74 protein-coding genes and 3 pseudogenes are annotated in these 94,184 nt (G+C 70.8%); 32 read left to right on the top strand and 45 right to left on the bottom strand.

What is annotated here, in order from left to right; genetic code table 11:
• Nucleotides 1–254: 254 nt before the first annotated feature.
• From N4G66_RS31330 to N4G66_RS31280, 11 genes and pseudogenes are all read right to left on the bottom strand, one after another.
• Nucleotides 255–419, bottom strand: a pseudogene (locus N4G66_RS31330) (pirin family protein); the annotation flags it as partial.
• Nucleotides 420–1,128: 709 nt separating this feature from the next.
• Complete coding sequence (locus tag N4G66_RS31325) at nt 1,129–1,731, bottom strand: sarcosine oxidase subunit gamma (RefSeq protein ID WP_261707631.1); 603 nt, start codon at nt 1,729–1,731, stop codon at nt 1,129–1,131.
• Nucleotides 1,724–4,972, bottom strand: a complete 3,249-nt coding sequence (locus N4G66_RS31320) for a sarcosine oxidase subunit delta family protein (protein WP_261707630.1) — start codon at nt 4,970–4,972, stop codon at nt 1,724–1,726. The genes N4G66_RS31325 and N4G66_RS31320 overlap by 8 nt, the downstream gene beginning before the upstream one ends.
• Before the next feature lie 12 nt (nt 4,973–4,984).
• Nucleotides 4,985–6,217 carry a sarcosine oxidase subunit beta family protein gene (locus N4G66_RS31315; RefSeq protein WP_261707629.1) on the bottom strand — a complete coding sequence of 411 codons (1,233 nt, stop codon included), beginning with the start codon at nt 6,215–6,217 and terminating at the stop codon, nt 4,985–4,987.
• Complete coding sequence (gene glyA / locus N4G66_RS31310; protein WP_261707628.1) at nt 6,214–7,536, bottom strand: serine hydroxymethyltransferase; 1,323 nt, start codon at nt 7,534–7,536, stop codon at nt 6,214–6,216. The genes N4G66_RS31315 and glyA overlap by 4 nt, the downstream gene beginning before the upstream one ends.
• A pseudogene (locus N4G66_RS31305) lies at nt 7,533–7,715 on the bottom strand (bifunctional methylenetetrahydrofolate dehydrogenase/methenyltetrahydrofolate cyclohydrolase); the annotation flags it as partial. The gene glyA and the pseudogene N4G66_RS31305, both read right to left, overlap by 4 nt.
• A gap of 145 nt (nt 7,716–7,860) precedes the next feature.
• Entirely contained in the window at nt 7,861–10,299 is a 2,439-nt protein-coding gene (locus N4G66_RS31300; protein WP_261707627.1) for a GcvT family protein, read from the bottom strand.
• Nucleotides 10,300–10,548: 249 nt separating this feature from the next.
• Nucleotides 10,549–11,517, bottom strand: coding sequence for an ABC transporter substrate-binding protein (locus N4G66_RS31295; protein WP_261707626.1), 969 nt, complete (start codon nt 11,515–11,517; stop codon nt 10,549–10,551).
• A gap of 12 nt (nt 11,518–11,529) precedes the next feature.
• Nucleotides 11,530–13,539: an ABC transporter permease gene (locus N4G66_RS31290; protein WP_261707625.1), complete on the bottom strand. Its 2,010-nt coding sequence runs from the start codon at nt 13,537–13,539 to the stop codon at nt 11,530–11,532.
• Nucleotides 13,539–14,627 carry a quaternary amine ABC transporter ATP-binding protein gene (locus N4G66_RS31285; protein WP_261707624.1) on the bottom strand — a complete coding sequence of 363 codons (1,089 nt, stop codon included), beginning with the start codon at nt 14,625–14,627 and terminating at the stop codon, nt 13,539–13,541. The genes N4G66_RS31290 and N4G66_RS31285 overlap by 1 nt, the downstream gene beginning before the upstream one ends.
• Nucleotides 14,628–14,647: 20 nt before the next feature.
• The gene (locus tag N4G66_RS31280) at nt 14,648–16,117 is read right to left on the bottom strand and encodes an aldehyde dehydrogenase family protein (RefSeq protein WP_261707623.1); all 1,470 of its coding nucleotides are present in this window, start codon (nt 16,115–16,117) and stop codon (nt 14,648–14,650) included.
• A 219-nt stretch (nt 16,118–16,336) separates the two neighbouring features.
• On the opposite strand from N4G66_RS31280, the gene purU reads away from it, so the two are divergent.
• Nucleotides 16,337–17,209 carry a formyltetrahydrofolate deformylase gene (gene purU, locus N4G66_RS31275; protein WP_261707622.1) on the top strand — a complete coding sequence of 291 codons (873 nt, stop codon included), beginning with the start codon at nt 16,337–16,339 and terminating at the stop codon, nt 17,207–17,209.
• A gap of 211 nt (nt 17,210–17,420) precedes the next feature.
• Here the strand turns inward: purU and N4G66_RS31270 are convergent, their stop codons facing one another.
• Together N4G66_RS31270 and betA are read right to left on the bottom strand one after the other, a co-directional pair.
• The gene (locus N4G66_RS31270) at nt 17,421–18,257 is read right to left on the bottom strand and encodes a methylenetetrahydrofolate reductase (RefSeq protein ID WP_261707621.1); all 837 of its coding nucleotides are present in this window, start codon (nt 18,255–18,257) and stop codon (nt 17,421–17,423) included.
• A gap of 3 nt (nt 18,258–18,260) precedes the next feature.
• Nucleotides 18,261–19,928 carry a choline dehydrogenase gene (gene betA, locus N4G66_RS31265; RefSeq protein WP_261707620.1) on the bottom strand — a complete coding sequence of 556 codons (1,668 nt, stop codon included), beginning with the start codon at nt 19,926–19,928 and terminating at the stop codon, nt 18,261–18,263.
• Between the two features lie 151 nt (nt 19,929–20,079).
• Between betA and N4G66_RS31260 the strand changes: the two genes are divergently transcribed.
• Nucleotides 20,080–20,877 carry an IclR family transcriptional regulator gene (locus N4G66_RS31260; protein WP_261707619.1) on the top strand — a complete coding sequence of 266 codons (798 nt, stop codon included), beginning with the start codon at nt 20,080–20,082 and terminating at the stop codon, nt 20,875–20,877.
• Nucleotide 20,878: 1 nt separating this feature from the next.
• Here N4G66_RS31260 and N4G66_RS31255 read toward each other — a convergent pair whose 3' ends face one another.
• The 3 genes from N4G66_RS31255 to N4G66_RS31245 form a co-directional block, all read right to left on the bottom strand.
• Nucleotides 20,879–22,009 carry an aromatic ring-hydroxylating oxygenase subunit alpha gene (locus N4G66_RS31255; protein ID WP_261707618.1) on the bottom strand — a complete coding sequence of 377 codons (1,131 nt, stop codon included), beginning with the start codon at nt 22,007–22,009 and terminating at the stop codon, nt 20,879–20,881.
• A 130-nt stretch (nt 22,010–22,139) separates the two neighbouring features.
• Nucleotides 22,140–23,303: an NAD(P)/FAD-dependent oxidoreductase gene (locus N4G66_RS31250; protein WP_261707617.1), complete on the bottom strand. Its 1,164-nt coding sequence runs from the start codon at nt 23,301–23,303 to the stop codon at nt 22,140–22,142.
• Nucleotides 23,300–23,662 carry a bifunctional 3-phenylpropionate/cinnamic acid dioxygenase ferredoxin subunit gene (locus N4G66_RS31245; RefSeq protein ID WP_261707616.1) on the bottom strand — a complete coding sequence of 121 codons (363 nt, stop codon included), beginning with the start codon at nt 23,660–23,662 and terminating at the stop codon, nt 23,300–23,302. Before N4G66_RS31245 ends, N4G66_RS31250 begins: the two co-directional genes overlap by 4 nt.
• 168 nt (nt 23,663–23,830) lie before the next feature.
• On the opposite strand from N4G66_RS31245, the gene N4G66_RS31240 reads away from it, so the two are divergent.
• Nucleotides 23,831–25,003: an L-serine ammonia-lyase gene (locus N4G66_RS31240; protein ID WP_261707615.1), complete on the top strand. Its 1,173-nt coding sequence runs from the start codon at nt 23,831–23,833 to the stop codon at nt 25,001–25,003.
• Between the two features lie 66 nt (nt 25,004–25,069).
• On the opposite strand, the gene N4G66_RS31235 is transcribed toward N4G66_RS31240, so the two are convergent.
• The 3 genes from N4G66_RS31235 to N4G66_RS31225 form a co-directional block, all read right to left on the bottom strand.
• Complete coding sequence (locus tag N4G66_RS31235; protein WP_261707614.1) at nt 25,070–25,702, bottom strand: MBL fold metallo-hydrolase; 633 nt, start codon at nt 25,700–25,702, stop codon at nt 25,070–25,072.
• A gap of 8 nt (nt 25,703–25,710) precedes the next feature.
• Nucleotides 25,711–26,796, bottom strand: a complete 1,086-nt coding sequence (locus tag N4G66_RS31230) for an S-(hydroxymethyl)mycothiol dehydrogenase (RefSeq protein ID WP_261707613.1) — start codon at nt 26,794–26,796, stop codon at nt 25,711–25,713.
• 1,019 nt (nt 26,797–27,815) lie between these two features.
• On the bottom strand, nt 27,816–28,781 hold the full coding sequence (locus N4G66_RS31225; protein WP_261707612.1) for a pirin family protein: 966 nt from the start codon (nt 28,779–28,781) through the stop codon (nt 27,816–27,818).
• Nucleotides 28,782–28,959: 178 nt separating this feature from the next.
• On the opposite strand from N4G66_RS31225, the gene N4G66_RS31220 reads away from it, so the two are divergent.
• The 3 genes from N4G66_RS31220 (at nt 28,960) to N4G66_RS31210 (ending at nt 30,388) form a co-directional block, all read left to right on the top strand.
• Nucleotides 28,960–29,496 (top strand): MarR family winged helix-turn-helix transcriptional regulator, encoded by a 537-nt coding sequence (locus N4G66_RS31220; RefSeq protein ID WP_261707611.1) that lies wholly within the window; start codon nt 28,960–28,962, stop codon nt 29,494–29,496.
• 2 nt (nt 29,497–29,498) lie between these two features.
• Nucleotides 29,499–29,939: a MarR family winged helix-turn-helix transcriptional regulator gene (locus N4G66_RS31215; protein ID WP_261707610.1), complete on the top strand. Its 441-nt coding sequence runs from the start codon at nt 29,499–29,501 to the stop codon at nt 29,937–29,939.
• An 89-nt stretch (nt 29,940–30,028) separates the two neighbouring features.
• Nucleotides 30,029–30,388: a tetratricopeptide repeat protein gene (locus tag N4G66_RS31210; protein WP_261707609.1), complete on the top strand. Its 360-nt coding sequence runs from the start codon at nt 30,029–30,031 to the stop codon at nt 30,386–30,388.
• A 394-nt stretch (nt 30,389–30,782) separates the two neighbouring features.
• Here N4G66_RS31210 and N4G66_RS31205 read toward each other — a convergent pair whose 3' ends face one another.
• On the bottom strand, nt 30,783–32,192 hold the full coding sequence (locus N4G66_RS31205) for a PepSY-associated TM helix domain-containing protein (RefSeq protein ID WP_261707608.1): 1,410 nt from the start codon (nt 32,190–32,192) through the stop codon (nt 30,783–30,785).
• A gap of 204 nt (nt 32,193–32,396) precedes the next feature.
• Between N4G66_RS31205 and N4G66_RS31200 the strand changes: the two genes are divergently transcribed.
• Both N4G66_RS31200 and N4G66_RS31195 read left to right on the top strand, forming a co-directional pair.
• Nucleotides 32,397–33,056, top strand: coding sequence for a peptide deformylase (locus N4G66_RS31200; protein ID WP_261707607.1), 660 nt, complete (start codon nt 32,397–32,399; stop codon nt 33,054–33,056).
• Nucleotides 33,057–33,620: 564 nt separating this feature from the next.
• Nucleotides 33,621–35,207, top strand: coding sequence for an ABC-F family ATP-binding cassette domain-containing protein (locus tag N4G66_RS31195; RefSeq protein ID WP_261707606.1), 1,587 nt, complete (start codon nt 33,621–33,623; stop codon nt 35,205–35,207).
• Between the two features lie 167 nt (nt 35,208–35,374).
• Here N4G66_RS31195 and N4G66_RS31190 read toward each other — a convergent pair whose 3' ends face one another.
• Complete coding sequence (locus tag N4G66_RS31190) at nt 35,375–36,808, bottom strand: dihydrolipoyl dehydrogenase family protein (protein ID WP_261707605.1); 1,434 nt, start codon at nt 36,806–36,808, stop codon at nt 35,375–35,377.
• Nucleotides 36,809–36,927: 119 nt separating this feature from the next.
• On the opposite strand from N4G66_RS31190, the gene trxA reads away from it, so the two are divergent.
• Complete coding sequence (trxA, locus tag N4G66_RS31185) at nt 36,928–37,341, top strand: thioredoxin (RefSeq protein ID WP_261707604.1); 414 nt, start codon at nt 36,928–36,930, stop codon at nt 37,339–37,341.
• A gap of 54 nt (nt 37,342–37,395) precedes the next feature.
• Here the strand turns inward: trxA and N4G66_RS31180 are convergent, their stop codons facing one another.
• The 3 genes from N4G66_RS31180 to N4G66_RS31170 form a co-directional block, all read right to left on the bottom strand.
• Nucleotides 37,396–38,832 carry an aldehyde dehydrogenase family protein gene (locus N4G66_RS31180; RefSeq protein ID WP_261707603.1) on the bottom strand — a complete coding sequence of 479 codons (1,437 nt, stop codon included), beginning with the start codon at nt 38,830–38,832 and terminating at the stop codon, nt 37,396–37,398.
• 17 nt (nt 38,833–38,849) lie between these two features.
• Nucleotides 38,850–40,064, bottom strand: a complete 1,215-nt coding sequence (locus N4G66_RS31175; protein WP_261707602.1) for a 4-hydroxybenzoate 3-monooxygenase — start codon at nt 40,062–40,064, stop codon at nt 38,850–38,852.
• A 94-nt stretch (nt 40,065–40,158) separates the two neighbouring features.
• Nucleotides 40,159–41,193: a LacI family DNA-binding transcriptional regulator gene (locus N4G66_RS31170; RefSeq protein ID WP_261707601.1), complete on the bottom strand. Its 1,035-nt coding sequence runs from the start codon at nt 41,191–41,193 to the stop codon at nt 40,159–40,161.
• Between the two features lie 169 nt (nt 41,194–41,362).
• On the opposite strand from N4G66_RS31170, the gene N4G66_RS31165 reads away from it, so the two are divergent.
• Entirely contained in the window at nt 41,363–42,787 is a 1,425-nt protein-coding gene (locus N4G66_RS31165; RefSeq protein WP_261707600.1) for an amidase, read from the top strand.
• A 44-nt stretch (nt 42,788–42,831) separates the two neighbouring features.
• Here the strand turns inward: N4G66_RS31165 and N4G66_RS31160 are convergent.
• A pseudogene (locus tag N4G66_RS31160) lies at nt 42,832–43,035 on the bottom strand (transposase); the annotation flags it as partial.
• Nucleotides 43,036–43,052: 17 nt separating this feature from the next.
• Here N4G66_RS31160 and N4G66_RS31155 point away from each other — a divergent pair.
• From N4G66_RS31155 to N4G66_RS31130, 6 genes are all read left to right on the top strand, one after another.
• Nucleotides 43,053–44,297, top strand: a complete 1,245-nt coding sequence (locus N4G66_RS31155) for an RNA-guided endonuclease InsQ/TnpB family protein (protein WP_261707636.1) — start codon at nt 43,053–43,055, stop codon at nt 44,295–44,297.
• A gap of 26 nt (nt 44,298–44,323) precedes the next feature.
• Entirely contained in the window at nt 44,324–44,542 is a 219-nt protein-coding gene (locus N4G66_RS31150; protein WP_261707599.1) for a hypothetical protein, read from the top strand.
• 352 nt (nt 44,543–44,894) lie between these two features.
• Entirely contained in the window at nt 44,895–46,385 is a 1,491-nt protein-coding gene (locus tag N4G66_RS31145) for a flotillin family protein (RefSeq protein WP_261707598.1), read from the top strand.
• 225 nt (nt 46,386–46,610) lie between these two features.
• Nucleotides 46,611–47,057 carry a type II toxin-antitoxin system PemK/MazF family toxin gene (locus N4G66_RS31140; protein WP_261707597.1) on the top strand — a complete coding sequence of 149 codons (447 nt, stop codon included), beginning with the start codon at nt 46,611–46,613 and terminating at the stop codon, nt 47,055–47,057.
• Nucleotides 47,058–47,415: 358 nt separating this feature from the next.
• Nucleotides 47,416–47,889: an LppU/SCO3897 family protein gene (locus N4G66_RS31135; RefSeq protein ID WP_261707596.1), complete on the top strand. Its 474-nt coding sequence runs from the start codon at nt 47,416–47,418 to the stop codon at nt 47,887–47,889.
• A gap of 359 nt (nt 47,890–48,248) precedes the next feature.
• Nucleotides 48,249–48,593, top strand: a complete 345-nt coding sequence (locus tag N4G66_RS31130) for a type II toxin-antitoxin system PemK/MazF family toxin (protein ID WP_391858914.1) — start codon at nt 48,249–48,251, stop codon at nt 48,591–48,593.
• Between the two features lie 217 nt (nt 48,594–48,810).
• Here N4G66_RS31130 and N4G66_RS31125 read toward each other — a convergent pair whose 3' ends face one another.
• Nucleotides 48,811–49,644, bottom strand: coding sequence for a TIGR02452 family protein (locus N4G66_RS31125; RefSeq protein WP_261707595.1), 834 nt, complete (start codon nt 49,642–49,644; stop codon nt 48,811–48,813).
• A 256-nt stretch (nt 49,645–49,900) separates the two neighbouring features.
• Here N4G66_RS31125 and egtA point away from each other — a divergent pair, with 256 nt between their 5' ends.
• The 4 genes from egtA to egtD are packed head-to-tail and all read left to right on the top strand — an operon-like array spanning nt 49,901 to nt 54,316.
• The gene (egtA, locus tag N4G66_RS31120; protein ID WP_261707594.1) at nt 49,901–51,238 is read left to right on the top strand and encodes an ergothioneine biosynthesis glutamate--cysteine ligase EgtA; all 1,338 of its coding nucleotides are present in this window, start codon (nt 49,901–49,903) and stop codon (nt 51,236–51,238) included.
• Nucleotides 51,235–52,566, top strand: coding sequence for an ergothioneine biosynthesis protein EgtB (gene egtB / locus N4G66_RS31115; protein ID WP_261707593.1), 1,332 nt, complete (start codon nt 51,235–51,237; stop codon nt 52,564–52,566). The genes egtA and egtB overlap by 4 nt, the downstream gene beginning before the upstream one ends.
• Entirely contained in the window at nt 52,566–53,357 is a 792-nt protein-coding gene (gene egtC / locus N4G66_RS31110; protein WP_261707592.1) for an ergothioneine biosynthesis protein EgtC, read from the top strand. Before egtB ends, egtC begins: the two co-directional genes overlap by 1 nt.
• Nucleotides 53,354–54,316: an L-histidine N(alpha)-methyltransferase gene (gene egtD, locus N4G66_RS31105; protein WP_261707591.1), complete on the top strand. Its 963-nt coding sequence runs from the start codon at nt 53,354–53,356 to the stop codon at nt 54,314–54,316. The genes egtC and egtD overlap by 4 nt, the downstream gene beginning before the upstream one ends.
• 221 nt (nt 54,317–54,537) lie before the next feature.
• On the opposite strand, the gene N4G66_RS31100 is transcribed toward egtD, so the two are convergent.
• A complete protein-coding gene (locus N4G66_RS31100; RefSeq protein WP_261707590.1) occupies nt 54,538–55,800 on the bottom strand; it encodes an extracellular solute-binding protein in 1,263 nt (420 codons plus the stop codon).
• Between the two features lie 219 nt (nt 55,801–56,019).
• On the opposite strand from N4G66_RS31100, the gene N4G66_RS31095 reads away from it, so the two are divergent.
• Complete coding sequence (locus tag N4G66_RS31095; protein WP_261707589.1) at nt 56,020–56,235, top strand: dodecin; 216 nt, start codon at nt 56,020–56,022, stop codon at nt 56,233–56,235.
• 41 nt (nt 56,236–56,276) lie between these two features.
• Here the strand turns inward: N4G66_RS31095 and N4G66_RS31090 are convergent, their stop codons facing one another.
• A complete protein-coding gene (locus tag N4G66_RS31090; protein ID WP_261707588.1) occupies nt 56,277–56,768 on the bottom strand; it encodes a phosphatase domain-containing protein in 492 nt (163 codons plus the stop codon).
• A gap of 294 nt (nt 56,769–57,062) precedes the next feature.
• Here N4G66_RS31090 and N4G66_RS31085 point away from each other — a divergent pair, with 294 nt between their 5' ends.
• The 3 genes from N4G66_RS31085 to N4G66_RS31075 are packed head-to-tail and all read left to right on the top strand — an operon-like array spanning nt 57,063 to nt 61,254.
• Nucleotides 57,063–58,466 carry a glycoside hydrolase family 43 protein gene (locus N4G66_RS31085; protein WP_261707587.1) on the top strand — a complete coding sequence of 468 codons (1,404 nt, stop codon included), beginning with the start codon at nt 57,063–57,065 and terminating at the stop codon, nt 58,464–58,466.
• 28 nt (nt 58,467–58,494) lie between these two features.
• Nucleotides 58,495–59,874: a glycoside hydrolase family 43 protein gene (locus N4G66_RS31080; RefSeq protein WP_261707586.1), complete on the top strand. Its 1,380-nt coding sequence runs from the start codon at nt 58,495–58,497 to the stop codon at nt 59,872–59,874.
• 30 nt (nt 59,875–59,904) lie between these two features.
• Complete coding sequence (locus tag N4G66_RS31075; protein ID WP_261707585.1) at nt 59,905–61,254, top strand: jacalin-like lectin; 1,350 nt, start codon at nt 59,905–59,907, stop codon at nt 61,252–61,254.
• A 70-nt stretch (nt 61,255–61,324) separates the two neighbouring features.
• Here the strand turns inward: N4G66_RS31075 and N4G66_RS31070 are convergent, their stop codons facing one another.
• From N4G66_RS31070 to N4G66_RS31060, 3 genes are all read right to left on the bottom strand, one after another.
• Nucleotides 61,325–61,876, bottom strand: coding sequence for an RNA polymerase sigma factor (locus N4G66_RS31070; protein ID WP_261707584.1), 552 nt, complete (start codon nt 61,874–61,876; stop codon nt 61,325–61,327).
• Nucleotides 61,877–62,008: 132 nt separating this feature from the next.
• A complete protein-coding gene (locus N4G66_RS31065) occupies nt 62,009–62,965 on the bottom strand; it encodes an Acg family FMN-binding oxidoreductase (RefSeq protein ID WP_261707635.1) in 957 nt (318 codons plus the stop codon).
• Nucleotides 62,966–63,115: 150 nt separating this feature from the next.
• Nucleotides 63,116–64,024, bottom strand: a complete 909-nt coding sequence (locus N4G66_RS31060) for a DUF1918 domain-containing protein (protein ID WP_261707583.1) — start codon at nt 64,022–64,024, stop codon at nt 63,116–63,118.
• Between the two features lie 591 nt (nt 64,025–64,615).
• Between N4G66_RS31060 and N4G66_RS31055 the strand changes: the two genes are divergently transcribed.
• The 5 genes from N4G66_RS31055 to N4G66_RS31035 all read left to right on the top strand — a co-directional run bounded on the left by N4G66_RS31055 (nt 64,616) and on the right by N4G66_RS31035 (nt 71,303).
• Nucleotides 64,616–65,491: a universal stress protein gene (locus N4G66_RS31055; RefSeq protein ID WP_261707582.1), complete on the top strand. Its 876-nt coding sequence runs from the start codon at nt 64,616–64,618 to the stop codon at nt 65,489–65,491.
• Nucleotides 65,492–65,594: 103 nt separating this feature from the next.
• Nucleotides 65,595–67,070 carry a bifunctional aminoglycoside phosphotransferase/ATP-binding protein gene (locus N4G66_RS31050; RefSeq protein WP_261707634.1) on the top strand — a complete coding sequence of 492 codons (1,476 nt, stop codon included), beginning with the start codon at nt 65,595–65,597 and terminating at the stop codon, nt 67,068–67,070.
• Nucleotides 67,071–67,586: 516 nt separating this feature from the next.
• Nucleotides 67,587–68,978 carry a serine/threonine-protein kinase gene (locus tag N4G66_RS31045; RefSeq protein WP_261707581.1) on the top strand — a complete coding sequence of 464 codons (1,392 nt, stop codon included), beginning with the start codon at nt 67,587–67,589 and terminating at the stop codon, nt 68,976–68,978.
• 142 nt (nt 68,979–69,120) lie between these two features.
• Nucleotides 69,121–69,870, top strand: coding sequence for a DUF4232 domain-containing protein (locus N4G66_RS31040; protein ID WP_261707580.1), 750 nt, complete (start codon nt 69,121–69,123; stop codon nt 69,868–69,870).
• A gap of 218 nt (nt 69,871–70,088) precedes the next feature.
• Nucleotides 70,089–71,303: a hypothetical protein gene (locus N4G66_RS31035; protein WP_261707579.1), complete on the top strand. Its 1,215-nt coding sequence runs from the start codon at nt 70,089–70,091 to the stop codon at nt 71,301–71,303.
• A 184-nt stretch (nt 71,304–71,487) separates the two neighbouring features.
• On the opposite strand, the gene N4G66_RS31030 is transcribed toward N4G66_RS31035, so the two are convergent.
• The 6 genes from N4G66_RS31030 to N4G66_RS31005 form a co-directional block, all read right to left on the bottom strand.
• A complete protein-coding gene (locus N4G66_RS31030; protein ID WP_261707578.1) occupies nt 71,488–72,303 on the bottom strand; it encodes an endo alpha-1,4 polygalactosaminidase in 816 nt (271 codons plus the stop codon).
• A 357-nt stretch (nt 72,304–72,660) separates the two neighbouring features.
• On the bottom strand, nt 72,661–73,620 hold the full coding sequence (locus tag N4G66_RS31025) for a 5'-nucleotidase (protein WP_261707577.1): 960 nt from the start codon (nt 73,618–73,620) through the stop codon (nt 72,661–72,663).
• Nucleotides 73,621–73,975: 355 nt separating this feature from the next.
• Nucleotides 73,976–74,455 carry a hypothetical protein gene (locus N4G66_RS31020; RefSeq protein ID WP_261707576.1) on the bottom strand — a complete coding sequence of 160 codons (480 nt, stop codon included), beginning with the start codon at nt 74,453–74,455 and terminating at the stop codon, nt 73,976–73,978.
• A gap of 131 nt (nt 74,456–74,586) precedes the next feature.
• Entirely contained in the window at nt 74,587–76,665 is a 2,079-nt protein-coding gene (locus N4G66_RS31015; RefSeq protein WP_391858915.1) for a ricin-type beta-trefoil lectin domain protein, read from the bottom strand.
• A 716-nt stretch (nt 76,666–77,381) separates the two neighbouring features.
• Entirely contained in the window at nt 77,382–78,350 is a 969-nt protein-coding gene (locus N4G66_RS31010) for an aldo/keto reductase (RefSeq protein ID WP_261707575.1), read from the bottom strand.
• A gap of 80 nt (nt 78,351–78,430) precedes the next feature.
• Nucleotides 78,431–79,204 carry a nuclear transport factor 2 family protein gene (locus N4G66_RS31005; RefSeq protein WP_261707574.1) on the bottom strand — a complete coding sequence of 258 codons (774 nt, stop codon included), beginning with the start codon at nt 79,202–79,204 and terminating at the stop codon, nt 78,431–78,433.
• A 207-nt stretch (nt 79,205–79,411) separates the two neighbouring features.
• Here N4G66_RS31005 and N4G66_RS31000 point away from each other — a divergent pair, with 207 nt between their 5' ends.
• Together N4G66_RS31000 and N4G66_RS30995 are read left to right on the top strand one after the other, a co-directional pair.
• The gene (locus tag N4G66_RS31000; protein ID WP_261707573.1) at nt 79,412–79,912 is read left to right on the top strand and encodes a methylated-DNA--[protein]-cysteine S-methyltransferase; all 501 of its coding nucleotides are present in this window, start codon (nt 79,412–79,414) and stop codon (nt 79,910–79,912) included.
• Between the two features lie 230 nt (nt 79,913–80,142).
• On the top strand, nt 80,143–82,515 hold the full coding sequence (locus N4G66_RS30995; RefSeq protein ID WP_261707572.1) for an excinuclease ABC subunit UvrA: 2,373 nt from the start codon (nt 80,143–80,145) through the stop codon (nt 82,513–82,515).
• A 416-nt stretch (nt 82,516–82,931) separates the two neighbouring features.
• Here the strand turns inward: N4G66_RS30995 and N4G66_RS30990 are convergent, their stop codons facing one another.
• The 5 genes from N4G66_RS30990 to N4G66_RS30970 all read right to left on the bottom strand — a co-directional run bounded on the left by N4G66_RS30990 (nt 82,932) and on the right by N4G66_RS30970 (nt 88,310).
• Nucleotides 82,932–83,816, bottom strand: a complete 885-nt coding sequence (locus N4G66_RS30990; RefSeq protein ID WP_261707571.1) for a lysophospholipid acyltransferase family protein — start codon at nt 83,814–83,816, stop codon at nt 82,932–82,934.
• Between the two features lie 77 nt (nt 83,817–83,893).
• Nucleotides 83,894–84,664: a GNAT family N-acetyltransferase gene (locus N4G66_RS30985; RefSeq protein WP_261707570.1), complete on the bottom strand. Its 771-nt coding sequence runs from the start codon at nt 84,662–84,664 to the stop codon at nt 83,894–83,896.
• A gap of 265 nt (nt 84,665–84,929) precedes the next feature.
• Nucleotides 84,930–85,679 carry a succinate dehydrogenase/fumarate reductase iron-sulfur subunit gene (locus N4G66_RS30980; RefSeq protein WP_261707569.1) on the bottom strand — a complete coding sequence of 250 codons (750 nt, stop codon included), beginning with the start codon at nt 85,677–85,679 and terminating at the stop codon, nt 84,930–84,932.
• The gene (locus N4G66_RS30975) at nt 85,676–87,637 is read right to left on the bottom strand and encodes a fumarate reductase/succinate dehydrogenase flavoprotein subunit (RefSeq protein ID WP_261707568.1); all 1,962 of its coding nucleotides are present in this window, start codon (nt 87,635–87,637) and stop codon (nt 85,676–85,678) included. Before N4G66_RS30975 ends, N4G66_RS30980 begins: the two co-directional genes overlap by 4 nt.
• A gap of 1 nt (nt 87,638) precedes the next feature.
• Nucleotides 87,639–88,310, bottom strand: coding sequence for a succinate dehydrogenase (locus tag N4G66_RS30970; protein WP_261707632.1), 672 nt, complete (start codon nt 88,308–88,310; stop codon nt 87,639–87,641).
• A gap of 119 nt (nt 88,311–88,429) precedes the next feature.
• On the opposite strand from N4G66_RS30970, the gene N4G66_RS30965 reads away from it, so the two are divergent.
• The gene (locus N4G66_RS30965; RefSeq protein ID WP_261707567.1) at nt 88,430–89,320 is read left to right on the top strand and encodes a LysR family transcriptional regulator; all 891 of its coding nucleotides are present in this window, start codon (nt 88,430–88,432) and stop codon (nt 89,318–89,320) included.
• 92 nt (nt 89,321–89,412) lie between these two features.
• Here the strand turns inward: N4G66_RS30965 and N4G66_RS30960 are convergent, their stop codons facing one another.
• The 3 genes from N4G66_RS30960 to N4G66_RS30950 form a co-directional block, all read right to left on the bottom strand.
• Nucleotides 89,413–90,192 carry an oxidoreductase gene (locus tag N4G66_RS30960; protein WP_261707566.1) on the bottom strand — a complete coding sequence of 260 codons (780 nt, stop codon included), beginning with the start codon at nt 90,190–90,192 and terminating at the stop codon, nt 89,413–89,415.
• 721 nt (nt 90,193–90,913) lie between these two features.
• Complete coding sequence (locus tag N4G66_RS30955) at nt 90,914–93,049, bottom strand: putative bifunctional diguanylate cyclase/phosphodiesterase (RefSeq protein ID WP_261707565.1); 2,136 nt, start codon at nt 93,047–93,049, stop codon at nt 90,914–90,916.
• A complete protein-coding gene (locus N4G66_RS30950) occupies nt 93,046–93,858 on the bottom strand; it encodes an SAM-dependent methyltransferase (RefSeq protein ID WP_261707564.1) in 813 nt (270 codons plus the stop codon). Before N4G66_RS30950 ends, N4G66_RS30955 begins: the two co-directional genes overlap by 4 nt.
• Between the last annotated feature and the right edge of the window lie 326 nt (nt 93,859–94,184).

The following is a 94,184-nucleotide window of genomic DNA, read 5'->3' as shown; positions in this document are numbered from 1 at the left end:
CGACTCCGTGGGTCCGCGGGCTCCGTGGGTCTGCCGAAGCCTTCCGCCCGCCCGATGACACGACGACACCACCCCCGACTCCGACGCCGGGGCGGGGCCCCTGACCGCTCCCATCGGTCACCGGCCGCCCCGGCATCGGACTCTCAGGAACAGCGAGGCCCGCACCGGCAGGTGGTCGCTCGGGAACCGGCGACGCAGCGAGAAGGCGGTGCCGCGACCGTCGACGCTCCGCACCGTGGTCATACCATCGCAGCTCAGCGCACGCGTCCCCGTGGCTTCAACGCGACCGGGGGCAGTTCCGGTGCGGACAGCGGCGCACCGTCGTACCCCTTCACCTCACCGAAACGCGCGCCCTTGGCCCAGTCCTGCCGGGTCTGTTCGATGTCCTCCTGAGTGCGGCCGATGAAGTTCCACCACACGTTTTCAAGGACTACGATCATCCCCGTCCCGGTGGTCCAAGTGCCCCCACGAGTAAAGGATTTGATACCGGAGCGCGGCTGGGAAGCAGACCGAGGAGTCCGGGTTCGCCGCTGGATGAACACGTTCGACCACAAGGTCGTGGACGGCAACCCTCGGGGGATATCAAACCTCCCCAGTACGACCCGACACGTGCCGGTGTCAGGCGCGCTTCCTGCACGCAAGAGGGCGAACCAGGGAGCGGGATCGTGCGGCGCCGATGCGCGGGCGGGGGCGGAGCGTCTCCGCAGAGGTCGGCCCCCGATGGGTCTGCCAGTGCCCGGGCATCTTCCGCCCGGGCACACTCAAGGAGCTCATCGTCGCCGGCCCAGGTACCGGGTTCGGCTGATTGCACTTTATGCAGTCACCCTCGGTATGGCCAAGCCTGTCCCCCGGCACCGCCGGTGTGCCGGGGGACGGCCCAGCCGATCAGCAACAGCGGGCCAACCGCGTCGAAGGCCGCCCGCAAATGTTCTGCGCTTTGTCTGTCTCCGCGTTCCGCGCGCAGACACGCAGACACGCAGACACGCAGACACGCAGACAGGATCGCCCGTACCGACACACGCTGCGCAGGGGCGCCGCAGCGGGCACAGCGACGGATCCTGACAACATCGGCCTGTCGGTCGCGGACGCCTCCCACCTCCTGTGGATATCACGCCCTGTTGAGCTCGTTCAGACGTATTCCGCCGCCGCGTCCAGCAGCCAGTCCGTCAGGTAGTCGGCAAAGGACGAACGGACCAGTACCCAGAACCCGGCCTTGGGCTCGTCCCTGGCGACCAGCACGATCTGTGTGCGGGCCAGGGTGGTCTGGGCGCAGCACCCGGCCCTGAAGATACGCGGGTGCAGATCCAGGGGGCAGCCATGTGCCAGCAGGTCACGGGCGCGTGGACCCGTGATGAGGAGGGTGGTGCGCTGGGCGGAGACGTCGGTGACAGCCACGGGCTCGTCGCCGCTCGCCGCCCTGATCCGGCTCTCCAGATCCCGCTGACCGCCGGTCGGACCCACCACCAGCCATTCGTCGGGGCCCAGCCACACAGCGGTCAGCTCGCCGGCGCGTACGACGGTGTTGGGTTCGAGGGGCAGCTGGAGGCCCAGCGCGAGCCCGACGGCGTCCGCTGCCGCTCCCTTGGCGTCGAGCCGGACGTTGACCTGTGCCAGGAAGGGAAGTTCGGCCAGCCGGACCGCGCCCCCGGAGGTGCGCGTCGCGGCGGCCAGGCGGTCGGCGGCATGCGACAGGGGACTGCGGCGCGGGATGGTAAGGGCGGTGTCAGCCATCGCGGCGGGCTCCCTCGGGGTCGTAGAGGACGGGGCTTGCGACGGTCACCGGAACCAGCCGGTCGCCCACGGGGGCGTAGAGCCGCTCGCCGATGCGGTCCCGGCCGCCCTTGACCAGGGCGAGGGCGAAGGTCCGGCCGAGCGCCGCGCTGCGGTAACTGGAGGTGACGTGGCCGAGCATCGGGACGGGCGGGGCGGGCAGCACGCTGTCAGCAACCAGCTGCGTGCCTTCGGGGAGGAAGGCACCCGGATCCTCCGGGAGCAGGCCGACCAGGTGCTTGCGGTCGGGGCGGACGGCGTCGGCACGGGCGTAGGAGCGCTTGCCGATGAAGTCGGGCTTCTTCTTCGACACCGCCCAGCTCATGCCGAGGTCGTGCGGAGTGACGGTGCCGTCGGTGTCCTGGCCGATGATCGGGTAGCCCTTCTCCGCGCGCAGGACGTGCATGGTCTCGGTGCCGTACGGGGTGATGCCGAACGGGGCACCGGCCTCGTACAGCGCCTCCCACAGGGCGAGCGCCTCCCACGGTGACACATTGATCTCATAGGCCAGTTCGCCGGAGAAGCTGATCCGGCACACCCGGGCCTCGACGCCCGCGACGGTCGTGTCCCGCCACGCCATGAACGGGAAGCTGTCGTTGTCCACCGCCAGCGCCGGCGCGAGCGTCCCCAGCACCTCGCGGGAACGGGGGCCGACCAGGGCGACGGTGGCCCACTGTTCCGTGACGGAGGTGCAGTGGACGCGCAGCCCGGGCCATTCGGTCTGCAGCCATTCCTCCATCCAGTCCAGTACGGCGGCCGCGTTGCCCGTCGTCGTGGTGACCAGGAAACGGTCCTGGGCGAGGCGGATGACGGTGCCGTCGTCGAAGATCATGCCGTCCAGGTGGCACATGACGCCGTAGCGGATCATGCCGACCTTCAGGGTGCTCATCATGTTGGTGTAGAGCCGGTCCAGGAAGACGGCGGCGTCCGGGCCCTGTACGTCGATCTTGCCGAGGGTGGAGGCGTCCATGAAGGCGACGCCGTCGCGGGCGGCGGCGCACTCGCGCAGCACGGCGGTCTCCATGTCCTCGCCGTCCTGCGGGTAGTACCAGGGCCGCTTCCACTGACCGACGTTCTCGAACAGGGCGCCGTGCATGACGTGCCAGTCATGCAGAGCGGTCGTACGGATCGGGTCGTGCAGTGCGCCGCGGTCGCGGCCCGCGAGGGTGGCGAAGGAGACGGGAGTGTAGGGCGGCCGGAACGTCGTCGTGCCGAGGGCCGAGACGTCCACCCCGAGCAGTTCGGCGACGACGCCGCCGGCCAGAACTCCGGAGGTCTTGCCCTGGTCGTTGGCGGTGCCGGCCGTGGTGTAGCGCTTGGTGTGCTCGACCGAGCGCAGGCCGGCGCCGGTCGCGCGGGTCAGGTCGTCGACGGTGACATCGCGCTGGAGGTCGACGAAACGGGGTGCGCCGGCGGGGCCGGGGACGAGGAAGACCCGCATGGCGGGCGAGTGCGGTTCGGCGGTCACCTCGGGGAGGCGGGGCGCCTCGGAGGCGTAGCCCTCGGCCTCGATCGCTCGGGCACCGGCGGCCGCGCCCTGCGCGAGGACCCGGGCCAGGTCGAGGACGCCGTTCGCGCTGCCCGCGACCTCGACGGCCTGGCGGCAGGTGCCGGGGACGAAGGAGCCGAGTGTGTCGTCGTAGCGCAGCTTTCCACCCGCCTGGCTGAACAGGTGCGCTACGGGGTTCCAGCCGCCGGAGACCAGCAGCAGGTCGGCGGCGAACTCCCGGGTCCCTGCCGACTCCCCGTACGGAGCGGCCGTCACGGCGGTGAGCCGCGGGTCGCCTTCGGTGCCGACCACGGCGTGTCCGCTCAGCACCTCGATCCCGGACTCCCGGGCACGGCGCGCCCACTCCCCCGGCTCGGGCCGGGTGTCGACGATCGCCGCGACGTCCACGCCCGCCGCCGCGAGATCCAGCGCGGCGGCGTAGGCGCTGTCGTTGGTGGTGAAGACGACGGCGCGGCGGCCGGGAAGGACGCCGTGGCGGTTGACGTAGGCGCGGGCCGAGGCGGCCAGCATCACACCGGGGCGGTCGTTGTCCGCGAAGGCCAGCGAACGCTCGTGGGCGCCGGTGGCGAGCACGACGCGACGGGCGCGGATGCGCCAGACACGCTCGCGGGAGACATGCTCCGGGGCCTCGGCGCCAAGGTGACTGGTGCGGCGCTCGACGGCGAGGAGGTGGTTGTCGTCGTAGTGACCGAAGACCGTGGTGCGACGCAGCACGCTCACCTCGGGCGCGACTTCTAGGAGCGCGCCGATCTCTTCCGCCCAGTCGAGGAGTTCGCCCGACCCCAGCAGACTGCCGCCCAGCTCCGGCCGGTCGTCGGCGAGGATGACGCGCGCTCCGCTGCGCGCGGCGGCTGCCGCGGCGGCGAGTCCGGCCGGTCCGGCGCCGACCACGAGCAGGTCGCAGTGCGCGTGGACGGCGTCGTAGCGGGCAGGGTCCGGTTCGGTGGCGAGGCGTCCCTGACCGGGCAGGCTGCTCGCCACCAGACCGTCGTACAGTTCGACGGTCGTCGCGGGCAGCATCGGCTCGGGGAAGGGTGCCTCGATCTGGATGACGGCGTTGGGCTCCTCGACACCGGCCGAGAAGATGCCGCGCGGGCGGCCGAGCTTGATGCTCGTGCCGGCCTCGATGACGCCGTTGGCGAGGAGGGCGGAGGCGAGGGTGTCGCCGCGGAAGCCCTCGTACTCCGTACCGTCGAAGGTGAAGCGGAGGCGCTCACCGCGGTGGACTCGGCCGCCGGTGGGCAGCCGGAACGGTTGGGTGGCGACGGGAGTGGTTTCTTCCCCGAGCCCGCCCCTTCCCGAGACTGGGGCTGCCGTCCCGGACCCCGCGGGGTCCGTCGAGGACTGCGGGGCCGTGGGTGGGTTGTGCCCACCTGATCCGCCCTGCAGAACGCCTGCCCACAACCCGGGCCGGGTGGAATTGTCCGGCCTCGGCTCGCCCGAGCGGTACACGGAGAGAATCTCGTTCGTCGCCGTGTCGCGCACCGCGTTGAACCAGCGGCGGCATCCGGCCGCGTGGCTCCAGCGTTCGGCGAACGGGCCCTTGGGGTTGTCGCGGAAGAAGAGGTAGCGCGCCCACTCCTCGTCGGTCAGGGCGGCGGAGTCCTCGGGATAGGGCACGTGTGCCTGGCCGCCGTAGTGGAACTCGGCCTCGTCACGGGGCCCGCACCAGGGGCATGGGATGAGCAGCATGGGTTCGGCTCCCTAGTGGGCCACCGCGGCCGCGCCGTGCTCGTCGACGAGCGCGCCGGTGGTGAAACGGTCGAGCGAGAAGGGGGCGTTGAGGTGGTGAGGGGTGTCGTGGGCGATGGTGTGGGCGTAGACCCAGCCGACGCCCGGGGTGGCCTTGAATCCTCCGGTGCCCCACCCGCAGTTCAGGTAGAGGTTGTCGACCGGGGTGAGTCCGACGATGGGTGAGGCGTCGGGGCTGACGTCGACGATGCCGCCCCAGGTGCGCAGCACATGGGCGCGGGCGAAGACCGGGAAGAGTTCCAGGGCGGCGGACATCTGCTCTTCGATGATGTGGAAGGCGCCGCGCTGGGTGTAGGAGTTGTACGAGTCGATGCCCGCGCCCATCACCAGCTCGCCCTTGTGGGCCTGGCTGACGTACACATGGACCGCGTTGGACATGACGACCGTCGGGTGCACCGGTTCGAGGAGCTCGGATACGAGCGCCTGCAACGGGTGGCTCTGCAGCGGCAGTTCGATGCCGGCCATGGCGGCGAGCACCGAGGTGTGGCCGGCCGAGCAGAGCGCCACCTTCCCCGCCGCGATCGGGCCGAGCGTCGTCTGCACTCCTACGACCCGGCCGCCGACGATGTCGAGGCCCGTGACCTCGCAGTTCTGGATGATGTCGATGCCGGCCGCGTCGGCGGAGCGGGCCAGGCCCCAGGCGACGTGGTCGTGTTTGGCGATGCCGGCGCGCGGCTGGTAGGTGCCGCCCATGACCGGATAGCGCACGTCGGGCGAGATGTTGACGATCGGGCAGACGTCCTTGACCTGCCGCTCGTCGAGCCATTCGGCATCCACGCCGTTGAGCCGGTTCGCCTCGACGCGGCGCACGCTGTCGCGGACGTCCTGGAGGCTGTGGGCGAGGTTGAGCACACCGCGCTGGGAGAAGAGGATCGGGTAGTCGAGTTCCTCCTCCAGTCCCTCCCACAGCTTGAGCGCGTGCTCGTAGATCCCGGCGCTCTCGTCCCACAGGTAGTTGGAACGGATGATCGTGGTGTTGCGGGCCATGTTGCCGCCCGCCAGCCAGCCCTTCTCCAGCACGGCGACGTTGGTGATGCCGTGGTTCTTCGCCAGATAGTGGGCGGTGGCGAGGCCGTGGCCGCCGCCGCCGACGATCACCACGCCGTAGGACCGCTTGGGCTCCGGCGTGCGCCACAGCCAGTCGGGGTGCTCGGGGAGCTCGGCGCCGGGGGTGCGGGGGCTCATCGGACTTCTCCGACTTCTTGTGCTTGTGCTTGTGCTTCTGCTTCTGCTTCTGCTTCTGAAAGGTGCGGGTAGAGCGGGTGCTTGGCGGCCAGCGCCTCGCTGCGGGCGCGCAGGGCGGCGATGTCGGGCTCGGGCTGGAGGGCCAGGGCGATCACATCGGAGACCTCTTCGAAGTCGTCATCCGTGAAGCCTCGGGTGGCCAGCGCCGGGGTGCCGATACGCAGTCCCGAGGTGACCATGGGCGGGCGCGGGTCGAAGGGCACGGCGTTGCGGTTGACGGTGATGCCGATCTCGTGGAGCAGGTCTTCGGCCTGCCTGCCGTCGAGCTGGGAGTCCCGCAGGTCGACCAGGACGAGGTGGACGTCCGTACCGCCGGTGAGGACCTTCACCCCGGCGGCCGCCGCGTCGACCCGGGTGAGGCGTTCGGCGAGGATGCGGGAGCCGGCGAGCGTACGGGCCTGGCGCTCGGCGAACTCGGGTGACGCGGCGACCTTGAACGACACCGCCTTCGCGGCGATGACGTGCTCCAGAGGGCCGCCCTGCATGCCGGGGAACACCGCCGAGTTCATCTTCTTCGCGAGGTCGGCCTCATTGGTGAGGATGACGCCGCCGCGGGGACCCCCGAGCGTCTTGTGCGTCGTCGTGGTGGTGACGTGGGCGTGCGGTACGGGGTTGGGGTGCAGCCCGGCGGCGACGAGACCGGCGAAGTGCGCCATGTCGACCATGAGGAGGGCGCCCACCTCGTCGGCGATCCGCCGGAAGGCCGCGAAGTCCAGCTGCCGCGGGTACGCCGACCAACCCGCGATGATCATCTTGGGGCGGTGTTCCTTGGCGAGGCGTTCCACCTCGTCCATGTCGACGAGGTTGTCCGCCTCGGCGACGTGGTACGGCACGACGTTGAACATCTTGCCGCTGTAGTTGATGCGCATGCCGTGCGTGAGGTGCCCGCCGTGCGCGAGATCGAGGCCGAGGATGGTGTCGCCGGGCTGCAGCAGGGCGAAGAAGACGGCGGTGTTCGCCTGGGCGCCCGAGTGCGGCTGGACGTTGGCGAACCCGGCACCGAAGAGGGACTTGATCCGCTCGATGGCGAGGCGCTCGGTGACGTCGACGTGTTCGCAGCCGCCGTAGTAGCGGCGGCCGGGATAGCCCTCGGCGTACTTGTTGGTGAGGACCGAGCCCTGGGCCTCCAGCACGGCGGAGGGCGCGAAGTTCTCGGAGGCGATCATTTCGAGGGTCGACTGCTGGCGGTGCAGCTCGGCGCGGAGTGCGGCGTGGACCTCGGGGTCCAGTTCCGCCAGGGGGGTGTTCAGCGCGTTCATACGGCGTTCGCGTTCCTCTCGGCGGCCTCGACGACATTGGCGAGCAGCATCGCCCGCGTCATGGGTCCTACGCCCCCGGGCATCGGCGCGAGCCATCCGGCGACCTGGGCGGCGTCCGGGTGCACATCGCCGACCAGCCCGTGGTCGGTGCGGGTGATGCCGACGTCCAGGACCGTGCCGAGCCCGGGCGGGCGACCGTCGGTGGCCGTCGACTTGGTCACGCGTTCGGCGAGTTCGCGGCGGATCGCGGCGGCGGTCGCCTTGCCGTCGAGCAGCTGTGCGGTCACCGGCGGTACTCCTTCCCTCGAAGCCGACGATGTCGTGCTAACCACGGAGGCGGGACATGGTCGGGTCGAACAGGGGCTCCTCGGCGACGACCGCCTCGACGCGCTGGTCGAAGTAGCCGATGTGCACGGTGGTGCCGGGGGTGGCGAGTTCCGCCGGGAGCCACGCGTAGGCGATGCCCTTGCCGATCGTGTAGCCGTAGGCGGCGCTGGTGACATAGCCGACGGGGCGGTCGCCGTCGTACACCGGCTCCTTGCCCAGGACGACGGCCCCCGGGTCGTCGATGGTGAGGCAGGTGAGCTTGCGCCGCACGTCGGCCTTGCGCCGCTCCAGCGCGGCCTTGCCGATGAAGTCGTCCTTGTCGAGCTTGACGGCGAAGCCGACCCCGGCCTCGTAGGGGTCGTGTTCGTAGGTCATGTCGGTGCCGAAGGAGCGGTAGCCCTTCTCCAGGCGCAGGCTGTTGAAGGCGCCGCGGCCGGCGATGACGCCGCCGAGCGGCTCGGCCGCCTGCCACAGGGTGTCCCAGAGTTTCCGGCCCTGGTCGGCGGTGGTGTAGAGCTCCCAGCCGAGCTCACCGACGTACGACAACCGCATGGCGGTGACGGGCACCGAGCCGATGTAGGCGCGCTTGGCGCGGAAGTACTTCAGGCCGTCGTTCGAGAAGTCCGCGTCGGTGAGGGGTCCCAGGACCCTGCGGGCGAGCGGTCCCCACAGGCCGATGCAGCAGGTGCCCGGGGTGATGTCACGGACCTGGACCGTGCCGTCGGCGGGGAGGTGGCGGGTGAACCAGTCGAGGTCCAGGTTGCCGTTGGCGCCCACCTGGAAGAGGTCGCGGGCCAGGCGGGCGACGGTGATGTCGCTGCGGATGCCGCCGTCGTGGTCGAGGAGCAGGGTGTACGTCACCGAGCCGACCGACTTGGCGATCTTGCCGGTGCACAGGCGCTCCAGGAAGTCGGCGGCACCGGGGCCGCTGACCTCCAGGCGCTTGAGGGCCGTCATGTCGTACATCGCGACGGTCTCACGGGTGGCCTGTGCCTCGGCGCCGACGATGGGCGACCAGTAGCGCGCGGCCCAGTCGTTGGGCGTGGGGATGGAACGGCCCTCGACCAGGCCCGCGTTGGCCTCGTACCACTGGGGGCGCTCCCAGCCGTTCGCCTCCAGGAAGAAGGCGCCCAGTTCCTGCTGGCGCGCGTAGAAGGGGCTCGTGCGGATCGGGCGCGGGTCCCCCGACGGCTGGAGGGGGTGCAGGATGTCGTAGACCTCGACGAAGTTCTGGCAGTCGCGGGCCAGGACGTACTCCGGGGCGAGCTGGTGCGGCTCGAAGCGGTTGACGTCGCACTCGTGCAGGTCGAAGGACGAGCAGTAGCCGTCGACCAGCCATTCGGCCATGGCCCGGCCGACGCCGGCGGAGTGGGTGACCCAGACGGCCTCGGCGACCCAGAAGCCCTTGACGTCCGGGGATTCACCGAGGAGCGGCTGGCCGTCGGTGGTGAAGGAGAACAGGCCGTTGATGCCCTCCTCGACCTTGGCCTCCCGCGTCGCGGGGAGCAGGGACTGGGTCTCGGTCCAGGCGTCCTCGAAGTCGTCCTCGGTGAACTTCAGGACCGACGGCATCGCGTCGGCCTCGTCCACGGACAGGATGTCGTCGACGGAGACCGGCATCGGACGGTGGCCGTAGTAGCCGATGCCCAGGGTGTCGAAGCGGTCGCGGTAGTAGAGATCGGCGTCCTGGTGGCGCAGGATCGGGCGCACCGCCTCCTCGGTCTGGCCCGCCAGCGCCGGTACCGGCCCGGTCCAGGCCAGTTGGTGGCCGAGGGGGGTGAGCGGGAGGTTCATGCCGACCATGCGGGCGATCTTCGGGCCCCAGATGCCGGCGCAGCACACGACGATGTCGGCGGGGATCTCGCCCTGGTCGGTGAGGACGCCGATGACGCGGCCCTCGCTCTGCCGCACGTCGAGGACTTCGTGGCGGGCGAGGAAGCGCACACCGCGCTCGGTGGCCCGGCGGATCTGCGCCTCGACGGCGAGGACGGCCTTCGCGAGGCCGTCGGTCGGTACCAGGAGGCCGCCGAGGACCTTGTCCGGGTTCACGAGCGGGTGCTGCTCGACGCACTCTTCGGGGCTCAGCAGCCGGGCCTCGATGCCCCAGGCGGTGATCCAGCCGTGGCGGCGGTGCAGCTCCGCGACGCGCTCGGGGGTGGTCGCCACTTCGAGGCCGCCGACCTGCAGGAAGCAGGGCCGGCCGTCGACGTCGAGGGAACAGAACTTCTCGACCGTGTAGCGGGCCAACTCGGTCATGGTCTTGGAGGAGTTCGTCTGGAAGACCAGGCCCGGGGCGTGCGACGACGATCCCCCGGTGGCAGGGAGCGGGCCCTGGTCGACCACGGTCACTTCGGTCCAGCCTCGCGCGGAAATCTCGTCAGCGAGCGCCGCTCCCACGACGCCCGCTCCGATGATGACCACTCGGGGTCCCGCCATCGCCGCACCTCCGACTTGAAAGCAATCGAGTTGCTGTCTGCGCAACATGCTTCAGGTTGCGCAACTCAATGTGCCTGTCACGAGGAGTGGGTGTCAAGGGGTCCGTGACGTCGGAAAACAGCCCGAAACGCGACGAGGCCCGGCAGGCTGCCAGCGCAGCCTGCCGGGCCCGTCCGGCGGGTTTCCGGGTCGCTCGTGCGTCGACGGTCCAGCTCCGGAGGGGTGCCGGAGACGGAGCCGTGTCGCGCCCTACTTGATCCAGGCGTCGGCCTTGTCGGGGTTGGCCTCGACCCACTTCTTCGCCGCCGCCTCGGCCGACATCTTGTCCACGGCGATGTACTTGGCCACGACGTTCTGATCGTCGTTCGTCCAGTTGAACTTCTTCACCAGGTCAAAGGCCGGACTGCCCGACTTGGCGAACTTGGCGCTGACGATCTTGTCGAGGTCGTACACGGGATAGTCGCAGGCGACCTTCGCCGCATCGGCGTCACAGCCCGTCTTGTACGTGGGCAGATTGACCTTGACCAGCGGCACCTCGGACAGGAACCACTGCGGCTCGTAGAAGTAGCCGATCACCCATTCCTTGTTCTTCTCGGCCTTCCGGTAGGCCTGGATGAGCGCGGTCTCGCTTCCCGCGTACACCACCTTGAAGTCCAGCTTCAGGTTCTTCACCAGCGCCTCGTCGTTGGTGACGTACGACGGGTCGCCGTCGAGCAGCTGGCCCTTGCCGCCCGACTCCGAGGTCTTGAACTGAGACGCGTACTTGTCCAGGTTCTTCCAGTCGGTGATGTCCGGGTGCGCCTTCGCCAGCCACGGCGGCACGTACCAGCCGATGATGCCTTTGTTGCCGGTCTGACCCGCCTCGACGGCGGTCTTCTGCCCGGTGATGTACTTCTTCTTCAGATCGTCGTGACCCCAGTTCTCCAGAACGGCGTCGACCTCGCCCGTCCCGAACCCCTGCCAGGCGATCTCTTCCTTCAGGTCCTTCTTGGTGACCTTGCAGCCGAGCTTGTGCTCCGCGACATAGGCGACGACCGCCGCATCGGCCTCGTAGCCCACCCACGGGTTGACCGCGAGGTTGAAGGTGCCGCACTTGCCCGAGCTGTCCGAGTCGGCGGAGCTGTCACCGACCTTCGCACCGCCGCAGGCGGTGAGGGTGAGGCCGAGGACCGCAATGCCGGCCGCGCCGACTCTCCACTGTCTTGCTTGCCTTGCCATGGTCAGTGCTCCTTATGCGCTCGCGCGTCGCGCCGCTGCCTGAGTGATCCGGTCGAACATGACACCGAGCAGTACGATGGCGAGCCCCGCCGCCAGCCCCTTGCCGTACAGCTCTCCCTGCGAGAATCCGGCCACGACGTCGTAGCCGAGGGCGCCCGCTCCTACCAGGCCGCCCACAACAACCATCGACAGCACGTAGATCAGGCCCTGGTTGGTCGCGAGCGTCAGGGCACTGCGTGACATCGGCAGTTGAACCTTGGTGATGATCTGCCAGGTGTTGCACCCGGCAGCCGTGGCCGCCTCGACGGTGGTCTCGGGCACGGCCCGCACTCCGTCCGCGATGATCTTTATGGCGACCGGAACCGCGTAGACGACGGCAGCGACGATCGCCGTGAAGCGTGTCGCGCCGAACAGCGCGAGGAACGGCACGAGATAGACGAACGGCGGCATGACCTGCGCAGCGTCCAGGGTGGGCCGCAGCAGCCGGTCCACGAGCAGGCTGCGCCCCATCCACACCCCGAAGGTGAGACCCAGCACCATCACCAGGACCGTCGCCACCACGGTCGACGCCAGCGTCGTCATGCTGTCCGACCACACGCCCGTGCCGACCAGCAGTCCCACGCACACGGCCGTGGTGACCCCGGCGCGCCATCCGCCGAGCACCGCGCCAAGCGCCACCAGGGCCGCACCGACCAGCCACCACGGGGAGTCGGTCAGCAGCGTCTGGAACGGATTGAGAAGGCCGTTGGTGATGGCATCGCGGAAGGCGTTCGTGATGCCCGACAGATTGTCCTGCGCCCAGGTGGTCACATCGTCCGCCGCGCTCGCGATGGTGCTGCCGGTGCTGCCCTCGCCGGGGAACTCGGCCGCCCACACGTACGTGTGGGACAGATACACCAGCACCGCCGCCGCCACTCCTCCTCCCACCAGCAGCGGTCGCCGCCACTTGAGGAAGCGGTTCCCCGAGCGCCGGGCCGCCTCCGCCCGTCCGCTCGCGGCGGTCGTGACCCGGTCAAGGACGATGGCCATGACGACAATGGCCAGGCCCGCGTTGAACGCCGTGCCGACGTCCAGCGACTGCAGGGCCTGGACGACGGTCTTTCCGAGGCCGGGTGCGTCGATCAGCGCCGCGATGGTCACCATGGCCAGGGCGGCCATGATGGTCTGGTTGACGCCCATCACCACGGTCCGCTTGGACATCGGCAGCAGGACCTTCAGCAGCGTCTGCCGCCGCGTCGAGCCCAGCGAGTCGGCCGCTTCGACGGTGGTCTCCGGTACGGAGCGGATGGCGTGCGCGGTGATGCGGATCGCCGGCGGTGCCGCGTAGATCAGGGTGGCGATCGTGGCGGAGGCGGGACCGATGAGGAAGAACAGCGTCAGGGGAGCCAGGTAGACGAAGGTCGGCATCGTCTGCATGAAGTCCAGGAAGGGCGTCATGATCCGGTTGAACCGGTCGGACAGCCCCGCCCACACACCCAGCGGGATCGCGAACAGCAGCGCCACGAAGACCGCGGAGAGGGTCAGCGCCAGGGTGTCCATGCTCTCCTGCCACAGGCCCTGCATCCCGAAGAAGGTGAAGCCGGCCACGGCCAGCAGGGCGACCCGCCAGTTGCCCACGGCCCAGGAGATGTAGCCGGCGATGCCGACGACGCCGAGCCAGCCGATCTGCGGCAGCGGTCGGCCGTCGGAAGGCTGGGAGATCAGCGACTGGATGAAGGTCACCAGGTTGTCGATGACCAGACGGATCTCGTTGAAGAAGTACAGGAAGAGCGGGTTGGAGTTGCGGTCGGCGCCGATCGTGTCGTTGACGTCGTTGAACCAGCGGTGCAGATCGGTGAGGTCCGCCGCCGCCAGCGTGAGGGTCTGCTTTCCGCGCAGCAGGGCGAAGAGCACCAGCCAGGTCACCAGGATCGCGGCCACCACCATGCGGCGGCTGACCCTGCGCACACCCGCGACGGGCGCGGTCTTCTCCGCTGGCTCCGCCGTGTCGGCGTTCTCCGGCTTCTCCAGGGCGACGGTCATCACATGTCGCCTTCCTGCCCGGCCACGACTGCGAGGATCTCCTCGTCACCGACGATGCCGAGCAACTTGCCGTTCTCGACGACCTTGACCGGCTTCTCGGCCGCCAGCACCGCCCGGGTGGCTTCCCGCACCACGACGTCCGGGCCCAACTCGGGACCGTCCAGGGCGTCGCCGTCCACCACCGGACGCATGATCCACCGCAGAGTCAGTACGTCGCCGCGCGGCACGTCCTTGACGAACTCGCGTACGTAGTCGTCGGCCGGGGCGCCCACCAACTCGTCGCCGGTACCGCACTGGACCGTCTTGCCGTCACGCATGATGAGGATGCGGTCGCCCAGCTTGAGCGCCTCGGAGAGGTCGTGGGTGATGAACACCATCGTCTTGCCGACCTCGTGGTGCAGACGGATGACCTCGTTCTGCATGTCACGGCGGATCAGCGGGTCGAGCGCCGAGAACGGTTCGTCGAAGAGCAGCACGTCCGGATCACCGGCCAGCGCCCGGGCGAGACCGACGCGTTGCTGCATACCGCCGGAGAGCTGGTCGGGGTAGGAGTTCTCATAGCCGGAGAGGCCGACCAGTTCGACGACCTCCAGCGCCCGCTTGGTGCGCTCGGCCTTGCCCATGCCGCGGATCTCCAGACCGAAGGACACGTTGTCGACGACCCGGCGGTGGGGCAGCAGCCCGAAGTGCTGGAAGACCATGGAGAACTTGCGGCGCCGCAGTTCACGCAGACGCTTGTCGTCCGCGTCGCGGATGTCCTCGCCCTCGAAGACGATCTCCCCGGCGGTGGGTTCGATCAGCCGGGTCAGACATCGCACCAGGGTGGACTTGCCGGAGCCGGACAGACCCATGACGACGAAGACCTCGCCGGGCGAGACCTCGAAGTTCACGTCGCGCACGGCGGCGGTGCATCCGGTGCGGTCCATCAGCTCGCGGCGGGTGAGCCCGCACAGCTCCTCGGAGTCCGGTACCCGGTCTGCCTTCGGCCCGAACACCTTCCACAGCTTGCGCACGGATATGACCGGGGTGGGGGCCGAGTCCTGTGGCGTGCCGCGCCGCTGCGGCACCTCGGTCTGTGCTGGGGTCACGATCGACCTCTTTTCGGCGTTCAGCCGCGGAACCAGTGCTGCGGCCGGGGTTGGATGTTCTGCCAGATGTGCTTGGGCTCTCGGTACTCGTCCAGGCCGGTCGGTCCCAGCTCCCGGCCCACGCCCGAGTGCCCGAAGCCACCCCATTCCGCTTGCGGCACGTAGGGGTGGTAGTCGTTGATCCACACCGTGCCGTGGCGCAGCCGCCGGGCGACCCGCTGGGCCTTTCCGGCGTCCTGCGTCCAGACGGCGCCGGCGAGTCCGTACTCGGTGTCGTTGGCGATGCGTACGGCGTCGTCCTCGCCGTGGAAGCGCTCCACGGTGAGCACGGGGCCGAAGGACTCCTCGTGCACGACACGCATGTCCTGCCGGCACTCGTCGAGCACGGTGGGCGGATAGTAGTGGCCGTTCGCCAGTGCGGGGTCGCCGGGGCGTTCGCCGCCGCAGCGCAGTACGGCGCCTTCGGCGAGGCCCGCCGCGACATACGCCTCGACCTTCTCCCGGTGATGCGCGGAGATCAGGGCCCCGGTCTCGGCCTCGGGGTCGAAGGGTCCGCCGAGGCGGATCTGCCGGGCGCGGCGGACGACCTCGTCGACGAAGGCGTCGTGGAGGGAGTCCTCGACGATCAGACGGGCGCCTGCCGAGCAGACCTGGCCCGAGTGCAGAAAGACGGCCGTGAGGGCGAAGTCCACGGCCGTCTCGAAATCGGCGTCGGCGAAGATGACGTTGGGGTTCTTGCCGCCGAGCTCCAGCGCCACCTTTTTCACGGTCGAGGCGGCGGTGGCCATGATGCGCTTGCCGGTCTCCAGGCCTCCCGTGAAGGAGACCATGTCGACGGCCGGTTCCTCGGAGAGCGGTGCGCCCACCTCGGGGCCCGTGCCCAGGACGAGATTGGCGGCGCCGGCCGGGAGCCCGGCCTCCTCAAGGGCCCGCATCAGCAGGATCGAGGTGGAGGGGGTGAGCTCGCTGGGCTTGAGGACGATCGTGTTGCCCGCGAGCAGGGCGGGCGCGACCTTCCACGACGCCTGGAGCAGCGGGTAGTTCCAGGGGGTGATGAGCCCGCACACGCCGACCGGTTCGTAGACGACGCGGCTGACGGCGTCGTCGCGGCCGGTGTCGATCACCCGGCCGGCATCGGTGCCCCCGATCCCGCCGTAGTAGCGGAAGCAGGAGACGACGTCGGCGATGTCGTACTCGCTCTCCACCAGCCGCTTGCCGGTGTCCAGCGATTCGGCGCGGGCGAATTCCTTGGCGTCGCGCTCGATGAGGTCGGCGGTGCGCAGCAGCAGCGCACCGCGCTCCCGCTCGGGGGTGTGCGGCCAGGGTCCTTCGTCGAAGGCCCGCCGGGCCGCGGCGATCGCGGCCTCAGTGTCGGGACGCGTCCCCTCTGACACGGTCGCCGCGAGCGTGCCGTCAGCGGGACAGCGGACTTCCCGGTGACCTCCGGCCACCGCGTCGCGCCATTCTCCGTCCACATACAGGTCTGCCACGTGTGGAGCCCTTCGAGCGAATTCCGTTGCGCATCGTGCACCGTATTGCTTGTGGTGGAACACCCTGGCGAATGTGCGGACATACGTCAAGGGGTTGGCAGATGACGATTTCGCCATGCGGGCAGTTGCGCGGCCACTCTTGACCACGAGCGGCGCCAAGCCCAACCATGTTGCGTATTGCTCACCATGTTGTGCAATACGCACCGACGGAGGCTGCACATGTCCCCTCGACCGCATCCTGGCCGTGAGTACGTCCTCACCCTCTCGTGTCCGGACAGCGCCGGACTGGTCCACGCCGTGAGCGGCTTTCTCGTCAGGAACTCCGGCAACATCCTGGAGAGCCAGCAGTTCGATGATCGACTCCAGGGCCGTTTCTTCATGAGGGTCCACTTCGACGTTTCCGATCCAAACGCCGATTTGAAAAATCTGCGTTACCGATTCGGTCCGGTCGCCGAGGCCTACCGGATTTCCTGGACCCTCTGGGACGCCTCGACACCGACCCGGACGCTCATCATGGTGTCCAAGTTCGGACACTGCCTCAACGATCTGCTCTTCCGGCAGCGCACCAGCGCTCTCAACATCGATATCCCCGCGATCGTCTCCAATCACCGGGACTTCGAGGGACTGGCGGAGACCTACGGCGTCCCCTTCCACCACATCCCGGTGACCAAGGACACCAAGGCCGACGCCGAGGCGCGCCTGCTGGAGCTCGTGCGCGAGCTGGACATCGACCTGGTGGTGCTGGCCCGCTACATGCAGGTCCTCTCCGACGACCTGTGCAAACAGCTGGAGGGCCGCGCCATCAACATCCACCACTCCTTCCTCCCCAGCTTCAAGGGCGCGCGCCCCTACCAGCAGGCGTACGCGCGCGGGGTGAAGCTTGTCGGCGCGACGGCGCACTATGTGACACCGGACCTGGACGAGGGACAGATCATCGATCAGGACGTGGTCCGGGTGGACCACTCGCTCGATCCGGACGAGCTGGTCACGGTCGGGCGGGATGTGGAGGCGCAGGTGCTCGCACACGCGGTGAAGTGGCACAGCGAAAGCCGCGTCATGGTGGACGGCAACCGCACGGTTGTCTTCCGCTGAGCCGAGCACGAGCGATGGGCGGGCCGGAATCCGGCCCGCCCTTCGCTGTATACGGCCTCTGACGCCGGCTCTTGGGGCGCAGGCCGACACAAACAGCCCGTCCGGCGTTTGAGGACGAGGCGTTGAGGCGACAGGGAGGTCTGGGGGCGCAGCCCCCAGCGAGGCCCGCTGCGCCCCGGGCGCCAGTGAGGCTCCCCCAGGGCGCCCCTGGCTAGCCTCCCAACCGGTCAAGCACAGCGCAGCGCCACCGCTCGGTCTCGGCGATCTGGTTGAAGGTGAAGAGGTGCAGGCCGGCGACCCCCGCCGAGGGAGAAGAGAGCGCGCCCGCGGAACGGGCGAGCAGCCGCTCGGGCGAGTAACCGCCGGGTGTCGCGAAGCGCAGGAACCACGAGGCGTGCCTGGTCAGAAAGCGCGTCGACTCCCCCACCCCGATCTTCGCCGCCATGGACAGCAGCTTCGCCCGCTGCACCGGCCCCGCGACGCCCACGTGGACGGGCAGGGTGATATCGCGGCGGCGTATCCGGCCGACCCAGTCACCCAGTACGCGCGGGTCGAAGCAGAGGTTGCTCACGATGTACGTGGCGTGCGCCTGCTTGTCCCACATCGCCTGGATGGTGATGTCGTCGTGGATGAGCGGGTGGCTCTCGGGGTAACCGGTGATGCCGACATGCCCGAAGGGGCTGCCCAGCTCACTCAGCCTGCGCAGCACCGGCAGTGCCCCGTCGTAGGCCCCGGCCGGCGGATCGGCGTCGCCGGCCGGGACGAAGACGTCGTCGACGCCAGCCTCCCGGAGCCGGTCGACGACATCCTTCAGGTGCGCGTCGTCCCGCAGCAGCCGCGCGGGCACGTGCGGGACGACGCGACAGCCGTGCGCCGTGAGCCGGGTGGCGAGGTCGAGCGTCGGTTCCAGGCCCTTGACCGGTGACGCCGTCACGGTGACGACGACGTCGCGCGGGACATGGGCGAGGACCTTGTCCTCGGTCGCCTTCGCGGGCAGCACCTCGTAGCGGACGTTGCGCAGCAGCGCCCGGAAGCGTTCGCCGTCCAAGGTCTAACCGGCCTGCTTCTGGGCGTCGCGGTACCGGTAGTACGCGGCCTTGGAAGGGGCCAACGGGTCCTTGTCCAGGATGAGGTCGGCCGCCTTCTCCGCGATCATCATCACCGGCGCGTAGATGTTGCCGTTGGTGACATAGGGCATCACCGACGCGTCGACGACGCGCAGTCCCTCCACACCGTGCACGCGCATGCTGGTGGGGTCGACGACGGACATCTCGTCGGTGCCCATCTTGCAGGTGCACGAGGGGTGCAGGGCGGTCTCACCCTCCTTCGCGACCCAGGCGAGGATCTCCTCGTCGCTCTCCACGGACGGGCCCGGTGAGATCTCCCCGTCGTTGTACGGGGCCAGCGCGGGCTGGTTGAGGAGCTTGCGGGCGACGCGGATCGACTCGACCCACTCGCGGCGGTCCTGTTCCGTGGACAGGTAGTTGAAGCGCAGCGCCGGGTGCTCGTTCGGGTCCTTGCTCCTGATCTTCACCGAGCCGATGGCGTCGGAGTACATGGGACCGACGTGCACCTGGTAGCCGTGCCCGCCGGCGGGCGAGGAGCCGTCGTAGCGGACCGCGATCGGCAGGAAGTGGAACATCAGGTTGGGGTAGTCCACGTCCTCGTTGCTGCGCGCGAAGCCGCCGGCCTCGAAGTGGTTGGTCGAGGCGGGGCCCTTGCGGAAGAGCCACTGCAGGCCGATGAAGGGGGCGCGCCACTTCGCCATGTACGGCTGCATGGAGACGGGCTGCTTGCAGGCGTACTGGATGTACACCTCCAGGTGGTCCTGCATGTTCTCGCCGACGCCCGGGAGGTCGTGGACGACGTCGATACCGATCGCGCCCAATTCCTCGGCGTTGCCGACGCCGGAGAGCTGCAGCAGCTGAGGAGAGTTGATCGCGCCGCCGCAGAGGATGACCTCGCGGGCTCGCACCTGCTGGACCTTGCCGCGCCGCCGGTACTCGACACCGACAGCACGCTTGCCCTCGAAGAGGACGCGGGTGACCAGGGCGCGGGTGGTGACGGTGAGGTTGGGCCGCTTCTTCGCGGGCTTGAGGTACGCCTTCGAGGCCGACAGACGGCGTCCCCTGTGGACGTTGCGGTCGAAGGGGGCGAAGCCCTCCTGCTGATAGCCGTTGACATCGTCGGTGCGGGGGTGACCCGCCTCCTGGACGGCCTTGAGGAAGGCGGTGAACAGCGGGTTGGAGGCGGGGCCGCGTTCGAGGACGAGGGGGCCGTCGTGGCCGCGGAACTCGTCGTCGGGGTCGGCCGCGAGACAGTTCTCCATCCGCTTGAAGTACGGCAGACAGTGCGCGTAGTCCCAGGACTCCATGCCGGCATCGGCGGCCCAGCGCTCGTAGTCCATGGGGTTGCCACGCTGGAAGATCATGCCGTTGATGCTGCTGGAACCGCCCAGCACCTTGCCACGCGCGTGGTAGATGCGCCGGTCGCCCATGTGAGGCTCGGGTTCGGACTCGTACTTCCAGTCGTAGAACCGGCTGCCGATCGGATAGGTCAGCGCCGCGGGCATGTGGATGAAGACATCCCACGGGTAGTCGGGCCGGCCGGCCTCCAGGACCAGCACCTGGTTGCCCGGGTCGGCGGAGAGTCGGTTCGCCAGTGCGCTGCCGGCGGATCCACCGCCGACGATGACGAAGTCGTATTGCAGGGGAGCCATGGTGCCTCGTCTCGCTCGCGCCGTAGATACGCGTGGCATGCTAGTACGGGTATCGCTATACGCACCAGGTTGCGAGCAACGCAACTTGCAAGGTCTACGTTTCGACGCTGTTACTTGCCATGCTGTTGTTTACTGCGCGTATAGTTTCGCTATGAGCAACTACGGTCCAGATACCGAAACGACGGGTTCGCAGTCCGGCGGGGTACAGTCCGTCGACCGCGCCATCAGCGTGCTGGAAATCCTGGCCCAGCGCGGCGAGGCCGGCGTCAGCGAGGTGGCCGCCGAGATCGATGTTCACAAGTCGACCGCGTTCCGGCTGCTCGGCGCCCTGGAGGCGCGCGGTCTGGTGGAGCAGGCGGGCGAGCGCGGCAAATACCGCCTCGGCTTCGGCATCGTACGCCTGGCCGGCGGGGTCACGGGACGCATCGACATCACCCAGCAGGGCCGCCCGGTCTGCGAGCGCCTCGCCGAGGAGATCGGCGAGACCGTCAACATCGCCGTGATGCAGGAGCACTACGCGATCAACCTGTACGAGGTCCGCGGCCCGGGCGCCGTCACCGCGCACAACTGGGTCGGTGAACTGACCCCGTTGCACGCCACCTCCAGCGGCAAGGTCCTGCTGGCCCACATGCCGGCCAAGGACCGCGCCGCGCTGCTGTCGGAGGCCGGACTGAAGAAGGTGACCCCGCACACCCTGACCTCGAAGACGAAGCTCGAGAAGAATCTCGCCGAGGCTCGGGAGCGTGGCTACGCCTGGACCCTGGAGGAGCTGGAGATCGGGCTCCACGCCATGGCCGCGCCGGTCCGCGACCGGGACGGAGAGGTCATCGCGGCACTCAGCGCCTCCGGCCCCGCATACCGGTTCACCGAGGAGCGCATGCACGAGCTCGCTCCGGTGCTGGTCAAGGGCGCGGAGGAGATCAGCCATCGGATGGGTTACCTGGGCTGAGTCATCCCTGCCGGGTCCCCAGCCGCTCGTGCACCCAGTCGTGGAAGGCACCGATGTGGTGTTCGCTGGGCACCAGCACCCCACCCTTGGCGTACATCCGGGAACTCATCCCGGGCTGCGTGCGCTCGCAGGCCTCGAAGTCCTGGCGGTTGACCCGGTCGAAGAGTTCCACGGACCGGCTGACGTCCTTGCCGCTCTCGACGACGTGCGGGAGGTAGAGCCAGTCGCACTCGACGATCGTGCGGTCGACGGCCATCGGGTACATCCGGTGGAAGATCACGTGGTCAGGGACGAGGTTGATGAAGACCTGCGGCTTGATGGTGATCGCGTAGTAGCGGCGGTCCTGGTCGTCGGACACCCCGGGGATTCGGTCGAGACCCTCGGAGCCGTCCACGGTGAACCCCTGGACCTCCTCACCGAACTCGGCGCCGTGGCCGACGTAGTACTGGGCGGCGTAGCCGTCGGCGAATTCGGGGAGCACCTCGGTGAGTTCGGGATGGATCGTGGCACAGTGGTAGCACTCCATGAAGTTCTCGATGATGAGCTTCCAGTTCGCCTTGACGTCGTAGACGATGCGCTTGCCCACCGAGAGGTTGTCGATGTCGTAGTGCTCGAGCGGCTCCACGTCGCCGAGCCGGGCGACGACCTCGCCCAGGACGTCCTCCTCGAAGGACGGCGGGTTCTCGGCCAGGCAGACCCAGACGTAGCCGAGCCATTCACGGACGGCCACGCTCACCAGGCCGAACTCGGTGCGGCCGACGTCGGGCATCTTCGTGAGGTTGGGCGCCGCGACGAGCTTGCCGTTCAGGTCGTACGTCCAGGCGTGGTACGGGCACTGGAAGGCGCGTTTGACCTCGCCGGCCTCCTCGGTGCAGAGCTTGGCTCCACGGTGGCGGCAGACGTTGAAGAAGGCGCGTACGGAGTTGTCCCGTGCGCGCGTGATCAGGATGCTCTCGCGGCCCACCTCGACGGTCCGGAAGGCGCCGGGCCTGGCCAGATCCGAGGAGCGTACGGCGCAGAACCACATCGTTTCGAAGATGCGCTCCTGCTCCTGGGCGAAGGTCCCCGGATCCGTGTAGGAGGAGCCGGGCAGGGTGGCGATCAGGCTGTCCGGCAGGCTGGTCGAGGTCACAGTGCACTCCTCGGAGAACGTCGTGGATCGGTCATTCACGCGCCGGGAAGAGCGACTCCGGACGGCGTTTTGTATGGAGCAACGCTGCGTGCTATACGCAACAGGAGCATGAAATGCCGCATCGATGATGTCAAGATGTCGCGGCGGTGAGCTGCTTGCGCCAACGCATGAAAAGCCGCGGCTGGTTCATCGCGAGCACGGCGACCGGATGCCCGGCACGACGGTAGACGGCCAGAAAACTGCGGTCGCCCGGGACGCCTTCCTCGACCGTCACACTGTCGGCACCGGCTGAATGACCGGCGAACTGGATCTTCACGCCGTATTGGTCCGACCAGAAGTACGGCGGCCGGGGCACACCCGGTTCCACCGCACCCCACGACAGCAGCGTGGCCACGGCCACGTCGGGCCGCTCGCGCGCACCGGTCCAGTGCTCGACGCGGCGGTGGATCCCCGCGTGGGGGTCGTACCAGGAGGCGCAGTCACCGACGGCGACCACACCGGCGAGGCTGGTGCGGCCGTCCGCGCCGCACTTGACGCCGTTGTCGAGCGCGACGCCGGATCCTTCCAGCCACTCGACGCACGGACGCGCGCCGACACCGACGACGACGGTGTCGGCGGGGATACTGCGGCCGTCCTCGAGCAGGACGGCGTCGACCCGGCTCTCCCCGCTCAGCCCCTTGACCCCCACGCCGCACAACAGCCGTACGCCGTGGTCCGCATGGAGGGCGGAGACGATGCCGCCCATGGTCTCGCCGAGCGGTCCGGCGAGCGGCGTCGGCGCCGCCTCGACCACCGTCACGTCGAGTCCGAGAGCGCAGGCGGTGGAGGCGACCTCGGCGCCGATGAACCCGCCGCCGATCACGACCAGCCGCCCGCCCAGGGCCAGTTCGTCCCGCAGGGCGCGGGCGTCGTCCAGGGTGCGCAGTCTGTGCACCCCGGCCAGGCCGTCGGTGCCGGGCAGCGTCCGCGCGGCCGCGCCGGTCGCGATGACGAAGCCGTCGGCTCGGACCTCGCGGCCGTCGGCGAGCCGCACGGCGCGATCCGCGCTGTCGAGTCCGGCGGCGCGGGCGCCGAGCAGCCACTCGGCCTGCAGGTCCTCGTCGTCCGACTCCAGCGCGAGATCGGCTTCGCCGATGTCACCGGCCAGGAACTCCTTGGACAGCGGCGGCCTGTCGTACGGGCGGTGCGGTTCGTCGCCGATGATGACCAGCCGCCCGTCGTACCCCCGTTTCCGCAACGAGCGCGCCGCCGACAGACCGGCCAGCGAGGCACCCACCACGGCCACTGTCCTCACGCGGGACCTCCGGCGAGCCGGGACGCAACACAGGGCGGCAGGTCGGGTGCCTCCGTGGACGGCCGGACGTAGATCATGCCGTCCTCGATGAGGACCTCATGGGTGCGGACCGGACGCTTGGCCGGCGGAGCGTCGACGGCTCCGGTCCGGAGGTCGAACTTCGAAGCATGCAGCGGGCATTCCACCTCGCAGCCCTCCAGCCAGCCGTCGGCGAGCGACGCGTCCTGGTGGGTGCAGGTGTCATCGATGGCGAAGACCTCGCCGTCATCGGTGTGGAACACCGAAACCGGCGGATCGATGTCTAGCCGGTAGGCCTCGCCTCGCGGCAGATCCACGAGAAGGCACGCGGGAATCATCATGACACCTCGGTGCGTATAGCGAAACGGATTGCGGTAAGCGCAACGTCAGTTTGAGGGCGGTCCCAAACCCTTGTCAAGGCATCCAGAGGACAGGCCGACCCCTCGTTCAATGTTGCTTTTTACGCAACGCTTTGCGCCATAAACAACACACCATATGAAGGAGCCGGCGTGGCGATCAGCGTCTTCGACCTGTTCAAGGTGGGCATCGGACCGTCGAGCTCCCACACCGTCGGGTCCATGAAGGCCGACCGGTTACGGCTGCTGGGCCGCCGGGAGGTGGAGTTCCGCGAGCCCGAGCACCTGGTGCTGCACCGTCGCCGCACGCTGCCGTTCCACCCCAACGGCATGGTGTTCACGGCCCGGGACCACGATGACCGCGAGGTGAGGGCGCGCACGTACTACTCGGTGGGCGGGGGCTTCGTGGTGGACGGGAGCGCGACGGGTGCCGACCGCATCAAGCCCGGCGACGCTCCGGTACCGCTCCCCTTCGGCTCGGCATCCGAACTGCTGCTGCGCGCCTACGAGACCAGCCTGCCGATCAGCAGGGTGATGCTCGCCAACGAGCTGTCCCGGCGGAGCGAGAGCGAGGTGCGCGTCGGCCTGCTGCGGATCTGGAGGGTGATGCAGGGGTGCGTGGAGCGCGGCTGTTCACGGACCGAGACCACCCTGCCCGGGCGGCTGCAGGTGCCCCGCGATACCCCGCAGCTGCTGCGCAGCCTCGCCGAGGACTCCCAGGATGTGGATCCGCTGCACATCATGGACTGGGTCAACCTCTTCGCGCTGGCCGTCAACGAGGAGAACGCCTCGGGCGGTCGCGTGGTCACCGCGCCCACCAACGGTGCGGCCGGGATCGTGCCCGCGGTACTGCACTACTACACGCGCTTCGTTCCCGGGGCCGACGAGGACGGAGCCGTCCGCTTTCTGCTCGCCGCCGGCGCGGTGGGGGCGCTGTTCAAGGAGAACGCGTCGATCTCCGGGGCCGAGGTGGGCTGCCAGGGCGAGGTCGGATCCGCCTGCTCCATGGCCGCCGCCGGTCTCGCCGAGGCGCTCGGCGGCACGCCGGAGCAGGTCGAGAACGCCGCGGAGATCGGCATGGAGCACAATCTCGGGCTGACCTGCGACCCGGTCGGAGGCCTGGTCCAGATCCCCTGCATCGAGCGGAACGCCCTCGCATCCGTCAAGGCGATCAATGCGGCACGAATGGCGCTGCGCGGCGACGGCACCCATGTGGTCTCGCTCGACAAGGTCATCAAGACGATGCGCGAGACCGGTGCCGACATGAAGGTGAAGTACAAGGAGACCTCGCGCGGCGGCCTCGCGGTCAACGTCATCGAGTGCTGAGACGTCAACAAGTGCCGAGCGTCTTCGAATATCGAGACGAGGCTGCCGCCGCGCGGTCGGCAGCGGTCAGAATCCGCGGTCGATCCATTCCTGAAGATGCGGGGCCTCGGCGGCGATGGTGGTCGTCTCCCCGTGACCGGTGTGCACGACCGTGTCGCCCGGCAGGGTCAGCAGCCGGTCCCGGATCGAGTCGACGATCGTGCCGAAATGGCTGTACGACCTTCCCGTCGCCCCCGGTCCGCCCGCGAAGAGCGTGTCACCGCTGAAGAGTGCCTTCAGGCCCGGCGCGTACAGGCACACCGCGCCGGGGGCGTGGCCGGGAGTGTGCAGCACGGTCAGCTCGACACCCGCCACCGTGACGACCTGCCCGTCGGCCAGTTCGCCGTCGGGTGACCGCTCCGGGTGGGTCTGCTTCCACAGCGGCAGGTCGTCGCCGTGGAGCAGGATCTGAGCACCGGTACGGTCGGCGAGTTCGGGGGCTGCGTCGATGTGGTCGTTGTGGGCGTGAGTGCACACGATGGCCCGCAGCGTGCGTCCGCCGAGGGCTTCGGCAATCGCCGCGGCGTCGTGCGCAGCGTCGATGACGACGGCCTCGGTGTCGTCACCGATGATCCAGACATTGTTGTCGACGTCCCAGGTGCCACCGTCCAGGGAGAACGTCCCCGAGGTGACGAGGTGTTCGATGCGCGCACCCGCCATGCCGGCCATCAGAAGACCACCACCGAGCGCAGTACGTCGCCGCCGTGCATCCGCTCGAAGGCCTTCTCGACCTCGTCCAGTGCGATGGTCTCCGTGACGAAGGCGTCCAGATCCAGTCGGCCCTGCAGGTAGAGATCGATGAGCATCGGGAAGTCACGGGAGGGCAGGCAGTCGCCGTACCAGGAGGACTTCAGCGCGCCGCCCCGGCCGAAGACGTCCAGCAGCGGCAGTTCGAGCTTCATCTCCGGGGTCGGTACGCCGACGAGGACGACAGTGCCGGCCAGGTCGCGGGCGTAGAAGGCCTGCTTGTACGTCTCCGGGCGGCCGACCGCCTCGATGACGACGTCCGCGCCGAAGCCGCCGGTCAGCTCGCGGATGGCCTCCACCGGATCGCCCTGTTTGGAGTTGACGGTGTGGGTCGCGCCGACCTTCTTCGCAGTCTCGAGTTTCCGGTCATCGATGTCGACCGCGATGACGGTGGCCGCCCCGGCGAGCCGGGCGCCGGCGATCGCCGCGTCCCCCACACCACCGCAGCCGATGACCGCCACGCTGTCACCGCGTCCGACGTTGCCGGTGTTGATGGCCGCGCCGATGCCCGCCATCACTCCGCAGCCCAGCAGTCCGGCGGCGGCCGCCGATGCCGCCCGGTCGACCTTGGTGCACTGCCCCACCGCCACCAGCGTCTTCTCCGCGAACGCGCCGATACCCAGGGCCGGGGACAGCTCGGTGCCGTCGGTCAAGGTCATCTTCTGCTTGGCGTTGTGGGTGTTGAAGCAGTACTGCGGCCGTCCACGCAGACAGGCCCGGCACTGCCCGCACACGGCACGCCAGTTGAGGATGACGAAGTCACCTGGAGCGACGTCGGTGACGCCCTCCCCCACCGACTCCACGACACCCGCGGCCTCGTGGCCCAGCAGGAACGGGAAGTCGTCGTTGATGCCACCCTCGCGATAGTGCAGATCGGTGTGACAGACCCCGCAGGCTTCGATCTTCACCAGCGCCTCGCCCGGGCCGGGGTCGGGCACGATGATCGTTTCCAGGCTGACGGGGGCGCCCTTCCCCCGCGCGACGACAGCACGGACCTGGTGAGTCATGGCCACTCCTCAGCTGGTACGAGATCTGATTCAAATGTTGCTTATTACGGCACGTATCTCACGTGTCGCAACACAGCATTATGGAGGGCCGAGCGGGGGTCAAGGATCCGAACACACAGAACGCCGACTGGACAGGGGCGCCCCTGCCCCTCATCGGCACCCGTGCGCCCGCAGGCGGCCCTGAAGGTCGGCCCGACTCAGGTCGACGACGGTCAATGGTTCGACATGCTCGCCGACCAAATCCGCAGCAAAGACGGCCCCCCTCGTGTCCGGCCTGTTCATCTCGCCGCACTCCGATCCCGAACCAGCGAATCAGCCAAGGCCGTTGATGACGACCGAGGCACCGCACGCCGGGACCGTCCGCCTCATCTTCGACTGGAGACCATCCTGCCTCCTCTCTCAATCCAAGATCCGGACCAGTCGCGGGCCAAAGCACCGCGCAGAACCTCTGGCGTACGCCATCTGCGCAGGTCAGCAGGCAGCACACCCGTGTACCACCAGCAGACGAAGAATCTGCTGACTGCCACTCACCCGTTCTGAAGCAGAGCCCGACTTGCCGACAAGCCGCTTCCGGGACCCGCCGCTACAACTGCACTCTCCCCATGGCGGTCCGCCCAAGGGGTGAGTAGGGCAGCAGCAGCACGCCGGGGCATTGGCGGATTCCCACAAAGCCCCCTCGTCACGAACCTCTCCTCAGCATCGCTGCCCAGGCACGTGGTGGTGCCTTGCCCCAGCACAAGGCACCAAGGTCAGCATCGGCCTGGCCAACACGCGAGCGGCAGCTCCGGGGCGGGTGCTCCAACAGCTGCGACAGCAACACAATAGTGCTGACGTTCCGTCAGGAAAGTCAGCACTGGGTCAGCATCAGGCTGACTAAACCCGTCTACAGATGGCGAGACATGCGAACGCAGCTTTGTCCCTCGATGTGTTCCCGAGGAGCGATCGCCCCTCGGGAACACCGGGTGCCGAGCGGGGACAGCCGCCCCGCGGGAGGCGTGCGCTAGAGCTGGAACCCCAGGTCAGCGCACCCTTCCGCGCGGTTTCAGCGGGCCAGGCGGGAGTTCGGGAGCGGTCAGTGGTGCCCCGTCGTACCCCACCACCTCACCGAATCGGGAGCCCTTCATCCAGTCCGAACGGGCCTGGGCGATATCCTCGTTGGACCGCCCGATGAAGTTCCACCACATGATCAGCTCTTCCTCGAACGGCTCACCGCCCAGGAGCATGAGGCCGGCGTCCGTCGTGGCGCGCAGCGGGAGCTCGGTGCGGCCGCAGCCGAGGTAGAGCATCGAGCCGGGGACCACCGGCACTCCGTCGACATGGGCCTCACCGGACATGGCGAGCACGGCGTACTCGAAGTCGGGCTCCAGCGGCAGGCGTACGTCCGCACCGCTCGCGAGGGCCAGGTCGGCGCCGACGATCGGCGTGTACGTCGTGCCGGGCGAGGCCGTGCCGTCGAGCGTGCCCAGCAGGAGCGTGGCCCGCAGGCCGGGGGCGGTGACGACGGGCAGTTCGGCGTGGTGTTCGAACCGCGGGTCGGTGTGCCGGTGGGTGTCCGGCAGGGCGACCCAGAGCTGCGCTCCGTGCAGCAGGCGGGAGTGCTCGCGGGGGCTCTCCTCGGAGTGGCTGATGGCGTGACCCGAGGTCATGAGGCCGAGTTCGCGCGGGCGGATCGTCTGGAGGCTGCCCGTGGAGTCGCGGTGCAGCACTTCACCCTCGTGCAGCCAGCTGACCGTCTGCAGGCCCATGTGCGGGTGCGGCGGAACCTGCATGCCGGGCTCGTCGGCGATGTCGTCGGGCCCGTAGTGATCGACGAAGCACCACGCGCCGACCATCCGCCGGCCCAGGTTGGGCAGCAGACGGCGGACTTCGGTGGACTCGCCGAGCTTGACCCGGCGGGGGCTGAGGAGTTCGCGCACCGGCTCGGCCACCACGAACCCGCGGCCACCGCAGGGGGCGGGAACCGCCTCCCGATCAAGATTGCTCATGGCGCCCAACCTAGCCCGTCGGGGACCTCTCGTCAGGCTATCGATCCGCCCATTGAGGGGCACTTGGCTCAGAACCGGCACTGAGGCCCGGGAGACGGGCCCCAGGTCCGTACGCCATACGGCGGGCCGTTCGAGGAAACAGTAGCCATGTACATAATAGCCATGTACTGTTTCTTGTATGAGTTCAGCGAAGTCGGTATCCGAGTACGCGACGCCCGGTTTCCTCGTCTGGCGCCTGTCGATGAAATGGCGTGTCGCGGTCGACCGGGCCGTGGGCCCGCTGGGCCTGACGCACGCGCAGTACTCGCTGGTGGCGTCGCTGTACAGCATGAACCGGGACGGACATCGGCCCAGTCAGCGCCGGCTCGCCGACCACACCGGACTCGAACCGCTCTACGTCTCGAAGCTGGCCCGCTCCCTGGAGACGGCGGGCCTTCTCGACCGCACCCGGGATCCGGCGGACCCCCGTGCGGTGCGGTTGTCCCTCACCGAGGACGGGCGCGCGACCACCCTCCGTGCGATCACCGTGGTCCAGGGCCTGCTGGAGCAGCTTCTCGAACCACTGGGCGGTCTCGGCGGTGAGCGCACACGGGCGTTCAGCCGCGAGGTGGCCGCCCTGCTCGACGTACAGCTCGATCCGCACACCGGAGCCGAGCCGCGTTCCGGCGAGGCTCCCCTCCCTTCCGATTCCGAAGAGGCTTCACCCGAGGAGTAGTCATGACCACCCCTGTTCCCCCCGTCAACGGCCAGGTCATCGGCCTCGCCCACTACGCGAGCCGCGCCGCCCTGGAGCGGGTGCTGGCCCGCAGCGGCACCACCTTCGAGCAGTCCGTGGCCCTGCGGGCCGTATCCGACAACGGCGGCACCGTCGAGCGCGCCCGGCTCGTGGGCCGGCTGACCGGCGGACTGAAGATCGAGGAGTCGGCGGCCCGGCGGACCGTCGAGGAGATGACGGCACGCGAGCTCCTGGTGGAGCCGACGCCCGAGCAGGTGTCCCTCACGGACGGCGGCCGGGAGCTGTTCGAGTCGATCCGCACCGCCGGCAACGCGATCGCCGCCCGGGTGTACGGCGGGATCCCGGCCGAGGACCTGGCGACCGCCGGGCGCGTGCTGGCCCTCGTCACGGAGCGGGCCAACGCGGAACTCGCCGACGCGTAGACACCCCGGGGCACCCTTGGGCGCTCCCCGACGGTTCGTGGAATATTCAACCAACCGGCCTGGTTGTGGCCCGTCGAAGGAGGTCAGTGGTGGACATGACGTACTACGACCACGGGACGGCCGCGGAGCGCTGGGATCGGGCGCAGCTGTTCTTCGAGGCCAAGGACTACGCCGCGGCGGCGCGGGTGCTGGGCGGACTGGTCGAGGAGGTGCCGGAGCAGACCGGACCCCGGCTGCTGCTGGCGCGCTCCTACTACCACTCGGCCCAACTGCGCCGCGCCGAAGCCGAGTTGCGCGCGCTCGTGGAGCTCGACCCGGTCGAGCACTACGCCCGGCTGATGCTGGGACGCACGCTCCAGCGCCTCGGCCGGCCCGACGAGGCGGCGTCGCACCTGCGGATCGCGTCCGCACTCGCGGGCGACTTCGACCTCGACTCCGAACGGGCTTGATCCGATCCGAACCCGGGTGATTCCGGGTTCGGGGCCCCTGCCGGGAAGGCCGGTCACCTCGGTGACCGGCCTTCCCGCGTGCCGGGCGACCCGACAGCCCGGGCGGCGGGTGCGGGCTAGCCCGAGGGGAGCGCCTGCGGCGGGTGTGGATGGCCGAGGGGCCTACCTGCGGTGGGTACGGGTGGGGTCGAGAAGGGTGCCTGCGGCGGGTACGGGCTGGGCCTAGGGGGGCGCCTGCGGCAGGTACGGGTGGGCCCGAAGGGGGCGCCTGCGGCGAGTACGGGTGGGCCCGAGGGCGTACCCGCAGCGGTACGGACCGGACCGAACAGGCCACCGCCGCGTGCCGGTACGGACCGGACCGGACCGGACAGGCGACACCGGGTCAAGGTTCGCGTCAACCCGCCGCCACTGTGCGCCCGCTCCTCCGGTGTGCGATCTCTCCGAGGAGCACGTCGACGGCGATGAACACGGTGAGCGGGATGCCCAGCAGCGGGACGAAGTAGCCGAGGACGGCGACGGCCGCGAGCGCCGGGACCAGGATCTGCGGCGGCACGTGCTGCCAGGCTCCGCGCGGGATCGGCCGGCCGAACGCGGAGGCACGGCCGCGCAGCCACCACATGCGGTAGCCCCACACGATGAGCAGGATCAGCGAGAGCGCGAGCGCCATCAGGGCGATCTGGTTGACCAGGCCGAAGAGCGTTCCGGTGTGGGCGTCGATGCCCCAGCGGGTCAGTTTGGCGAGCAACGGGTAGTCGGCGAAGCGGAGTTCGTCGACCACTTCGCCGCTCGCCGGGTCCACGGCCACCGCGTCCTGCTTCTCGGGCCAGCTGCGCTGTATCTGCTTCACGACGTACGCCGAGGACGCGTCGGCGGGCGGAACGATCTCGACGGGGTCACCGAGGCCCTTGGCGCGGGCGGCCGCGAGGATCGTGTCGAGGCCCTGCGAGGCCGCCTTCTTCCCTTGACCGGTTCCGGCGCCGGTTCCCGAACCGCCGTGGCCCGCATGGTCGCCGCTGGTCGTCGCCGAGATCGACGGGGTGGCCTGATGGAGCGAGGTCCGCAGGGTGTCGATGTTGGCCCCGGCGTACGTCGACCAGGTCAGGCCCGTCGCGGAGAGGAAGACGAACCCGACGGCCGCCCAGACGCCGACCGCGCCGTGCAGTCCGAGGGTGCGGCGGCGGCCGCTGGTTCCGCGCACCTTGCGGCGGTCCCGGCGGCGGCCGAACCACAGCACAAGGCCGCCGCCCGCGATCACCCAGAGCCAGCTCGCGGCGAGCTCGCTGTACAGCCGGCCGCTCTCGCCCAGCCGGAGGTTGCCGTGCAACCCGTCGAGCCAGGTGCGCAGCGGCAGCGCGCCGGTGGAGCCGTACTGCTCCAGTGAGCCGCGCACCTTCGCCGTGTACGGGTCGACGAACACCGCGAGGGTGCGGTCGGGGTCGACACCCGGGACGCCGGAGAGCAGGACCCGCGTGGTGGCGCCCGCCTCCGGGGAGGGGCGGACGGCCGAGACCGTGCCCTCGGGGTGGGCTGTGCGGGCCGCCGCGACCTGCTCGGACAGCGACAGTCCGTGGTCACCGACGGGGACGGTCAGTTCATGCGCGTACACGATCTTCTCGGCCTGGAACGAGGCGGCGTAGAGCAGGCCGGTCGTGGCGGCCACCAGCAGGAAAGGGGCGACGAGCACGCCCGCGTAGAAGTGCAGGCGCAGGATCAGCGGGCGCAGGACGGACCGGACGCTTCGCACCGGTGCGGGTGCGGCGGGCCGCGGGGTCGCGTCCGTCGCCGGGGAGGGAGTGGTGGACATCGGCGGTGTTCTCCGGTCGGGCAGGGGACGGAAAGGGGCCGTGGGCCGGGGAGTTGGGCTCCCTTCGCCGGTGGCGGTCCAGTAGTCGGGGCGCGCGGGCGGCGAGTTCCCGGGCCTGCGTGTGGCCTGCGTCACACGGTGAAAGTCACGGGACTCGCCCTGCGCCGCCTCGATCGGCTCGATCCGGCTTGGCATCCTGGCGCGATGGCATCCGAACGCGACCGCAGCGCCCCGCGCATCACTCTGAGCGACCTGGTCGAGGAACTCCTCGGCCATGAGGGTCCGTTGCCGATCGTCGCGGCCGGTGACCCGGTGCTGCGCCGGGGCGCGGAGCCGTTCGACGGGCAGTTGGATCCGGGGCTGCTGGCCCGGTTCGTGGCCGCTCTGCGCGCCACGATGCACGCGGCGCCGGGAGTCGGCCTCGCCGCGCCCCAGGTCGGCGTGCCGCTGCGGATCGCCGTCGTCGAGGACCCGGCGCCGGTGTCGGACGAGGTGCGCGTCGTACGTGGGCGGGTGCCGCAGCCGTTCCGGGTGCTGGTCAATCCGTCGTACGACGGGATCGGTCCGGGGCGGGCCGCGTTCTTCGAGGGCTGCCTGAGCGTTCCGGGCTGGCAGGCCGTGGTGGCCCGGCACACCGAGGTGCGGCTGACGGCTCTGGACGAGTACGGGCGAACGGTCGACGAGGTGTTCAGCGGCTGGCCCGCGCGCATCGTCCAGCACGAGACGGATCACTTGGACGGCACGCTCTATCTCGACCACGCCGAGCTTCGCTCGCTCTCCTCGAACCAGGCGACAGCGGAACTCTGGGCCCAGCCGACGCCGCAACTGGCAGCCGAGGCACTCGGCTTCACCCTGCCGGGCTGACGTCCTGGCAGGACGTCACGGGCAGGACGTCACGGGCAGGACGTCACGGGCAGGACGTCACGGGCAGGACGTCACGGGCCTACCGGCCGGACGCCATCGAGCCCCACCGGCCGGACGCCGTCAGGTCACCGGCGGGACGCCGCCGAGCCCACCGGTGGACGCCACCGGGTCGCCGGGCGGACGCCAGCGGCCCACCCGGCTTGTCGGGCGGGCCGCTGGACCGATCAGCCGCCGAACCGTCGGACCGCCACACCACCGAACCGCCGCGCTGTAAGACAGCGGAGTGCCGGAGACCTTCCGCCTGCCGGGTCACCAGATTCGCGCTCACCCGGTCACCGGGGCACTCGGTGACCCGGTCGCCGGGGCACCCGGTCACCGGTCGGTGCGGCGGGATGCCCGCGTGGCAGGCGCTCGCCGGGATGACCCGGACGGCAAATCGGAGGCGGTCCGGCGTCGGTCCGGTTAGCCTGGCCGTATGTCTACGCCCCGCGTCTCTTAGCTCGAGGACCCGCTTCCACGCCACCCGTGTGTCCTTGAGCCGATTGACTTCTGGAGCGTTTTCCCATGATCACCGTTCGCGGTGTCGACGTGCGCGTAGGCGCCCGTCTGCTGCTGTCCGGCCTCTCCTTCCACGTCTCCCCCGGCGACCGCATCGGCCTGGTCGGCCGTAACGGTGCCGGCAAGACCACCCTCCTGAGCACGCTCGCGGGGCAGCAGCGTCCCGCCGCCGGATCCGTCTCCCGCACCGGGGCGGTCGGTTACCTCCCCCAGGACCCGCGCGCGGCCGACCCCGCGGTGACCGTCACCGACCGGATCCTGTCGGCCCGGGGCCTCGACCGTGCCGTACGGGCCCTGCGGGCGGCCGGGACCGCGATGGCCGACGGATCCGAGCGCGCGATGAACGCCTATGCGCACGCCGAGGCCGAGTTCCAGGCGCTCGGCGGGTACGCGGCCGAGGCGGAGGCGGCCCGCCTCGCCGCGGGCCTCGGGCTGCCCTCCCGGGTGATGGACCAGCCGATCGGCACGCTCTCCGGCGGGCAGCGACGCCGGGTCGAGCTCGCCCGCATCCTGTTCGCGGACAGCGGCACGCTGCTCCTCGACGAGCCGACCAACCACCTGGACGCCGACTCGATCACCTGGCTGCGCGGTTTCCTGAGCGGTCATCAGGCAGGGCTCGTCCTCATCAGTCACGACACCTCCCTGTTGGCCGACGTGGTCAACCGCGTCTTCCACCTGGACCCGCACCGCGCGACGCTCGACGTCCACAACACCGGCTGGGCGGCCTACCTCGCCCAGCGCGACGCCGACGATCGGCGGCGGGTCCGGGAGCGGGCGAACGCCGAGCGGAAGGCGGCGGCGCTGCACGCACAGGCCGACAAGATGCGCGCGCATGTGTCGACGGCCGTCGCGGCGAAGAACATGGCCCGCCGTGCCGACCGTCTGCTCACCGGACTGGAACCGGTCCGGCAGGCGGAGAAGGCCGCCCGGATCCGGCTGCCCGAACCCGCCCCGTGCGGACGGATGCCGCTCGGCTCGGTCGCACTGACCAAGTCGTACGGCGATCTGCGGGTCCTTCGCGGCGTCGACCTCGCCGTCGACCGGGGCAGCCGCCTCGTGATCCTCGGCCCGAACGGCTCGGGCAAGACCACGCTGCTGCGTCTGCTCGCCGGTCACGACAGCCCGGACAGCGGGCGGGTGGTGCGCGGGCACGGTCTGCGCCTCGGCTACTTCGCGCAGGAGCACGACACGCTCGACCCCGCCGGCACGGTCCGCGGCCAACTGGCCGCCGCCGCGCCGCATCTCACCGACGGCGAGGTGCGCCGGGTGCTCGGCTCGTTCCTGTTCACGGGCGACGACGCCGACAAGCGGGTCGGTGTCCTCTCGGGAGGCGAGAAGACCAGACTCGCCCTCGCGGGGCTCGTCCACTCCGGCGCGAACGTGCTCCTCCTGGACGAGCCCACCAACAACCTCGACCCCGCCTCCCGCGCCGAGGTCCTCGCCGCGGTGGCCACGTACCCGGGCGCGCTCGTGATGGTCACGCACGACGCGGGAGCCATCGACGCCCTGCGGCCGGACCGGGTGCTGCTCCTCCCGGACGCGGACGAGGATCTGTGGAGCGAGGAATACCGGGAGCTGGTGTCACCGGCCTGACACCCGGGAGTACGACGGCACACGGGGCGGCGCACGACGCTGTGCCCCGTGTGCTGCCCCGTGTGCTGCCCCGTGTGCTGCCCCGGGTCGCGCGGCGCGCGTGGCCCCGGCGTCCCCGCTCGGGGCCACCCGAGCGGGGACGCCCGTGTGCCGTAGGCGTCGGCGCGTCACGCGTCCCGGTACGCCTCCAGGAGCCTCAGCCACACCTCGCTGACCGTCGGGTAGGACGGGACGGCATGCCACAGGCGGTCGATCGGCACCTGACCGACGACGGCGACGGTCGCGGAGTGGATCAGTTCGCCCACGCCGGGACCGACCAGGGTCAGACCGAGGATGATCCGGCGGTCGAGGTCGACGACCATACGGGCCTTGCCCCGGTAGCCGTCCGCGTACAGTCCGGCGCCGGCCACCGAGGCCATGTCGACGTCCACGGCCCGGACCCGGTGGCCGGCCTGCTCCGCCTCCGCGAGGGAGAGACCCACGGCCGCCGCCTCGGGGTCGGTGAAGACGCACTGCGGGACGGACGCGTGGTCGGCGGTCGCGGCGTGCGCGCCCCAGGGGTCCGTCTCCAGCAGCGGAACCCCGGCGGCGCGGGCGGCGATGGCGGCGCCCGCGATCCGGGCCTGGTACTTGCCCTGGTGGGTGAGCAGGGCACGGTGGTTGACGTCGCCGACCGCGTACAGCCACTCGCTGCCGATGACCCGGAGGCTGTCATCGACCTCGATCCACTTGCCCGGCTCCAGGCCGACGGTGTCGAGGCCCAGGTCGTCCGTGCGGGGCGCGCGGCCGGTGGCGAAGAGGATCTCGTCGGCCTCGATGCGGTCACCGGTGTCCGTCAGGGCGACCACGGTCGAGCCCTCGCGCGAGACCGCGGTCACCGACGTCCCGGTACGCACGTCCGCGCCCGCCTCGGTCAGCGCCTCGGCGACCAGTTCCCCGGCGAAGGGCTCCATGCGGGGCAGCAGGCCCTTGCCGCGGACCAGGAGGGTGACCTGGGAGCCGAGGGCCTGCCAGGCCGTGGCCATCTCGGCGGCGACCACACCGCCACCCACCACGATCAGCCGTCCGGGCACGGCGTGCGCGCTGGTGGCGTCGCGGCTCGTCCATGGCTTGACCTGGGAGAGTCCCGGCAGATCGGGGAGCAGGGCGCGGGTGCCGGTGCAGACGGCGACCGCGTGCCGGGCGGTCAGCACCCGGCGTTCGCCGTCGGGCCCGTCGACCGTCACGGTGCGCGATCCGGCGAGCCGGCCGTGTCCGCGGTAGAAGTCGGCTCCGATGCCGTCCAGCCAGGCGAGCTGGCCGTCGTCCTTCCAGTTCGAGGTGTAGTAGTCGCGGTGGGCGAGCACCGCGGGGGCGTCGAGGGGGCCCTGCACCGCTTGGGAGAGGCCGGGTACCCGGCGGGCGTCGGCGCGGGCGATGACCGGGCGCAGGAGAGCCTTGCTGGGCATGCACGCCCAGTACGAGCACTCGCCGCCGACCAGTTCGCTCTCCACGACCGCGGTGGAGAGGCCGGCGGCGCGGGCGCGGTCGGCGACGTTCTCCCCCACGGGTCCGGCACCGAGCACCACGACGTCGTAGGCGATGGATTCCGTTTCCGTCATGGGGCCAGTCTGGTTGCTGGTGTGCGCCGTGGCCACACGGGTACGGGCGCGGAATACGCCCCCTACGGGTGGCGTTGTGGAAACCGGCATGACCCGGACATCAGGAAGAGGGAAAAGGAATGAGCAGCACCGTTGAGCTCACCAAGGAGAACTTCGACCAGACGGTCACGGACAACGGGTTCGTCCTGATCGACTTCTGGGCGTCCTGGTGCGGGCCGTGCCGTCAGTTCGCCCCGGTCTACGAGAAGGCCGCCGAGGCCAACCCGGACCTGGTCTTCGCCAAGGTCGACACGGAGGCGCAGCCGGAGCTGGCGGCCGCCTTCGACATCCAGTCGATTCCGACCCTGATGATCGTCCGTGACCAGGTCGCGATCTTCGCCCAGCCCGGGGCACTGCCCGCCGCCGCCCTGGACGACGTCATCGGACAGGCCCGGAAGCTGGACATGGACGAGGTCCGCAGGTCGGTCGCGGCCCAGCAGGCCAAGGGCACCGAACAGGCCCAGGGAACCGAGCGGGTCGACGGCGCCGAGTAGGCCCCGAACCACGTACGCGCGAGCCCGGGGCCGGGTGCGCCCGAGCCCCGGGGTCTAGAACGGGTACGCGGCCACGTCCCCGCGCACCGTCGTCCACCGTATGTCGGTGAAGGCCTCCAGATTGGCCTCGCCGCCGAAGCGGGCGCCGGTGCCGGAGGCGGCGGTACCGCCGAAGGGCGCGACGGCCTCGTCGTTGACGGTCTGGTCGTTGATGTGGGCGATACCGGTCGGGATGCGCTCGGCGAGGTCCAGGCCGCGTGCGGTGTCCCGGGTGACGATGCCCAGGGAGAGGCCGTACGGTCCAGCGGAGGCCAGGGCTGCCGCCTCGTTGAGGGTGTTGAAGGAACGCACCGGCGCGACCGGGCCGAAAACCTCCTCCGCGTACGCCGGGGTCGCGTCGTCGACTCCGGCGAGCACCGTCGGCCGGTAGAAGAGCCGGTCGTGCGTGCCGCCCGCCGCCAGCTTCGCGCCACCGGCCGTGCTGGACTCGACCAGCCCCCGAATCTTGGCGAGTTGGGCCTCGTCGATGATGGGGCCGAGGTGCACCTGTTCGCGGTGCGGGTCGCCGACGGCCAGCGAGTCGGCCTTGGCGGCGAGCCGTTCGACGTACTCCTCGTACAGCGAGGCGTGGACCAGATGGCGGCCGGTCGTCATGCAGATCTGGCCCTGGTGGAAGAACGACCCCCAGGCCGCCGTGGAGATGACCGCGTCGAGATCGGCGTCCTCCAGGACGACCAGGGCTGAGTTTCCGCCCAACTCCAGGTGTGCGCGCTTGAGATGGCGGCCTGCCGCCTCACCGACCGCGCGTCCGGCGGCGGTCGAGCCGGTGAAGGAGATGACCGGGACCAGCGGGTCGGCGACCAGGGCCCGGCCGGCCTCGGGGCCGCCGGGCAGCACCTGCAGCAGCCCGTCGGGAAGCCCCGCCTCGGCGAAGACGGCGGCGAGCGCGAGGCCGCCGCACACGGCCGTGCGCGGATCCGGCTTCAGAACGACCCCGTTGCCGAGCGCGAGCGCCGGGGCGACCGAGCGGATCGAGAGGATCAGCGGCGCGTTGAAGGGCGCGATCACGCCCACGACACCGACCGGTACACGGCGCGTGTACGACAGGCGCGGCGCCTCCGAGGGCAGGACCTGGCCCGTCGGGCGCGAGGCGAGGGCGGCCGCCTCGTAGCACTCCTGGGCGGCGACGTGCAGCTCGAAGTCCGCCTTGCCCGGGATGGAACCGGACTCCCGCACGATCCAGTCGCGCAGCTCGTCGGCGTGCGCGGCGAAGAGGTCCCCGGCCCGGCGCAGTACAGCGGCTCGCGCGAAGTGCGGGGCCTTGGCCCACTCGCTCTGCGCGGCGCGGGCGGTCCGCGCGGCCGTCGCGATGTCCTCGGCGGCGGCGAGCGTGACGGTGCCGAGGCTCTCGCCGGTGGCGGGCTCGGTGACGGTGTGCTCATCGCCCGAGAGCGGGCGGGACTGCCAGGTCGTGGGGTCGAGCAACGGCATGTCGGCTCTCCGATCGTTCACTGATCACCAGCGGGACTCAGCAGGCCCCTGCGGCTCTGGGCGAGCGGAAGTCCCGTGTAGTTCGCGGCCAGTTCGGCGGCGGCGGGACGGGATGCCGTGATCCGGCGCAGCCGCGCGAGCTGCATCCGGTGTTCGAAGGCATCCCCATCTGGTTGAGCGTGCAACATCCTAGTCATGTCGTACGAGAAGCGCGTGGCCTGCCACACCCGTTCAAGGGCCAACTCCGAGTAGATATCCAGGAGTTCGACCGATCCGGTGCGGTGCAGCTCGGCGAAGCCGCGCGCCAGGAGCCGTACGTCGGACACGGCGAGGTTGAGTCCCTTGGCGCCGGTCGGCGGCACGATGTGGGCGGCGTCCCCGGCGAGGAACAGCCGCCCGTGGCGCATCGGCTCATGGACCCAACTGCGCATCGGCGTGACCGACTTGGCGGTGACGGGGCCGCGTTCCAGCCGCCAGTCCCCGTCGACCGCGAAGCGCGCGGCCAGTTCGCCCCAGATGCGGTCGTCGGGCCAGTCGGCGGTGTCGGTGCCGTTCGGGACCTGGAGGTAGAGCCGGGACACCGACGGGGAGCGCATGCTGTGCAGGGCGAAGCCGGTGGCACCCCGGGCATAGACCAACTCCTCGCAGGAGGGCGGCACATCGGCGAGGATCCCGAGCCAGGAGTACGGGTAGTCGTGCGCGTACGAGCGGCTCGTGCCGGCCGGGAACGCGGCGCGCGCGACGCCGTGGGAGCCGTCGCAGCCCACCACCCAGTCACAGCCGAGCGTCCGCTCCCGTCCCTCGTGCACGAACCGCACGACGGGCGAGCCGCTCTCCGGCTTCTCCACGGCGAGCGCCTCGGCCTCGAACAACAGGGGTGGTCCACCATCGAGTTGGAGGGCGACGAGGTCCTTCACGATCTCCGTCTGGGCGTAGATCGTGACCGTGCGGCCGCCGGTGAGCCCGGGGAAGTCGATGTGGTGGCGCTCGCCCTCGAAGCGCAGCTCGATCCCGTGATGGACCAGGCCCTCGGCGTCCAGCCGCTCCCCCGCCCCGCAGGCGCGCAGCGCGTCGACCGTGCCCTGCTCCAGCATCCCGGCCCGCTGGCGCCGTTCCACGTACGCGCGCGTCCTGCTCTCCAGCACGACACAGTCGATCCCCGTCCGGTGCAGCAGCCGGGCCAGCAGAAGCCCTGCCGGGCCGCCGCCGATGATGCCGACCGTGGTCCGCATGACGCACCTCCGGTGTCCGATGCCGCCGGGGCGAAGCTCCGGCACGGGGACCGGCCCGACCGCGCACGGGCCGGGCGAACAGGCCCAGCCTCTCTCAGCTCGACGCGCGGTGCACGATCCGCGCTCCCAGCACCTCGTGCGTCTCGGGCTCGCGGCCCGGTTCGCGGACCGCGCGGTCGACCAGTTCGGCGAGGTCGCGGCCGGAGGGCAGCTCGATGTGGACGGTGCTCAGCCGGGGCCGGAGCAGCCGGCCGAGCATGAGGTCGTCGGCGCCGACGACGGCGGTCTCGTCCGGTACGGCGACCCCTTCGTCCTGAAGGGCGCGCATGAGGAGCATCGCGTACTCGTCGTTGTACGCGAAGACGGCGTCGAGGCCCAGCTCACGCCAGCGCGCCGCGAGCCGGGCGGCGTCCTCCTCCTCGTACGCCAGGGGCAGTTCGGCCACCGTCGCGTCCGTGCCGCGCAGGGCCCGCCGTACGCCGTCGAGGCGGGGCCGGGCGAAGATCTCCAGGCCGCTCTCCTCGGGCATCACCACGCCGATGCGGCGGCGGCCCCCGGACAGCAGATGGACGCCCGCGCAGTGGCCGACCCGGCCGTGGTCCATGAGCAGCGCGTGGGCACCCTCCACCCGTTCGGGGCCCAGCGTGACCACGGCGCGGGCGCCGGCCCGCTTGAGGACCGCCACACCCTGCGGGCCGAGCCCGCTGCCGGGCACCAGGACGGCGACCGGCCGCAGCTCGGCCCAGGCGCGGGCGGCCTCGTCGCCGCGCAGACCGACGCTGCCGTACTGCACGACGGTGTAGTCGAGCCGGCCGAGCGCCGACTGGAGTTCGGTGAAGAACTGGTGGTAGAGCGGGCCCACGGGCACGGTCGGGGCGGGCATCAGGACCATGCGGCTGTGTCCGGCGCGCAGGCTGCGGGCGGCCGCGTGCGGGACATATCCGAGTTCCTCGGCGGCCTCGCGGACCCGGAGCCGGGTGGGTTCACTGATCCGGACGGCGCTGGTGTTGTTCAGGACGTACGAGACGGTCGCGCGCGAGACACCCGCGAGGCGTGCCACATCGGCACTGGTCGGCACGGGTCGCTGTGCGGGCGCCGGCTGGGCGGACTGCTTCGGTATCTGCACCATGACGTACCGCATCCTTCCAGGGGCCCGAACGCCGCTGTGTGCCGGGGCCGTCCGGGCAGCTCCCCGGATCACGGAACTACCGCTTCCGCAAAGGAGGTTGCGTGTCCCGTACCGGTGAACCTGCCCAGAGGTTACCGTTCGGTAGACAACGTCTTCGGAGGTGACCCGGATGGCTCCCGACCGTGCCCCAGGACTGACGGAGAGCGCGCGTGCGCTGGCCGCCGGTGAGGTGAGTTCGCGCGAGCTGGTCGAGCGGACGCTCGCCCGGATCGAGGCGGCCCGGCCCACGGTGAACGCCTTCCGGCTGGTGCGCGCCGAGGCCGCCCTCGCGGAGGCCGACGCGGCGGACAGGGAGCTGGCGGCGGGCCGGCGGCTGCCGCTGCTGGGGGTGCCGCTGGCGGTCAAGGACGACATGGACGTGGCGGGCGAGCCGACCGCGTTCGGCTGCCCGGGCGACTTCCCGCCGGTGGCGAAGGACGGCGAGGCGGTACGCCGGCTGCGCGCGGCCGGCGCGGTCGTGATCGGCAAGACCAACACCTGCGAGCTGGGCCAGTGGCCCTTCACCGAGGGCCCCGCCTTCGGCGCGACCCGCAATCCCTGGCACCACGGGCACACTCCGGGCGGCTCCTCGGGGGGCTCCGCGGCGGCCGTGGCCGCCGGTCTGGTGCCCGCCGCGCTGGGCTCGGACGGCGCGGGCTCCGTGCGCATCCCGGCCGCCTGGACCCATCTGGTCGGCATCAAGCCGCAGCGCGGCCGGATCTCGACCTGGCCGCGCCCGGAGTCCTTCCACGGCATCACGGTCAACGGCACGCTCGCCCGCACGGTCGCGGACGCGGCCCTGCTGCTGGACGCGGCGAGCGGCAGTCACGCCGGCGACCTGCATCGGCCCGCCACGCTGCGCGTCAGCGACGCCGTGGGCCGCAATCCGGGCCGGCTGCGCATCGCGCTGTCGCTGAAGCCGCCCTTCACCGCGGTGCCCGCACGGCTCGACCCCGCCGTACGCGCGAAGGTCCTCGCGCTCGCGGAGCGGCTCGCCGGGCTCGGTCACACGGTGGAGGAGGCCGAACCGCGCTACGGGCGGATCGGGCTCACGTTCGTCCCGCGCGCCACGGCCGGCATCGCGGAACGCGTGCGCGACGCGCCGTTCCCCGAGCTCCTCGACCGGCGCACCCACGACGCCGCGCGCCTTGGCCGGCTGCTCGGCGGGGCGCCGCTGCGGGCGGCCCGCCGTGCCGAGGCCGCGCTGCAACAGCGTGTCGGCGCGCTCTTCGACACCTACGACGTACTGCTCGCGCCGACCACCGCCGCTCCCCCGCCGCGGATCGGCGCGATGCTCGGCCTGAGCGGCTTCGGCACCGACCGGGCCATGATCGCCGCCTGCCCGTACGCCTGGCCGTGGAACATCCTCGGCTGGCCGGGCGTGAACGTGCCCGCGGGCTTCGTCGGCGAAGGGCTCCCGGTCGGCGCGCAGTTGCTCGGCCCGGCGGACAGCGAGCCGTTGCTGGTGTCGCTGGCCTCGCAGTTGGAGGCGGACCGGCGCTGGCACGAACAGTGGCCGTCATACGAAGCCGCCGCCGACTCCCCGGCTGTGTAGGGGAGTTCCGGCCTTACCGGGGCTCTTACAGAAAGCCCCGGCGTTCACGCCGGGGATGAATGCATCTCAAGGCTGCTTTGGCATGCGCTTTGGAGCGGGTGTTTTTGCTGCTCGATGTACTGGCGAACGCTCGCCGAAGGTGTTTCGCCGCACGATGCGGAGAAATAGGAGGGCGACCGCAGGTGCCCGTGCATGATGGCGCGGTTGATCCGGCCGGTGAACTCCTGCCGTATCCGGCGAGCGGAGACGCTCTAGGATCGTGGGTGTGCAGCTTCGCTACAACTACCGGGCCTACCCGGAGGCCTCCCAGCGCCGCGCGCTGGCGAGTGCGTTCGGGTGCGCCCGCGTGGTGTGGAACGACTGCCTGCACGACCGGAAGGAAGCGCACGCGGCAGGACTGCCGTATGTGAAGTCGGCCGAGCTGTCCCGCCTTCGCATCACCTTGGCCAAGCGCACCGAGGAACGCGCCTGGCTCGCCGAGGTGTCCGCGGTCGTCCTGCAGCAGTCCCTGCGGGACCTGGACACCGCCTACAAGAACTTCTTCGACTCGGTCAAGGGCAGGCGGCAGGGCCGCAAGGCCGGCCCTCCCCGCTACAAATCGAAGAAAGACACCCGGCAGTCGATCCGCCTCAACGCCAACGCCTTCCGCCTCCAGGGCGACGGCACGGTGTACGTTGCCAAGGTCGGCAGCCTCAAGGTCACGTGGTCCCGTCGGCTTCCGGCCGCACCCACGTCCCTGACCGTCACCAAAGACAGCTGCGGCCGGTACTTCCTCAGCTTCGTCGTGGACACCGAGCCGGACATCCTCCCTTCGCTGGAGGCCGACACCGGTCTCGACCTCGGCCTGTCCGCCTTCGCCGTCCTGTCCGACGGCAGCAGGATCGACAGTCCCCGCTTCCTGCGCCGGGCCGAGAAGAAGCTCAAGCGCCTTCAGCGGGAGCTGTCCCGCAAGACCAGGGGATCGAAGAACCGGGCCAGGGCCCGCATCAAGGTCGCACGCCAGCACGCCAAGGTGGCGGACCGGCGCCGGGACTGGCACCACAAGGCATCCACACAGATCATTCGCGACAACCAAGCGGTGTACGTGGAAGACCTCGCGGTGTCCGGCCTGGGACGCACCCGGCTCGCCAAGTCCGTGCACGACGCGGGATGGTCCGCGTTCGTCGGCATGCTGGAGTACAAGGCGGTCAAGCACGGCCGCACCTTCGCCAAGGTGGACCGGGCCTTCCCGTCCTCCCAGGTCTGCTCGGCCTGCGGATTCCGGGACGGCCGCAAGCCCCTGCACGTGCGGGAGTGGACGTGTGGCGAGTGCCACGCCGTCCACGACCGCGACCACAACGCAGCACGCAACGTCCTGTTCGAAGGACGCCGAATCGTCGCCGCCGGACGGGTGGAGACGCTAAACGCCTGTGGAGTGCCGGTAAGACGGGCACACGTGCCCGCACAGCGCGTTGAAGCAGGAAGCCCCCGGACGGGTCAGACGACCCAGGCCGGAATCCCTGGACTTTAGGCCAGGGAGCACGTCAACCTGTGACCATGGACGATGCGTCGATGGTCGGTTTGATGGGACGGGTCACCGGCACGGTCGGACCCGGGCTCGTCGGCGAGGTGATCGTCCGGGTGCGCGGCGGCGCCGAACACTTCCTCGCGTACGCGGCCGCCGCACAGGACCGCATCGAGCGGGGCACCGTGGTGATGGTGGTGGAGTACCTGCCGCCGCGCACGGTGTACGTCTCGGCCGCCTACGACAGCTGACGGGCGCGCCCCGGACGACGCGCGCTCCCCACCGTCGGACGGTCGTGGGCGCTCACTGCCCTCGCCCGCGTACGCCGCGATCCGGCCCGGATCCGGCGCGCGCGACGGCTCCCGAACGGCCCCCGACGGCTCCGCGGAACGCGCCCGGCGGAGCTACGGGACGGCGGCCGACGGAACTTCGCGACAACGGCCGACTCACGCCGCCCATACGACAGTTGAGCTGCCCTCGTCCCAGGTGAGAGCCGTATGCGTCAAGAACGCAACAAGGATTCGCTCACCTCTGTACCCAGGTGTCGGCGAGGAGCACACTCCCTTCGTTCGGTGCCGATAGGGCACCATCAAAAGGGGGCGTATGCCGATGGTTGTCGGCGTCGTGGCGGGGGCGGTTGTCCTCGCACTGATCTTCATCGTTGTGGTCTTCAAGCTCATGTGGCGTGTCGCGGAGCCCAACGAAGCACTGATCATCTCCGGTTCGAAGCATCGGACCGAGGGCCTTGAAGAGGGCATGGGTTTCCGCATCGTGACGGGGCGCGGCACGCTGGTGCTGCCGGGTGTGCAGGCGGTGCGGAAGATCTCGCTCGACCTCAACGAGACCGAGCTGCACGTGGACTGCGTGACCACCCAGGGCATTCCGCTGAAGGTGCGGGGTGTGGTCATCTTCAAGGTGGGCGACGACTTCGTGTCGATCGCCAACGCGGGCCGCCGATTCCTCGACCAGCAGAAGATGATGGCCGAGCGGGTGCACAACGTGTTCGCCGGTCATCTGCGGTCCATCGTCGGCGGGTTGACCGTCGAGGACATGATCCGCGACCGGGAGAAGCTGACCGGCCAGACCCGGGCCGCGTGCGGTACGGAGATGGAGAAGCTCGGTCTGATCGTCGACTCGCTGCAGATCCACGAGATCGAGGACCCGACCGGGTACATCAAGAACCTCGCGATGCCGCACGCCGCCGCCGTACAGCGGGACGCGCGCATCGCGCAGGCGGAGGCGAACCGTCTGGCCACCGAGGCCGAACAGAAGGCCGCGGCAAGGATGTCGGAGGCGACCCGGGACAGCGAGATCCTCCAGGCCGGCTACCAGGCCGAGCGCGACAAGGCGGCGGCGAAGGCCCGGCAGGCCGGACCGCTCGCGGACGCCGCCGCCCGGCAGGACGTCGTCGTGCAGGAGACCCGGATCGCCGAGCTCGACGCCCTCCGTCGCGAGCAGCAGCTCCAGGCGGACGTCCGCAAGCCGGCGGACGCCCAGGCCTACGAGACTCGGGCCCGTGCCGAGGCCGAACGTGACGCGCGGATCTCGGCGGCACAGGCCAAGGCCAAGGAGACCGAGCTCGCGGCCACGGCCGAGGCGAACCGGGTCAAGACGGCCGCCAACGCCGAGGCCGAGGCGACCAAGGCCCGGGGTGCGGCCGCCGCGCTGGCCACCAGGGCCACCGGTGAGGCCGAGGCGGCAGCGGCCCAGGCCAAGGGGCTCGCCGCCGCCGAGGCGACCCGCGCACAGGGCCTCGCGGAGGCGGAGACCATCAAGGCGCGGGCCGCCGCGCTCGCCGAGAACCAGGAAGCGGTGGTCGCCCAGCAACTCGCCGAGAACTGGCCGGAGATCGTCCAGGCGGGCGCGAGCGCGTTCGGCAACGTGGATCACATGGTGCTGCTCAACGGGGCCGACGGCATGTCGGAGATGTTCGCCAAGGCGCTCACCATGGGCGGCACCGGCCTCGGCCTGGCACGCCAGTTGCTCTCGACGATGAACCCGGAGGGGAGCACGGCCAAGAACCCGGCGGCGGAGCTCAACGGGGTCGTCCCGCCGGCCGGCGGGAGAGTGCCCGTGGACAAGGACAAGGGGTGAGGTCGGCGTGCTGAGGCGCACAGGCACCAGTGGTGAGGCGCACAGGCACCAGTGGTTCTGAGTGATGAGGCTCGGGTGTACGGGAGTTGAGCCACAGCTCCGGTACGCCCGACGCCGTGCGTCGGGCACTGCGCGGGAGTTGGACCAACACCCCGGCACGCCCGATCCCGTACGGCCGCGGACCCGCCCGCCGCGGCGCGCGGCGCAGGCTCTACCGTGGCCCGCGTGACTGCCTTTACCGAAGACGACGTTCCCGGCCGCTACGGCCCCTCCGCGACCTCCGAGGCCGAGCCCCGCGAGGTCGGCGCCGTGAAGACCGAGTACTCCCCCGCGCACGACGGCGACCCCGATCCCGGCGAGATCGTCTGGACGTGGGTGCCCTTCGAGGAGAACGACGGCCGGGGCAAGGACCGCCCGGTGCTGGTCGTGGCCCGGGAGGCCGCGGGGACGCTGCTGGCGGTGCAACTGTCCAGCAAGGAACACAACGACGACCGCGAGTGGGTGGCGATAGGTTCCGGCCCCTGGGACAAGTCCGGCCGCGCCTCCTGGGTGAACGTCGACCGGGTGCTCCGCGTCCACGACCAGGGCATGCGCCGCGAGGCCTGCGCCCTGGACCGGGGACGCTTCAACCTCGTCGTCAACCGGCTCAAGGAGCTCTACCGCTGGAGGTAGCCCGGTCAGGGCACGATCTGGTGACGGTTTCCCGCAGCAGGCGGTCGCACGATCATGTGATGTCAGTCGGCCTCGCTACCCTGCAGTGCTCTTGTTCACGTCGATCTGGGGAAACCTTTTGAGCACACCGCCATCCCCCTTTGGCTCTCCCACTGCGCCGCCGCCGGCAGCGGCGCAGTTCGGTCCCATGCTCGGCCAGCTCCCGCCGTACGGGTACGGTCCGGCCTGCCGTTTCTGTGGTTCCGTTCCGGCTGCGGAGGCCACTGTCCGCGGTCACCAGGGCTTTCTGGTGATCATGCGGTTCCTCAAGCTCCACGGGCCGTTCTGCCGCCGCTGCGGTATTGCCGCACATCGAGAGATGACGGCCAAGAGCCTCTGGCAGGGCTGGTGGGGCATTGCCTCAGCGATCATCAACCCGATCACCATGCTGATCAACATCCCGCAGCGGATGAAGATCAACCGCCTGGCCGAGCCGATCCCGGGGGCCCCGGGCCAGCCGATGGACCCGGGCAGGCCGGTCTTCCTGCGCCCGGCCATCCTCGGGCTGCTGCTGCCCGTTCTCGGCCTCGGGCTGCTGGTCGTCAGTGGGGAGAGCGACCCGGAGTTCGCGGACATCGGCGAGTGCGTGCACGTCAGCGGCAGCGACAGCAACCCGGATGTCTCCGTCGTCGGGTGTGGTGACGCCGACGCCGACTACAAGATCATAGGCAGGCTCACCGGCAGCACCGCCTACAAGAAGTGCGAGCGGTACCCGGGCTTCGAAGCCGCGTACACCGAGGAGTACGACTCCACGAAGTACACCCTGTGCCTTGGGTCGAACCGGGCAGAGTGAGCTGACGCCGCTGCTGTTCGAACCGGAAGCCGGGTCCCCTGTGCGGGGGGCCCGGCTTCCGGTCTGCGGGACGTTCGGTCGCGGAACTTTGCTCCGTGCCTCCCGGGGTGCATTCGAGTAGTCCTCGTCGCCGTTGAGGAAGTACCGCGCACGCCCGTCGCCGCCACGGAGGACGTCGTCGTCGAAGTCGTGCCGTACATGCCCGCCGACGCTGATGAAGGGCGGGAACGGGGCGAACACCGCCTGGTCGACACGGTCGAAGTCGGGCCCGTGCGCCCGCCCTTGTGCGAATCGACTTTGGGGTAGAAGCCGGAGCCCGTGTGGGCGGAGGTGGCGCCGGTGGCGATCGCCGCCAGGGGATGCCCTGGCCCGGCCGCAGCGGACCCTCCGCCACCACCGAGGCGGACCTGTACGACATCGGCCCCGTCCGCACCGAGTACGCCCCCGCCCACGACGGCGACCCCGACCCGGGCGAAATCGTCTGGACCTGGGTGCCGTTCGAGGAGAACGACGGCCGGGGCAAGGACCGCCCGGTGCCGGTCGTCGCCCGGGAGACCGCGGGCACGCTGCTCCCCGTTCAGCTCTCCGGCAAGCGGCACGACGGCGACCGCGAGCGGGTGGCCATCGGCGGCGGGCCGTGGGACCGGACCGGGCGGGACTCCTGGGTGGTGCACCGACTGCGGGAGCGGTACGGGTGGCGCTGAGCGCCACGCGGTGACGGCCGCGCCGTGCGGCGAGGACCGCGAGGCGCGGGTGCCGGAGTGATGGCCGCAGGGTGAAGCCCGAGGGCGCGGGCTGCCGGGCGAGGGCTGCCGCGTAGAGGTTGCCGGGCCAGAGCCGACGGGGGACCGGCCGCCCGGCGACGGGCGTCGCGGGCCGGTGGGTGGAAGTCGACGGGTGAGGCGCCCCGACGAGGGCGCGTCACGCTTCCCGGGGCCCGAATGCGAACGCCTGCTCGAATGCGAGGTATGTGGTCCGGCCCGGAGTGCGGTCCAGGATCCCGAACACCACGTGATCGAAGTACCCCTCGAAGCGGCCCTCGACCAGCAGCCCGCGGAAGGCCGCTGCCACCTGCGCCGGGTCGTTCCGGAACACCCCGCAGCCCCAGGCGCCGAGGACCAGCCGTCGGTAGCCGTGGGCGGCGGCCGTCTCCAGGACGCGTTCGGCGCGGATCGCGAGCGCGCCCGGCAGGTCGGCCGCCCGCTGCGGGGTGGTGCGCAGGACGACGCCCGCGTTGGGGGCCGCCGAGGTCAGGAATCCGGCCGGGAACGGCTCGTCGAGGAGCCGTCCGCGGTCGTCCCGGAAGACGGGCACGCCGGGTGAGTGAATGACACGGTCCGTGTAGAACGCGTCGCGGTGGGCGCGGTGATGGTCGTAGAAATCCCGGGCCCGCAGCAGGCAGGTGTACAGCGCGGAGGCCCGGCACAGGGCCTCCTCCTGGGCCTGGGCGCCGTTCAGATAGCCGCCGCCGGGATTGCGCGCCGAGGAGAAGTTCAGCACGGCGACCGGGTCCCCGCCCAGGGTGGTCAGCCGGTGGGCCGCCTCCAGGCTGCTCTCGCCCGTGACCTCGAACGATGTGCGGACGGAGGTCACCGACGGTGTCTCCACGGGTTCCGGGCCGTGCAGGCGCGTCCCGGCCCGCGCGGTCCCGACCGCCGCGGCGATGGACACCGTGCCTCCCGAGGGGCCGCGATAGTCCCCCGCCGCCACGATCTCCTCGGTCTCCCGGGCGATCGCACGCAGGCGCGCGCTCATGGCGCGACCCCCGTACGCGCCACGGTCACGGCCTGCGTGCGCTCCCCCGTCGTGCCCATGAACGCATCGTGAGCGATGCTGGTCCTGCGGCGCAACAGAGTTTCGCGGCCCCGCAAACAGTGGCTCCCGGTCCCGAAAGCGAGCATTTGCACCCTTGTGCGAACCGCCGAGAGGGTCTTGGGTGGACAGGTGATTGTCGGCCCGACCCACCAGACCCCGGGCCGGCGGCATGGTGGAATCTCAGGAGGATCCCGACATGTCCGATTCGGTGAGTGACTGTACGGAGCGCCGACGCTCCGCCGTCACCGAGGCCGAGGTGGAGGCACTGGTCCGCGGCATCTGCTTCAAGACCGGTCCGCCCCGCCTCCTCGGTGTCGAAGTTGAATGGCTCGTCCATGAGCTGCGCAGGCCGCGGCTCCCCGTACCACCTGAACGACTGGAAGCGGCATATGCCGCACTGCGGACCCTCCCCCTGCGTTCGGCGCTCACCGTCGAACCCGGTGGACAGCTGGAGCTCAGCTCCGTTCCCGCCACCTCCCTGATGGAGTGCGTGGGGTCCGTCTCGGCCGACCTCGACGCCGTACGCGCCACCTTGCGCGAGGCGGGTCTCGGCCTCAGTGGTTACGGCCAGGACCCCTGGAACCCCCCGAGCCGCTATCTCCGTGAGCCCCGGTACGACGCCATGGAGCGTTACCTCGACCGCGCGGGACCCGAGGGCCGCGCCATGATGTGCACGTCGGCCTCGGTCCAGGTGTGCCTGGACGCCGGGTACGAGGAACCGGGCCCGCTCGGGCACGGGCGCCGCTGGTGGCTGGCCCACCAGCTCGGCGCGGTCCTGGTGGCTGCGTTCGCGCACTCCCCGATGGCCCGGGGACGGCACACCGGCTGGCGTTCCACGCGGCAGTCGCTGTGGGCGTCGATGGACCCCGGGCGCTCCGACGCGCCGGCTCTGGGCGGCGATCCCCGTGCCGCCTGGGCCCGGCACGTGCTGGACGCGCCGGTGATGTGCGTACGGGCGTCCGAGGCACCCTGGGACGTCCCGGAGGACCTGAGTTTCCGGGACTGGACCCGGTCCGGCGCGCCACCGGACCGGGCGGACCTCGACTACCACCTGACGACGCTGTTCCCGCCGGTGCGGCCGCGCGGTCATCTGGAACTCCGCATGATCGACGCGCAGCCGGGCGAGAACGGCTGGATCGTGCCCCTCGCGGTGACGGCGGCGCTCTTCGACGACCCGGAGGCCGCCGAGGTGGCCTACAGGACCGTCAAGCCCCTCTCGGAGCGGGCGGGCCCCGCTCCGGCACCCCGCAATCCGCTGTGGCGGGACGCCGCGCGGTTCGGCCTCGCCGATCCGGAGCTGCGCGAGGCCGCGGCGGTCTGCTTCGCGGCGGCGTCCGAGGCGCTGCCCCGGCTCGGCGCCACCACCGAGGTCCTCGACGCGGTGGCGGAGTTCACCGAGCGCTATGTGGCACGGGGCCGCTGCCCCGCCGACGACCTGGTCGGCGTGGTTCGTTCGCAGCACGACGGTCGATCCGGGCGCCGTTCCGACGGCCGCCCGCAGGGTCGGTCCGACGGGAAGGACATCAGCACATGACCGGCACGACGACCCCCGATCCGCTCACGGATCCCGAGTCGCTGAGGCAGCGCGCGCTGGACGCGCTCACCACCGCCCGCGACCGCACCGCCCTGCTCACCTCGTGCGTGGAGGACCCCGATCTGACCGCGCAGCACTCGCCGTTGATGTCCCCGCTGGTGTGGGACCTCGCGCACATCGGCAACCAGGAGGAGCTGTGGCTGCTGCGGGAGGTCGCGGGGCGTGAGGCGATGCGGCCCGAGATCGACGGACTCTACGACGCGTTCGAGCACCCCCGCTCCGCACGGCCCTCGCTGCCGCTGCTGCCGCCCGCCGAGGCCCGTACGTACGCGGCCGAGGTACGCGGCCGGGCGCTGGACGTCCTGGAGGGCGCCGCGTTCCGGGGCACCCGGCTGACCGAGTCGGGATTCGCCTTCGGCATGATCGCGCAGCACGAACAGCAGCACGACGAGACCATGCTGATCACCCACCAGCTCCGCCGGGGACCCGCCGCCCTCACGGCGCCGGACCCCGCGCCCGTGCCGCCGTTCACCGGTCCCGCCGAAGTCCTGGTGCCCGGGGGCCCGTTCGTGATGGGCACGTCCACCGAGCCGTGGGCGCTCGACAACGAGCGTCCCGCGCACCGGCGTACGGTCCCGTCGTTCTTCGTCGACACGACTCCCGTCACGAACGCCGCGTACCTGGCCTTCATCGAGGACGGCGGCTACGGCGAGCCGCGCTGGTGGACCCCCGAGGGCTGGGACCACATCCGCGAGCACGGCATCGAGGCGCCGCTGTTCTGGCGGCGCGAGGGCGGGCAGTGGCTGCGGCGCCGCTTCGGCGTCACCGAGGTCGTGCCGCCGGACGAGCCGGTCCTGCACGTGTGCTGGTACGAGGCCGACGCGTACGCGCGCTGGGCGGGGCGGCGGCTGCCCACCGAGGCCGAGTGGGAGAAGGCGGCCCGCCACGACCCGGCGTCCGGCCGTTCCACGCGCTACCCGTGGGGCGACGAGGACCCGTCCCCGGCGCACGCCAACCTGGGCCAGCGCCATCTGCGCCCGGCCCCGGCGGGAAGCTATCCGGCGGGCGAGTCGCCGCTCGGCGTACGGCAGTTGATCGGCGACGTGTGGGAGTGGACGTCGAGCGATCTGGAGCCCTACCCCGGATTCGTCGCCTTCCCCTACCGGGAGTACTCGGAGGTGTTCTTCGGCCCGGAGTACAAGGTGCTGCGCGGTGGTTCGTTCGCGGTGGACCAGGTGGCCTGCCGGGGCACGTTCCGCAACTGGGACTACCCGATCCGGCGGCAGATCTTCTCCGGGTTCCGCACGGCCCGCGACGGGGATTCCTGATGTGCCGTCATCTGGCTTTCCTGGGAGACGAGGAGAGGCTCGGCGCGCTCCTCGTGGAGCCGGAGCACAGCCTGTTCCGGCAGTCGTGGGCACCCCGGCGGCAGCGGCACGGGACGGTCAACGCCGATGGTTTCGGGGTGGGTTGGTACGCCGAGGGCGACCCCGTTCCGGCCCGCTACCGGCGCACCGGGCCCATCTGGGGCGACCAGTCGTTCGCGGACCTGGCCCGGGTGGTCGGGACGAGAGCGCTGCTCGCCGCGGTGCGCGACGCAACCGTGGCGGGCGCGGACGGGGAGGCCGCGGCGGCGCCGTTCGCCGCGGGCCCCTGGCTGTTCAGCCACAACGGCGCGGTCTCCGGGTGGCCGGACACACTCGCGCCCCTCGTATCGGGCCTGCCCGCGGCCGAGTTGCTGTCGCTGGAGGCCCGGTGCGACTCGGCGTTCGTGTGGGCGCTGGTCCTGCGTCGGCTGCGCGCCGGTGACGAGGAGGGCCAGGCGCTGGCCGACACGGTCCTTGAGGTCGCCGAGGCGGCCCCCGGGTCCCGGCTCAACCTGCTGCTCACCAACGGCGGGACGATCACCGCGACCGCCTGGGGCGACACCCTCTGGTACCTCCTCGAACCGGGCCGTCGCACCCTCGTGGCCTCCGAGCCGCACGACGACGACCCGCGCTGGCGGGAGGTCCCCGACCGCACCCTCCTCACCGCGAACCGCACCGAGGTCCTGCTCACCCCGCTCAAGGACATGAGCGACGACATGGCATCCGCACAGCGCAAGGAGCCCCGTACGTGAGTCCGTTCCTGCTGACCCGCACCCTTCCCGAGGACGCCACGGACGCGGCCCTGCGCGCCGACGTCCTGCACGGCCTCGGACACCTGCCCAAGACGCTGCCGCCGAAGTGGTTCTACGACGCCCTCGGCAGCGAGCTCTTCGAGAAGATCACCGAACTCCCGGAGTACTACCCGACGCGCGCCGAACGCGAGATCCTGCTCGCGCGGGCCGGGGAGATCGCCGCGGCGAGCGGTGCGCGCACCCTCGTCGAACTCGGTTCCGGCTCGTCGGACAAGACCCGCCATCTGCTGGACGCGATGGCGGACCTGCACACCTACGTGCCCGTGGATGTCAGCGAGAGCGCCCTCACCCAGGCCGGGCACGCGCTGATCGCCGAGCGGCCGGGCCTGAACGTGCACGCGCTGATCGCCGACTTCACCGGCGGTCTCACGCTCCCGGGCACCCCCGGGCCACGGCTCGTGGCCTTCCTCGGCGGCACCATCGGCAATCTGCTGCCCGCCGAGCGCGCGACGTTCCTGGCGTCCGTACGGGCTCTGCTGTCGCCCGGTGACGCCCTGCTGCTCGGTACCGACCTGGTCAAGGACGAGTCGGTCCTCGTCAAGGCCTACGACGACGCGGCCGGTGTGACGGCCGAGTTCAACAAGAACGTGCTGAGCGTCGTCGACCGCGAACTCGGCGCCGACTTCGACCCCGCCGCGTTCGAGCATGTCGCGCTCTGGGACGCCGAGCACGAGTGGATCGAGATGCGGCTGCGGTCTCGGATCGAGCAGACCGTGAAGATCCCCGCCCTCGACCTGGCCGTCCACTTCGCGCAGGGCGAGGAGCTGCGGACCGAGATCTCGGCGAAGTTCCGCGAGGACGGCGTCCGCGGCGAACTGGCCGCGGCGGGCTTCGGTCTGACCCACTGGTGGACGGACACGGAGGGCCGCTTCGCGCTGTCGCTGAGCAAGGCGGCGTAGTACCTGGCCGTCCCCGGCCCGACTGTCGCCGAAGCGGTCTCCGAGGTGGAGCGACTTCCCTCGGAGACCGCTTCGACGCGACCTGCGGTCCGCTGCCGACCGGACTGGTTCCGGCCAACGGCCGGGCAGGTACGGGGCACCAGCCGCACAGGGTCCGGACGACAGCCGCGCAGATCCTGGGCAACATCCGCACAGGTCCTGGGTGCTGGAGAAAACGTCCTTCACCCGCCGTCGGGCGCCAGGATGGTCGTGATGCGGTCGGAGGCGCGCCGGGCCTCCGTCGCCGGATCGGCTCCGCCGAGGATCTTCGTCATGCAGTCCTTGATCGGGTTGTTCGCCTCGACCGCGGCCCATTGGGGTGACGACGGGGTGGCCCGGCCCTGCGCGGCGCCCGCCGCCATGGCCGCGGCCCCCGCCTCGCTCGCCACGGCGTGGGCGAGCGTCGTCTTGTTGGGCACGTAGTTCATCGTCCGGGCCAGCTCGGTCTGCCATTTGGCGCCGGCGAGGGCGGCGACGACGGCGGTGGCGCCGGGGCGGTCGTCGGTGTTCTCTGGCACCACGAGGTCGGAGCCGCCGGTGAAGACCGCGCCGGGCTTCGCGGCCGTCCTGCCGGGGACCGGGAAGAAGCCCAGCTTGCCCTTGAGGTCCGGGTTGACCTGCTCGATGGCCTGGACGAGTCCGGGCACGGCCACGATCTGGGCGACCCGGCCCCTGGCGAACACCCCTGACTGTGGCGGGTGTTCCTCGTCGGCGCCCGCCGGTCCGTCGCCAAGTCGCTGAAGGTGCCGGTAGAAGTCCATGCCGCGCAGGGCGGCCGGTGTGTCGAGCGTGCCCTCCCAGTGTCCGGGGCTCGACTCCTCGGCGAGGTCGCCGCCCTCGTCCCAGATGAACCCGGAGAGGGTGTACCAGTCCTGTCCGGCCAGGTAAATGCCCTGGTTGCCACCGGAGTTGAGCCGCTCGGTGTCCGTGAGCCACTGTTCGCGGGTCTTCGGCGGCTGCTTGATGCCGGCCCCCGCGAACAGGTCCTTGCGGTAGATGACGACGCGGTTGGCGGCGTACCAGGGGATGCCGTACTGATTGGATCCGAACCGGCCGGGTACGGCGAGGCCCGGCAGCCAGTCGTCCATACCCAAGTCGCGCATCGACTCCAGGGTCATGTCGCTCAGGCCGCCCCGGTCGACGTACTGCGCGACCTGGGTATTGCCGACCTCGATGACATCGGGCGCCGCCCGGTCGTCCCGCTTCAGCGCCGCCTGCACCTTCTCACCGATCCCCGTCCACTCCTGGATGCGGATGTCGAGCCGGAGGTCACCGTGCCTGCGCTCGAAATCCTCGGTGAACCGCTTCAGGAAATCCTTGGAGGCGCTGTCCTTCATCAGCCACACCGTGACGGTCCGCCGGTGCGTGCCGCTGCCGGGGAGGGTGCCGCAGGCGGTGAGCAGGGAGGCGGTGACGCAGACGACGGCGAAAAAGCGGCGTTTCACGTTCACGAGGGTCCTGTTCTGTCTTGCGGACAGGGGCAAGGGCCCGACGTGGGGGACGAGCCGGTCGCTCGAACGGGCGTCTGGAGTTTGGTATGGACCAATCAACTCCGTCAAGGGCCCACCGTCACCCGGTCACCCCGCCGTCTCGCGGAGCGCCACACCCTGGGGCACCGTGGAATGACGCCTGGCACTCGCGCCACGGCGGAGAGGAGCACCCGCATGTCCGACCACACCTACCGGGTCACCGAGATCGTCGGGACCTCCCACGAAGGCGTCGACCAGGCCATTCGCAATGGGATCACCCGGGCCTCACAGACCCTGCGCAACCTCGACTGGTTCGAGGTCACGCAGGTCAGGGGCCAGATCGAGAACGGGCGGATCGAGCACTACCAGGTCGGCCTGAAGCTCGGTTTCCGGCTGGAGGACGCCGACTGACCCGACCCGCACCCACGGATCCCGTCACCCGCCTGGACCCCTCAGGTCCGCCCCTCCCGCCCCTGCGCGTCCTTCAGCGCCGCTGACGCGGCCGCCCACCGTGCCCGTACGACCGTGAAGCCGGCCCGCTCCGCCTCCTCGCAGACGAATGCGTCGTCATCGACGAGGACGCGGATCTCCCGGTCGCGGGCGAGCCGGCGAAGGATCTCCAGCTTGGTGCGGCGGGCGGGCCTGCGGTCGTCGTTGCGCCGCATCCAGATGCGCCCCTCGGGCAGGCCCCGCGCGGCCAGCCAGTCCACGGTCGCCCGCCGGCACCGCTCGGGACGGCCCGTCAGATAGACGACCTCGCACTCCCGCGCGCTGCTCAGCGCCAGCGCGACGCCCTCCGCGAGCGGCGGGTCCTCGGACGCCGCCGCGAAGAACCCGTCCCAGTCCCGGGGCGCGCGCTCCAGGAACCGCTGCCGGTGCGCGGTGTCCGCGAGGGTGCCGTCCAGGTCGAACACGGCGAGTGGCCTGCTGCTCTGCTCCTTCACACGGACCAGCCTAGAGAGCGGCACCGACACCGGGCGCGCCACGACACCCGGCCCAGGCGTCAACACGCTCAACTTCCGTCTCTACGGGCCCTGTTCACACCACCTAGCAAGCCCTTACCGTAATGCCTCGCACAGCATGTCGCACACCATTCGGTATTTCGAACAAGAGGGCGGTGGTGGCGGGACCCCACCGCCGCGCTCTTCGGCATGCGGGAGGTCCAGGTGACCCCCCCCCCGCCCTTCTTGGCGAGCCCCCTCTCGCCGGCCGCGTGACCGATCCGAGGAGAGCCGCACATGACCACACCCGACACGGCGTCGCCCGCACGACAGCCGTCCCGCCGGAGTCTGCTCCGCGCGCTGGCCGCCCTGCCCGCGACCGCCCTCGTCCTGGGCGAACTGCCGGGGCTGCTCGGCACCGCCGTGGCCGCCGCGCCCGCCCGCGGCTACGCAACCCGCTACACCATCGTGCCGTTCCTCAACAGCGACGACGGCACCGTCAACGTCTACGAGTCGGACGACGCGACCGACTTCCGGCTGCTGAAGGCATCCGCGTACACACCGCCGGCCAACCGGATCCGCGACGCCAGTGTGTTCAAGCACACCGACGGCTACTACTACGTCACCTACACCACGCACACCTGGCAGGACGTCAGCACCACCATCGGGTTCGCCCGCAGCTCGGACCGGGTCAACTGGACGTTCCTGTACGACTACACGGTCCCGGTCACCGGCCTCTCCCGGGCCTGGGCACCCGAGTGGTTCGTGGACAGCGACGGCAGCGTCAACATCATCGTGTCCTGCTCGGTCACCAGCGATGAGTGGATCTTCACGCCGTATCTGCTCAGGGCCACCGACTCGGCGCTGAACAGCTGGAGTTCGCCGGTGGTCCTCACGGGCATCGGCCCGAACCACATCGACACCTTCATCGTGAAGGCGGGGTCGGCCTACCACGCGTTCACCAAGAACGAGACGACGAAGTACATCGAGTACGCGACCGCCTCCGCCCTCACCGGCCCGTACACGATCCAGCGGACGGGCGACTGGGCGGGCTGGGGAGGTACCCGTGAGGGACCGGCGCTGATCCAGCTCGACAACGGCGGCCGGCGGATCTTCTTCGACGGTTACGGCGACGGCAGTTACTACTACAGCGACAGCTACGACACCTTCGCCACCTGGAGCGCGCCGAAGAAGCTGCCGGGGATCTCCGGCACCGCACGCCACTTCACCGTGGTCAAGGAGACGGTCTCCGGAGGGCCGAGCCTGCCCACCGACGTCGCCCGGTCCTTCCGGTCGGCCAACTACACCACCCGCTACTGGCAGGAGCAGTCGGCGCTCCTCAACCTCCCGGTGGTGAGCGCCTCCAGCACCGGCGCCGCGAAGCAGGCGTCCTCCTTCACCGTCGTGGCGGGTCTCGCCGACGCGAACGGCGTCTCCTTCCGGGACGCGGCCGGCAACTATCTGCGGCACTACGACTTCCGCGGCCGTTTCGACGCGAACGACGGGACGGCGGCGTTCGCGAAGGACGCCACGTTCGTCGTCCGGACGGGCACGTCGAGCGGCTCGCTGCGCTTCGAGTCGTACAACTACCCGGGCCACTACCTGCGCCACTACAACTACCAGCTCCGCGCCGAAGCGGCCGACGGCACCGCCCTCTTCCGCCAGGACAGCTCGTTCGTCCCTGTCACGGCCTGGGCCTGACCTCCGTATGAGGATCGAGGAGACCGCCATGAACGACAGTCCCCTTCAACCGTCCCGGCGCGTCGCTCTGGGGGCGATGGCCGGCCTCACCGCCGCCGTCGCCCTCGGCGCTCCGGCCGCCCGCGCCGCGGCCGGAGGCGCCTATGTGATGGGCTACTTCACCGAGTCCCCGAACGGCGACGGAGCGGACTACGGCCTTCATCTGGCCGTCAGCGCCGACTCCCTCCAGTGGACGCCGCTGAACCAGAACAAGCCCGTCGTGACCCCGACCGGCGGTACCGGCGGTCTGCGCGACCCGTTCATCCTGCGCAGGCAGGACGGCACGTTCGTGGTCCTGGCCACGGACCTCAAGGGCACCGACTGGAGTCTGCAGAGCCAGTACATCCACGTCTGGGACTCGGCCGACCTGCGGTCCTTCACCAGCTACCGCCGGCTGAAGCTGCACGACATGGCCACCCACAGCTGGGCGCCCGAGGCGTACTGGGACGCCGGGCGGGGCCAGTACGGGATCATCTACTCCGCGGTCGACTCCAGCGGCCACAACGTCATCATGGTCAACTACACGACCGACTTCGTGACGGCGTCGGCGGCGCAGGTCTTCTTCGACCCCGGCTACGACGTGATCGACGGCGATCTGGCCGTGGGCGTCGGCGGCGTGAACTACCTGTACTTCAAGAAGGACCAGACCCTGGTGGGCGCCAGGTCGACGACCCTGAACCCCGGCAGCTTCACCGTGTTCAGCACCCCGGTCGCGCACGGCGGCACCGAGGCCCCGATCCTCATCAAGTCCCAGTCGACCGGGACTTGGTTCCTCTGGGGAGACACCTACACGCCGAATGGGGTTTTCTACGCCTGGCAGTCCGCCGACCTCGCGAGCGGCACCTGGACGGCGGTCGACCAGCGCCTGTACACACAGCCGCTCAACTCCAAGCACGCGGGCATCCAGCCGATCTCCACGACGGAGTACGCCAACCTCCTCGCGAAGTGGGGCGCTCCCGCCTGGAACCGGCTCAAGTCCTACAACTATCCGGCGCGTTACGTCCGGCACTCCAACTACGTCGGCCGGATCGACGAGTACCCCTTCGACCCGTACACGGACTCGCAGTGGACGCTGGTGCCCGGACTCGCCGACACGGCGGGCGTCTCGTTCCGTTCGGTCAACTACCCGACGCGCTACCTGCGGCACAGCAACTACCAGATGGCGCTCGACGTCAACGACGGGACGACGACGTTCGCGCAGGACGCCACGTTCTACCGGACAGCGGGCCTGGCCGACACCTCGTGGTCGTCCTTCCGCTCCTACAACCACCCGGACCGTTACCTCAGGCACGCAGACTACGTGCTGCGCATCGATCCGATCTCCACCTCCACCGACAAGGCCGACGCCACCTTCTCGGTCGGTTCTTGACGTCCCTTCGTCCCCAGGAGACAACCCCCGATGTCCCCTCTCCGCAGACTTCTCGCCGGTGCGGCGGCGGCAGCCGCCGCACTCGGCGGCCTCACCGCGGCCGCGTCCCCCGCCACGGCCGCCGACTCGGGCACGTTCAGTGTGCTCAGCTACAACGTCGCCGGGCTGCCCGACGGCATCTCCAGCGCCCCGACACCCCGCGCGTCCAGTACCACGGCGATCGGCGGGCTCATCGCCCCCTACGACATCGTCCATGTCGAGGAGGACTTCAACTACCACGCGGCCCTGTACGCGGCCGACACCGCGCACGCCTACCGCACGCCCACCAGCGGCGGCGCCGGCATCGGCAGCGGCCTCAACACCCTCTCGAAGATCTCCTACGACACCGACGACTTCGAGCGGGTCGGCTGGAACTCCTGCCAGGTCGACTCCGGCGACTGCCTCACGCCCAAGGGCTTCACCTTCATGCGGGAACGCCTCGCCGAGGGCGTCTATGTCGACTTCTACAACCTGCACACCAACGCGGGCACCAACGACGGCGACCTGGCCTCCCGGGCCGACAACCTCAATCAGCTCACCGCGTTCATCAGCACCCACTCCGCGGGCAACGCCGTCGTCGTCATGGGCGACACGAACACCCGCTACACCCGCTCCGGCGACACCATCGCTGAGTTCGGCGCCGCCAACGGGCTGACGGACGCCTGGGTCCAGGTCGTCCGCGGCGGCACCCCGCCGGCCAAGGGAAGCGACGCGCTCGTCTGCGACCAGAGCGGCACCACGGTGCCCAACACCTGCGAGGTCGTCGACAAGATCCTCTACCGTGGCAGCAAGCTCGTCACACTCGACGCGACCAGTTACAACAACGAGCACACGCGGTTTTTGACCTCGGACGGCCTGATGCTCTCCGACCACGACCCGATCACCGCGTCGTTCACCTGGTCGCGCAACACGGCCTTCCAGCTCAGCGACCAGTTCGGTGGGCCGCACGGCGACTACTTCAACGACATCGCCGGAGTGCCGGCCGGCGCCCGAGCGACCACCGTGTCCCTGAGCAGCGGCGCACGGATCGACCGGATGGGGCTGACGCTGAGCGATGGCACGACGTTCACGCACGGCGGCACCGGCGGCACCGCCGCCTCACTGACGCTGGGCAGCAGTGAGTACGTGACCTCCGCGCAGCTGTGCGAGGGCGTGAAGGACAGCCACACCCGGATCTTCTACACGAAGTTCACCACGAACCTCGGCCGCACCCTGGCCGGCGGCACGACGACGGCGGACTGCGTGACCCGCACCGCTCCGGCCGGCCGGCAGATCGCCGGCTTCCACGGCCGCGCGGGCGACGAGGTCGACAAGATCGGCTTCATCTACACCCAGCGCTGACCGGACGGCACCGAGCTCCTTCCCCGCCGAGTCCCCGGACCCGGCAGGGAAGGAGCCGGCCGTCGGCCCGTCAGGAGGCGTCGGACAGCCACGGCCTGACCTTTCTGCGCGCCTCGTGCAGACGGGACTTGAGCGTGCCGAGCGGAATGCCGACCCGCTCGGCTACCTCCGCGTACTCCAGCTGACAGATGTCGCGGTAGACCAACGGCGCGACCAGATGCGGGTGTTCGCGTTCCAGGCGTTCCAGCGCCTCCAGGAGGTCGATCCGGGAACCCGCGATGACACTCGTGGTGCGCGGATCGACGTACTGCGCCGCGTCGATCGCCTCAGGCCGCTCGGCGGCGCGCCGCGTCAGCTCGCGGTACTTCTGCCGGGCGCAGTTGGCGACCACCGTGTACAGCCAGGTGCTGAAGCGGCTGCGGCCCTCGAACGTCGTGATCTTCCGGGCCACTTGGAGGAGCACGTCCTGAGCCGCCTCCTCCGCGTCCTCGCGGCAGGGCAGAAAGCGTCCGCACCGCCGTACGACCTCGGGCCGGACCTGCTGGAGCAGGACGTCGAGTGCCGCCCGGTCACCGGCGGCCGCCCGCAGGGCCAGCTCCTCGGTCTCCGCCGCGTCCCCCACCGGGCGCTCCCCTCGCTGTCGATCAGAGGCCAGGCATGATAGTCGAACGCCCTGTCCAGCGCGTTTCCGGCAGCACGGACACCGCGGTACCCGGCGCTCCGCGGTGGCCCGGCAGTGGCACTCCGGGACGGGTCAGGGCCGGATGTCGAGTACGTCCGACACCGGACGGCGCGGTGCGCCCGGACCGTCGGGGCCGTATCCGAGGCGCAGCACCATCTGTACGTTGCCCTTCCCCGACACCGGGTCGCGAAGCGGCCAGCGCAGGTCGGTCCACTCCAGCGCCTGAGTGGCGAATGAGCTGGACAGGCCCTCCAGGGTGGCCAGCAGCAGTACTCGCTCCATGGCCTGTCCGGCGCGCAGCCAGTCGGCCGGACGGTCGTCGGCCGTGCTGACGAGGGCGAGTTGAGGAGAGCGTTCGAACTCGCGCGTATCGCGCCGTGCCACGGGTTCGTTCCCGGCGAAGTCGCGCATGGGAGCCCTGCCGTCGTGCCGGAGCGGACCGAAGGCCTGCTCCGGGACCCCGTCGGAAGCCGTGGTCCCGGCAGGGGAGTCGAGACGGGTCCAGGCGGCCAAGTCCTCGTTCCTGCCCCGATCGGTCAGGTTGCGCGCCTCGCCCTCCTCGATCAGTTCCAGTACTTCCTCCAGCCGCCATACGTCGGGAAAATCCAGGGCGGCTCCCTCGCGGTGGGCCGCGTCAGCGAGCGCCGTACGAATGGCCCCGGGAATCTCGGTCGCGTCGAACGGGAAGCGGCTGGTGTGCCGCCGGTGTATCGCCGGGTACAGCGCGGCGAGGTCGCTCGGGCCGGAGTCGGTGAGCCGCACGGCCGCGAGCAGTCCTGGATCAGAGGGGTCGGGCAGCAGGCGGGTCTCCGGGGACCAGCCCCCGTGCACCGCCGCGACCCGCAGGTTCAGCAATGCCGCGCCACAACCGATGTGAAGGCCCCGGGTGTCCGGGTCGGCGTGCGGCATGGCGCGGTCGAAGTCGGCTCGCACGTGTACCGTGCGGCTGCCCCGGAAGTAGGCGAAGCGCCAGGGCTGTGCGTTGTGCATCGACGGGGCGGCGGCGGCATCGTGGACCAGGGCCGCCATCCACTCGTCGGTCGGTGTCCGAGGGCTCACGGGAGCCTCCCTTCGTGAGTCGGCGGCCCCGGGGACGGAACCGTTCTTCGGTTGTCTCGTGGTGGCCGTGGGCATCCCGTGCGCGCGGCGGGCTCCTGGGAGCGACCGTCCCGCGACCCGTCAGTGATCGGCCGCGGTGATGCGCCGCCCGGTGATGCGCTCGGGCCGGATCGACACCCACATCTGACGGTCACCGCCCGCCCATGACTCGGTGTGGGCCCGGTCGGCCAGCCGTTGCACAGCCTCGGGTTCCGTGACGCTCGACGCGGCACCGACGACGAGCACGCTCCAGCCCTGGCTCATCGCCTCGTCCAGATGGTCGACCTCGAAGGCGACCTCCGTTCCGACCGCCTGCGCCACCACTGATCCGGGAGCGGTCCGGAGGGTGATCGCGTCGTCCACGACCTCGTAGTTCACCGGGACGACCGATGGGCCTTCGGGGCCCGACACCGCGATACGGCCCACACCGTGCGTGGAGAGCCGGGCGCGGCATTCGTCGGGTCCCAGGTCCCGCAACCGGGGATGAAGGAGCGCCTGCCCCTGGCCGGGCGGCAGGTCGCCGCCGCCTCCGCGCAGTGCCTCGACGCTGACGCCGAGCGCGTCGGCCAGTCTGATGAGGCTCGCCAGGCTCGGATCGGCCTGACGTTCTTCGAGGTACGCCAGGTAGTCCGGCGCCATCCTCGCGCGACGTGCCGTTTCCGTCCGGGTCATCCCCTGCCGCTCTCGCTCGGCGGTCAGGCGTCGGCCGATGTCACCGGGGTTGGGGGGTGCGTGCGGCGGACTCGTGGCGGCCCGGCCACTCGTTCCCTCCCCCCGGGAGGTGTCGGGGGACCCGGGCGCGTGCTCGACGGGACGGACATGCGCGTCCGGTCCCGGGAACACCAGCGTCACCTCGTCCGTGTCCGACCAACGTACGTCGTACGGAGGTGTGCCGTCGGAGTGGTGGAGGGCGACGATCTCTCCGTCGCGCCGGGTGCCTCCCGACGTCACACCGTCGATGACGAGGTGATCCCCAAGATGAGCTCTCATGATCGCCTCCGCTTCCTGAGGAGAGGGTGGTGAAACCAACGTGGCACGCACGGGATACCGCCGCACGCGGCGCCCCGCGAGCGTGTCTGTCCCCGGGGAGAGCCCACAGCGCGTCGCCGTGAGCACGCGACGTGCGCCCTCTGCCCGGCGGCGCGACTCGACCCGGTCGGGCCGACGCCGCGGCGGGTCCGCGCTCGGAGAGGAGTGGTCCTGGTGCGGTGGACGGGCGCGGGACGGACGCCTGCGCTTGCCGTGTGCGCTCATGACCTGGCCTCCAGAAGGCGCCGGTCGGGTTCCTTCCACGATCGGACGGTCCATGGCTCCCGGTCAAAGGGCCGAAGGTCCCGGGACCGCGGCCACCCGGGAAATCCTCACTCCGCTCACTCCGCTCACCCGGTCCTCGCGACGGGACTCCGCGTCGGCGTGAGCCCTGCTCCGGCAAGGGCCGGCAGGTGCCGCACGGGGTCTTGGGGGTGCCTCCTCGCCTTGTCGAAAAGAGGCCGTACGCGGCATACGGGCGCAGGCTGGACGAGGGGACGGATTCACGGATTCATCGTCACTCCAGCTTCGTACGGGACGGAGGCAGCCGCCATGGAGCCGGCCATCACCGTGGGCCTCGACGGCTCAGCCGAGAGCCTTGCCGCCGCCCACTGGGCCGCCGAAGAAGCCCAGCGGCGGAAACTCACACTGCGCGTGCTGCACGCATGGCCCCTGCTGGTGCCCGAACCGGCCCTTCTTCCGGCGGAAGTGGATCAGAACTACTGGGCCAAGCGGATCGTCGACAACGCGCTGTCGGAACTTCAGGCACGTCACCCGGGGCTCTCCGTCGTCGGCGAGCTGGTCGCGGACGACGCCCAACAGGCACTGCTGAAAGCTGCCGCGGAGTCCGAGATGGTCGTGCTCGGCTCGCGTGGGCTGGGATCCGTCGAGAGCTACTTCCTCGGCGACATCAGCATGCCCGTCGTGGCACGGGCCGAGCATGCGGTGGTGCTGGTCCGCGCGAAAACGGGCGAAGCGAGCCCGCGGTCCACGCCCCGTACGGCAGACCCCGTGGTCGCGGCCGTGCAACTGCACGGCCCGTGCGAGGACGTGCTCTCCTTCGCGTTCGTCACCGCCGCGGCGTGGAGCGCGCCCCTCCGGGTCGTCCACGGCCGGAGCCTGCCGTTGCACGCACACGTTCCCTGGGGCACTGACCACGGCGTGGCCGAGGAGATCGCCCAGGAGGCGCAGGAGCAGATGAACCAGGTGCTCCGCGGATGGCGCGAGAAGTTCCCCGGAGTAGCGGTGACCGATGTGGTGCGGCTCGAAAGTCCCGCCAAGGCCGTCCTGCGGGAGGCCGAGAGCGCCGGGCTGCTGGCGGTCGGCCGACGCCGTCACCATCCTCACCCGACGGCCCGGCTGGGGCCCGTGGCCCAGGCCGCCGTCCATCACGCCCGCTGCCCCGTCGCCGTCGTCCCCCATGACTGAGCCGGACCGCGGCGGGGAACCGGTGGAGGCAGCACGTCGGACCGACGCGTCCCTGCTCCGTACCGGCACGGGCATCGGCGTTCCGCCGCTCCCCCGCGCGGAGGTGCGCGAGACGCACTCCGCGATCGTGTTCTTCTTCGGCGACCGCGCCTACAAGGTCAAGAAGCCGCTCGATCTGGAGTTCCTCGACTACACGACCGTCACGGCTCGACGGACCGCGTGCGAGCGGGAGATCTCGCTCAACCGTCGCTTCGCTCCCGATGTCTACCTGGGCATGGGGGAAGTCCGCAGCCCGGACTCCGACGTGCCCGAACCCGTCGTCGTGATGCGACGCATGCCGGCGGAGCGCCGCCTCTCCCGCCTCGTACGAGAAGGGGCCGATGTCGATGACGCGCTGCGCGCCGTCGCCAGGCAGCTCGCAACCTGTCACGCCGATGCGCAAGGCGCCCCTGAGGTGGGCCGACAAGGCACGCGCGACGCCCTGTCGGCACGCTGGGAAGCAGGATTTTCCCAAGTCCGCGCGTCGGCCGACGACGCTCCGGTGCCCGACGGAGTGGCGGAGGCCGAGCTGCGGGTACGCCGCTATCTGGCCGGCCGCGAGCAGCTTTTCGAGACGCGCATCGCGCAGGGGCGGATCGTGGACGGTCACGGCGACCTGCTCACCGAGGACATCTTCTGCCTCGACGACGGTCCCCGCCTCCTGGACTGCCTGGAGTTCGACGATCATCTGCGCTACGTCGACGGCCTCGACGACGCCGCGTTCCTGGCCATGGACCTGGAGCAGCTCGGCGCCCCGGACGCCGCGGCGTACTTCCTCGCCCAGTACACCGAGTACTCCGGCGACCCCGCGCCTCCTTCCCTGATGCACCACTACGTCGCCTACCGTGCCTTCGTCCGGGCGAAGGTCTCCCTGATCCAGGCTCGCCAAGGCGCACCGGGCGCGCAGGCGGCCGCGCGCCGGCTGGTGACGACGGCGCTGCGCCACCTGCGCATCTCCGCCGTCGGCCTCACACTCGTCGGCGGGCTGCCCGGCAGCGGCAAGTCCACTGTCTCCGGCGCACTGGCCGACCGCCTGGGCGTCACGCTGCTCAGCAGCGACCGTCTGCGCAAGGAACTGGCCGGCATCCCGGCGGAGAAGTCGGCTGCGGCCGGATACGGCGAAGGGCTCTACACCCCGGAGTGGACCGCCAAGACCTACGCGGCCCTCCTGGACCGCGCGTCCGCCCTGCTGTCCGCGGGCGAGTCCGTCGTCCTGGACGCCAGCTGGTCCGATGCCGGCCTGCGCGAAGCCGCCCGGCACACGGCCGAGCGCACCAGCACCGACCTGATGGCCCTCCACTGCCAGGTGCCGAAGGACGTCACCGCGAGCCGCCTGAACACCCGCGGTCCCGGGGCGTCCGACGCCGACCTCGGAGTCGCCGCAGCGATGGCAGCGACGGAGCCGCCGTGGGACGACGCCGTCGCCATCGACACCGACGGCCCTCTGGAGGCCGCGGTCGCCCAGGCCCTCACAGCCGTACGGCCGTACGGCACCCGGCAGGTACCGGTCTTCCGCCGCCCCTACATGGAGCCGGACTGAGAACCGGTCCGGCCGGCAGGCCGACGGGACCGACGGCAAGGACGCACCACCGGCTCGACGGCCCCGGCCGCCCTCGACTCCCGTAAGCCCGGCCGCGGGGAGCAGGTGGCCGCGGTGACCGCCGACCGGACCACGAGACCGAGGGAACCTCCTTCACGCCGAGCGGCGTCTTCGTGACGAACGTGACCGGTACGCTTCAGTGGTCCGAGCGCCACCACAAGCAGCCGTCCGCACACGGACCGCAGCCACGGCCTGGCGCTCGTGGCATCCGCCCCGCCCTGGAGAGCACATGCCCGTCGGTGAGCACAGGAGGCGCAAGCCTTCACGGACACGGCCAACAGGACCCGACCGCTGTGAACACCCCTCCCGGCATCGAGCGACCGAGAACACGTGCCGACGCGCGCCTCGGGGGTGTTCGTCCGGCGTCACCGGCAGCGCGACGACGGAGAACCACCCCGGCCGTTGTCGATCCCACCGGTCGACGGGCCGTTCGGCAGGCCGTTCGATGGAGCGTCCGTGCTGAGGGACCCCCTGGAGCGGATCGGCCGCTACCGCCTGGAACGGCGCCTGGGCGCCGGTGGTTTCGGCGTGGTCTGGCTCGCCCATGACGACGTCCTCGACGCGACCGTCGCGGTCAAGGTGCTCTCCGAGAACTGGATCGACCGCCTGGACATCCGGGAACGCTTCCTCTCCGAGGCCCGGTTGCTGCGCAAGGCCGACTCGAACCGGGTCGTCCAGGTCTACGACATCGGTGAACTCCCCGACGGCAGGCCCTACTTCGTCATGGAGTACGCCGACGGGGGCACCCTCGCCGACCGGATCGAGGCCGGAGTGCTGCCCGTGGCCGAGGCGCTGCGCCTGACGGCCCTGGCGGCCCGGGGCGCGGCCGCGCTGCACGAGGCCGGGATCGTGCACCGTGACATCAAGCCGTCCAACGTACTGCTGCGCACCACCCCCGGTGGAGCCGACCGGGTCCTGCTGGCCGATCTCGGGCTGGCCAAGAGCCTGGCCCAGGCCTCCGGACTCACCATCGCGGCGGGTTCGGCCGGCTACACCCCGCCCGAGCAGGCCCAGCCCGGCTCCGGGATCGACGCGCGGGCCGACGTGTACAGCCTGGGCGCCCTCGGTCACCACCTCGTCACCGGTTCGGTTCCGGGCCCGCCCGGCAAGGTCGAACGCCCCGACCGGCTCCGTACGGACGTCGGCCCGGACGTCGGGCGGGCGCTGCTGCGCGCCATGGAACCCGACCGGGAGCGGCGCTGGCCGACCGCGGCCGCCTTCGCCACGGAGCTCGACCGACTGGCCGAGGAGGCCTCGGGCGGGCGCGTCCCCGGGCCCCGGCGGCGTCGGCACGTCGCGCTCCTGACACTGACGGGCCTCGTCGTGGCCTGCGCCGTCGCTGCCACCGCCGTCCTGCTGACCCGCGGACCCGCCCCGAGGACCCTCCGGGTCGGGGACGGCACAGGCCGGATCACGGTGGAGGTACCGGCCTCCTGGGGCGGGCAGTTGCGCGACTCGGGGTGGAATCCACGGGCGCTCGGACTCCAGGACGGCAAGGAACCCGGTCTCGTCGTCGCGAACCACCTGGCGCGCTGGCAGAACCTCGGCTCCGGCGTCGACGGAGCCTTCATAGGACTCAGCGAACACGGCGACGTGACCGGCGAGGTCCGCGCCATCACGCACCCCGGATGCCACTACGCCGGCAGTCGCGCCTACTCCGGCGCACGCTGGCACGGGCTGGTACGGACCTGGGACGGCTGCGCGGGCGAGGACGGGCCCCTCATCGAGGCGGCGCTGACCGCGGCGGGCGGCGCCGGGCAGCCCCAGGTGTACGTCCAGATCCGCCAGGAGAGCGGCGACGACGACACGGCCGACGGCGTCATCGGGTCCGTACGCCTCAAGGCCTGACCCTGGGCGGGCGGTCCCGGCCGAATTCGTCGGCGGTCCCGCGAACTTTTCGGCCTCCGGGCGCATCCGAGAGTAGTGACGGGCACAACGCGCCCTGCGCACGGGCGACGAACTCGTGCCGAGATATCCAAGGAGTGGTGACATGTCGACCTTCCCGCGCTGGGTGGCGAACCCGGACCGGCCCGACCCGGTGTCCACACACCACGCTTCACCCGCCGCACGACGGGCCGCGCTGCTCGTGGGTGTCGCACTGCTGAGCCTGCTCACCGCCTGCGGCAACAGCACCCCGCAGAGCACTCCGAAGACCCTTCCCGGCACGGCCGGACCGGCCTCCGGCGACACCGGCACGAAGGCGGGCTCCACCGGAGCGGCCACCCCGGCCGCGAGCGCCTCCTCGAAGAAGACGGGAACCGGGACGGGAACTGGGACGGGATCCGCCCCGGCCTCGGCCTCCGCGGGGAGCGCGGCCGGCGGCGGCCGCTGCCACACCTCGGAGCTGCGCGCCTCCGTCGGCCGCAACGACCCGGGGGCGGGGCAGGAGAACTTCCCCATCGTCCTGACGAACACCTCCGGGCGCACCTGCACGGTGCGCGGGTATCCCGGAGCGGCGTTCGTCGACGCGTCCGGCAAGCAGCTCGGCCCCGACCCGCTGCGGTCCTCGGGCGCGCCGACGACGGTCGCACTCGCACCCGGGCACAGCGCGTGGTCGGGTCTGACCTTCTCCAACCCGGAGATCAGCGGGGCCCATACGGCGACGCCCGCCTCGCTGATCGTCACACCGCCCGACGAGAGGGACTCCCTCACGGTGACGTGGACGGGGGGCAAGGTGCCCGTGTCCGGCAACGCCTCGTCGGTCTCCCTGACGGTCGTCCGCCCCGGGAGCGGCGCCTGACCGCACGCCCACGACGGCCGTCCCGCTCCCCCGGCCCCGCCACCCGTCCCCCAGGTGGCGGGGTTTGTCACGGAATGGCTACACGTCCAGGTTCGCGCGACCTTCTCCGGAATTTCGCGCATCCCACCGTTTGACGCACCCGGTGAACGGCGCGTCGTACGGATGAGGGCGCCGGCCGCACGACCCGGGCCGGTACCAAGAACGACGGGGGAAGAATCATGAGCGGTGTCTCACGCAGGCGGCTGCTGGCCGCGACGGCTTCGGCGGGCGCGCTGGGAGCCCTGTCGGCCTGCTCGGCCAACGACTGGTCCGTCGGAGGCAGCGGCAACAGCCAGGCGCGGCTCCGGCCGGTCAAACCGATCGGCGACGGCTCCACAGCGGACACCGGAGCCCAGCCCAAGCAGCCGAAGGCGGAGCGCCTCAAGCCCGGCGAACGCCCCCCGCAGTTCGTCGTCTTCTCCTGGGACGGCGCGGGCGAGCTCAGCAACAAGCTGTTCTCCCGCTTCCGCAAGGTCGCCGCCGACCACGGGGCGTCGATGACGTTCTTCCTCAGCGGCATCTACACCCTGCCCGAGTCGAAGAAGCACCTGTACCAGCCGCCGCAGCACCCTGTCGGCGCCTCCGCTATCGGCTATCTCTCCGACCGGCACATACACGCGACGCTCCAGCAGATACGCGCGGCCTGGCTGGAGGGCCACGAGATCGGCACCCACTTCAACGGTCACTTCTGCGGTCCGGACGGGGTCCGCCGCTGGTCGCCCGCCGAGTGGCGCAGCGAGATCGAGCAGGCGAAGAAGTTCGTCACCGAGTGGCGGACCAACACCGGCTTCACCGACCTGGAACCGCTGCCTTTCGACTACGAGAAGGAGCTGACCGGCGGCCGCACCCCATGCCTGGAGGGCCAGTCGAACCTGCTGCCGACCGCCGCCGCTCTCGGCTGGAAGTACGACGCCAGCTCGTCCGGCGGACTCCAGATGTGGCCCGGGAAGGTACAGGGCGGCAAGATCTGGGACTTCCCGCTCCAGTCCGTTCCCTTCCCCGGCCATTCCTTCCAGGTCCTGTCGATGGACTACAACCTGATGGCCAACCAGTCGAACGCCAACCCTCTCGGCGACCGCACCCGGTACGACGCCTGGCGCACCCAGGCCCGCGACAGCTACCTCGCCGGCTTCCGGCGTGCCTACGAGGGCAACCGGGCCCCGTTCTTCATCGGCAACCACTTCGAGCGCTGGAACGGCGGCATCTACATGGACGCCGTCGAGGAGGCCGTCTCCCGGATGGCCGCCCACGACGACGTCCGCATGGTCTCCTTCCGCCAGCTCGTGCAGTGGCTGGAGGCCCAGGACCCCGCGGTCCTGCGGAAGTTGCGCACGCTCGGCGTCGGGCAGTCGCCGCTCGGCGGCTGGGCCGAGTTCCTGGGCACGGCCGGTTAGGATCACGCCGCGTGCTGGGCGGCAAACGCATGGGGGCGTTCTGGGCGCCGCAGCCCTGGTGTCCCGGGTCCCGCTGGACCAGTTCGAAGAAGACGGCCGAGTACGGGACGGTGGAAGCCATGCCGGCCTGCGACGGCACCCCCAGCCGCCGCAGGCCGGCACCCGACTCGAGTCGGCCCGCGGTCTAGCAGGTCTTGCGCACGTAGCCGCTGCTGCCCGCCGGTTTGACGTCCAGGTCGCGCTGGACGATGCTCAGCGTGCCGCCCCACCCGTTGCAGGCCTTCGACCTGCCGGAGTTGGTGTACTCGATCACCATCACGTTGTTTCCGAAGGCGCTGGTGTAGTCGCCGCACTCGTCGTACTGGCCGCACTCCTCGGCCACGGCGAAGTCCAGACCGTTGGCGGTGTGGTTGCCTGCCAGCTCGGGAGTGTTCTTCTGGCCGATGGCCAGGCCGTCCGCGTGGGCGCGGGCGGAGAGCAGCTTGATGAACGCCTGCGCGTTGCCGGCCGTCAGGCGATTCCCGGAGCGGGTGTAGCTGTCGTAGTTGTCGGGCTCGATCGCCTGGAAGCCCTTGGCCCTGCAGTTGTCGATGAGGCTTCCTATCTTGCCGGCGATCCGCTGCCGCTTGCCGTCGGTGCTGATGTCGAGGAAGGCCTCGCCCCAGTCCTCGTCGTAAACGACCTTGCCGGACGAGTCGCGCAGGAGCAGGTCGGAGTCCCACTCGCTCTCGGCACCCGGCTGCGCCTGGAAGGCGTTGACGTAGCAGATGTTGTACAGGCCTGCCGCCGGGGAGGCGGCGTTGTCCCGGGTGACGACCTTCACCCCGGCCGGCGGGGTGTAGGCACCGCCGATCTGATAGTCGAAGCCGACGTGGGTGGGCGGCAGGGGCACGGCTGCGGCCTGCGCGGAGGCCGTCGGGGCGACCAGAGCACCGACCAGCGCTGCCGCGCCGATGACGGTGCCCATGAGCTTGCGGGAAGGGGGGCTGAAACGGCTCATGTGGATGAGCTCCCAGGGGGGAGAGGGCACGTCCCCGCCTCGGACGCGTAAGGCCGTCCTGGCGACTCGGGCCGGGCTCGCGGCGCGGGGCCTGCATACCGGCTGGGCGTGTCTCTGAACACGGAGCACGGCTCCGGTGCTGTCCCGGAGTAAAGCGACTGCCCGTAAAGATGTCAACGCTGGAACTTCTCGCCGGCGAATTCCCGCGTTTCGTCGCTCGCGGCAGCAGGTCGGCCCACGAGTCGACGGACTCGCGACAGCCGTCGTTGATGGCGATCGGTTCGGTTTCGGTGCACGGGCCGGGCAGGGCAAGCCGGCGTGGGGGTTTCGCGGCCCGGACTCGGTCCGGGGCGAGCCTCATTGCTGCGCTTGCCCGGTCGCCGGGCGGTCCGGTTCGTTTATCTTCCCAAAGGGGATGTGCACGCTGGGCGTGCTGCGGGCGGTGCCGGTCAGGTGTCCGACCTGGTCGTCGAAGAAGATGTGGGGCTTGAGGACCTCCATGATCGTGCTCTTGTCTATGCCGCCGAGGAAGAAGGCGTCGTTGACGGCCACACCCCAGTTCTTCAGGCTGCGCACCGGGCGTTCGTGAGCGGGTGCGTTGCGAGCGGTGACGAGGGAGACGTGGACGCGGATCTTGTAGTTGGCGTCTTCTGCCCGTTGTTCTTCTTCGCGCCGCTGGAGCCGATTGACGCCTGCGAGGAAGTCGCGTAGCGGACCCGGGTCGTGCGGGGTGGCGGCGTTCGCCGCTTCGTGGAAGCGGAAGTCCTCGATGCCGCCGGCCTGGTAGACCCGTTCCGCGGCGTCGTCGGCGAGGACTCCATCGAAGTCGAAGGCGATCCGCAGGTCCTGGTCATCGCTCTCGTCGGCCATCGCTGGGCCGAGCACGCGGCCGGCGGGCAGCCCGAGCGCGACGGCCTCGCGAACGTCGTCCTCGTTCGCGGAGAGGAACAGGGACATGTTCAGGGCGGGCATGAAGTGGTAGGGCGAGCGGCCCTGCATGAAGATGGCCCGACTGATCTGCAGGCCATAGGACTTGATGGACCGCATGACCCGCAACCCGGTGTCGGGATCATTGCGGGACAGGATGATGACCTCGACCAGAGGGTCATCGGGTGAGAGGTCGTTCAGGGACAGCAGCCTGCGGATGAAGGGGAAGGCCACCCCTTTGTCCAGCGTGTCGTCAAGGTGCTCCTCCTGGTAGGCGCGATAGGCCTCCTCTCCCTGATCGCGGAAGACGGCATCCGCCTCCGCCAGGTTGAACAGTGCGCTGGAGGCGATACCGACGACCAGACGGTTCTTTAGTTCGTAGACGGCCACGGCGTACCCCCGGCATTAATTCGCACACATATCCCAATCAGGTTAAATCACCGCGCGCCACGAGGGCGACTAACGCCGGGGCTCCCTCATGCGGGGCAGGGAGTGGAGTCGCTCGCCGCTCAGGTCGATCTGCTCTGTCCGCGACCGTCCGTGCAGGGGCCACGGTCGGCACCCGGCCCGCGTTGAGGTCTGGGCATGTTGCCTTGTTCGGGCTGCTGCTGACCGCCGGCGCACTGTTCGAACGACTTGGCGCTTGGAGGAGCGGCCGCCAGCAGGTGTGCGAACTTCGCGGGCGCGCCAACGGCCACCGGCAAGAAGGGGGTCAGCGGCCCGCACGATCGAACAGCGAGTAGCCCTATCCGGCCACAGCTCCCGCGATCGCGCCGGTCGACGCAAAGAGCAGGGCCGCGATCAGAAAACCCAAAATCGTCATCCAGCCTGCGCGCACGCGTGCGCGGACGGTCAGGACGATACCGATCAGCACCGCGGCGCCACCCAGCGCAGCACCGAGAGAGGTCACGGCGAGCCAGCCGAAGAAGGCCGCGATCCCCGCACTGGCGTAGGTGCCGTCCGGCGCACGCTGGACCGCCAGCGCTGTCCCTGGAGCCAGGGGCTCGGAGATCGCCGCATCCGGATCCACCGTCTTGCCGTCATCCGACCGAAAAGACCCCGAACATCGTTGATGTCGCTCTTTGGGAGACCCCACCTCGCTGCACGAGCGAATCGACATCACCCCCGAGGTCCCGTCCCAATGCGCCGCGAGAGCCAAGTTCGGCACGCTGGTCCAGAGCACTGCACCGGCCGTCGCGAGCAACACGGCCACGAACACCGTCACGGCCGCTATCGCCCCAAGAGGGGACTCCCCGTTCCGCCCCCGCACGACCACCCCTCAGTCGATTGACCAACTCCCCGAGGGGACACGGTATTCCAGCCCGACCGTCCAAAGGGGCCGTCGCACCCGTCGCCTCACCGGCGGCCTCCCTGGCCTCCTCCGTCGAACGATCCGTCGCCGCCGGCACCGGAGCCCGTGCCGTATCCGCCGTCCCGGACCGAGCCGTTGTGGCCGTCCCCCGGACAGGAGGCGGAGAGGGAGGAGCAGGAGCCGTCGGACGGAACCGCGGTCGACGTGGTCCGGCCCGCGGTCGACGGTGCCGCGGTGGGCGTCGGGGTGGCGGTGGGTGCCGGGGCCGCCGAGGACGTGGACCGCTCCCGGGCGGAGGAGCCCTTCCCGTCGCCGTCGGTGGAGTCCCAGTTGACGACTTCCAGTTGGAGCGACGGCGCCGAGGCGTCGAGCGTCCAGTGCTGGATCGGCTCGTCCGTACGGAGCTTGAGGACGAGCGCCGACTCCCCCTCGGCCGACGCGGGGGCGAGGGCCAGATCCTGGTTCCAGCGCGGCACCAGCATGCCCTGGAGGGTGAAGTCGTAGCGGACGTTCTTGGTGCCGGGCTGCGATGCGCCCGTACAGGTGGCCAGCTGGACGGAGTAGCCGAGGTGGGAGTCGAGACACAGGTCGGGGTGGGCCGCGTCGCGCAACAGCCCGTCCGCCGCATACGACCATTCCGTGGCCGCCTCCGACGAACACGGGATGAGCCGGGTCTCCACACCGCTCGCGGCCGTGGTTCCGGCGATACCGACACACAGCCCGGTCGCGGCGTTGCGCAGCCGGCCGTGCACGGTGCCGTCCTTCTGCTCGCCGGTCCCGACCCAGGACGGGTTGTCACGCCGACTCGGTACCGCCGAGGAGCGGCTGCCGTCGGCCGTACCGCTCTGACCGCCGATGCCCGAGTCGGATGCCCACAGAACCAGCGGGATCAGGACCAGCGCGCTGACGGTCAGCACGGCGAGGGCGACGTTGCGGCGCCCCGGAGCACGCCGTGGGGCCTTGTGCCCTGTGGCCCTGCGGGAGGAACGCGGGCCGAGGCCGGAGAGGGGCGTACCTCGGCGGCGGGAGCCGCGGGTGCCTCCACCGGATGCGGGCGCGCCGCGTCGGGAGGGGGCGGCCGGTTGCGCGGCGGCCTCCTCGTGGGCCGTGGGCGGGGCGTCGGCGTGCGGCGGAGCGTTCGGGGGGGTGCGCGGGGGGAGGCCCGGTGGGCGTACGGCGTCGGCCTCGGGCTGGAACTCGACGATGCGGGCGGTCTCGATGCGGGCGGTCTCGGGGGCCGGCCCGCTCCCGGCAGCCGTCGGCCCGTCGGCGAGAGGCATCCCCTGGTCCGCGCGGCCGGTCCCCGGCTCTCGGGACGCCTGCGCGCCGGCGGCGGACCGCGCCTGCCGGGAAGCCACGTAGGCGCGGGCACCCCAGCCGAGCACCGCCTCGGCGAGCGGGACGGCGAGATCACCGTTGAACTGGCTCAACTGGTCTGCTGCGTAACGGCAGTGGCCGCATTCGTCCATGTGGCGCCGCAGGTCGGGGTCGAGGTCGGTGCCGCCGCGCCGGAAGGAGACGTCGAGCATGCGGTGATAGCGGCGGCACTCGTCCCCCGGGGCGAGTTCGTGGTGGATCTCCAGGCATTCCTGGCGCAGGCGTTCCCTGGCTCGTTCCAGTTCGACGACCGCGTCTTCCGGAAAAATTCCCAACAGGGCGGCGGGCACGTCCGGTTGTTCGGCCTCCACCTCCCCGTGCCACAGCAGGCAGCGGGCCGGTTCGGGCAGCCGCTGGAACGCCCGGGAGATCAGGCGCCTGCCTTCCGGCGGAAGCAGTCGTGCCGCCGCCCGGTCCTCACGGCCCTCCCGCTCCGCTTCGGCGAGGAGTTCGGGATCGAGCAGTTCACGCCGCGGGTCCGCGAGCCACTCGGCCGCTATGCGGCGGACGGCGACGAGCAGTTGGGGCCGCCACGCGGCGCTGGGCCCGCTCTGGTGCAGCGAATCCCCGAACAGGCGCGTGAATGAGGCTGTGGTGAGCATTCCGGCGGGACGTACGCCATCGGTGCACAGCCTCGCGTAAGAGAACACCGCCTCCCAGTGGCGGTCCAGAAGCTCTCCGACGGGATAGTTCGCGGGCGTGCCTCCCTGGCTCTTCAACTCGGCCGCGAGCCGCTCATCCGACACCTCGAACAAGCGGTCGGGGTCAGAAGAATGAGACAGCGTTCCGTCATTCACGTCCGCTTTCCTCCCAAAGGTAGCGTGGTAAATAGTCCATACCAATGGGTATGTAGACCGCCCGACGGAGCCGGAGAGTCTGCCCATGGGGGGTAGCGCGGCGAACCACCACCTCTGACAGCCCTTTCGGGCGAGGGGGAGTGGGCGCGCCGCACGCGCGCAGAACGAAGCCAATATTGTCTGCACGCCGACAACGCACACCTTTGCACAGGGCGGCGAGCGGGAACAAGCGATCCCTGATTTTCCCTTAATGCGGCGCCGCCCGGGATATTGACCAAATGTCAGTCGAGCCCACGCTAAAAGGAATTCGGAAACCCGAAGGATCCACCATCCGTCCGAAGTCTCCACAATGGGAGCGCTCTCATGCGCTCATCCGAGCGTCATTCCGCACGGAATTCCTGTCGCTCGGCGCCGATCTCCGAGGTTCCGACGGGGCGCGCGGAGCCTTCGCGGCAGGACGGCCACCGTGACGTGCCACCCGTCCCGGAGACGTCGGCCGTCGTGGGCCCGATGGGGTGACGGGCGCCATGACGGCGGGCGCGGTGACGGCGGGCGCGGTCGTGGCCGGCGCCGGGTGCGCGGGCGCCGCGACAACCGGGTCGGTGACGGCCGACCCGGTCGTGGCCAGGCTCGGTCTCAGTCGGTGCCGTGGCCGCTCCGGCCCGTCAGTGACCGCTGATCGCCCGGGGCGTGTACGGCTGTTCCAGCTCCTCGGTCTCCTTGTCCGAGAGTTCCACGTCGAGGGAGGCGACCGCGTCCTCGATGTGCGGCGGTTTGGTGGCGCCGACGATGGGCGCGGTCACCGTGCTCCGCCGCAGCAGCCAGGCGAGCGCGATCCTGGCACGCGGCACCCCGCGCTCGGCGGCGATGCGCGCGACCGCGTCGACGATCTCGCGGTCGCCGTCCTGGTACAGGTTCCGGCCGAACTCATCGTTGCGGCTGCGTTCGGTGGCCGTGTCCCAGTCGCGGGTGAGCCGGCCGCGGGCGAGCGGACTCCACGGCAGGACGCCGACACCCTGGTCGGCGCAGAGCGGCAGCATCTCGCGCTCCTCCTCGCGGTAGAGGAGGTTGTAGTGGTTCTGCATGGCGACGAATTTCGTCCAGCCGTGCAGCTCGGCCGTGTACTGGGCCTTGGAGAACTCCCACGCGTACATCGAACTCGCCCCGATGTAACGGGCCTTGCCCGCCTTGACCACGTCGTGCAGGGCCTCCATCGTCTCCTCGACGGGGGTGGCCCGGTCGAAGCGGTGGATCTGGTAGAGGTCGACGTAGTCGGTGCCGAGGCGGCGCAGACTGTTGTCGATCTCCGTCATGATCGCCTTGCGGGACAGACCGCGGCCGTTGGGGCCCTCGTGCATCGCGCCGTTGACCTTGCTGGCGATGACGATCTCGTCGCGGCGCGCGAACTCGGCGAGCGCGCGTCCGACGATCTCCTCACTGGTGCCGTCCGAGTACACGTTCGCCGTGTCGAAGAAGGTGATCCCGGCCTCCAGTGCCTGGCGGATCAACGGGCGAGAGGCCTCCTCGTCGAGGGTCCATTCGTGGACACCTCGGTCGGGCAGGCCGAAACTCATGCAGCCCAGGCAGATCCGGGAGACGTCCAGACCCGTCGAACCGAGCTTCACGTACTGCATGCTCACTCCTGCTCTCGCTGCTGGTGGGGGTAGGGGAGATCCGAGGACAGATCCCTGCCCGCCCCGGGCGCCCGACAGCCCTACTCCACGGGGGCTTCCACGTCGTCGTACACCCGCGCCGACGCGATCAGGCCATCGCCGCCCCGGGCGCAGACCGCGAGGCCCGGCTGCGGCGGCAGATCGGCGTCGCCCCAGCGGTCGCAGATGTACTCGAACGCGCTGCGGGTGCCGTCCTCGGTCACGGTGCACAGCTTGAGCGGGATGCCGCCGCCCGCGGAGAAGAAGGCGTCGTAGAGCTCGGTCAGCTCCTTGGTCCCGGTGTGCCGGTGCGCATCACCGGTGGGCCCGCGGAACGAGCCGTCCGGCGCGAACGCGGCGACGACGGCCGCCGTGTCCCCCGCGTCGAGCGCGGCCTTGTAGGCGCCGACCACGCCGGAGGCGTGGGCCTGCGGGTCCGGCAGCACCATCGGGCGGCGCACGACATGCCGGCCGAGCAGCGGCAGGCGGGAGTGGTGGATCCGCACCGGCAGCGTGGAGGCGGGGTCCACGGCGGCGGCCACGGGCAGCCCGACGCGGTCGCCCTCCGGGCCCTCCAGGTGCACGACCCATTCACCCACGGCCCGCCCCTCACCGAGCGTGGTGGCGACCTCCTCGATGTCCACCTTCCGTTCCGCCCGCCAGGTGTCCTGCACGGTCAGCCAGGCGGCCAGGACACCGACACCGCTGATCCGGCCCGCCTCCGGGTCGTCCAGGGCGACGGGCACGGTGGCCGACGCCGGGTCGCGCAGCGCGTCGGCGAGCTCGGCGGCGCCGAGCCGGTCGACGAGGTCGGAGATCTGCGGGATCCAGACCATGTGGACTCCTGGGCCGTGCGGAGTGGTCGACTTCGATCGTGTGCCCGTACCGTCCCCGGCGCGACCCCAACAGGTGGGGACGGTCTCCCGTACGACGTTCCCGGACCGCCCGCTCAGCGCTCTGTCCGAATCCCGCCGGACGGAATGCCGCGCGGGGCGCACTGTTGAGGGTGAACACGCTGTGAGACCTCGGAAAGGACCCGACCGATGACGGTCTACACGACCATGGACAGCCCGCTCGGCCGACTGCTGCTGGTGGGTGAGGAATCGGCCACCGCGAAGGGCGGCACCGCGCTCGCCGCGCTGTCCGTGCCGGACCAGAAGTACGGCGCGGTCGTCCAGGACGGCTGGCGCGAGGACGCGGACGCCTTCCGGGAGATCGTCTCCCAGCTGCGCTCGTACTTCGACGCCCGTCTGACCGCCTTCGACATCGAGTACGTGACGAGCGGCAGCGACTTCCAGCAGCGCGTCTGGAAGGCCCTGGAGACCATCCCGTACGGCACCACGCTCAGCTACGGAGAGATCGCCGCGCTGATCGGCGCGTCCAGGGCCGCGGTCCGTGCCGTCGGTACGGCGATCGGGGCGAACCCGCTGCTGATCGTCCGCCCCTGCCACCGCGTGATCGGCGCGAGCGGGGCGCTCACCGGCTACGCGGGGGGCCTGGAACGCAAGCGACAGCTCCTGGACCTGGAGAACGTGCCGTCCTGACCGGCGCGGGCAGGTCCGTGCCGCCCGTCGTCATGACCGGCCCGAGCATGCCCCTGCCCACTGTCATGACCGGCCCGGGCGCGTCCGTGCCGGTCGTCCGGGCTTCTGGGGCCCGCCCGTCGCGCCCGGGTAGCGGAACCGGGCGCGGCCTAGAATCGTGGGGTTTGCCCCCTGCCCCCGACGGCCGGGCCCCGGACCCCGGTACCGGGCCGTCCACAGGAGTCCCGCCGATGCACAGCCCCGACAGCCGCCCCCACGACTCCCGCGTCCGCGTCCGCGGTGCCCGGGAGCACAATCTGCGGGGTGTGGACGTCGACATCCCCCGGGACGTCCTCGTGGTGTTCACCGGCGTGTCGGGGTCCGGGAAGTCGTCGCTGGCCTTCGGGACGATCTACGCGGAGGCGCAGCGGCGGTACTTCGAGTCGGTCGCCCCCTACGCGCGGCGGCTGATTCACCAGGTGGGCGCGCCGAAGGTCGGGGAGATCACCGGACTGCCGCCCGCGGTCTCCCTCCAGCAGCGCAGGTCGGCGCCGACCTCCCGCTCGTCCGTGGGTACGGTCACCAACCTGTCCAACTCGCTGCGGATGCTCTTCTCGCGCGCGGGCGAGTATCCGGCGGGGGCCGAGCGGCTCGACTCGGACGCGTTCTCGCCGAACACGGCGGCCGGGGCGTGCCCCGAATGCCATGGTCTCGGCCAAGTGCACCGTACGGCGGAGGAGTTGCTCGTCCCCGACCCGTCGCTGTCGATCCGTGAGGGCGCGATCGCCGCCTGGCCGGGTGCCTGGCAGGGCAAGAACCTGCGGGACATCCTCGCCACGCTCGGCCACGACGTGGACCGGCCCTGGCGCGAACTGCCCGCCGAGGAGCGGGAGTGGATCCTGTTCACGGACGAGCAGCCGGTCGTCACCGTGCACCCGGTGCGCGAGGCCGAACGCATCCAACGCCCCTACCAGGGCACGTACATGAGCGCCCGACGCTATGTCCTGAAGACCTTCTCCGATACGAAGAGCGCCACCCTGCGGGCCAAGGCGGAGCGGTTCCTCGCCGCCGCTCCCTGTCCGGTGTGCGGCGGCAGCAGGCTGCGGCCCGAGGCTCTGGCGGTGACGTTCGCGGGGCGGAACATCGCCGAACTGGCCGCGCTGCCCCTGGTCGAACTCGCGAAGTCCCTCTCGGGCGACTCCGAGACCGCCCGTGTCCTGACAGAGGACCTCACCTCCCGTATCGCGCCCGTCGTCGAGCTCGGACTCGGCTACCTCAGCCTCGACCGGGCCACCCCCACCCTCTCGGCCGGCGAACTCCAACGGCTGCGCCTGGCCACCCAGTTGCGTTCCGGACTCTTCGGAGTGGTGTACGTCCTCGACGAGCCCTCCGCCGGACTGCACCCGGCGGACACGGAGGCTCTGCTCACCGTGCTGGAGCGGCTGAAGGCGGCGGGCAACTCGGTGTTCGTCGTGGAGCACCACTTCGACGTCGTGCGCGGCGCGGACTGGCTGGTCGACGTGGGCCCGCAGGCCGGGGAGCACGGCGGTCGGGTCCTGTACAGCGGCCCGGTCGCCGGCCTGCAGAGTGTGCGGGAGTCCGCGACGGCGCGCTTCCTCTTCGACCGCTCCCCCGCTCCGGCGCGCCCCGTCCGCCCGCCCCGCGGACAGGTGTCGGTCGGCCCGGTGGCCCGGCACAATCTGCGCGGGATCACCGCAGAGTTCCCGCTCGGCGTGTTCACCGCCGTCACCGGGGTCTCCGGCTCGGGGAAGTCCACGCTGATCGGCGAGGTGACCGAGGACCTGGCGGGCGTCGGCCGACTGGTCAGTGTCGACCAGAGGCCGATCGGCCGTACCCCCCGCTCCAATCTGGCCACCTACACGGGGCTGTTCGACGTCGTGCGCAAGGTGTTCGCCGGTACCGAGGAGGCAAGGGCCCGCGGCTACGGCGCGGGGCGGTTCTCCTTCAACGTGGCCGGGGGTGCCCCCTCCGGGGGAGGGCGCTGCGAGACCTGTCAGGGCGAGGGATTCGTCAGTGTGGAGCTGCTGTTCCTGCCCAGTACGTATGCCCCGTGCCCGGACTGCGGCGGCGCGCGCTACAACCCCGAGACCCTCGAAGTGACGTACCGGGGACGGAACATCGCGCAGATCCTGGATATGACGGTCGAGGCGGCTGCCCGGTTCTTCGCCGAGACGGACACCCCGGCCGTGGCGCGGAGCCTCGGCACACTGCTCGACGTGGGCCTCGGCTATCTGCGACTCGGCCAGCCCGCCACGGAGTTGTCGGGCGGTGAGGCCCAACGCATCAAATTGGCGAGCGAGTTGCAGCGGGTTCGCCGGGGCCACACGTTCTATCTGCTCGACGAGCCGACGACGGGACTGCATCCGGCCGATGTCGAGGTGCTGATGGCCCAGTTGCACGGTCTGGTGGACGCCGGTCACACCGTCGTGGTGGTGGAGCACGACATGACGGTCGTGGCGGGTGCCGACTGGGTCATCGATCTGGGCCCCGGCGGGGGTGCCGAGGGCGGCCGGATCGTGGCCGCCGGGCCACCCGAGCGAGTGGCGACGGCCGCCGGCCGAACGGCGCCGTATCTCGCCCGAGCACTCGGGGGGCTCTGCTGACGGGCCCCCGGCGGCCCGGGCGCGCCCGGAGCGTGAATCGGCGAGCACCCCGGATCCCGGGGGTGCGCCGTGGAAGGCGGGCCGGTGGCACCCCTGGATCCGGGCGCGCGCCCGGGGAAGTGGGCCAGGGGCGGCTCCCTGATCTCGGACGCGTCCCGGTAGAACGGGCCGTGGCGTCCCCGGATCTCGGATGTGCACCCCGCAAGGTGGGCCGGCGCCGCACCCGGGGATCCCCGGCACACGCCCGGACGGTGGGCGGGTGCCACCCCCTGACACCTGGCATGCACCCGGCATGCACCCGCAAGGTAGGCCGGAGCCACCCCCAGATCCCCGGCATGCACCCACAAGGTAGGCCGGAGCCACCCCGGGACACCCTGCGTGCGCCGCGGAAGGCGAACCAGGGCGGCCACCCGGTCTCAGATGTGCGCCCCGGCACGTGAGCCGGGGTGGCGTCCACCTCCCTGTGCCGCCTCGGCGAGGGTGCGCCGGTCCGTGTGGGGGCCGGGCGTGAGCGCGGGGCGCAGAACCACCTCGGCCACCAGCCCGCGTGCCGAAACCACCCGCCACAGCGAGGCGAGCAGCGAGTCCTCGCCGACGAAGGCGGGAGCCGTGCTCGCAGCTCCCTCGGCGGACCGGTACACGGACCGGTACTGGATGCGCACCGGCTGGACCGGCACACCGGCGTCCAGCGCGGCCTGGAAGAGGGCCCGGCGGTAGCGCCCCTGGGCCCGGCCGCACCAGGTACTGCCCTCGGGGAACGCGGCGACGGCCGAGCCGCCGCGCAGGGTCCCGGCGATCCGCTCCACCGTGCCGGGCAGGGCGCGCAGCCGGTCGCGGTCGATGAAGAGCGTGCCGCCGCGGGCCGCCAGCCCGCCCACCACGGGCCAGCCGCGCACCTCGGTCTTGGCGACCATCCGCGCCGGACGGACGGCGGCGAGCAACGGGATGTCCAGCCAAGAGACGTGGTTGGACACGATCAGCACTCCGCCGGTGGGCAGGGCGGTTCCGGTGATCCGCGTGCGGACCCCGGCCGTGTGCACCACGGCGAGGCACCAGCGGCGGATCCACCGGTCCCGCCGCTCCGCCCGCAGCCGTCCGGCCAGCGGGATCAGGGCGACCCCGAGGACGACCACGACCAGGAGCGCGGTCAGCCGCAGGACGGCGCGCGGCACGCCCGTCCAGGGGCGCCCGGACTCCACGCAGCCGCGCGGTGAGCAGGGAGCGGTGGGCAGCCAGGCGCTGGTCGTCCGGATGGGGCCGGCGGCGGGCCGCCGCGGCGCGGGGACGGCTCCAGGGAGCACCGCCGCTCCCGGGCCTCCGCCGGACCGGGGACGGCGGACGACCGTGAGGCGCGGCGCTCCGGTGCGGGGCGTGCTCATCAGGCGGGGACGAGCGAGAGGAAGTGCCGGAGGTAGCGCGGGTTGACCCGGCTCATCGACAGCAGCACGTACATGTCGGCGACGCCGAAGTCCGCGTCGAGCGCGGGCTCACCGCACACCCAGGCGCCGAGGCGCAGATAGCCGCGCAGCAGTGGAGGCAGTTCGGTGCGCGCGGGTCGGGCGACGCCCTCCGCGCTCCAGGGCAGCAGCGGGCGGACGCGGAACTCCTCGGGCGCCAGGTACTTGGTCCGCACCCGGTCCCAGGTGCCCGCGGCGAGCGTGCCGCCGTCGGAGAGCGGTATGGAGCAGCAGCCGGCGAGCCATTCATGGCCGCCGTCGACCATGTAGCGGGCTATCCCGGCCCAGATCAGGCCGATGACCGCGCCGTCGCGGTGGTCGGGGTGGACGCAGGAGCGGCCGACCTCGACCAACCCGGAGCGGATTCCGGCCAGCGGTCCGAGGTCGAACTCGCTCTCCGAGTAGAGCCGTCCGGCGATCGCGGCGCGCTCGGGCGGCAGCAGCCGGTAGGTGCCGACGACCTGGCCGGTCTCCGTGTCGCGGACCAGCAGGTGGTCGCAGTACGCGTCGAACGCATCGATGTCGAGACCGGGCTGCGGGGTGTTCAGGAGGGCGCCCATCTCCCCGGCGAAGACGTCGTGGCGCAGGCGCTGCGCGGCCCGGACATCGGCCTCGTCGCGGGCCAGGGTGACGGTGTAGCGGGTGGGGGTGACGGGCTGGGTCGGGCTGTCGAGGGTGGAAACGCCGGTCATGGCACTCTCCTGGTCACGGGCCGGTTCGGCGGAGGGGGTACCCCCTGCTCGAACGGAGTCGGTAGCTCGGGGGAGGCAGGCCGGATCCGAACGGTCTGCGCGCTCCTGTTCTTCCGACGCCGGTTGGCGTGCGCGTGACCAGTGCCAGGAGGGCGGATGTGAGGTTGTTGAATGACAGGGGTGACCCGAAAAGCGAGACGGGACCGGGGGTTGAGCACCACACCCGGTCCCGCCCGTCCGCACCGTACGGCGAACGACTTCGTGCCTAACGCTTGCCCGACCTGCGGGTGGCGCGCAGCCACTCCTTGTTCATGCTGGTGATGGAGAACAGCGGGATGCCCTTCGGGCAGGCGGTCGCGCACTCCCCGGTGAGGGTGCAGCCGCCGAAGCCCTCGTCGTCCATCCGCGCCACCATGTCGAGCACCCGGGTCTCCCGCTCGGGGGCACCCTGCGGCAGCACGTTCAGGTGGTTGACCTTGGCCGAGGTGAACAGCATCGCGGCGCCGTTCGGGCAGGCCGCCACGCAGGCGCCGCAGCCGATGCACTCGGCGTGCTCGAAAGCGAAGTCGGCGTCGGGCTTGGGGACGGGCGTGGCGTGTGCCTCGGGCGCGGCGCCGGTCGGGGCGGTGACGTAGCCGCCGGCCTGGATGATGCGGTCGAAGGCGGAGCGGTCGACGACGAGGTCTTTGACGACCGGGAAGGCGGCGGCCCGCCACGGCTCGATGTCGATCGTGTCGCCGTCGCGGAAGGAGCGCATGTGCAGCTGGCAGGTGGTGGTGCGCTCGGGTCCGTGCGCGTCTCCGTTGATGACCAGGCTGCACGCGCCGCAGATGCCCTCGCGGCAGTCGTGGTCGAAGGCGACGGGGTCGTCGCCGCTGAGGATGAGTTCCTCGTTGAGGGTGTCGAGCATCTCCAGGAAGGACATGTCGGCCGAGATGCCGTCCACCTCGTACGTGGACATCGCTCCGTCGGCGTCGGCGTTCTTCTGCCGCCAGACGCGCAGGGTGAGCTTCATGCGTAGCTCCGCTGGGTGGGGTGGACGTACTCGAAGACCAGGTCTTCCTTGTGCAGGACGGGCGCGGCACCGGTGTCGGTGAACTCCCAGGCGGCCGCGTAGGAGAACTCCTCGTCCCGGCGGGCCGCTTCGCCGTCCGGGGTCTGGGACTCCTCGCGGAAGTGGCCGCCGCAGGACTCGGCCCGGTTCAGCGCGTCGAGGCACATCAGCTCGGCGAGTTCCAGGTAGTCGACGATCCGGTTGGCCTTCTCCAGGGACTGGTTGAACTCCTCGCCGCTGCCGGGCACCTTGATGCGCCGCCAGAACTCCTCACGGATCTGCGGGATGCGCTCCAGTGCCTTGCGCAGCCCGCTCTCCGTGCGGGCCATGCCGCAGAACTCCCACATGACTTCTCCGAGTTCGCGGTGGAAGGAGTCGGGGGTGCGGTCGCCGTCGACGGCGAGGAGGAGCCGCAGCCGGTCCTCGGTCTCGGCCAGCACCTCCTGGACGGCGGGGTGTTCGTCGCTCAGGTCGTCGTCGGTGGAGCGGTGCGGGTTGCGGGCGAGGTAGTCGTTGATCGTCGCGGGCAGGACGAAGTAGCCGTCCGCGAGCCCCTGCATGAGGGCGGAGGCGCCGAGCCGGTTCGCGCCGTGGTCGGAGAAGTTGGCCTCGCCGATGGCGAACAGGCCGGGGACGGTGGTCTGGAGGTCGTAGTCGACCCACAGTCCGCCCATCGTGTAGTGCACGGCGGGGTAGATCCGCATGGGCACGGTGTACGGGTCCTCGGCGGTGATGCGGGCGTACATGTCGAAGAGGTTGCCGTACTTCTCCTCGACCGCCTCGCGGCCCATGCGCCGGACGGCGTCCGCGAAGTCGAGGTAGACGCCCTGGCCGCCGGGGCCCACTCCCCTGCCCTCGTCGCAGACGTTCTTGGCGGCGCGGGAGGCGATGTCGCGGGGTACGAGGTTGCCGAAGGACGGGTAGATGCGCTCCAGGTAGTAGTCGCGCTCGTCCTCGGGGATCTCGTTCGGCGGGCGGGTGTCGCCGTGCGCCTTGGGCACCCAGATCCGGCCGTCGTTGCGCAGCGACTCGCTCATCAGCGTCAGCTTCGACTGGTGGTCGCCGGTGCGCGGGATACAGGTGGGGTGGATCTGGGTGAAGCAGGGGTTGGCGAAGTACGCGCCGCGCCGGTGGGCCCGCCAGATGGCGGTGGCGTTGGAGTTCATGGCGTTCGTCGAGAGGTAGAAGACGTTGCCGTAGCCACCGCTCGCCAGGACCACGGCGTCCGCGTAGTACGTGTCGATCCGGCCGGTGACCAGGTCGCGGGCGACGATGCCGCGGGCCTTTCCGTCGACCACGATCAGGTCGAGCATCTCGGTGCGCGGGTGCATCTCGACGTTGCCGGCCGCGATCTGCCGGGACAGCGCCTGGTAGGCGCCGAGCAGGAGCTGCTGGCCGGTCTGGCCGCGGGCGTAGAAGGTGCGGGAGACCTGGACGCCACCGAAGGAACGGGTGTCGAGCAGGCCGCCGTACTCACGCGCGAAGGGCACGCCCTGCGCGACGCACTGGTCGATGATCTCGACCGAGATCTGCGCCAGCCGGTGGACGTTGGACTCGCGCGCCCTGAAGTCTCCGCCCTTGACGGTGTCGTAGAAGAGCCGGTGGACGGAGTCGCCGTCGTTGCGGTAGTTCTTCGCGGCGTTGATGCCGCCCTGCGCGGCGATCGAGTGGGCGCGGCGCGGGGAGTCCTGGAAGCAGAACTGGACGACGTGGTAACCCTGTTCGGCGAGCGTGGCGCCCGCGGAGCCGCCCGCGAGACCGGTGCCGACGACGATCACGGTGTGCTTGCGGCGGTTGGCGGGGTTGACCAGCTTGGCCTCGAAACGGCGCTTGTCCCAGCGCTCGTTGACCGGACCGGCGGGGGCCTTGGTGTCGCCGACCGGCTCCCCGGTCGTGAAGTGGGCGTATTCAGCGGTCATTTCAGCTCACCACTCCGGTCATGACGCCCACGGGCACGGCGATGAAGCCGGCCGTGAGCAGCAGCGCGAGGACATTCGCGATGGTCTTCAGGGCGCGGTCACGGCTGCGGCTGCCGGCCCCGAGGGTCTGGGCCGCGCTCCAGAAGCCGTGCCGGATGTGCAGACCGAGCGCGAGCATCGCGACGATGTAGACGACGTTGCCGTACCAGGTGGAGAAGGTGTCCACGACGTTCTGGTACGGGTGGCCCTCCTGGAAGCCACCGGGGTGCACCGTGCCGGTGGTCAGGTCGAGGAGGTGCCAGACGATGAACAGGCCGAGGATGATCCCGCCCCAGCGCATCGTGCGGGTGGCGTAGCTCGCGCCCCGCTTCTTGTGCACGTACTTGCTGGGGCGCGCCCTGATGTCACGGCGGCTGAGCTGGTAGGCGGACGTGGCGTGCGCGACCACGGCGACGACCAGCACCACGCGGACGAGCCACAGGGTCCACTCGTAGTGCATGAAGGGTTCGCCGACGGTGCGCAGCCAGTGGGCGTAGTGGTTGAACTCGCCCGCGCCGAAGTAGATCTTCAGGTTCCCGATCATGTGGGCGACCAGGTAGAGCAGCATGATCAGGCCGCTGACGGCCATCACGGTCTTCTTGCCGACGGAGCTGTCCCACACGGTGCGTGCCATGGACGGCCGTCGGTCCGTCCGCGTTGCCAGAGCCATGGGACAGAACGCTAGGTCGCGGGATCCGATCAGTCCAAGACATGGTACGGCTGGTTTCCATAGGCATGAGCTATCGTCGAGGGGTGCAGTTCCAACAGCTCCAGTACTTCGTGGCCGTCGCGGAGACCCGGCATTTCACCCGGGCCGCCGACCTGGTGCATGTCGCGCAGCCCTCGCTGTCCCAGCAGATCAAGGCGCTGGAGCGGGAGTTGGGAGCGGATCTGTTCCTGCGGGCGCGCGGGAACATCACGCTCACCGACGCGGGCGAGGCGCTGCTGCCGCTGGCCCGGCGCATCCTCGCCGACGCGGACACGGCCCGGCACGAGGTGCAGGAACTGGCCCAGCTGCGCAGCGGCCGGGTACGGCTCGGGGCGACCCCGAGTCTGTGCACGGGCCTGCTGCCGGACGTGCTGCGCGCCTTCCACGACCGCTATCCGGGCATCCGGCTGCTGATCGAGGAGGGCGGCTCGCACGATCTCGTACGGGAACTGGCGCGCGGCGCCCTCGACCTCGCCCTGGTCGTCCTGCCCCTGCCGACCCCGTCCCCCGCGCTGACCACGGTGGAGCTGCTGCACGAGGACCTGGTGGTGGTGTCGTCGCCGGAGGCCCCGGCGCCCGGCGGTGGCGGCAGCCGCCGCACGGTGCGCGTCGCGGATCTGGAGGGCGAGCGTCTGGTGATGTTCCGGCACGGCTACGACCTGCGGGAACTGACCGTCGCCGCCTGTCGCGCCGAGGGCTTCGAACCCGACTTCGCGGTCGAGGGCGGCGAGATGGACGCGGTCCTGGGCTTCGTCCGGGCGGGCCTCGGTGTGGCCGTCGTACCGCGCATGGTGGCCGCCCGGTCCGGGCCGGGTCTGCGGGTGACCCCGCTGGCCCGGCCCGGTCTCGAACGGACGATCGCGCTGGCGCACCGCAGCGATGTGGCGCCGCCCCGGGCGGCCCGGGAGCTTCAGCGGATGCTGCTGGAACGCTGACGACGGGCCGTCCCGGGCGCGCGGCCCGGCACGGCGGAACCGGCCCGGTTCACCTCGACGGGTTCACCACGTCGAGGCTCACCACGCCGGGCTCACCAGGTCGGGATGAAGCCGCCGTCGATGACGAAGTCGCTGCCGGTGATGTTGCCCGCTCGGTCCCCGGCGAGGAAGAGAACCAGGTCGGCCACCTCGGACGGCTTGGAAAAACGGCCGGTGACGGTCGCGCCCGACGCCTTGGCGACCACGTCGTCGGGGGTGAGCCCCGCGGCGGCCGAGACCGTCGCCGCCACTCCCCCGCCGCCGAGCCACAGGTCGGTCTCCACCGGGCCGGGGCTCACGGTGTTGACCCGGATGCCCTTCGGGCCGACCTCCTTCGACAGCGCCTTGGAGAACGCGACGAGGGCGGCCTTGCCCGCGCTGTAGTCGATCACGAGGGGGTCGGGCAGGGTCGCGTTGACCGAGCCGATCGTCACGACCGAGCCCTGCCCGGCGGCCAGCATCGACGGCAGGGCCGCACGGGTGACCCGTACGGCCGTCAGCAGGTTCAGATCGACGGTGCGCCGCCACTCCTCGTCGGTCACCGAAAGGAAGCCGCCGGTGCGGGCGGGGGCCGAACCCACGTTGTTGACCAGCACGTCGATCCGCCCGCCCGCCGCCTCGACGAGCCGCCCGGCTGCGTCGGGTTCGGCGAGGTCCACCGGCACCCAGGTGACGCTCCCCTTCTCGACCAGGGCGTCGAGGCCCTCGGACGTGCCGCGGGAGCCGGCGATCACCGTCGCGCCCGCGCCGGCCAGCGCCTCCGTGACCGCGAGCCCGATGCCCTTGCTGGCTCCGGTGACGACGGCGGTCCTGCCCTGAAGTTCCGTACTCATCCGTCTCGGCTCCATCTGTGAGAGGTGCGTTCCGTCAGTGAGGCATACGGCCAGTGAGGCATACGGAGGACCGGGCGCGCGAGCCGTCCCGGGAGCGGATCCCAGGCCGGCCGACGCAGGCCGTACCCGGCATGGCCCGCCGGATGTGGCCGACGGCCGCGCAGGGGGCTGATCGGGGAACGGCCCGATCCGGCCGGGCCGGACGGGCGCGGTGACGCCCGTACGCCAGGTGGGCCGCGGCGCAGCCTGTTCGCCGAGCGAGTCCCGGTAGGGCTTGTACGCCTGGCGAGTCGTAGTAGGGCTGCACGCCGGGTCGGTCGCGACACCCGGCGTGGGTGGCGGATCGCCCGGCCGGGGACAAGCCGTACGGCCTGGGGCAGGCCGACTGCCGGACGGCACGCCTGCGGTCCGGCACCGCGGCACGGCGCGGCGCAAACCGTACGGCCTGGAGGCAGACCGACTGCCGGGCGGCACACCATCGGCCGGGCACCGCAGCGCTGCGCGGCGCAAACCGTACGGCCTGGAGGCAGACCGACTGCCGGGCGGCACACCATCGGCCGGACAGCGCGGCACGGCACGGCACAACCGTACGGCCTGGAGGCAAGCCAGCAGCCGGGCGGCACGCCGTCGGCCGGGCAGGGCGGCACGGCGCGGCGCAAACCGTCCGGCCCGGCAGCGCGGCGCGCTCTCCGCTTGCGGAGGCCGCGCCGCGCGAAGGCGTTCAGCCGACCGCGTCGACGAGCGCCAGCTCGTGCAGCCGCTCCGGCGGTCCCGGACGGGCGTAGTACCAGCCCTGGGCGGTGTCGCAGCCCAGTATCCGCAGCTGTTCGGCCTGGGCCCCGGTCTCCACGCCCTCGACCGTGACCGCGAGGCCGAGGCTGTGGGCCAGGGAGACGATGCCCTCGACGATCTTCAGGTCGACCGGATCCGCCGGGAACTGCTGCATGCCCCGGGTGAAGGACCGGTCCAGCTTGAGGATGCTGACCGGCAGGCGACGGAGGTTGGCGAGATTCGAGTAACCGGTGCCGAAGTCGTCGAGGGCGATGTCGACGCCCATCTCAGCGAGCCTGCGCAGCGGTTTGAGCAGGTCGTCGTCAGCGCCGATCAGCGCGGACTCGGTGACCTCAAGGCACAGCGCCTGGGCGTCGAGGCCTTCGCGTTCCAGGATGTCGACCGTGTCCTGGACCAGGCCGGGATGGGTCAGCTGGCACGGCGAGAGATTGACGTTGACGCGGAGCGGGCCCGTGCCGGAGTGCCGTTCCTGCCAGGTGCGGGCCTGGCGCACCGACTGCTCCAGGACCCAGCGGCCGAGCGGCACGATCAGTCCGGTGTGCTCGGCGAGCGGGATGAAACGGTCGGGGCCGAGGACGCCGTGCTGCGGGTGCAGCCAGCGCACCAGCGCCTCCGCGCCGCGCACGCTGCCGTCGCCGAGGTTCACCAGCGGCTGGTACTCGATGAAGAACTCGCCCCGGTCCAGGGCGGCGGGCAGCGCGGTGGTGAGTCCGTTGCGGGTGATGGCGCGGGCGTCGGCCTCGGGGTCGGCCAGCTCGAAGCGGTTGCCGCCCGCGGCCTTGGCCCGGTACATCGTGATGTCGGCGCTGCGCAGCACCTCGGCGGCGCCGCGCTCCCCGGCCGGGCCCTCTACGATCCCGACGCTGCCGCGCACGGTCAGGTCACGGCCGTCGATGCTGATCGGGGTGACGAGCGCGTTCATGATGCGCCCAGCCAGTTCGTCGACCTCGCGCTCGGTGTTCGGGCCGGTGGTGAGGGCCACGAACTCGTCGCCGCCGAGCCGGGCGACCATCTCTCCGGGGGCGGTCGCGCAGGACTGGAGGCGGTCGGCGACCTCGACGAGCAGCCGGTCGCCGGCCGCGTGCCCGAGGCTGTCGTTGATGGTCTTGAAGCCGTCGAGGTCGAGGTAGCACAGCCCGAAGCGCTGTCCCTCGCCCGCGGCCAGCGCCTTCTCCAGACGCTCGAAGAACAGGGTCCGGTTGGGCAGTCCGGTGAGCGCGTCGTGCGTCGCCTCGTAGCGCAGCCGCAGATTGAGCAGCCGCCGCTCGGTGGTGTCCTCCATCAGCGCGAGCTGGTACTGGGGTTCACCGTCCGCGTCGCGCAGCAGCGAGACCGTCAGGTTGGTCCACAGGGCGGTGCCGTCAGGACGGTAGAAGGCCTTCTCGACGTGGTAGTGCTCGCGCTTTCCGCGCACCAACTCCTCGTACAGCCGCCACACTTGGGGGGCGTCCTCGGGGTGCGTCCACTCGGGGACCTTGCGTCCGCGCATGGACTGTTCGGAGCCGCCGAACATACGCAGCAGGGCTCCGTTGACCTGGAGGATGTTGCCGTCGAGGTCGGCGATGCCGATTCCTATGGCCGCGCCCTCGAAGACCGCGCGGAAGCGGGCCTCGCTGTCGTGCAGCGCCTCGGCGACGGCGCTGCGCGCGGTCAACGCGGCCTGCGAGATGGCCTGTTGTTCGGCGAGCGTCCGCTCGCGCAGCGCCTCGGCGTACCCGGCGGCCATCGCGTGCTGGAGTCGTGCGGAGCGGGTCCGCAGCGCCTCCCCGGGCCCGTCCTCGCCGCAGTAGAGCACCAGGTAGGCGTCGACGCAGTCGAGGGCCCGGCTGAGCGCCTCGGGGTCGGTGCAGTGGGCGGCGACGAGTGCGGCGCCGACGGTCCGTCCCGCGGCCGCCTCGAAGTTCCTGGCCCGCAGGGCCTCACTCAACCGCCGGGCGAGCGGCAGCAGTTGTTCCTCGAACTCGGGCCGGGTCAGCGAGGTGGAGGTGACCGGGAAGACCGCGCGGCTCCAGATCGTCGCGAACCGGCGCAGTCTGTCTTCCGGCCCGTCCGGCTCGGCGGTCACGCCGTGCGTCCCACGCCGCCGAACGCGGAGAAGGAATAAGGATCCTCGTCCTCGGGTGCCGTGTCGGGCCGCCAGTTCGGCATCGGCACCAGTCCGGGTTCCACCATGTCGTACCCCTCGAAGAACCGCGCGATCTCCTCGCGCGTGCGCATGATCAGCGGGTTGCGGATGTTCTTGTAGACGTCGACCGCGCCCTCGGCTTGCTCCCGGGAGAGCGGAATTCCCTCGAACGCGGCATGCGTGACGACGAGCATGCTTCCCGGCGCGAGGGCGTCGCGCAGTTCGGCCACCGCCCCGTACGGGTCGTCCGCGTCTTCCACGAAGTGAAGTATGGCAACGAGAAGCAGCGCGACCGGACGGTTCAGGTCGATCAGTCGCTGAACCTGCGGACTCGCCAGGATTTCCCGGGGCTTGAGCAGATCGGCGGCGACCACGTCCGCGTCCTCGTTGTCCCGCAGGACGGCTTGGCTGTGTGCGACGGCAACCGGGTCGTGGTCGACGTAGACGACCCGTGCGCCGGGCCGGGTGCTCTGGGCGATCTCGTGGACGTTGCCGAACGTCGGGATGCCGGAACCGATGTCGAGGAACTGGTCGACGCCCTCGCCGGCCGCGAACCGGACGGCCCGGCGCATGAACGCCCGGTTCGCCTGCATGACCTTGGGAAGGCCCGGCATGAACTCCATCGCCTTGCGTGCCGCTTCCCGGTCGACCTCGAAGTTGTGCGAACCGCCCAGGTAATAGTCGTAGATTCGGGACACGCTCGGCACTGAGATGTCAATGCTGCGAGGGGCCCAGGCGGGACGCTCCATCTATCTCTCCAAGGCGTAGGCGACGACATAGACGATCCGGTGTTCGAGCAGAGGCTACTGATCGCCCGCCAAAGGGGCGAGCCCAAACGGAAATTGACCGTCCGTTCCCGGTCACTGCCTCGGGCAAGTGCCCAATTGGCATATGCAAACGTATCCCGCGGACGCCACTCACCGCCCCTGCGAAATCACTCCGAAGCATTCCAAAAAGCTCCGCGGGGTCACGAAGCGTGGCCAAGTCGCCGGTCGGGCCGCGGCGTTCTTTCACATCCGGGCCGACGCCGGGATCTTTCACGTTCTGGCGACGGCCGGAACGCTTCGCCCGCGCC

The sequence above is a fragment of the Streptomyces rhizosphaerihabitans genome (assembly GCF_025399795.1).
Lineage (GTDB): Bacteria > Actinomycetota > Actinomycetes > Streptomycetales > Streptomycetaceae > Streptomyces > Streptomyces rhizosphaerihabitans.
Note: the sequence above shows the minus strand (reverse complement) of the source record. Positions and strands in the feature narration are given on the sequence as shown.

Excerpts from the sequence above, each read along its gene's own strand:
- N4G66_RS31000 (WP_261707573.1), top strand. The coding sequence starts at position 79,412 with ATGACGGTCTACACGACCATGGACAGCCCGCTCGGCCGACTGCTGCTG.
- N4G66_RS31080 (WP_261707586.1), top strand. The coding sequence starts at position 58,495 with ATGAACGACAGTCCCCTTCAACCGTCCCGGCGCGTCGCTCTGGGGGCG.
- glyA (WP_261707628.1), bottom strand. The coding sequence starts at position 7,536 with ATGAACGCGCTGAACACCCCCCTGGCGGAACTGGACCCCGAGGTCCAC.
- N4G66_RS31060 (WP_261707583.1), bottom strand. The coding sequence starts at position 64,024 with ATGAGAGCTCATCTTGGGGATCACCTCGTCATCGACGGTGTGACGTCG.
- egtC (WP_261707592.1), top strand. The coding sequence starts at position 52,566 with ATGTGCCGTCATCTGGCTTTCCTGGGAGACGAGGAGAGGCTCGGCGCG.
- N4G66_RS30995 (WP_261707572.1), top strand. The coding sequence starts at position 80,143 with ATGCACAGCCCCGACAGCCGCCCCCACGACTCCCGCGTCCGCGTCCGC.
- N4G66_RS31300 (WP_261707627.1), bottom strand. The coding sequence starts at position 10,299 with ATGGCGGGACCCCGAGTGGTCATCATCGGAGCGGGCGTCGTGGGAGCG.
- N4G66_RS31150 (WP_261707599.1), top strand. The coding sequence starts at position 44,324 with ATGGACGATGCGTCGATGGTCGGTTTGATGGGACGGGTCACCGGCACG.
- N4G66_RS31135 (WP_261707596.1), top strand. The coding sequence starts at position 47,416 with ATGACGGCCAAGAGCCTCTGGCAGGGCTGGTGGGGCATTGCCTCAGCG.
- N4G66_RS31145 (WP_261707598.1), top strand. The coding sequence starts at position 44,895 with ATGCCGATGGTTGTCGGCGTCGTGGCGGGGGCGGTTGTCCTCGCACTG.
- N4G66_RS31040 (WP_261707580.1), top strand. The coding sequence starts at position 69,121 with ATGTCGACCTTCCCGCGCTGGGTGGCGAACCCGGACCGGCCCGACCCG.
- N4G66_RS31260 (WP_261707619.1), top strand. The coding sequence starts at position 20,080 with ATGAGCAACTACGGTCCAGATACCGAAACGACGGGTTCGCAGTCCGGC.
- trxA (WP_261707604.1), top strand. The coding sequence starts at position 36,928 with ATGAGCAGCACCGTTGAGCTCACCAAGGAGAACTTCGACCAGACGGTC.
- N4G66_RS31035 (WP_261707579.1), top strand. The coding sequence starts at position 70,089 with ATGAGCGGTGTCTCACGCAGGCGGCTGCTGGCCGCGACGGCTTCGGCG.
- N4G66_RS31320 (WP_261707630.1), bottom strand. The coding sequence starts at position 4,972 with ATGCTGCTCATCCCATGCCCCTGGTGCGGGCCCCGTGACGAGGCCGAG.
- N4G66_RS31200 (WP_261707607.1), top strand. The coding sequence starts at position 32,397 with ATGGCATCCGAACGCGACCGCAGCGCCCCGCGCATCACTCTGAGCGAC.
- egtB (WP_261707593.1), top strand. The coding sequence starts at position 51,235 with ATGACCGGCACGACGACCCCCGATCCGCTCACGGATCCCGAGTCGCTG.
- N4G66_RS31130 (WP_391858914.1), top strand. The coding sequence starts at position 48,249 with ATGCCCTGGCCCGGCCGCAGCGGACCCTCCGCCACCACCGAGGCGGAC.
- N4G66_RS31230 (WP_261707613.1), bottom strand. The coding sequence starts at position 26,796 with ATGACTCACCAGGTCCGTGCTGTCGTCGCGCGGGGGAAGGGCGCCCCC.
- N4G66_RS31245 (WP_261707616.1), bottom strand. The coding sequence starts at position 23,662 with ATGATGATTCCCGCGTGCCTTCTCGTGGATCTGCCGCGAGGCGAGGCC.
- N4G66_RS30985 (WP_261707570.1), bottom strand. The coding sequence starts at position 84,664 with ATGACCGGCGTTTCCACCCTCGACAGCCCGACCCAGCCCGTCACCCCC.
- N4G66_RS31085 (WP_261707587.1), top strand. The coding sequence starts at position 57,063 with ATGACCACACCCGACACGGCGTCGCCCGCACGACAGCCGTCCCGCCGG.
- N4G66_RS31065 (WP_261707635.1), bottom strand. The coding sequence starts at position 62,965 with ATGGCGGCCCTGGTCCACGATGCCGCCGCCGCCCCGTCGATGCACAAC.
- N4G66_RS30975 (WP_261707568.1), bottom strand. The coding sequence starts at position 87,637 with ATGACCGCTGAATACGCCCACTTCACGACCGGGGAGCCGGTCGGCGAC.
- N4G66_RS31225 (WP_261707612.1), bottom strand. The coding sequence starts at position 28,781 with ATGAGCAATCTTGATCGGGAGGCGGTTCCCGCCCCCTGCGGTGGCCGC.
- N4G66_RS31075 (WP_261707585.1), top strand. The coding sequence starts at position 59,905 with ATGTCCCCTCTCCGCAGACTTCTCGCCGGTGCGGCGGCGGCAGCCGCC.
- N4G66_RS31215 (WP_261707610.1), top strand. The coding sequence starts at position 29,499 with ATGACCACCCCTGTTCCCCCCGTCAACGGCCAGGTCATCGGCCTCGCC.
- N4G66_RS30980 (WP_261707569.1), bottom strand. The coding sequence starts at position 85,679 with ATGAAGCTCACCCTGCGCGTCTGGCGGCAGAAGAACGCCGACGCCGAC.
- N4G66_RS31195 (WP_261707606.1), top strand. The coding sequence starts at position 33,621 with ATGATCACCGTTCGCGGTGTCGACGTGCGCGTAGGCGCCCGTCTGCTG.
- N4G66_RS31170 (WP_261707601.1), bottom strand. The coding sequence starts at position 41,193 with ATGGTGCAGATACCGAAGCAGTCCGCCCAGCCGGCGCCCGCACAGCGA.
- N4G66_RS31295 (WP_261707626.1), bottom strand. The coding sequence starts at position 11,517 with ATGGCAAGGCAAGCAAGACAGTGGAGAGTCGGCGCGGCCGGCATTGCG.
- N4G66_RS31325 (WP_261707631.1), bottom strand. The coding sequence starts at position 1,731 with ATGGCTGACACCGCCCTTACCATCCCGCGCCGCAGTCCCCTGTCGCAT.
- N4G66_RS30970 (WP_261707632.1), bottom strand. The coding sequence starts at position 88,310 with ATGGCACGCACCGTGTGGGACAGCTCCGTCGGCAAGAAGACCGTGATG.
- betA (WP_261707620.1), bottom strand. The coding sequence starts at position 19,928 with ATGGCTCCCCTGCAATACGACTTCGTCATCGTCGGCGGTGGATCCGCC.
- N4G66_RS30950 (WP_261707564.1), bottom strand. The coding sequence starts at position 93,858 with ATGGAGCGTCCCGCCTGGGCCCCTCGCAGCATTGACATCTCAGTGCCG.
- N4G66_RS31290 (WP_261707625.1), bottom strand. The coding sequence starts at position 13,539 with ATGACCGTCGCCCTGGAGAAGCCGGAGAACGCCGACACGGCGGAGCCA.
- purU (WP_261707622.1), top strand. The coding sequence starts at position 16,337 with ATGTCCCCTCGACCGCATCCTGGCCGTGAGTACGTCCTCACCCTCTCG.
- N4G66_RS31010 (WP_261707575.1), bottom strand. The coding sequence starts at position 78,350 with ATGCAGTACGTGAAGCTCGGTTCGACGGGTCTGGACGTCTCCCGGATC.
- N4G66_RS31190 (WP_261707605.1), bottom strand. The coding sequence starts at position 36,808 with ATGACGGAAACGGAATCCATCGCCTACGACGTCGTGGTGCTCGGTGCC.
- N4G66_RS31055 (WP_261707582.1), top strand. The coding sequence starts at position 64,616 with ATGGAGCCGGCCATCACCGTGGGCCTCGACGGCTCAGCCGAGAGCCTT.
- N4G66_RS31220 (WP_261707611.1), top strand. The coding sequence starts at position 28,960 with ATGAGTTCAGCGAAGTCGGTATCCGAGTACGCGACGCCCGGTTTCCTC.
- N4G66_RS31030 (WP_261707578.1), bottom strand. The coding sequence starts at position 72,303 with ATGAGCCGTTTCAGCCCCCCTTCCCGCAAGCTCATGGGCACCGTCATC.
- N4G66_RS31315 (WP_261707629.1), bottom strand. The coding sequence starts at position 6,217 with ATGAGCCCCCGCACCCCCGGCGCCGAGCTCCCCGAGCACCCCGACTGG.
- N4G66_RS30960 (WP_261707566.1), bottom strand. The coding sequence starts at position 90,192 with ATGAGTACGGAACTTCAGGGCAGGACCGCCGTCGTCACCGGAGCCAGC.
- N4G66_RS31235 (WP_261707614.1), bottom strand. The coding sequence starts at position 25,702 with ATGGCGGGTGCGCGCATCGAACACCTCGTCACCTCGGGGACGTTCTCC.
- N4G66_RS31205 (WP_261707608.1), bottom strand. The coding sequence starts at position 32,192 with ATGTCCACCACTCCCTCCCCGGCGACGGACGCGACCCCGCGGCCCGCC.
- egtA (WP_261707594.1), top strand. The coding sequence starts at position 49,901 with ATGTCCGATTCGGTGAGTGACTGTACGGAGCGCCGACGCTCCGCCGTC.
- N4G66_RS31095 (WP_261707589.1), top strand. The coding sequence starts at position 56,020 with ATGTCCGACCACACCTACCGGGTCACCGAGATCGTCGGGACCTCCCAC.
- N4G66_RS31180 (WP_261707603.1), bottom strand. The coding sequence starts at position 38,832 with ATGCCGTTGCTCGACCCCACGACCTGGCAGTCCCGCCCGCTCTCGGGC.
- N4G66_RS31175 (WP_261707602.1), bottom strand. The coding sequence starts at position 40,064 with ATGCGGACCACGGTCGGCATCATCGGCGGCGGCCCGGCAGGGCTTCTG.
- N4G66_RS31005 (WP_261707574.1), bottom strand. The coding sequence starts at position 79,204 with ATGGTCTGGATCCCGCAGATCTCCGACCTCGTCGACCGGCTCGGCGCC.
- N4G66_RS31125 (WP_261707595.1), bottom strand. The coding sequence starts at position 49,644 with ATGAGCGCGCGCCTGCGTGCGATCGCCCGGGAGACCGAGGAGATCGTG.
- N4G66_RS31165 (WP_261707600.1), top strand. The coding sequence starts at position 41,363 with ATGGCTCCCGACCGTGCCCCAGGACTGACGGAGAGCGCGCGTGCGCTG.